Origin of the sequence: Candidatus Oscillochloris fontis, from assembly GCF_004138135.1 — a bacterium.
GTDB lineage: Bacteria > Chloroflexota > Chloroflexia > Chloroflexales > Chloroflexaceae > Oscillochloris > Oscillochloris fontis.
In genome coordinates this window covers 1-115,343 of the sequence record NZ_RYFD01000008.1, presented here as the reverse complement: position 1 = coordinate 115,343, position 115,343 = coordinate 1, and the positions used below count along the sequence as shown (strand labels likewise).

The 115,343-nt window shown below is 58.7% G+C and carries 94 protein-coding genes, 2 tRNA genes and 1 riboswitch; of the genes, 51 read left to right on the top strand and 45 right to left on the bottom strand.

Going from position 1 to position 115,343, the window contains the following annotated elements:
* Positions 1-112 precede the first annotated feature (112 nt).
* The 4 genes from EKD03_RS05545 to EKD03_RS05525 all read right to left on the bottom strand — a co-directional run bounded on the left by EKD03_RS05545 (position 113) and on the right by EKD03_RS05525 (position 6,760).
* Positions 113-1,759, bottom strand: a complete 1,647-nt coding sequence (locus tag EKD03_RS05545; RefSeq protein ID WP_129628420.1) for an RNA-binding domain-containing protein — start codon at positions 1,757-1,759, stop codon at positions 113-115.
* 52 nt (positions 1,760-1,811) lie between these two features.
* The gene (locus EKD03_RS05540) at positions 1,812-2,801 is read right to left on the bottom strand and encodes a hypothetical protein (RefSeq protein WP_129628418.1); all 990 of its coding nucleotides are present in this window, start codon (positions 2,799-2,801) and stop codon (positions 1,812-1,814) included.
* The gene (locus EKD03_RS05535; protein ID WP_129628416.1) at positions 2,798-5,533 is read right to left on the bottom strand and encodes a DUF499 domain-containing protein; all 2,736 of its coding nucleotides are present in this window, start codon (positions 5,531-5,533) and stop codon (positions 2,798-2,800) included. Before EKD03_RS05535 ends, EKD03_RS05540 begins: the two co-directional genes overlap by 4 nt.
* Before the next feature lie 150 nt (positions 5,534-5,683).
* Positions 5,684-6,760: an STAS domain-containing protein gene (locus tag EKD03_RS05525; RefSeq protein WP_129628412.1), complete on the bottom strand. Its 1,077-nt coding sequence runs from the start codon at positions 6,758-6,760 to the stop codon at positions 5,684-5,686.
* A 260-nt stretch (positions 6,761-7,020) separates the two neighbouring features.
* Here EKD03_RS05525 and EKD03_RS05520 point away from each other — a divergent pair, with 260 nt between their 5' ends.
* From EKD03_RS05520 to EKD03_RS05490, 7 genes are all read left to right on the top strand, one after another.
* A complete protein-coding gene (locus EKD03_RS05520; RefSeq protein WP_129628410.1) occupies positions 7,021-7,392 on the top strand; it encodes a hypothetical protein in 372 nt (123 codons plus the stop codon).
* Positions 7,389-8,216: a CPBP family intramembrane glutamic endopeptidase gene (locus tag EKD03_RS05515; protein ID WP_129628408.1), complete on the top strand. Its 828-nt coding sequence runs from the start codon at positions 7,389-7,391 to the stop codon at positions 8,214-8,216. Before EKD03_RS05520 ends, EKD03_RS05515 begins: the two co-directional genes overlap by 4 nt.
* Before the next feature lie 143 nt (positions 8,217-8,359).
* A complete protein-coding gene (locus tag EKD03_RS05510) occupies positions 8,360-9,595 on the top strand; it encodes an alpha/beta fold hydrolase (protein ID WP_129628406.1) in 1,236 nt (411 codons plus the stop codon).
* A 113-nt stretch (positions 9,596-9,708) separates the two neighbouring features.
* Positions 9,709-10,635, top strand: coding sequence for a GNAT family N-acetyltransferase (locus EKD03_RS05505; protein ID WP_129628404.1), 927 nt, complete (start codon positions 9,709-9,711; stop codon positions 10,633-10,635).
* 12 nt (positions 10,636-10,647) lie between these two features.
* Positions 10,648-13,875 carry a ligand-binding sensor domain-containing protein gene (locus EKD03_RS05500; RefSeq protein ID WP_129628402.1) on the top strand — a complete coding sequence of 1,076 codons (3,228 nt, stop codon included), beginning with the start codon at positions 10,648-10,650 and terminating at the stop codon, positions 13,873-13,875.
* A 158-nt stretch (positions 13,876-14,033) separates the two neighbouring features.
* Positions 14,034-14,663, top strand: coding sequence for a response regulator (locus EKD03_RS05495; protein WP_129628399.1), 630 nt, complete (start codon positions 14,034-14,036; stop codon positions 14,661-14,663).
* 674 nt (positions 14,664-15,337) lie between these two features.
* Positions 15,338-18,355: a tetratricopeptide repeat protein gene (locus tag EKD03_RS05490; protein WP_129628397.1), complete on the top strand. Its 3,018-nt coding sequence runs from the start codon at positions 15,338-15,340 to the stop codon at positions 18,353-18,355.
* 128 nt (positions 18,356-18,483) lie between these two features.
* On the opposite strand, the gene EKD03_RS18305 is transcribed toward EKD03_RS05490, so the two are convergent.
* From EKD03_RS18305 to EKD03_RS05480, 3 genes are all read right to left on the bottom strand, one after another.
* A tRNA-Sec gene (locus EKD03_RS18305) sits at positions 18,484-18,580 on the bottom strand.
* 44 nt (positions 18,581-18,624) lie between these two features.
* Positions 18,625-19,275 carry a response regulator transcription factor gene (locus EKD03_RS05485; RefSeq protein WP_129628395.1) on the bottom strand — a complete coding sequence of 217 codons (651 nt, stop codon included), beginning with the start codon at positions 19,273-19,275 and terminating at the stop codon, positions 18,625-18,627.
* Positions 19,276-19,289: 14 nt separating this feature from the next.
* Positions 19,290-22,631 (bottom strand): chemotaxis protein CheB, encoded by a 3,342-nt coding sequence (locus tag EKD03_RS05480; RefSeq protein ID WP_129628393.1) that lies wholly within the window; start codon positions 22,629-22,631, stop codon positions 19,290-19,292.
* 297 nt (positions 22,632-22,928) lie between these two features.
* Between EKD03_RS05480 and EKD03_RS05475 the strand changes: the two genes are divergently transcribed.
* Positions 22,929-24,146, top strand: a complete 1,218-nt coding sequence (locus tag EKD03_RS05475) for an ATP-binding protein (RefSeq protein WP_129628391.1) — start codon at positions 22,929-22,931, stop codon at positions 24,144-24,146.
* An 82-nt stretch (positions 24,147-24,228) separates the two neighbouring features.
* Here the strand turns inward: EKD03_RS05475 and EKD03_RS05470 are convergent, their stop codons facing one another.
* The 11 genes from EKD03_RS05470 to EKD03_RS05425 form a co-directional block, all read right to left on the bottom strand.
* Entirely contained in the window at positions 24,229-25,182 is a 954-nt protein-coding gene (locus tag EKD03_RS05470) for an ABC transporter permease (protein WP_129628389.1), read from the bottom strand.
* Positions 25,172-26,134, bottom strand: a complete 963-nt coding sequence (locus EKD03_RS05465; RefSeq protein ID WP_129628387.1) for an ABC transporter permease — start codon at positions 26,132-26,134, stop codon at positions 25,172-25,174. Before EKD03_RS05465 ends, EKD03_RS05470 begins: the two co-directional genes overlap by 11 nt.
* A 61-nt stretch (positions 26,135-26,195) precedes the next feature.
* Positions 26,196-28,004 (bottom strand): peptide ABC transporter substrate-binding protein, encoded by a 1,809-nt coding sequence (locus tag EKD03_RS05460; protein ID WP_174842814.1) that lies wholly within the window; start codon positions 28,002-28,004, stop codon positions 26,196-26,198.
* A gap of 419 nt (positions 28,005-28,423) precedes the next feature.
* Positions 28,424-29,920, bottom strand: coding sequence for a dihydroorotase (locus EKD03_RS05455; RefSeq protein ID WP_129628385.1), 1,497 nt, complete (start codon positions 29,918-29,920; stop codon positions 28,424-28,426).
* Positions 29,921-29,932: 12 nt separating this feature from the next.
* A complete protein-coding gene (locus EKD03_RS05450) occupies positions 29,933-30,853 on the bottom strand; it encodes an aspartate carbamoyltransferase catalytic subunit (protein ID WP_129628383.1) in 921 nt (306 codons plus the stop codon).
* Positions 30,854-30,909: 56 nt separating this feature from the next.
* The gene (gene pyrR / locus EKD03_RS05445) at positions 30,910-31,455 is read right to left on the bottom strand and encodes a bifunctional pyr operon transcriptional regulator/uracil phosphoribosyltransferase PyrR (protein ID WP_129628381.1); all 546 of its coding nucleotides are present in this window, start codon (positions 31,453-31,455) and stop codon (positions 30,910-30,912) included.
* Positions 31,456-31,637: 182 nt separating this feature from the next.
* Positions 31,638-32,678 (bottom strand): TerB family tellurite resistance protein, encoded by a 1,041-nt coding sequence (locus EKD03_RS05440; RefSeq protein ID WP_129628379.1) that lies wholly within the window; start codon positions 32,676-32,678, stop codon positions 31,638-31,640.
* Positions 32,679-32,869: 191 nt separating this feature from the next.
* A complete protein-coding gene (locus tag EKD03_RS05435; protein ID WP_238613401.1) occupies positions 32,870-41,386 on the bottom strand; it encodes a glycoside hydrolase family 94 protein in 8,517 nt (2,838 codons plus the stop codon).
* A gap of 41 nt (positions 41,387-41,427) precedes the next feature.
* Entirely contained in the window at positions 41,428-41,808 is a 381-nt protein-coding gene (locus EKD03_RS05430) for a hypothetical protein (RefSeq protein WP_129628377.1), read from the bottom strand.
* 270 nt (positions 41,809-42,078) lie between these two features.
* On the bottom strand, positions 42,079-42,258 hold the full coding sequence (locus EKD03_RS19030; RefSeq protein WP_420808789.1) for a hypothetical protein: 180 nt from the start codon (positions 42,256-42,258) through the stop codon (positions 42,079-42,081).
* Positions 42,223-42,299: transfer RNA gene (locus EKD03_RS05425), tRNA-Val, on the bottom strand. The genes EKD03_RS19030 and EKD03_RS05425 overlap by 36 nt, the downstream gene beginning before the upstream one ends.
* Positions 42,300-42,402: 103 nt before the next feature.
* Between EKD03_RS05425 and EKD03_RS05420 the strand changes: the two genes are divergently transcribed.
* Positions 42,403-42,621 (top strand): hypothetical protein, encoded by a 219-nt coding sequence (locus EKD03_RS05420; RefSeq protein WP_129628375.1) that lies wholly within the window; start codon positions 42,403-42,405, stop codon positions 42,619-42,621.
* A gap of 47 nt (positions 42,622-42,668) precedes the next feature.
* Here EKD03_RS05420 and EKD03_RS05415 read toward each other — a convergent pair whose 3' ends face one another.
* Positions 42,669-43,328 (bottom strand): response regulator, encoded by a 660-nt coding sequence (locus EKD03_RS05415; RefSeq protein ID WP_129628373.1) that lies wholly within the window; start codon positions 43,326-43,328, stop codon positions 42,669-42,671.
* Between the two features lie 90 nt (positions 43,329-43,418).
* Between EKD03_RS05415 and EKD03_RS05410 the strand changes: the two genes are divergently transcribed.
* From EKD03_RS05410 to EKD03_RS05400, 3 genes are all read left to right on the top strand, one after another.
* The gene (locus EKD03_RS05410) at positions 43,419-45,290 is read left to right on the top strand and encodes a PAS domain S-box protein (protein WP_161569186.1); all 1,872 of its coding nucleotides are present in this window, start codon (positions 43,419-43,421) and stop codon (positions 45,288-45,290) included.
* A gap of 23 nt (positions 45,291-45,313) precedes the next feature.
* Positions 45,314-45,751, top strand: coding sequence for a response regulator (locus EKD03_RS05405; protein ID WP_202976766.1), 438 nt, complete (start codon positions 45,314-45,316; stop codon positions 45,749-45,751).
* Positions 45,752-45,863: 112 nt separating this feature from the next.
* Positions 45,864-48,446 (top strand): response regulator, encoded by a 2,583-nt coding sequence (locus tag EKD03_RS05400; RefSeq protein WP_129628367.1) that lies wholly within the window; start codon positions 45,864-45,866, stop codon positions 48,444-48,446.
* Between the two features lie 7 nt (positions 48,447-48,453).
* Here EKD03_RS05400 and EKD03_RS05395 read toward each other — a convergent pair whose 3' ends face one another.
* Positions 48,454-49,083, bottom strand: a complete 630-nt coding sequence (locus EKD03_RS05395; RefSeq protein ID WP_129628365.1) for a hypothetical protein — start codon at positions 49,081-49,083, stop codon at positions 48,454-48,456.
* 244 nt (positions 49,084-49,327) lie between these two features.
* Here EKD03_RS05395 and nusA point away from each other — a divergent pair, with 244 nt between their 5' ends.
* From nusA to EKD03_RS18935, 15 genes are all read left to right on the top strand, one after another.
* Positions 49,328-50,662: a transcription termination factor NusA gene (gene nusA / locus EKD03_RS05390; RefSeq protein WP_129628363.1), complete on the top strand. Its 1,335-nt coding sequence runs from the start codon at positions 49,328-49,330 to the stop codon at positions 50,660-50,662.
* 38 nt (positions 50,663-50,700) lie between these two features.
* Positions 50,701-51,069, top strand: coding sequence for an RNase P modulator RnpM (gene rnpM / locus EKD03_RS05385; protein ID WP_129628361.1), 369 nt, complete (start codon positions 50,701-50,703; stop codon positions 51,067-51,069).
* A 142-nt stretch (positions 51,070-51,211) separates the two neighbouring features.
* Entirely contained in the window at positions 51,212-53,473 is a 2,262-nt protein-coding gene (infB, locus tag EKD03_RS05375) for a translation initiation factor IF-2 (RefSeq protein ID WP_238613403.1), read from the top strand.
* Between the two features lie 59 nt (positions 53,474-53,532).
* A complete protein-coding gene (gene rbfA, locus EKD03_RS05370; RefSeq protein ID WP_129628359.1) occupies positions 53,533-53,913 on the top strand; it encodes a 30S ribosome-binding factor RbfA in 381 nt (126 codons plus the stop codon).
* Positions 53,906-54,496 carry a class I SAM-dependent methyltransferase gene (locus EKD03_RS05365; RefSeq protein WP_129628357.1) on the top strand — a complete coding sequence of 197 codons (591 nt, stop codon included), beginning with the start codon at positions 53,906-53,908 and terminating at the stop codon, positions 54,494-54,496. Before rbfA ends, EKD03_RS05365 begins: the two co-directional genes overlap by 8 nt.
* Positions 54,493-55,482 carry a DHH family phosphoesterase gene (locus EKD03_RS05360; RefSeq protein WP_129628355.1) on the top strand — a complete coding sequence of 330 codons (990 nt, stop codon included), beginning with the start codon at positions 54,493-54,495 and terminating at the stop codon, positions 55,480-55,482. The genes EKD03_RS05365 and EKD03_RS05360 overlap by 4 nt, the downstream gene beginning before the upstream one ends.
* 202 nt (positions 55,483-55,684) lie before the next feature.
* The gene (gene truB / locus EKD03_RS05355; protein WP_129628353.1) at positions 55,685-56,554 is read left to right on the top strand and encodes a tRNA pseudouridine(55) synthase TruB; all 870 of its coding nucleotides are present in this window, start codon (positions 55,685-55,687) and stop codon (positions 56,552-56,554) included.
* Between the two features lie 188 nt (positions 56,555-56,742).
* A riboswitch (SAM riboswitch) is annotated at positions 56,743-56,884 on the top strand.
* Between the two features lie 76 nt (positions 56,885-56,960).
* Positions 56,961-58,016, top strand: coding sequence for an S-methyl-5-thioribose-1-phosphate isomerase (gene mtnA, locus EKD03_RS05350; RefSeq protein WP_129628422.1), 1,056 nt, complete (start codon positions 56,961-56,963; stop codon positions 58,014-58,016).
* Positions 58,017-58,021: 5 nt separating this feature from the next.
* Positions 58,022-59,068, top strand: a complete 1,047-nt coding sequence (locus EKD03_RS05345) for a uroporphyrinogen decarboxylase/cobalamine-independent methonine synthase family protein (RefSeq protein WP_129628350.1) — start codon at positions 58,022-58,024, stop codon at positions 59,066-59,068.
* A gap of 33 nt (positions 59,069-59,101) precedes the next feature.
* Complete coding sequence (locus EKD03_RS05340; protein ID WP_129628348.1) at positions 59,102-60,073, top strand: carbohydrate kinase family protein; 972 nt, start codon at positions 59,102-59,104, stop codon at positions 60,071-60,073.
* 117 nt (positions 60,074-60,190) lie between these two features.
* Entirely contained in the window at positions 60,191-61,453 is a 1,263-nt protein-coding gene (ahcY, locus tag EKD03_RS05335) for an adenosylhomocysteinase (protein WP_129628346.1), read from the top strand.
* A gap of 205 nt (positions 61,454-61,658) precedes the next feature.
* A complete protein-coding gene (gene metK, locus EKD03_RS05330; protein ID WP_129628344.1) occupies positions 61,659-62,873 on the top strand; it encodes a methionine adenosyltransferase in 1,215 nt (404 codons plus the stop codon).
* Positions 62,874-63,141: 268 nt separating this feature from the next.
* Entirely contained in the window at positions 63,142-63,525 is a 384-nt protein-coding gene (locus tag EKD03_RS05325; protein ID WP_129628342.1) for a hypothetical protein, read from the top strand.
* Positions 63,526-63,607: 82 nt separating this feature from the next.
* Entirely contained in the window at positions 63,608-65,371 is a 1,764-nt protein-coding gene (locus EKD03_RS05320) for a signal peptidase I (protein ID WP_129628340.1), read from the top strand.
* Positions 65,372-65,376: 5 nt separating this feature from the next.
* A complete protein-coding gene (locus tag EKD03_RS18935) occupies positions 65,377-65,766 on the top strand; it encodes a calcium-binding protein (RefSeq protein WP_274542394.1) in 390 nt (129 codons plus the stop codon).
* A 293-nt stretch (positions 65,767-66,059) separates the two neighbouring features.
* Here EKD03_RS18935 and EKD03_RS05310 read toward each other — a convergent pair whose 3' ends face one another.
* On the bottom strand, positions 66,060-67,079 hold the full coding sequence (locus tag EKD03_RS05310) for a TIGR03617 family F420-dependent LLM class oxidoreductase (protein ID WP_129628336.1): 1,020 nt from the start codon (positions 67,077-67,079) through the stop codon (positions 66,060-66,062).
* Positions 67,080-67,316: 237 nt separating this feature from the next.
* On the opposite strand from EKD03_RS05310, the gene EKD03_RS05305 reads away from it, so the two are divergent.
* A complete protein-coding gene (locus EKD03_RS05305; RefSeq protein ID WP_161569185.1) occupies positions 67,317-68,114 on the top strand; it encodes a cytochrome-c peroxidase in 798 nt (265 codons plus the stop codon).
* 9 nt (positions 68,115-68,123) lie between these two features.
* Here the strand turns inward: EKD03_RS05305 and EKD03_RS05300 are convergent, their stop codons facing one another.
* Positions 68,124-68,987: an SDR family NAD(P)-dependent oxidoreductase gene (locus EKD03_RS05300; RefSeq protein ID WP_129628332.1), complete on the bottom strand. Its 864-nt coding sequence runs from the start codon at positions 68,985-68,987 to the stop codon at positions 68,124-68,126.
* Between the two features lie 11 nt (positions 68,988-68,998).
* A complete protein-coding gene (locus EKD03_RS05295) occupies positions 68,999-71,068 on the bottom strand; it encodes a hypothetical protein (protein ID WP_161569184.1) in 2,070 nt (689 codons plus the stop codon).
* Positions 71,069-71,157: 89 nt separating this feature from the next.
* Between EKD03_RS05295 and galK the strand changes: the two genes are divergently transcribed.
* Together galK and EKD03_RS05285 are read left to right on the top strand one after the other, a co-directional pair.
* Positions 71,158-72,315, top strand: a complete 1,158-nt coding sequence (galK, locus tag EKD03_RS05290) for a galactokinase (RefSeq protein WP_129628328.1) — start codon at positions 71,158-71,160, stop codon at positions 72,313-72,315.
* Positions 72,316-72,454: 139 nt separating this feature from the next.
* Positions 72,455-73,399 (top strand): alpha/beta fold hydrolase, encoded by a 945-nt coding sequence (locus EKD03_RS05285; protein ID WP_129628326.1) that lies wholly within the window; start codon positions 72,455-72,457, stop codon positions 73,397-73,399.
* A gap of 135 nt (positions 73,400-73,534) precedes the next feature.
* On the opposite strand, the gene EKD03_RS05280 is transcribed toward EKD03_RS05285, so the two are convergent.
* From EKD03_RS05280 to pdxS, 12 genes are all read right to left on the bottom strand, one after another.
* Positions 73,535-73,912, bottom strand: coding sequence for a response regulator (locus EKD03_RS05280; RefSeq protein ID WP_129628324.1), 378 nt, complete (start codon positions 73,910-73,912; stop codon positions 73,535-73,537).
* Between the two features lie 129 nt (positions 73,913-74,041).
* A complete protein-coding gene (locus tag EKD03_RS05275; RefSeq protein WP_129628322.1) occupies positions 74,042-74,926 on the bottom strand; it encodes a DUF4230 domain-containing protein in 885 nt (294 codons plus the stop codon).
* The gene (ubiE, locus tag EKD03_RS05270) at positions 74,923-75,642 is read right to left on the bottom strand and encodes a bifunctional demethylmenaquinone methyltransferase/2-methoxy-6-polyprenyl-1,4-benzoquinol methylase UbiE (RefSeq protein ID WP_129628320.1); all 720 of its coding nucleotides are present in this window, start codon (positions 75,640-75,642) and stop codon (positions 74,923-74,925) included. The genes EKD03_RS05275 and ubiE overlap by 4 nt, the downstream gene beginning before the upstream one ends.
* A 10-nt stretch (positions 75,643-75,652) precedes the next feature.
* Positions 75,653-76,621 (bottom strand): asparaginase, encoded by a 969-nt coding sequence (locus tag EKD03_RS05265; RefSeq protein ID WP_129628318.1) that lies wholly within the window; start codon positions 76,619-76,621, stop codon positions 75,653-75,655.
* A gap of 21 nt (positions 76,622-76,642) precedes the next feature.
* Positions 76,643-77,398 carry a class I SAM-dependent DNA methyltransferase gene (locus EKD03_RS05260; RefSeq protein WP_129628316.1) on the bottom strand — a complete coding sequence of 252 codons (756 nt, stop codon included), beginning with the start codon at positions 77,396-77,398 and terminating at the stop codon, positions 76,643-76,645.
* Between the two features lie 34 nt (positions 77,399-77,432).
* Positions 77,433-77,939, bottom strand: a complete 507-nt coding sequence (locus tag EKD03_RS05255) for a zinc ribbon domain-containing protein (RefSeq protein WP_129628314.1) — start codon at positions 77,937-77,939, stop codon at positions 77,433-77,435.
* Positions 77,940-77,950: 11 nt separating this feature from the next.
* On the bottom strand, positions 77,951-78,277 hold the full coding sequence (locus tag EKD03_RS05250; RefSeq protein ID WP_129628312.1) for a cyclic-di-AMP receptor: 327 nt from the start codon (positions 78,275-78,277) through the stop codon (positions 77,951-77,953).
* Complete coding sequence (gene tmk / locus EKD03_RS05245; RefSeq protein ID WP_129628310.1) at positions 78,274-78,966, bottom strand: dTMP kinase; 693 nt, start codon at positions 78,964-78,966, stop codon at positions 78,274-78,276. Before tmk ends, EKD03_RS05250 begins: the two co-directional genes overlap by 4 nt.
* 9 nt (positions 78,967-78,975) lie before the next feature.
* On the bottom strand, positions 78,976-80,658 hold the full coding sequence (locus tag EKD03_RS05240; RefSeq protein ID WP_129628308.1) for a R3H domain-containing nucleic acid-binding protein: 1,683 nt from the start codon (positions 80,656-80,658) through the stop codon (positions 78,976-78,978).
* 4 nt (positions 80,659-80,662) lie between these two features.
* The gene (locus EKD03_RS05235) at positions 80,663-81,655 is read right to left on the bottom strand and encodes a hypothetical protein (protein WP_129628306.1); all 993 of its coding nucleotides are present in this window, start codon (positions 81,653-81,655) and stop codon (positions 80,663-80,665) included.
* A 75-nt stretch (positions 81,656-81,730) separates the two neighbouring features.
* Positions 81,731-82,303, bottom strand: coding sequence for a pyridoxal 5'-phosphate synthase glutaminase subunit PdxT (gene pdxT, locus EKD03_RS05230; protein ID WP_129628304.1), 573 nt, complete (start codon positions 82,301-82,303; stop codon positions 81,731-81,733).
* Positions 82,304-82,365: 62 nt separating this feature from the next.
* Positions 82,366-83,247: a pyridoxal 5'-phosphate synthase lyase subunit PdxS gene (pdxS, locus tag EKD03_RS05225; protein WP_129628302.1), complete on the bottom strand. Its 882-nt coding sequence runs from the start codon at positions 83,245-83,247 to the stop codon at positions 82,366-82,368.
* A gap of 275 nt (positions 83,248-83,522) precedes the next feature.
* Here pdxS and EKD03_RS05220 point away from each other — a divergent pair, with 275 nt between their 5' ends.
* The 13 genes from EKD03_RS05220 to EKD03_RS05160 all read left to right on the top strand — a co-directional run bounded on the left by EKD03_RS05220 (position 83,523) and on the right by EKD03_RS05160 (position 94,135).
* Positions 83,523-84,572, top strand: coding sequence for a lysylphosphatidylglycerol synthase transmembrane domain-containing protein (locus EKD03_RS05220; protein ID WP_129628300.1), 1,050 nt, complete (start codon positions 83,523-83,525; stop codon positions 84,570-84,572).
* The gene (locus EKD03_RS05215) at positions 84,569-85,849 is read left to right on the top strand and encodes an NAD(P)/FAD-dependent oxidoreductase (RefSeq protein ID WP_129628298.1); all 1,281 of its coding nucleotides are present in this window, start codon (positions 84,569-84,571) and stop codon (positions 85,847-85,849) included. Before EKD03_RS05220 ends, EKD03_RS05215 begins: the two co-directional genes overlap by 4 nt.
* A gap of 346 nt (positions 85,850-86,195) precedes the next feature.
* On the top strand, positions 86,196-86,948 hold the full coding sequence (gene infC / locus EKD03_RS18985; protein WP_129628296.1) for a translation initiation factor IF-3: 753 nt from the start codon (positions 86,196-86,198) through the stop codon (positions 86,946-86,948).
* A gap of 18 nt (positions 86,949-86,966) precedes the next feature.
* Positions 86,967-87,167 (top strand): large ribosomal subunit protein bL35, encoded by a 201-nt coding sequence (locus EKD03_RS05205; protein ID WP_129628294.1) that lies wholly within the window; start codon positions 86,967-86,969, stop codon positions 87,165-87,167.
* A gap of 132 nt (positions 87,168-87,299) precedes the next feature.
* Positions 87,300-87,653 carry a 50S ribosomal protein L20 gene (rplT, locus tag EKD03_RS05200; protein ID WP_129628292.1) on the top strand — a complete coding sequence of 118 codons (354 nt, stop codon included), beginning with the start codon at positions 87,300-87,302 and terminating at the stop codon, positions 87,651-87,653.
* A 131-nt stretch (positions 87,654-87,784) separates the two neighbouring features.
* Positions 87,785-88,564: a TrmH family RNA methyltransferase gene (locus tag EKD03_RS05195; protein WP_129628290.1), complete on the top strand. Its 780-nt coding sequence runs from the start codon at positions 87,785-87,787 to the stop codon at positions 88,562-88,564.
* Between the two features lie 253 nt (positions 88,565-88,817).
* Positions 88,818-89,864, top strand: coding sequence for a phenylalanine--tRNA ligase subunit alpha (pheS, locus tag EKD03_RS05190; protein WP_174842816.1), 1,047 nt, complete (start codon positions 88,818-88,820; stop codon positions 89,862-89,864).
* Positions 89,864-91,276, top strand: a complete 1,413-nt coding sequence (locus EKD03_RS05185) for a glycosyltransferase family 39 protein (protein ID WP_129628286.1) — start codon at positions 89,864-89,866, stop codon at positions 91,274-91,276. The genes pheS and EKD03_RS05185 overlap by 1 nt, the downstream gene beginning before the upstream one ends.
* Positions 91,277-91,512: 236 nt before the next feature.
* Positions 91,513-92,070 (top strand): PadR family transcriptional regulator, encoded by a 558-nt coding sequence (locus tag EKD03_RS05180; RefSeq protein WP_129628284.1) that lies wholly within the window; start codon positions 91,513-91,515, stop codon positions 92,068-92,070.
* Between the two features lie 13 nt (positions 92,071-92,083).
* Positions 92,084-92,881 carry a 4Fe-4S binding protein gene (locus EKD03_RS05175; RefSeq protein WP_129628282.1) on the top strand — a complete coding sequence of 266 codons (798 nt, stop codon included), beginning with the start codon at positions 92,084-92,086 and terminating at the stop codon, positions 92,879-92,881.
* Positions 92,878-93,393, top strand: coding sequence for a nitroreductase/quinone reductase family protein (locus EKD03_RS05170; RefSeq protein WP_129628280.1), 516 nt, complete (start codon positions 92,878-92,880; stop codon positions 93,391-93,393). Before EKD03_RS05175 ends, EKD03_RS05170 begins: the two co-directional genes overlap by 4 nt.
* A gap of 269 nt (positions 93,394-93,662) precedes the next feature.
* A complete protein-coding gene (locus EKD03_RS05165; RefSeq protein ID WP_129628278.1) occupies positions 93,663-93,872 on the top strand; it encodes a hypothetical protein in 210 nt (69 codons plus the stop codon).
* A complete protein-coding gene (locus EKD03_RS05160; RefSeq protein ID WP_129628276.1) occupies positions 93,869-94,135 on the top strand; it encodes a type II toxin-antitoxin system RelE family toxin in 267 nt (88 codons plus the stop codon). Before EKD03_RS05165 ends, EKD03_RS05160 begins: the two co-directional genes overlap by 4 nt.
* 85 nt (positions 94,136-94,220) lie before the next feature.
* Here the strand turns inward: EKD03_RS05160 and EKD03_RS05155 are convergent, their stop codons facing one another.
* Positions 94,221-95,675 (bottom strand): FGGY-family carbohydrate kinase, encoded by a 1,455-nt coding sequence (locus EKD03_RS05155; protein ID WP_129628274.1) that lies wholly within the window; start codon positions 95,673-95,675, stop codon positions 94,221-94,223.
* Between the two features lie 389 nt (positions 95,676-96,064).
* Positions 96,065-97,432, bottom strand: a complete 1,368-nt coding sequence (locus EKD03_RS05150; protein ID WP_129628272.1) for a dipeptidase — start codon at positions 97,430-97,432, stop codon at positions 96,065-96,067.
* 65 nt (positions 97,433-97,497) lie between these two features.
* On the opposite strand from EKD03_RS05150, the gene EKD03_RS05145 reads away from it, so the two are divergent.
* Together EKD03_RS05145 and EKD03_RS05140 are read left to right on the top strand one after the other, a co-directional pair.
* The gene (locus tag EKD03_RS05145; RefSeq protein WP_161569183.1) at positions 97,498-98,286 is read left to right on the top strand and encodes a TspO/MBR family protein; all 789 of its coding nucleotides are present in this window, start codon (positions 97,498-97,500) and stop codon (positions 98,284-98,286) included.
* Positions 98,287-98,288: 2 nt separating this feature from the next.
* Entirely contained in the window at positions 98,289-98,732 is a 444-nt protein-coding gene (locus EKD03_RS05140) for a c-type cytochrome (protein WP_129628268.1), read from the top strand.
* 42 nt (positions 98,733-98,774) lie between these two features.
* Here EKD03_RS05140 and EKD03_RS05135 read toward each other — a convergent pair whose 3' ends face one another.
* A complete protein-coding gene (locus tag EKD03_RS05135; protein WP_129628266.1) occupies positions 98,775-101,558 on the bottom strand; it encodes a sensor histidine kinase in 2,784 nt (927 codons plus the stop codon).
* Positions 101,559-101,836: 278 nt separating this feature from the next.
* Here EKD03_RS05135 and kdpF point away from each other — a divergent pair, with 278 nt between their 5' ends.
* Genes kdpF through EKD03_RS05110 form a run of 5 tightly spaced genes read left to right on the top strand, consistent with a single transcriptional unit; the run spans position 101,837 to position 107,143 of the window.
* Positions 101,837-101,926: a K(+)-transporting ATPase subunit F gene (gene kdpF, locus EKD03_RS05130; protein ID WP_129628264.1), complete on the top strand. Its 90-nt coding sequence runs from the start codon at positions 101,837-101,839 to the stop codon at positions 101,924-101,926.
* Positions 101,926-103,701 (top strand): potassium-transporting ATPase subunit KdpA, encoded by a 1,776-nt coding sequence (gene kdpA, locus EKD03_RS05125; RefSeq protein ID WP_129628262.1) that lies wholly within the window; start codon positions 101,926-101,928, stop codon positions 103,699-103,701. The genes kdpF and kdpA overlap by 1 nt, the downstream gene beginning before the upstream one ends.
* A 20-nt stretch (positions 103,702-103,721) precedes the next feature.
* Positions 103,722-105,800, top strand: coding sequence for a potassium-transporting ATPase subunit KdpB (gene kdpB / locus EKD03_RS05120; RefSeq protein WP_129628260.1), 2,079 nt, complete (start codon positions 103,722-103,724; stop codon positions 105,798-105,800).
* A gap of 28 nt (positions 105,801-105,828) precedes the next feature.
* On the top strand, positions 105,829-106,428 hold the full coding sequence (kdpC, locus tag EKD03_RS05115; RefSeq protein ID WP_129628258.1) for a potassium-transporting ATPase subunit KdpC: 600 nt from the start codon (positions 105,829-105,831) through the stop codon (positions 106,426-106,428).
* Between the two features lie 16 nt (positions 106,429-106,444).
* The gene (locus tag EKD03_RS05110) at positions 106,445-107,143 is read left to right on the top strand and encodes a response regulator (RefSeq protein ID WP_129628256.1); all 699 of its coding nucleotides are present in this window, start codon (positions 106,445-106,447) and stop codon (positions 107,141-107,143) included.
* Positions 107,144-107,163: 20 nt separating this feature from the next.
* On the opposite strand, the gene EKD03_RS05105 is transcribed toward EKD03_RS05110, so the two are convergent.
* The 4 genes from EKD03_RS05105 to EKD03_RS05090 are packed head-to-tail and all read right to left on the bottom strand — an operon-like array spanning position 107,164 to position 109,730.
* Positions 107,164-108,360: a trans-sulfuration enzyme family protein gene (locus EKD03_RS05105; protein ID WP_129628254.1), complete on the bottom strand. Its 1,197-nt coding sequence runs from the start codon at positions 108,358-108,360 to the stop codon at positions 107,164-107,166.
* A 36-nt stretch (positions 108,361-108,396) separates the two neighbouring features.
* Positions 108,397-109,023 carry an ImmA/IrrE family metallo-endopeptidase gene (locus tag EKD03_RS05100; protein ID WP_129628252.1) on the bottom strand — a complete coding sequence of 209 codons (627 nt, stop codon included), beginning with the start codon at positions 109,021-109,023 and terminating at the stop codon, positions 108,397-108,399.
* A gap of 6 nt (positions 109,024-109,029) precedes the next feature.
* Positions 109,030-109,494: a helix-turn-helix transcriptional regulator gene (locus tag EKD03_RS05095; RefSeq protein WP_129628250.1), complete on the bottom strand. Its 465-nt coding sequence runs from the start codon at positions 109,492-109,494 to the stop codon at positions 109,030-109,032.
* Positions 109,491-109,730 carry a hypothetical protein gene (locus EKD03_RS05090; protein ID WP_129628248.1) on the bottom strand — a complete coding sequence of 80 codons (240 nt, stop codon included), beginning with the start codon at positions 109,728-109,730 and terminating at the stop codon, positions 109,491-109,493. The genes EKD03_RS05095 and EKD03_RS05090 overlap by 4 nt, the downstream gene beginning before the upstream one ends.
* 291 nt (positions 109,731-110,021) lie before the next feature.
* Here EKD03_RS05090 and EKD03_RS05085 point away from each other — a divergent pair, with 291 nt between their 5' ends.
* Positions 110,022-111,575: an HD-GYP domain-containing protein gene (locus tag EKD03_RS05085; protein WP_129628246.1), complete on the top strand. Its 1,554-nt coding sequence runs from the start codon at positions 110,022-110,024 to the stop codon at positions 111,573-111,575.
* A gap of 20 nt (positions 111,576-111,595) precedes the next feature.
* On the opposite strand, the gene EKD03_RS05080 is transcribed toward EKD03_RS05085, so the two are convergent.
* From EKD03_RS05080 to EKD03_RS05070, 3 genes are all read right to left on the bottom strand, one after another.
* Positions 111,596-112,303, bottom strand: coding sequence for an ABC transporter ATP-binding protein (locus EKD03_RS05080; protein ID WP_129628244.1), 708 nt, complete (start codon positions 112,301-112,303; stop codon positions 111,596-111,598).
* A gap of 16 nt (positions 112,304-112,319) precedes the next feature.
* The gene (locus EKD03_RS05075; RefSeq protein WP_129628242.1) at positions 112,320-113,447 is read right to left on the bottom strand and encodes a hybrid sensor histidine kinase/response regulator; all 1,128 of its coding nucleotides are present in this window, start codon (positions 113,445-113,447) and stop codon (positions 112,320-112,322) included.
* A 2-nt stretch (positions 113,448-113,449) separates the two neighbouring features.
* A partial coding sequence (locus tag EKD03_RS05070; protein ID WP_129628240.1) for a sensor histidine kinase occupies positions 113,450-115,343 on the bottom strand: 1,894 nt, incomplete at its 5' end.

The window sequence follows — 115,343 nt, the reverse complement described above, 5'->3', positions numbered from 1 at the left end:
CTAACGGGTTAGAAAACGTTCCTAGGGAACAAGTGGAAGCAAAAACGCCCGAAACGCGCAAAGAAACGCGCAAACGCGATCCAGAAACACGAAATAGGAGAATTTACGCGATTCAGATAGGTTCATAATATGATCCACGGCCTTTACCAATAAGCCGGAGCCTGTCACTAGATTGGAGTTTACGCAGCAGGTAGGTTGCTTGATCTTCACTTACACGACAGAGATCGATGACATCCTTGCGTGTAATTTTGCCATGTTTTTTTACATATTGCAGCACCATCTGCTCTTGCTGGATGGGGTCGAAGCCGACTTGGCGCACATAGTTCGCCGATTGGCCCGATTCACGGTAGACTCGTGGGCTGAGGGTGTAGGTGCGACTCTTCTTGACACCGTGGGCTTCGATCATGCCGACTTCGACGAGGCGCTCTAATGCTGCTCGCGTCGTAAATTCGTTCTTCTGGATGGCTTGGGTCGCTTCAGCTAGATCTATCCGGCGCTGGGTGCGCAGGTGCGCCAAGAGGATCAGTTCATCGAGCGCAATGCGGCGTTGGGTGCGGTTCTCTTGCTCTAGGATCATGCGCAGGAAAGGCAGATCGGCCTCGGCGCTGCTCAGGGCAACGACGACCGTTGTGGTGTCGCTGCGTGTATAGTCGGGGGCTGGACGGCCAAAACGCAGCATTCCTTCGTAGATCAGGTCAACACCACGCCCGGTGCGCTCGGCGAGGCCGATGCGTTTAACGGCATCGGCCAGCAAGGGGTTACGCGGCTTGGGTTCAACCACCAGCAGGTTTTTGAGGGTAACGCCTTCGATAAAGCCGCCAGGATTGCTGATGGTGAAGCCATCTGTTTCCCAGCGTACATGGGCTGCGCCGCGTCGGGTGTAATCGCGGTGTACGAGCGCATTGACCAAGGCTTCGCGGAAGGATCGATGGTCAAGCGTTGGGATTGGCACGCGGAAGAGGCCCACTTGAACTTCATCTTCCTCCACGCGGGCATCAAACTGTTCGAGTACGCGCTCAAAGGTCTTGAGCAGCGGGGTGTGGTAGAAATCGTTCACCCGCACCTGGGTGCCGTCGAGAACTTGGAAGGCGACTTCGTGGGTCGGTAGGTGCTGACGCAACGCGGCCTCACGCCCCAGGATGAGCAGGCCCGTAACAGTAGGCATGCGCCGTCCCTGGTCGCTACGCACGAGGCCCAATGCGCCATCCAACTCGTGGTCGCTCAACCCGATGAGCGAACGGTCGCCATTGTAGCGCTCGATCAATTGGCGCAGGCGTTCGCGCTCCAAGGGATCAAAATCGGCTTCACAAGCATCCGCTACAGGGAGCGCGGAATAGTCGAGTGTACCCAAGTCCGACTGACGGCTGGCAAATTCATGCGGGTAGAATGGCACGCATTGGGGCGTCCCATCCGCCTGGAGCCGCCGCCGCTGCAAGAGGCCATCAGAGGTTGCTATCAGCCGGGTTGAGCGCGGCACCTCGATGCGGGCGATAGTCTGCCCCTCCTCTTCTATGGTGCTGACCCGCACACTGAGCGGTGGGTTGGTACGGTTGGCAATCAATGCACTGAGGCTGCTCACGTTTTGATGCTCAGCATGCAGCCCAGTCACTTGCCCGTTATCTTCAACACCTAAGTAGATCGCGCCGCCTTCGCTATTCGCCAAACAGACGACCGTCGCAACCAGATCGCCGTCCGACAGGCGTTTGCGGTCGCTCTTAAACTCGACGGTAAGGGACTCGTGTTTGGGAATCGTGCGCATGCAACCCAATTTCTACTAGACAAGGTTCGGAGCCTATTTCCTATGCTCTATCCTACTTGGTTAGCACAACGAAGGGCGCAAGCACTTCGAGCAGCGAAAGACCACCGTGGGCCAGGGTCGGGTAGCCCCCCGGACTGGGCCACTTCCAGCGCCCAAGTGCGAGGGTATATGAGCCGTGGGGCGTATCGAGTTGCAGGGCAACCGGCGGCGCAAACGGCCCAGGATCGAGCGCACCAGCGGCACTGCGACCGCTGCGGAAGGTGCGTTTAAGCAGCGCCGCCGCCTCACCCGTGGCATCGCTAAATAGGCCCGTTGCGGCGTAGCCGTGGTCCGAGGTGATCACGAGGCGGCGGCCCGTCGCCAAACGCGCCACGAAATCCCAGAAATCGGCGCTGGTGAGTTGGGCCGCGACCTCGCGGGTCAGGCTTTCGAGACCCTGACCGGCCCCGGCCACACGATGCAACTGCACATCGGGCCAATGGTGCCAGAAGACCCAGTTGGGCGTGGCGTCAACCAAGGCAGCACCATCGCGCCAGGGCAGATCGATACTTTCGGTACGGGCACCAGGGAGTTGATCGTTGTGACTGCCGCCATTGTTCTGCAACTGGCTACGGCTGGTGTAACCAAGCGCCTGGGCGAACGCATTGGTCTCGCCGGGTAACTCAGCGGCACACGCCGTGGTGGCGTGAATGGTGAACCCATGGTGTTGGGCACCCTGGATCAGCCAGGGCAACTCGCGGAGCGAAAGGCCATCGAGAATCAGCAGCGCCTTGGCTTGGTAGGGTTCATGCCACCAGCGGATCAGATGCGAAGCGGTGCGCTCCACTGCGGGATCAAACACATGCCAGAGATCCCAGCCACTACCAGCGAGCAACAGATCCAGAGCGGCGACAGTGCGATCACGCCGCGTCACCTCGCTAGGCGCATCAGCGAGCGTCAGCGGCGGCGACATGATGGCGAGCACCTGCGCGATCAACATACGCCAAGCCTCAGGCGGCGTGCTAGTCGTCAGGCTACGCAGGAGATCAAGGCGAAGCGTCATACACCTTCCTCTTTCTCAAGTGAAAGCTCAAAGGTCAGCCCGTCGGGGAGCTTCTTCAACAGATCTTTGAGCTGCGCACCAGTGGCCGACGCGAGCGTAATAGTCACCTGGGAGACCGGCGTCGCGGGGCCAACGCCCCAGCCTTCGATCTTACCAATCAGATTGAGTGGCGAAGTCGCAGGATTGGCGTGGCGTATGCGGGGGCGAATCGGGTTCGATCCGCCGAAGATCGCGCCACCCAGCGGAGTTGGATCATAGGGTTCGCGGGTCTCGGCCACTGGCGTTGCGGGAGACTCCATTTGTCCCGTTGGTAGGGTGGTGGGTTCCGAGCCTAGCGGTAGCGGCGGCACGGAGGCAACGGCTCCTCCCGTGGCAGGGACAGCCGATGGGAGGAGAAGAACCACCTCATCGAGTTGGCGGCCAGTCAGGGAGAGCTTGGGGCGCATACGCCGCCATGCCGTCTCCTCATCCTCACCCGGCTCCGCCTGCACATACTCGGTACCACGCAGATTGATCGCCACCTTCCCACGGGCGCAGAGCCGCAGGATACGCTCCTTCATCGCCGGTTCACCGAGCCAGGGAATGCACTCCTGCCCAGCGGGACGCGGCTCCTGGAGTTCACGCAGCAACTTACCAAGCGAGGCGCTTTCGCTGGCAGCAGCGTGGACGAAATCAGCAAAATCCTCGGGTACAAAGAGATCCTCGGTGATGGTACGCTCAATCGCCTCAGGAATCTGGACACCCTGCGCCCGCAAGCCCTCAATCTGGAAGCGACACTCTGCCGGATTGGTGAAGTTCCAGTGCTGCAAGAGGGCAAAGCGATCAAAGCGCTTCTTGAGTAGATCGTGCAACTCTTTCTGATACTTGGTCTTTAACTGACGATACTCTGAATTCTGGGAACTCCACTCCTGAGCCTTCAGCGCAGCCCTAGCGAGCACAAGCAGATCGCGATCCTGGTACAGATTGGGCGAGTCGGAGCGTGGCAACAAGAAACGCACCGTATTGCGGCGCTTCTGGAGCTGATCCCTGAGCCAGCGACCAAGGCGCTCGTGCAGGCGATCCACGGCTTCAGGCAGCACAAGGATCGGCATGCGCTCATCCCAACGCTCAGGGCGCTCGCTCTCTTCAAGCGACGACCACGGATCAGTGAGCCATAAACGAGGAAGCGCGATGACTCGAAAGTTGCGGGCGACATCCTCGGTGCCACCGACAACATAGCGCACCTCTTTGGCCAAGTGGCGCAGATCGCTACCATCGGTAAACAACTTATCATTCCGGGCGTGGGCCATAAGCCGGGCCTGGGGATTCTCCTCTTCGCGGAAGACCAAGCGCGGGCCATCCTGATGAATGTTAAAGCTGTTCTCAATAATGGTCGCAAGCTCGACATCAAAGGCATTATCGTCCACCGGGAACTGGCGGGTAATATCAACATGGAGCATTGCAGGTTCGGCACCGGCGAAGCGGCTCACCGCAATCGAACGCAACCACAGCGATCCGATGATCTCCTGGAGATGCGGCACAACCCGCTCAACATCACTCACCGCCTCGCGGACGGCCAACAGATTACGCTGCGCCTTCTCGCGCAGGGTGCGATGCTGCTGGTTCGCAACCGAATCGAGCAACTCCCCGATGCCACTCGAATCCTCTTCAATACGAAAATCAGCAGCGGTCAAGATCGGGCTGCAATCGCCACGCGACTTGTACAGATTAGCAAGAATCTTGATCAGGTCGCGGGTATCCTGGGCATCAGTCGCCACAAGCACCTGATCCTCAAGAAGTTGCAGCAGGTGCGGCGCAAACGGCCAGGACTCGACCATCTCGCGGCGGCGGCGCTCGTGTTCAGCGGGGGGCACATCGAGCAGGCGGAAGGACTCACGCAGGTGCGGATCAACCACCTGCTCGATCTGATCGGGCGGGATCTGCAAGCGATTCTCGAACAAGCGATGCAAGAGCATGCGGCGGCGATCCTGCTGGATCCGTTCAGGGCTGCCGCCAGCTTTGAAATCAACGACCAACGGATTGACACGATGGATCTGCTGATAGGCATCAGTCGAGCCATTGCGTACAGAAACAACCAGCACGAGTAACTCAGGATGCTCTTTGGCAAGCTCCGCAAGGATCTGAACAAAATTGAAGGCCCATTGACGCCAGGGATACTGTTTGGTATTTGTGAGGCCATCGAACCACGTCTGAAACTCATCAAGGAGCAACATGACCGGGGTATGGCGCAACATTTCGAGCATAAGCTGATCAGAAGGAACATCCGTTTTCGCATTACCCATACCTTCCCACTTGCCCTTGATATACGCACCGTGGGGATGCTGCTCGAACAAGAGATCCCAGAGAAATTTGTAGCGTTGGCGATGCAAACTCTCGCCAATAACCCGCATATCGCTACGAAGTTGCAAGGCAGCGAGGCGCGAATCATTGAGCAGACCAGACCATGAGGCAAGCCACGCGCTGGTTGAGTACGAATCGTTGACTGCGTGGTAGAGCGCGGCCAGCAGGTGCGATTTACCAGAGCCACGTTCACCGATCACCACAACGGGGCGGCCCTGCTGTGGGCCAACCGCCTCAATCGCCTTCAGGAGATCCTGGGTCGGGTAGGTAATGGCCAGAAAATCGTGCGCAGGGATCTGGGTTGCGCCACTCTGAGCATCGTTGGCAAGCTCAATAGCAGTTCCCTTGAGGCGTTTACTCTTGAACTCATCGCGCAATTTCAGGTTAAGCATGCATCAAACCTTACCTATTGTGAGTATAGGAACCGATTCCGTCCCCAAGCAGACCACGCCCAAGCATGCGGATGCTGAGTGTGCTCCAGCCATAGCCGGATTGATGTTCCCGACGCGAGGATCAGATCAGTGAACGCCGCCCGACCACGCTCAATCAAGCGCTTGCTCCAACGTCGCATAGGTCGTGAGGCGCGGCAACTCAACCCCCAAGCTCACCAACGCCTGGGCAACTTCGGGCCTGATCCCAACCAGAGTCGTATCGGTACCCAGCAAACGTGCCGCCTCAGCAATAGTGAGCATAATCTTCGCCACCTGAGTATCAACCAGCGGCAAGCCAGTAACATCCAAAATCAGCGCTCGTGCGCGGTGTTTCTCGATCTGCGTCAAGACCCGCTGGAGCAATATATTGGCCCGCGTACTATCGAGACTACCAATGAGCGGCACAACCAGCGTATCGTGGCGCACCGGGATCACCGGCAACGAAAGCTCGGTCACCAGATCATGCATCCGCTCCTGAGCCGCCAGCGCATCCTGGAGCGCTTGTGCATGCGCCTCGTGTTCAGCCAGAGTCGCACTCAAGATCGCAGTACGATCCGCGACCAGACGTTCAAGGCTCGCATTGCTCTCAGCTAGAGCCTGGTTCGCATGCAGGGTCTCAGCGCGCGCTTGCCGCAACTCACTCAGCGTGCGCATCATCGTCGTACTATCGAGGATCACAATCATCGTTGCAAAGATCAGCAGCAACCCAACATTCATGCTGGTGACAAGAAGGCTAGGTGCCTCTTGAGGGAACTGCTGTGCAAGCACCGCTGTGAGCGCCAGCGCAGCGATATTGAGCACCAGAACCCCCCAGACCATGATGGGGCGCAAGACGATTCCGGCAATAAATGTATTGATGATGAAATAGTAGGCAATAACAGAAAACTCAGCCGAGCCAAACACCGGCACCAGGATCAGGCTCATGGTATTGATCGTGAGCATGATCATGGTGACCCAACCCACCCAGCCACGGTGAGTCATCCAGAGCAGGAGCATTGCGACAGGCAGAACGCTTATCGTATTGAGGAGCGAACCTACACGCCCATGGATTATAGAAGTTGGAATGCTCAGAAGCGAGATAGCAATAAGAATCCAGAGGACAATCAGAAGGTTCTGGCCCCTACGCCGAAGATCATCGTCTGTATGACGCATGATGAAGAAGCGCGACAGGAGCGGATTGGCGAACATAGGGCACCTTTGGTATGAACCTTGACAGCACGAGCAAAAATTATACCATTAAAACGACAACGCCCCCTGAAACTTGCGGGGAGATCTGAGGCTCGACCCGTTGGTTTGATGTGCCCGTGCTCCTAGCTGAAAAACCAATCTCCTGTCCACCTGACCAGTCAGCAACTCCCCCCTCGACGGGGGAGTTTTTTGTTCCCCAAACGTATCATTGGGTTAGTCCATAGAAGCCTTTCGCTACGACAACCGCAAGAAGGAACCCCATGAACGAGCCAACCTCTTTTAATCCTACCAGCCGCTACCACACCAGTGGCCGGATTGATGGAGCCATGCTGATTGGCCTCGGTATGATCTTGTTGCTGCAAAAACTGACCGGTTTTAGCCTGCACAACTGGTGGGCACTGTTCATCTTGCTGCCCGCCACCGGCGTTTTCAGTGCCGCATGGGACAGCTACCAACAAGCTGGGCGTATAACCGCCGCTGTGCGTACATCCATGTTTGGCGGGTTTGTCTTGTGTCTCGTCTTGGCCATGTTCCTGTTTGACCTCAACTGGGCCAGCGTTGGGATGTTGCTGCTCCTAGCGTCCGGTGCGTTTTTGCTACTCAATGGTGTTTTAACTAGGAATCATCTATGAACATCAATACCTGGTTTACCCGGCATCCCATACTTACCTACATCATCCTGACGATGATCTGGTCATTTGGAATCTGGTCATGTCTCTTCCTGTACATCAAACCCGGCGGGTTGATGCAAGCCCCGCCTAGCGCCTTCATCTTCGTCATTCTGGGTGGGTTTGGGCCTTCACTCAGTGGCATCTTCACTACGTGGCTGGTTTATGGGCGTGAAGGGCTGCAAGCTCTGTGGGCTAGGGTACGCATGGGGAAGGTGGGCCGCTGGTGGTTGGCTCTGCTGGTCATTCCTGCGGTGACAGCGCTTACGCCGCTTGTACGCTGGTTGGCTGGCTACCCGCTGGATAGCGGCGCGATGCTCAATCTGCTCGGCCCCGGCATTGCCCTCGGTCTCACCGCCGGGTTGATGGAAGAGTTTGGCTGGCGCGGTTTCCTCCTGCCGCATCTGCTCAAACGCCACTCCCCCCTCGTCGCCACCCTGCTGCTGGGGTTGGTCTGGGGTGGCGTGTGGCACGGCTATGCGGATTACTTCGCGCTTGGTGGCCGGGGTTTCGATTCGCTGCTCTTGATTAGCATGCTCGGCCCGATCTTGTTGACTGCTTGGTCATTCATTATCACCTGGGTCTATGAACGAACCCAGGGCAGTCTGCTGCTCGCCTACTTTATGCATGCCAGTCTCTCTTCCAGTGCCTTGATTTTTGGGCAAACCTACACCACCGCCGCCGAAGAACTGACCTGGACGGCGATCAGCACCGGGCTGGCTATGCTGGCAGCGGCCTGCATCTGGTTGTTCATCCGGCGTTCTGGCGCACACGCATCTTACGGGTAACTCCGAAGCCTTTGGTTGACGCCAAGGCGCCAAGGCGCAAAGGTTTTGTTGAAGGCTTTGCGCCTTGGCGTCTTTGCGTCAAAACCGGAATGCGAGGAGAACTGTAAACAGTTACTCACCGCAGTAGAGTAGAAGGAACACTGATGTACAAAAAGTTTCTCATCTTTCTTGGTCGCCTGCTGGCCCTTGTGTTGGCACTCATCTTCTGCCTGCCGGTTCTCCTCTTGCCCCAGGCCACCGCCGTTCCCGCCTGGGTCTGGGTTCCGTTGGCCGCAGTTGACCTGGGATTGTTGTTCGCCTTTTTCGCCCTCCAACCCGCCGGGAAAGCGACCTTGGTGGCGCTGGTTGGGGTGTTCGCGGTTGGCGCGCTGGCCGTGGTTGCCTCGCAGTCCTTTGCCATGACCCCGCCCATCCTGGGTACAGACGGCAAGCCCCTGCCCGGCAGTATCGCCACGCTCGAAACCGTCACGCTTAACGGTAGCCAGCAGTGGATTTCGATCCGAAGCAAAGACACGACCAAACCGGTGCTGCTCTTCCTTGCGGGCGGGCCGGGCGGCAGTCAATTGGCCTCCGCACGCTTTGCGCTGGGCGGCTTGGAAGACCACTTTGTCGTCGTCAACTGGGAGCAACCCGGTTCAGGCAAATCTCTCGATGCGGTTGACCGCGCCACTCTGACCCCTGAGCGCTACATTGAAGATGCTCACGCCCTGGTGTCGATCTTGAAGGAACGCTTCAAGCAGGAGAAGGTCTATGTCTTGGGTGAATCGTGGGGCAGTGCGCTGGGGATTTGGCTCGTCCAGCGTTACCCTGAGGATTTCCATGCCTTTATTGGCACCGGGCAGATGGTGGCCTTCCTCGAAAACGACCTGATGTGCTACGAGTTCGCCCTGGATTGGGCGCGCCAGCGTGGCGACAGTGCCAAGGTGGAGGCGCTGACCAAACAAGGCCCGCCGCCCTACTATGGCTCCGGCATGGCGTGGAAGGAGGCCGCCTTCCTGGGCGACACCTTCGCCTATATGAACCAGAACCCCGCCATTCGGGATAACGGCTTTAACACTTGGCGCGACCTCGCCGCTCCCGAATATGGCCTGTATGACAAGGTGAGTTGGTTCCGGGGCGTGCTGCAAACCCTGGATGTGGTCTACCCGCAGCTCTGGGAGGTGGATTTCCGCCAGCAGGCTACAAAGCTGGAGGTTCCGGTCTACTTCCTGCTTGGCCGCCACGACATCAACGCCCCAGCGGTCTTTGTCGAAGACTATTACGCCGTGCTAGAGGCCCCGCACAAGCAGATCGTCTGGTTTGAGTATTCGGGGCACACCCCCTGGGTGAGTGAATCGGATCGTTTCGTGGAAGCAATGGTCAAGACCGTTTTGCCGTAGGTGACGACGCTGATCCTGCGGTGTAACATCAAGGTATAACCTAGCCACCTGACCAAGGTCAAACTCCCCCAGCGGCGGGGGAGTTGTTGTTGTGGCGCAGGTATGATAAACCTATGAAACTCACACAGCGCAAATACCAATCCGACCGCGACTACTGGAACATCCGCACGTTCTTGCGCGAAGTGCTCTTAGCGAACGACCGGCGTGAAATTGGTTGGCCGCTCTACCGCTGGGATTATTGGCGCTGGCATATTAACGAGAATATCCTCAAATTCAACCTTTCGGCGGCGGTTTTTATGTGGGAAGCCGCCGATGGTCGTCTGGCCGCCGTGCTGCATCCCGATGGGGCGGGGGAAGCCTTTTTGCAGGTGCATCCTGCATTCCACTGTCTCGAACTTGAAGTGGCAATGCTTTCAGCGGCCGAGACGCAGTTTGCGACCACCCAGGCCAATGGGAGTCAGCGGCTGGTGGTCTGGGCGCATGAGTACGACCACGTGCGGCAGGATGTGCTGAAACGGCGCGGTTATACCAAGGGCAAGCCTCCCGAATACCAGCGCCGCCGCGAGATGAGCCAGCCGCTTCCTGCTGTGCCCACACCCGCAGGCTATAGCCTACGCGCCCTGGGCGATGTCGGCGAGCATCCGGCTCGTAGTTGGCTCTCATGGAAGACCTTCCACCCGGATGCGCCGGATGCAAGCTATGTGGGGTGGGAGTGGTACGCCAACCTCCAGCGCGCTCCGCTCTACCGCCGCGACCTCGATTTGGTGGCGGTTGCCCCGAACGGCACGTTGGCCGCCTTCTGCACGCTCTGGTATGATGATGTCACCCACATCGCTGCCTTTGAGCCGGTCGGAACGCATCCTGAACATCAGCGCAAAGGTTTGGGCAAGGCGCTCATGGCCGAGGGGCTGCGGCGCGTCCGTGATCTGGGGGCCACGCACTGCACGGTTGGCTCCTACTCTGAAGCCGCCGGGGCGCTGTATGCCTCGCTGGGGTTCACCGCGTATGATGTATCCGAGCCATGGGTTAAGGAATGGTAGACGATTAAAGCTATGATGATGCGCCGACTCCTGCTCATTCTGCCCATCCTTTTGCTGTTCATCAACCTTCAGCCCGCCGCCGCAGGTGAGGCCGGTGTCAGCTTCGCCCCCGGCGCACACCTGCGCTTCGAGCATCTCACCATTGATGATGGCCTCTCGCAAAATGCCGGGCTGGCACTGCTGCAAGACCGCCAGGGCTACTTGTGGATCGGCACGCAAGATGGGCTGAACCGCTACAACGGCTACAGCCTCACCCACTTCAAGCATGATCCCGATAACCCCGCCAGTCTCAGCCATAACAGCATCATCGCGCTCTACGAAGACCGCGACGGTATGGTGTGGATTGGCACCTGGGGCGGCGGTCTGAACCGCTTCGACCCGGCAACTCAGCAGGTTACCCGCTATGTGCCCGACCCGGCCAACCCCAATAGCCTCGGCCACCCGATTGTCACCGACATCTTCCAGGATGGGCAGGGTATCTACTGGGTGGCCACGCTCGGTGGGCTGGATCGCTTCGACCCGGTTAGCGGGCAGTTTACCCACTTCCACCACAACCCCAACGACCCCGCCAGCCTCTCCAGCGATGCCATCTCGGTCATTCTGCCCGCTGCCGATGGCAAACTGTGGATCGGCACTGGCGCGTTCAACATTCCCGGCGCTGGGCTGAACCTGTTCGACCCGGCTACCGGCACGGCCCAACATCTCGAAAAAACCGGCGACTGCCTCGCGGCCCCGAACATCGCCGACCTCATGCCCGCCGCTGATGGCGCTGCGCTGTGGATCGCCTATGGTGGCTACGGCATTGCGGGTGGTGGCCTCGACCGCTATACCCCCCAAACCGGCGCGTGTGCCCACTTCGACAACAGCCAAACCTTTGATAGCCAGATTGCCGATAACAACTTCACCAATCTAGCCTTCGACCATGAAGGGGCGCTCTGGGCAACGAGTTGGTCGGGTGGTCTCTGGCGGATGGCTCCCGATGGAACGTTTATCGGTATCCACCACAACCCTGCCGACCCCGAAAGCCTTTCTAGCGACAACACCTTTACCGTCCTCCCCGACCGTTCCGGCGTCATCTGGGTGGGCACGCTCAGCGCGGGTATCAACAAGCTCAACCTCGATACGCTGCAATTCCGCACCTACCGCCACGATGCCGCCAACCCCAAGAGCCTGCCCAGCAACCACGTCAGCGCCTTTAGCGAAACCAGCGACGGCATCATCTGGCTGGGGAGCATCGAAAACGGGCTGGTGCGCTTCGACCCGGCCAGCGGCGAGTTTACGCCCTACCGTTCCGACCCGACCGACCCCAACAGTATCTCCGGTGATATGGTGCTTACCCTCTATGCCAATCCCGATGACACGCTCTGGGTCGGCACCCTCGGCAGCGGTCTGAACCGCTTCGATCCCCACACCGGCATCTTCACCCGCTACCAGAACGACCCTGCCAACCCCAACAGCCTGCTCGATAACCAGGTCACCAACCTCATCCGCGACCAAGCCGGGCGGCTGTGGGTGAGCAGTTTCGCTGGTCTTTCCCGCCTCGACCCTGGTGCGACGGGCTTTGTCAACTATCCCCTGTCCGCGCCGCCGGTCTCGCTTGGCCTCGTAGGAGATGAACTGTGGGCGGGAACCTGGGGCGGCGGACTCTACCGCCTCGACCTTTCTGACCCTCTCAGCCTAGACCCCGCCACAGCGAGCTTCGCCAGCCTGAAAAACGACCCCGCCAACCCCAACTCACTCAGCAACGACGGGGTCTGGACGATACTCCCAACCCCTGATGGCTTCGTCTGGCTGGGAACCCAGGCCGGACTCAACCGCTACAACCTCCAGACGGGTCAGTTCAGCATCTATACCGAGAAGAACGGCCTGCCCAACGCCTCGATTATGGGGCTTTTGTGGGATAGAGAGGGCTTCCTCTGGCTGACCACCAATCATGGCGTGGTCAGGTTCGACACCCAGACCGAAGCATTCTTGGTCTACGAAAAGAGCGACGGCCTGCAAGGCAACGAATTTAACTCGAATGCCTATTTTCAGGCCCGCAGCGGCGATTTTTATGTGGGCGGCGTCAACGGCTTCAGCGTCTTCGACCCGCTCAACCTGCGCCCGAACGAACTCCCGCCCCCGGTGGTCATCACCGACGTTGCGATCTTCAACACATCCCAGGCGTTTGACCCGGCGCAAACGGTGCGCCTGAACTACGACCAGAACTTCATCGCATTTGAATTTGCCGCGCTCGATTTCCAATCACCCGACAAAAACCAGTATGCCTACACACTGGAAGGCTTCGATAAAGAGTGGGTGCAAGCTGGCACACGCAACTACGCCAGCTACACCAACCTACCCGGCGGCAACTACACCTTCCGCGTGCGTGCCGCCAACAGCGACGGCGTCTGGAACGAGACCGGAACCGCGTTGCGGCTGACGGTGACGCCGCCCTTCTGGCAGACCTGGCCGTTCCAGGTGGGGCTGTTCCTAAGTGTGGTTGCGCTGGTTGGCATAGGACTGCATTGGCGCGTGCGGGCAGTGCGCGAACAAAACGCCCAATTGCAGAAGATACTCGAACAGCGCATTGCCGAGCGCACCGAGGAACTGAATCTTGCCAACGAACGCCTACGCGAGAAAGCCGCGCAAGACGCCGTAAGCGCCGAGCGCACCCGTCTGGCCCGCGACCTGCACGACGCCGTCACCCAAACCCTCTTCTCCACCACCCTGATCGCCGACGTGCTGCCCGATATTTGGGCGATGAATCCAGATGAGGGCAAACGCCGCCTAGAGGAGATACGCCAACTCACACGCGGCGCGCTGGCAGAAATGCGCACCCTGCTCGTAGAACTGCGCCCCAACGCCCTGGTAGAAGTACCGCTGCCCATACTCTTACGCCAACTGACCGAAGCCCTGATCGGTCGCTCGCGCATGAACATCCAACTCAGCAGCGAAGGCGAACGCAAACTCCCGCCCGATGTCCAGATCGGCCTCTACCGACTCGTCCAGGAAGCACTGAACAACGTCGTCAAGCACGCCAAAGCCAGCCAAGCCGTCGTCACCCTCCGGCTGGGCGACACCGTCCGCCTAAGCGTAACCGACAATGGGATCGGCTTCGATCCAGCGACAGTCACAGCCGATCATCTCGGCCTCAAAATCATGCGCGAACGCGCCGAAGCGATTGGCGTGAAGCTGAGTATCTACAGCGAACCGGGCGAGGGGACACAGATCTCGATGATTTGGCAAGCGCGTGATTGAGCGTAAGTATTCACACTGGGGTAAAGGAAGCTTCTGATTGACGCAAAGGTGCAAAGACGCAAAGGTTTTGTTGAAGGCTTTGCGCCTTAGCGTCTTGGCGTCAAAACCGGAATGCTAGGAGAACTGTGAACAGTTACGATTGAACATGGAAGGCGCGTATGACTGACAAAATCCGCATCATGCTCGTAGATGACCATGCCGTTGTCCGCTCTGGTCTAGGTGCATTCCTCAGCGTCAACCCCGACCTAGAGCTCGTTGGCGAAGCCGAAGATGGCGAACAGGCCATCGCCCGCGCCGCGATCCTCAAACCAGATGTGATCCTCATGGATCTGATGATGCCAGTCATGGATGGCGTCGCGGCGACTGCGGCGATCAAGCAGCAGCATCCGGGTATTCAGATCATCGCACTCACCAGCTTTCAAGAGGAAGAACTGGTACAGAACGTCCTCAAAGCCGGAGCCATCGGCTACCTGATGAAAAACATCAGCGCCCGCGAGTTAGCTGCGGCGATCAAAGCCGCCAAAGCGGGCAAACCGACCCTCGCCCCCGAAGCGACGCAGGCACTCGTGCATGCCAGCCAGCAACCCCAAGAGAGCGAAGGACTCACCGAGCGCGAGCGCGACGTGCTGAAGTTGCTGGTCGAGGGCTTAAACAACGCCGAAATCGCCGAGCGGCTGGTCGTCAGCCTCTCCACAGTCAAGTACCACATCAGCAACATCCTGATGAAGCTCGGTGTGGACAACCGCGTGGCCGCAGTGACCAAGGCGATCCAGAAGAAGATGGTGTGAAGCGGGTTGTTTATCCGCAGATTGTTTTTTATCCGCAGATGACGCAGATTACGCAGATTGTTTTGTTAGACATGGGGCGCGTTGGCGTTGGCTGAGCCTGCCGAAGCCAACGCCGCGCAGATTGTTTTTTATCCGCAGATTTCGCAGATTACGCAGATTGTTTTGTTAGACATGGGGCGCGTTGGCGTTGGCTGAGCTTGCCGAAGCCAACGCCGCGCAGGTTGTTTTTTATCCGCAGATTACGCAGATTGCGCAGATTGTTTTGTTAGACATGGGGCGCGTTGGCGTTGGCTGAGCCTGCCGAAGCCAACGCCGCGCAGATTGTTTTTTATCCGCAGATGACGCAGATTGCGCAGATTGTTTTGTTAGACATGGGGCGCGTTGGCGTTGGCTGAGCCTGCCGAAGCCAACGCCGCGCAGATTGTTTTTTATCCGCAGATGACGCAGATTACGCAGATTGTTTTGTTAGACATGGGGCGCGTTGGCGTTGGCTGAGCCTGCCGAAGCCAACGCCACACATCCCCTGGGCGCGTCGCGACGAAGCCCCTACGCCCCATCCGTAAGGGCTTCATCGTGATGCGCGCAGGCCCGTGTCCCCCGGTTGTTTACCGCAGATTTTTTAGGGTAAAATAACAAATCTACGTCATCTGCGGACACTACAAGGAGCATCCCACATGTCCGATCCACTCCTGGACGATCTGTTGCGCTCGGTTGCTCAGCCGATTATGGTGAACGGGCAGCCCTTCTTTGGCCGGGTTGAGGAACAGAATCAGTTTCGTACCACCCTGGATGCCCTGCGCAAGACTCCCCCCGGTGAGCACCTGCCTTTTGTGCTGCTCCTCTATGGCGATGGTGGTATCGGCAAGACGACGCTGGCACGCCGTTTCCGCGACATCATTGGCACGGAGTACCGCGATCAGTTCCAGATCCTGTGGGTGGATTGGGAGGACGAGCAGCGTCGCACGGCTCGGCTTCAGGTTGGCCGCGAGCATATTGGGGCTATCGAACTCTTCGACTCGCTCTATGCGATTGCTGTGCGCCAAGGCTGGAAGGCGCAGTTTGCCCAGTATCAGAGCGCACTCAAGATGCGCTCCGAGGCCGAACAGAAGGCCGCCGATGTGTTGGCCAGTGGCGGTGAAAAGGATGAGTTTGGCGAGTTGCGCGGCCTCAGTGCTACTGTTGTCGCTAAACTGCTGCGCTGGGGCGCGCCGGTGATCGGCGATGCGGGTGAGAACCTGGCTCGCAGCTTTGCCGATGCCGGGATCAAGGGTGGCGTCGAGGGGCTGAAGCGGGTGCGTGATGTGGCGACCACGCGCCTCAAGGCGAAACTCGATCCCGATACCCTCGACATCTACATTAACCCGGATGAGCGCCTCGCCGCTGCGCTGGCCGAGGGCTTCCGCACAATTGCCGCTAAACAGCCGCTGGTCGTCTTTCTGGATACCTATGAGCATGTGGATCGGGCTGATGATTATTTGCGCATGGTCATGCAGGCGGCAGGGCCACACATCCTCTGGGTGATCGCGGGCCGCGATAACCTGCTGCGTAGCCGTCAGTTTGGCGATAGGTACTACCAAGGCTATAGCGAAGAATGGCCACGCCGCCTCATCGCCTACGACATGCGCCAACTTGCGATGGATGATGTGCGCGCCTACTTTGCCACCTGTGTCCCAACGCGCCCACTCGACACAGACACCCTGGCTGCGATCAGCCGCGCTACCCGTGGCATCCCCCTGGCGGTGCGCGAGGCCGCTGAGATCTGGAAGCGCGGCCAACCGTTGGAGGAACTGATCGGCGATATTACCGACGGCACCCCCACCGGCGAGATTGTTCGCTATATGACCGAGCGCTACCAACTCCACTGCATCAACAATGAGACCGACCGCCGTCTGCTCTATGCGCTCGCGCTGGCCGAGGGTGATATTGATATTCTCCGCCCTATGGTGCAACTGATCGAGGGCAACGCTGGCAGCCTGGAGAATACCCTGCGGCGTCTCGAACGCGACTACGCCTCGGTTCACCGCGAACGATACCGCTTGCATGATGCGCCTGCCACCTTCTTCCTAGAATACCTGAAAGATCCGCTACGCCGGACGGAAACGTGGCTGTGCCAGTTGATCGAGCAAGCCTGTAGCATCCTGCGCACCGACCTAGAGCGGCAGCAGCAGAACCTCCCCCTGTTGGAAGAGCGCTGCACCGACGAGGATTGGATCAAGAATGCTCTCCGCCTGACAGACTACCTCTTCTGGCTTGAGGAAGAGCAGGCGTGGCGCTGGCTCATCCCGCGCTTTGTCGAGAGCCTCGCCTATAGTGACGAGCTACGGCTTGGCCTGCACAAACAGGCCGGACGTTGGAAGCGCTGGCTCAGTAAGGGCGGAGTGAAGCGGCTACGTCTGCTGCAAGGCTCTATGCCCTTCGTGAACACCACCGACGCCGAGCTCCTCACCGAACTCGACCGTCTAGCCGGACTGAAATGGCTCGACGGCGAGGGCGAAGCTGAGCGCAACGCCATCCTCGCGCTATGCCATGGGCAACTCGCAGCAGCGCAGAAGCACTACGCCCAGGCGATGCAGTGGTATGAGCGGGCCGAGCAGGGGCTGCCAGCAGACGGAGAACGCCTACAGCAGCAACTAGGGCAGGCATTACATGACCTAGCAACTACGCTGCTCTGGCCCAATAACGCGCAATATGCGGTCTATGCACCCGAGGCTGAGCCACTCTTGCGCAAGGTGGTGGGGTGGTTGAATGAGGATCAATACGCCCATAATCACCTGGGTGTTTCATTGAGACTAGCTGGCAAGTACGAGGATGCCATCGCCGCCTACCAGCAGGCCATCGCCCTCGCCCCCAACGATGCCTATCCGCACAATGAACTGGGCATTGTCTACTCGGATCTCAGACGCTTTGAGGACGCCATCGCCGCCTACCAGCAGGCCATCGCTCTTGACCCCAAATTTGCCTATCCCCACAATGGGCTGGGCAATGTCTACCGGGCTCTCGGACGCTTTGAAGAGGCCATCGCGGCCTACCAGCAGGCCATCGCTCTCGACCCCAAATATGCCTATCCCCACAATAACCTGGGCAATGTCTACCGGGCTCTCGGACGCTTTGAAGAGGCCATCGCGGCCTACCAACAGGCCATCGCTCTCGATCCCAACTATGCCTATCCCCACAATAACCTGGGCGAAGTCTACAACCTGCTTGGGCGTTTCGATGCGGCCCTGGCGGCATGCACGCGGGCGCTAGAACTTGACCCCAAATATAGTTGGGCACTCTACCAGCGGGCACTGGCGCAGCGGCTGATGGGGGATGACGAGGCTGCCACCCGCGATCTGGCCAGCGCCATTGCGATTGCCGAGCAAGACTATCAGCAACGCCCGCACAATTGGTGGAATCGCTTCAACCTAGCGCTCTACTCGCTGGTGGCGGGCGATGCGGCGGCGGCCCAGCAGCACTATGAGGCTGCACTCCATGACGGCACGGCTCGTGGAGTCATGCCTGAAGCCATCAATGATCTGCGCCTCTTGCTGCAACTCTTCCCCGGTCATCCCCATGCCGAGGTGTGGCGGCAACGTCTGCAAGCTCGGTTCGATGGGGGGGGGGAGTTTATTTATCCGCAGATTGTTTTTTATTTTATCCGCAGATTACGCAGATTACGCAGATTACGCAGATTACTTTTTATTTTATCTTAAAAATCTGCGTAATCTGCGTAATCTGCGGACATATCATTGGCTGCATCATCTGCGGACATATCATCGGCTGCGTAATCTGCGGACATATCATCGGGGAGGTAGGTTTACCCTGTTTCTGCAAATAGCATTGGCGAGAGCGCGTGGGAGTCGAACCCACCAACGCGGTTCGTCACCGCGCCCACTCGTTTTGAAGACGAGGACGACCACCGGGCCATATCCGCTCTCGCCCTAGATTGTAGGCGCTTAGGCGGTGGGTGTCAATCGGCCCCTCAGCGCTCCATCCAACCCCGCTCGATCGCGTAGCGCACCAGCGCAGCACGCCCACTTAAACCAAGCTTCTCTAGCGCCCGCGCTCGATAGGTCTCCACGGTCTTGATGCTGAGGTTTAATTGGAGCGCAATGTCTTTGTTGCTATAGCCCTGAACTACCCCTAGTACCACTTCGCGCTCACGTTCGCTCAGTTCGCTACCAAGAAGGTGGCTTGCTATCGGCGGTCGGTGGACGTATTGGGTGACGACATGATCCGCAAGCAGTGGATCGAGATAGAAGCCGTTCGATGCCACGGCACGGATGGCTTGAATCAACGCATCGGCGGCGGTGCGCTTCAGGATGTAGCCCGATGCACCGGCGGCAAGTGCGTGGCGCAGATTGTGGGTGTCGTCATGAACACTTAAGACGAGCACTTTGATGTTCGGGTATGCCTCTTTAATCTGTCGGGTGGTCTGGATGCCACCTCCATGCGGCATCGAGATGTCCATAATCACCACATCGGGTTGACAAAGTTCGATCTGCGTCCACGCGGTCTCGCCATCCCCGGCTTCACCAACGATGGTCATATCGGGTTGGCCCGTCATCAGGGCTTTCAGACCCTCGCGCAGCACCATGTGATCATCAACAAGGAATAGTCTGATGTTGCTCATGGTATATATCCTTGCTAGATGGTAAAGAGTGGGATATTGGCAAAGATAGAGGTGCCACTCCCGATGGTTGACTCGATCAGAAGATCGCCACCGAGGAGGGTGATGCGATCCCACATGCCCATCAGACCGAGATGATGTTTCACATCCAAATCTGCTCTCACTGTTGGCACAACAAAGCCTATTCCATCATCTTCGATGATGATACGTACCCGATTTCCATTCTGATCAATGATGACATTCACATTGGATGCCTGAGCATGCTTGGAAACATTCGCGAGTGACTCTTGGATAATTCTATATATAGTCATTTGAATAGATTCAAAGAGCAAATTTTCTTTCAATCCATTGGTCTGTAAATCAACGGGGATACGAGTACGTTCCGACCATTGTTCGATATAGTTTCGTAATGCCAATTCAATCCCCAATTCATCAAAAACCAGCGGGCGTAATTGCATAGCCAACTGACGAACATAGTAATCCATTTGGGTGATCGTTGTGCGTAGCTGGGTTATCCATTCAGCGATCTCATCATTGGTCGCAACATGTTCCTCCAGTGCTTTAAGATTCAGGATCAGGACGGCAAAATCTTGCCCAAGTTGATCATGGAGTTCGTAGGCAATTTGGCGGCGCTCTTCTTCCTGTGCGATCACGAGTTGTTGGATCAGGCGTTGGCGTGCTTGTTCGCTCTGTTCACGGGCAGCGATCTCTACCTGAAGGGCATGATTGACCTTAGCGAGTTCTTCGGTGCGTACACCCACCCGTGATTCAAGATCATCATGAGCATGTTGCAGGATCTCTTCGGTCTGTTTCAGAATCGTAATATCGGCAAAGGTGAGTACTACTCCATCAACCTTGTTGGTGAGGGTGTGGTATGGCCTGATGCGCATACTCCACCAACGATCACCGTCAGGCTGATAGACGATTGATTCAATCGGTTCGAGGGTCTCAATGACTTGGGAGATCAGGGTTTGGAGATCGCCAGCGACAAACTTGGCTTTGAGATCGGCGAGCGGACGCCCACAATCGGCGTCAATCAGGGCAAAGAGTTCGGTTGCTTGGGCGGTAAAACGGCTAATCCGTCCATCAGTACGCAGGAAAATGGCCGGAATCTGGGCACTCGCGAAGAGGTTGGCCAGATCGGTATTGACGCGATCAATTTCATCAATTTTGAGACTCAGCTCGGCATTCACCGTCTGAAGTTCCTCATTGATGGACTGAATCTCCTCCTTCGAGGTCTGTAACTCTTCGTTCGCCGCATGCAACTCCTCATTCACCGAACGTAGCTCTTCGTTGGCCGCAGTTAGATCAAGATTTGATTCTTGGAGTTCACTAATCGTGGCCTCCAGCGTCTCACGGGTGCGTTGGAGTTCCTGGGCTAATGTTGTTGCGGCAGGTTCGGCATTACGGAGGTGCTCGTCATCTTCCTGGGCGAACGTAGGTGTCGGTGGGCCACTCGACTGCAAGATAACGAGGAAGAGGCCACTATCAAGATTGGCATCAGGAAAGGGGCGAACCGTCAGATTCAAGCGGATCTGTCCATCGGGCAAGATCAGAGTGATATCCTCACGGGCAACTGCGGTGAGAGTTTGAAATGCGGTGCGTAGGGCTGCCCGCAGGGGCAGGCGCAAGTCAGAATGGGCGAGATCAAACAGATTCGACGTAGGGATACCGGCTGGAACCGTCAGATAGGGAGCGGCGCGACCGCTAATGTAGATGACCATGCCCAAGGGATCGATCACAATTGCGGTCGGGGCATAATCGCGGATTAGGACGCGCTCTATCGTGGTTGCGATCTTATCTGACGAGGATGGTAGGTGCGGAGGTACGCCTGAAATACGTGGTACGGGTTGAGTGGAGGCTGCCCAGGGCAGCACAATTTTCGATTGTACCAGCCGATCCTTGCGCTGGTAGATGCGATGGCGCGCATCAATCACGCGGAACATGTCCGAAGTATCGGTTGAACCCGTCACACTCTCCGCCGAACCCAGAAAGAGATAGCCATTCGGCGCGAGGGCGTAGTGGAAGGTCGGGATAATCTGGCGCTGGAGATCCGCATCAAAGTAGATCAGGAGATTGCGGCAGGCAATCAGATCCATACGCCCAAACGGGGGATCGCTGATCAGATTATGCAGCGAGAAGAGGCACAGTTCACGCAGGAATTTTGCAATCCGGTAGCCGGTTCCATCTACTTCAAAATAACGGGCTAAGCGCTTGGGGGAAATGTGATTGGTGCTGCTGGCATCATAATATCCGCGCCGTGCCACCACGAGCGCCGCCTCATCAATATCAGTCGCAAAAATCTGCACTGTTGGCGCGGTTTCAAGTTGTGCGAGATACTCATGCAGCATGATCGCCAGCGAATAGGCTTCTTCTCCCGTTGCACAGCCGGGCACCCAGATGCGAAGTATTGCGTGCGCATCTCTGCCGCGCAACAGATTGGTAAAGACAGTCGGGGCGAGGGCTTCAAAGGCATCTGCATCACGAAAAAACTCGGTGACACCGATCAACAAATCGCGAAAGAGGCGGTTAACTTCACTGCAATCCTGCTGCATGTGCTCAAGATAGGTTTCGATATTGGTGATGCGGAGTTGCTGCATACGGCCCGCGATGCGTCGCTGAAGGGTGGCATGTTTGTAATGAATAAAGTTATGCCCGGTACTCTGCTTGATGAGCGAGAGAATCTTGTGCAGGGTGGTCTCGGAGGATGGGTTGGGCTGGGGCTGAATCGAGGCCACCAGGAGTGACGGCATAGCCGCAATATCCAGCACGTGATCAACTACCCCCCACGCAATCGCCGATTGGGGCATCTGAGGATAGGCTGCCGACGTAGGAATCTGCGCTATCGTGGTGCCACCACATGCATGGATGGCGGCCAGACCTTCGGTTCCATCCGAGCCGGTTCCTGAAAGTACAATCCCGACCGCTCGTTCGGCTTGATCTTCGGCCAGCGAGCGAAAGAAGTGGTTGATCGGCAGCCGCAAGCCATGGCTCGCGGGTGGATCGAGGTAGAGGATTCCCTTGGCGATGGTTACGACCGTATTGGGTGGGATGAGATAGACATAGTTGGGCGCAACCGGAGTTTGATCGCAGATCGCGTTGACCGACATGCTGGTGTGGGGTGCAAGTAGTTCGGGGAGCATGCTGGTATGCTGCGGATCAAGGTGCTGAATGAAGACAAATGCCATCCCCGTATCTGACGGTGTATGGCGCAGGAATTCACTAAACGCTTCCAGTCCACCCGCAGAAGCCCCTACCCCGACAACACGCGGGATTGGTTGCGTAGCAACCGCTTGCTCTGACATGGTTTGCGGCTGTTGGGTAGCAACATCAGGATGAATGTCAGGATTATCGTTCATTGCGCCCTCCTTAGTGCAGGGCCGCTTATCAGCGGATGCGATTATATTGTAGCACAGTACGTTGTCAGGAATTCCCTTACATCAACTTGTCATACTTTACCTGCTAACCAAATAGGTTCTATTTCGACTATAGTAGGCATATGAACACCCTATGCACTCCGACATTATCTTAGGTGTATGCCTACAAAAAATGTAGGAATGATTATAGGGTTCTAGATTTCGTGAGTGGTGTGTAACAATGACGTTACCCTCCTACTCACGAAAATTTTTCTATAAATATTACGTTACGAGGAGGCAATGATGAGTAGAAGATATGTGAAGAGCCAAGCCCCACGTGAGCATGCGATTGCTTCAACTCATCAGTTTGTTGTTAAAGAAAAAAGAAGGAATCTAGATACGCACCATGAAGATATGTATTTTCTTCATTATACATCCGTACCTGAAGTATTATCCATGATACCGGTGATGCTCTTTACGACCCGACCGGATGGAATGTGGGATTATATCAACCCACTCTTCGCATCCTTCTTCAGCCTTTCAACAGAGACGCAAAAGGATCTGAATTGGATTAAGCTCGTACACCCTGACGATCAGATGGACTGTCTCATCTCCTGGAAGACCGCAATTGTAAACGTCATTCCTTTTCACGTCGAATATAGATTTCTTTTTGCAAATAGGGCATATCACTATTTGCACATCAACATGGTTCCGCAATGTAGCAAGGATGGGGTTTGTCTACGCTGGATCGGAACCGCAACACCCGTCGTCAAGGAGTACCAGATCACCCATGATCATGATCTCCGTAACCCTACCGAGCAGATTCGTGATGCGATTGAGAATATTATCTCGGTGACTGCGCACGAACTCTCAGCACCGCTCACGATTATCATGGGCCAAGCGAAGATTCTTCAACAACGAATGGAATTACATCCACATACGGATGCCAAGGATCAGCGTGCGGTTGATATGATGGTCGAGCAGAGTCTACGGCTTAGCCGCTTATTGCATATGCTCATGGACGCAACCCAGATTGACCACGGTCAGTTATATATGAGTACAAGCCGACTCGATATTGGTGCGTTTGTCTGGCGTGTCGTCCATACACTTCAATTGTCATTCCCGCAGCATAGCCTACGAGTGAATATTGAACCCGAACCGATGTGGATTGTGGGCGATGAGGTGCGGTTGGAGCAGGTACTACATAATCTCATCCAAAATGCGGTCAAGTATAGCCCGATGGGTAGTGAGGTTGCCATTCAGGTGACAGCGGATGATGAGTATACCCACATTGCCGTGCAAGATCACGGGATGGGCATCCCTAGCGATGTCCAAACCCATCTTTTTGAGCGCTTCTTCCGAGCGCATGTCCAGCATAACCGGGCGCAAACGGGGCTGGGGCTGGGGTTGTATATCTGCAAGGGGATTATCGATCTGCATCAAGGGAAGATTGAGTTGGCCAGTGCGGTCGGCGATGGTACGCTTGTCACGGTGAGCCTGCCGAGATGTGCAGTGTGAGACCCCCTCCCCCCTACCCTCTCCCGCAAGCGGAAGAGGGGTGCAGGGGGGTGAGGGTCGGAAGCCATTAGGCGCGCCGTCTCTACTGCGGAGCGAAGGCATCGCGCAGGCCGTCGCCAACAAAGTTGATGCTCAAGACCGTCACGAAGATGAGGCCACCGGGACAGAGCGCCAGCCAGGGGGCCGCTTGAAGGTACTGGCTGCCATCGGTGACGAGCCGCCCCCAGGTGGGGGTGTCGGGGGGGAAGCCGACGCCTAAGAAGGAGATGGTTGATTCGGCGATGATCGCACTGCCCACCTCTAAGGTCGCCGCCACCACAATTGGCCCGATGGCGTTGGGCAGTAGGTGCCGTATGATGATCGCCGGATGGCGCACTCCCAACGCTATCGCGGCGGTCACAAACTCCTGCTGTTTGAGGCTGAGGAGGGTGGCACGCACGATGCGGGCGGTGCTCATCCAGGCCAGCCCACCAATCACCAGCACCATGATCACAAAGACCCCCACCTCGCGTGAGCCGAGGAGCCGTACCACTGGCTCGCGGAACAGATAGACGATCAAGAGTGTGATCGGGATGCCCGGTAAGGCTAAACAGAGGTCGGTCAGGCGCATGAGGATCTGGTCAATCATGCCGCCGTAGAACCCGGCGATGGCTCCGATGGCAGTACCGAGGGCGATGGCGATCAGCATGGCGGCGAGGCCCACCGCAAGTGAGATGCGTCCGCCATACAGGCAACGCGCCAGCAGATCGCGACCGAGATCGTCGGTGCCAAAGGGGTGTACCGGGCTGGGTGGCTGGAGGATGGCGCGCAGATCGAAGTGTTCGATCAGGCTGCGCAGATCGGGGTGTGCCTCACGCGGGGGGCTGCCGTTGGCCTGGAGTTGGGCGATGAGGTAGTACTGGTAGGCCAGTGGCCCCAGGGTGATCGCGAGCAGCAGGCAGAGCAGCACCGCGCACCCGAAGAGGGCGAGGCGGTGACGGCGAAAGCGCCACCAAGCATCGGTCATAAGGCTGCGGGCGGGGCGCTCAGTCGGCATAGCGCACCCGTGGATCGAGCAACCCATACAGGATGTCGGCGATCAGGTTGAAGATCACGGTCAGGACGGCGAAGATGAAGGTGATCGCCATGACGACCGGGGTGTCGTTGGTGTTGATCGAGCTAATCAGCAGCGCACCGATGCCATTCACGCGGAAGAGGGTCTCAGTAATGATCGCCCCGGAGAAGATGCTGGGCATACTCAAGGCTACCAGTGTCACCACGGGGATGAGGCTATTGGGCAGCAGGTGGCGCAGCACCACGATCCACTCGCGTAACCCCTTGGCGCGTGCGGTACGTACATAGTCCTGGTTAAGGTTTTCGAGCATCGCGGCGCGCATAAAGCGAGCAATCGCCCCGGTCTGCTGCACCACCACCACCAGCACCGGCAGGAACATCTGGCGCAGTTGCTGCCCCAGGCTGGCCAAGTCGCGGACTTCAAGGGTGGAACTGTAGACCAGCGGGAACCAGCGCAGATGTACCGCAAAGACGAGCATGCAGATGATGCCGATGAAGAACGAGGGCAGCGAGAGGCCGATCAGGGCCAGTAGGGTGGCGATGGTGTCGAAGAGCGAGTATTGTTTGACCGCCGAGATGATCCCGATGGGGATGGCGAGGGCGATCCCGATCAGGTGGGCGCTCCCCACCACCAGCAACGTCTGGGGGAGGCGCTGCCAGATCAGATCAATCACCGGCGATTTGCTGGCAAATGAGAAGCCCCAATCACCACGCATAAGCGCACTGAGCCACTTGAGGTAACGGATCGGCCAGGGTTGATCGAGGCCAAACTGAATGCGGATCAGTTCGCGAGTCGCTTCAGGAATCGCCGGGTTGAGCGCAAATTCAGCCAGCGGATCACCCGGCGCTAATGCCAGCACCGCAAAGATGACCATGCTGATGAGTAAGAGAGTGGGGATCGCAATCAGCAAGCGACGGAGGATGTAGTGGGTCATGGTTGGTATCGTGATCCGTATGGGGCGCGTCGCGACGCGCCCCATACGTCCGCCGCATCGCTTATGGTACCCGCTTCCAGGTGGCGATGTTCCAGAACATCGAGTCGAACGAGCTATGGGTCGGGCCGACCAAGCTCTTCGCCTTGGCATTCGGCGTCAGACGGTTGATCAGCGGAATGACTACCGCGTCGTTGATCAGGAAATCGTTCAACTGCATGGCCAACTCGGCACGTTTGCTGGAGTCAAACTCGCTGATGAACTGATTGTAGAGCGCATCATAGGCCGGGTTGCAGTAGCGCAGATCGTTGGCCTTGGTCCACTGGTTGGCCACCGAGTTGACCTCAGCACAGATCCAGGCTTGGAAGTAAGAGTCGAGGCCATAGTCCATGGGCCGGTTGCTATACATCTGGAGGTCGGCGAAGAACTGGTGCATCGTATGTTCGTTGTCCACCGCGCTGCCAAAGAAGACGCTGCTATCGTAGGCTTCGAGATCGACCTGAATGCCCACATCGGCCAGATTGGACTTGATGATCGCCTGTTCACTCTGGCGCAAGGCGTTGATGTTGGTCTGGAAACTGAGCCGCAGCGGCTTACCGTCGCGCTCACGCACCTTACCACCTTCGGGCAGGAGCCAACCGGCCTCATCAAGCAGCGCTTTAGCCGCCTCAAGATCACGCGCACAGGTGAGGCTGGTTGAGGCATACGCCTGCGGAATGACCGAGATGTTGCAGGTTGGCACGCCCGAAGTCCCAAAGAGTTGATCGGCGATCATCTGGCGATCTATCGCCTTGGTGATCGCCTGACGCACACGCAGATCACTCAGAATGGGGTTGGGCTGATCCGGCTCGGAGCGCTGCGCCCCCAGCGCCGGATCGGGGTTGGAGAAGTTGAAGTTGATGCGCTCGACCCCCGCTGATCCGCCCGCGACCGTATCACACATACCCGCCGCCAAGATCGGATCGAGCACCGCCTTAGTCACCTGCAAATTGCCGGTAAAATCGGCCTCGCCGGTCTCACACACCGCCCGCGCCGCCGAGGCCGGATCGCCGCCGCCCTTGATCTCGATCTGATCAAACGCGGTGTTGGCGGCATCGCGGTAGTTGGGGTTCTGCGCGTAGAGCACGGTATCGCCGGGGCGGAACTCCTTCAGTTTATAGGCATTGGTGCCAATCGGGGCCAGATTGGCCGCCTGACAGTTGGCGTCCTGCATGGCGTTGGCCCCGATGCAGTTGGCAAACTGGGCCTGCTGCAAGATCAGCCCGCTGCGGCTGACGAAGGTGGTGAAGGGGTTGGGGGTAGGCTGCTTCCAGGTGATCTTCACGGTGGCGGCATCGAGCGCCTCGATCTGCTCCACATTGGCGAAGAGCGAGGTCCAGACACAACCCGTGGCCACATCGGTGCAGTAGCGCCACGTGAAGACCACATCTTGCGCCGTGAAGGGCGTGCCATCCGACCAGAGTACGTCGGGTTTGAGTTTCCAGGTGATGCTGCGGTAATCATCGGCGATGCCGCCATTATCCAGGCTAGGAATCTCGGCGGCCAGCGCCGGCACCAGTTGATCATCCTGGTTGTAGTGGGCCAGCGGCTCCAGGATGATCGTCGCCCCATCAAGATCCTTGCTGCCACTCGACAAGTATGGGTTAAGAACCGTGATGGCCTGGGAATAGAGAATCTTGAGCGTCCCCCCACTGCTCGGAACTGCCGGAGTAGGACTCTCTACAAGCGCCACCGTGGGTTCGGCCACCGCGCTTTCCGCTACCGTCGGTACCAATGTGGGGCTACCTACGGGTGGTGGCGCACTACACGCACTTAATAGCGTGGCTGCCAGCATCCCCACGACAATCAACGTCCAGATCCGTTTACGCAACACGCGAACCTCCTACCTAACAGATGACGGACAACAGACTATAGAATCGGGGAACGACACCACCAACAGTGATGGGTCGGCCCGTCATCCCAAGGGGTGGTTCGATCAGAAAACCCTCACCCACGGTGTCCAGTGGGTGAGGGTGATCGTTACGTAATACGGCCAGATCACTATCTCATGGGTGACAACCATGTCATATCAATTTTGGCTCGGATGCTAGGTAGGAATGGCGTAAACATACCATATCCGGGTGATCTCTGTCAACGTAGGTTGGCCGTAACTGTAGGGCATGGGCAAAGTCCTTGGGGCTGCGCCCCAAACCCTCATTTTTGTTGTTTTTTGGCGGCTACGCCGCCAAAAAACAACAAAAAAAATATCTTCGGGGGCGGCGAATCCGCCCCCAAACCCCCACCGGAGGAACCCTACTCCACATTCCCAAAGATACCCGTAATCTTTGAACTCTGTGGCCCGCCACGGCCATGCATCCCAAACTCACCACGCCGGAAGGCGACTTGTCCACTCACCATGGTCAGCATCACCTGGCCCTTGAGTTGCTGGCCTTGCAAGGGGGTACTCTTGCTCAACGAGGCCAACTGGCTCCGCTCCACCGTCCACATTCGATCAGGATCGAAGATAACAATATCGGCGCGGGAGCCGGGGCGCAGGGTGGCCGGGGAGCGCCCCATCACCTGAGCTGGGCCTTCGGTGAGGCGGGCGACCGTGTTGACCAGATCCATCTCCCCGCGATGCACCAGGGTCAAAACGAGGCCCAATGCGGTCTCCAGGCTACTAATACCAGGTGCGGCGACCCCATACTCGCACTCCTTCTCCACACGGGTGCGCGGGGCATGGCCACTCGCAATCGCGTCAATCGTACCGTCGTTTAGGCCAGCAATCAGCGCCTCCACATCCTGTTCACTGCGCAGCGGCGGGCGCACGCGGGTCGAACTATCATAGGGTGGGAGAAGATTCGGATTGAGCCAGCTAGGCAAGCCCAACTCCGGGGCCGTATTACGGCGATTCTTGCCCTTGCCGCGATGAGTGGGCGTAGCCGCTGACAACGGGAGCGGCGGTGGTGCGAGTGTACCCAACACCCATGTATCACTCAACGTCAGATGATACGGTGAGACCTGGGCAGTAACATGCACCCCCCGTTCCTTGGCGGCCCGAATGAGCGCCACGCCAGCGGCGGTACTCACCTGACAGATATGCAGATGGGCGCGGGTATCTTCGGCCAAGGCGATGTCACGCGCAATGATGATCTCTTCGGCAGCAGCGGGCAAGCCGGGGAGACCCAGACGCATACTGACTGCCCCCTCGTGCATGGCCCAGTTCAGCCCCAACCGTGAATCTTCACAGTGGCTCATGACGGGAAGATTGAGCGCCGCCGCATAGGCCAGCGCGTTGCGCATCACCCCCGCATCAAGGATCGTGCGCCCCGCATCGCTAAAGGCGATACAGCCCGCCTCGGCCAATTCGATCATCTCGGTCAGGATCTTGCCCTCGCGCCCCTGCGTAATCGCCCCGATCAACGCCACATGGCCCTGAGCCTCACGCTGGGCAATCGCGGCCACCTGATGCGCCACGGCAGCACAATCTAAAACCGGGTTGGTGTTGGGCATCGCGCAGACCATCGTGAAGCCACCCTGCACCGCTGCGCGCGTGCCGGTCGCTATCGTTTCACGCTGCTCATAGCCCGGTTCACCCAACTCGGCGTGTAAGTCGGTGAAACCCGGAGCCACCACACAGCCCCCAGCATGAATCACCTCGGTACCCTCAGGGAGGGGGCCAAGATCAACCCCCATCTCAGCCATATCAATCAGGCGCTCAACCTTGCCATCCACCACCAGCACATCACCGACGGTAGCCACACGGCGAGCCGGGTCAATAATAGACCCATTGCGTATCAAGTAGTTCATGTTCTCTCTCTCCTACCCACCCAGACGGTAGAGTAGCGCCATACGCACCGCGACCCCGTTGGTCACCTGAGCTTCGATCACCGAATTGGGGGCGGTAGCCGCCTCCGGTGAGATCTCCACACCCTCATTCATCGGGCCGGGGTGCATAATCAGCGTATGTTCGCCCAAACGCGCTAGGCGTTCGGGAGTCAGCCCATAGTGGCGGCTATACTCGCGGAGGGAAGGCAACAAGCCACCCTGCATACGCTCCTTCTGAATGCGCAACGCCATCACTACATCCGCTCCCTCCAAGGCCGCATCGAGACGGTGGCTGATGCTGATACCGGGCCATGTCGCGAGCCAATAGTGGCTAGGGCCAAGCAGAGTCGGCGGGGCACACAGAGTCACATGGGCACCCATACGGGTCAAGCCCCAAATGTCAGAGCGTGCCACCCGACTATGCAGGATATCACCGACAATCACCACCTTCAGGCCAGCAAGCTGGCCGAGGCGTTCACGGATGGTGAAGAGATCGAGCAGCGCCTGGCTGGGATGGGCATGGCGACCATCGCCAGCATTGATCACCGGGCCGTGGAAGTGCTGCGCCACCAGATAGGGCGCACCGGACTGACTATGGCGGATCACCACCATATCGGCTCCGAGCGCCTGAAGAGTGCGCACGGTATCAATCAGCGATTCACCCTTCTCGACACTACTACCACGGGCGGTAAAGTTGACAATATTGGCCGAAAGAGCGCGAGCCGCCAATTCAAACGAAATCCGCGTGCGGGTACTCTCCTCAAAGAACATATTGACCACCGTGCGACCACGCAAGGCGGGCACTTGTTTAATTTCGCGGGAGAGCACTTCCTTCATGCTATCGGTCGTCACCAAGATCTCCTCGATCTCCTCAGCAGAGATCTGATCAAGGTCAATCATATGGCGACGGGACATAGATGTCTGTTGCATAATCAAGCGGGGGGGAGCGTCATGGAATCACACCATCACGCTCACTGTTCAGCCTTCGTGCGTTCGATCACGACCTCGTCTTCACCATCAATCTCGCGCAGATGCACCATCACATGCTCAGAACGTGAGGTCGGCACATTCTTACCGACAAAATCGGCGCGGATGGGCAATTCGCGGTGGCCGCGATCTATCAGCACCGCCAACTGAATACAATCGGGGCGGCCCAGATCGGCAATCGCATCCAGCGCAGCGCGCACAGTACGCCCGGTATAGAGCACATCATCAACCAACACCACCACCTTAGCGGTCAGATCGTGCTGAATGCTGGTCTTACCAACCTCGGCCATTCCCCGGCGACGCAGGTCATCGCGGTAGAGCGTAATATCGAGTTGCCCCACTGGAAGCAGGACACCCTCAAAATCAGCAATCGTCGCCGCAATACGTTCAGCGAGGGGCACACCCCGGCGCGGAATCCCCACCAGGATGACATTCTGAAGCCCGCCGTTGCGCTCATCAATCTCGTGGGCGATGCGCACCAAGGCACGGCGCATCTCGTCGGGAGTGAGAATCTGCTTGCGATTGTTCATCGGTGCGTACTTCTGTCTGTAGGCAATAAAAACCCCGTAGCCCCACAGATCAGGGGTACGGGACGAACGAGCAGCGTGCGCAATCGTTGCGCTAGGTATGGCATCTAGGTTGCTCCTTCACAGCCTCGCGGGACTGCGTTAAAGGATGATCGTGGCGAGTGTACCACGCGCATGCGGGGGTGTCAATGCAAACTCTCGGCCATACTCTGGCGACGGGCGATGATCTGCATGAGTGCGCGGCGGCGTTCGTGGAGTTGGACACTACTGCGACCAGACTGGTTGAGCGTAGCGATCTGGGCATCGAGCAGCGCCAGCATCTCATTGAGGTAGGCCAAGACCAACTGGGCACGCTGGCGCAACTGGCCACGCACGAGATCTTGGTTGGCCGCATCAAGCAGCGCCCGCACGCCCAAAAAGACTCCGGTGCCCAGCAGCACTGCCACCCCGATCCCCGGCACCATCCCCAGTCCCAAACCCAGCGCGGCCAAGCCGGAGGTAATCCCCGCCGCACTCAGGCCAATCACCGAACCAGAGACATACACAATCGCAATCGGCACCCCAACCGCCGCCAAACCGGCAGCAGCCGTCTTGGTCGCTTGCGCCGCCGCGTTATCATTCTGGCCACGCAGCCGAATGGCGCGCATCTCGCGGATAAAGCGCCAGATCGCCCGATACTGCTCGTCGCCCACCGCAAGTACCTGCTGAGCCTGGGTAAGCAACTGATCCTGAGCCGGATCGAGCAGATCATTTGCCCAAGCCACCTCCAGCAGATTGAGCAACAGCGCATAGCGCAACGTATCATCGGCAGCGCTAAAGGCAGCGATGGCATCAGCCAGAGTGGGTGGAGCCAGCACATAGCTGACTACCACCTGACGACTGGCGGGCGTCAGGCCATCCAGATCGAGCAAATCTACAATCAGCAGCAACTCGTCCTTATCCAGCGCCCCATCGGCATAGGCCATAGCATAGAGCGCCCCGGCATACGCCACGCGCTGATGTTCGGCGAGCGCAGCGAAATTCACCGGCTCCATCGGCACGTCACCCGTCACCAACTGCTGCACCTGACCAAGCGCCTCATTCACGCCACGGCCAGCCTCACCAACCACATCCTGCGCCACCTTGCCCGCCTCACGGGCGAGGCGTTCAGCCTCTTTGCGCGCCGCATCGAGCGTAAGCTGAGTCTTCCCCAGCGCTTTCCCCAGATCGCCCCAGAAGTCGCTCATAAACACCTCGCAGTGGGAATAGCGGGTTGCGATGGCCCGGCCATGTTGAAGCAGACGGCTTCAGTATAGCATGGCTGTTGGGGCAGGGAGGGGGGAGGCAGCGGCGATTGTAGTCTTCCTTAGTATAACGAGCGCCGGTAGCCTATAAATTCCGACTCGCGTATCAGCACTATTCCCGACAGGGTGTAGGGTTACGCCCCGACGATGATAACCCGCACCGCATGCGTTCCAGAATTGTCGTGCAGCGGGATCTGGCCGTCGCACACCTCTACACCATCGAGTGTCACCCGCGCCGTTGCCCCACGTTCGACGGTGATCTGGTAGGTTGCCGCGCCGACCCGGTAGCTCGCGGTGTAGCCGGGCCACTCCGGCGGTAGGCAGGGGGTGACGTTCAGGGTGGTGCCACGGTGGCGTAGGCCGAGCAGTTGTTCGATGCCCAGCCGGTAGAACCAGCCCGCCGATCCGGTGTACCATGTCCAGCCACCGCGTCCGGCGTGGCCCTCAGCGGTGTAGACATCGGCGGCGATGCTGTAGGGTTCGACCATGTAGCGCAGGCTATGCTCGGCGGCGTGGCGCACCGGGTTGATCAGGCGCAGCAGTTCGGCCACCCGCCCGCCCTCGCCCAGCATAGCCCAGGCCCAGATCGTCCAGATGGCGGCGTGGGTGTATTGGCCGCCGTTCTCGCGCACTCCCGGCAGGTAGCCCTTGATATAGCCGGGGTTATGGTCGCCCTGATTGAAGGCCGGAGTGAAGAGCCGGATCAGCCCAACCTCACGATCAACCAGCAGGCTGTCCACGGCCTCCATGCCCGCCCGTGCGCGGATCGGGTCGCCGACACCTGCGATCAGCGCCCAGGACTGAGTCAGCGAGTCGATCTGGCACTCCGCGTTGGCCTGTGAGCCGAGCGGCGTCCCGTCGTCGTAGAAGGCGCGCCGATACCAGCCGCCGTCCCACGCACTGGCCTCGATGGCCACCCGCAGCCGCTCGGCTTCAGATCGGTAGTGCGCGGCGCGCTCGGTGTCGCCACGGGCTGCGGCCAGCGCGGCGAAGGGGTGCAGCACCGCGATCAGGAACCAACCGACCCAGACGCTCTCGCCGCTGCCACCTGCGCCCACCAGATTCATGCCGTCGTTCCAATCACCGGCACCCATCAGCGGCAGGCCGTGGGCACCCATCCGCCCCAGCCCATAGTCAATCGCCCGTGCGCAGTGTTCGTACAGGCTGGCCTGATACACCGAGACCGTGGGCAGGGCATAATATTCGGCCTCGCCCGGCTCCCTGGATCGGCCCTCCAGATAGGGGGTTGGCGCATCCAGCAGCGCCAGATCGCCCGTTACCTCGCAGTAGAAGGAGGCGACATAGGGCAGCCAGAGGTAGTCGTCGGAGAAGCCGGTGCGAACGCCACGCCCGCTCGGCGGATGCCACCAATGCTGCACGTCGCCCTCGACAAACTGGCGGGCGGCGGCGCGTAGGATCTGGGCGCGGGCCACATCAGGCGCGGCATGAATCAGCGCCAGCACATCCTGAAGCTGGTCGCGGAAGCCATAGGCTCCGCCCGACTGGTAGAAGGCCGAGCGTGCCCAGACCCGGCAGGCCAGGGTTTGGTAGAGTAGCCAGCCGTTCAGCAGCAGATCGAGGGCCGGGTCGGGCGTCTGCACCTGAGTCGCGTCAAGCAGCGTGCGCCAGCCCGCGACGGCGGCTTGCTCGGCACGCGCCGCAGCGGGCGGTGTTCGGTATCGCTCGGCCAGTCGGCGCGCATCATCGGTGTCCGCACCCTGGCCCAGCAGAAAGACCAGCTCGCGCTCCTCGCCGGGAGCCAGATCGAGGGCGCAGCGAATCGCGCCGCATGGGTCGTGCCCCGCACCGACACGGCATGAGAGGGTGCGAGCGGCCATGCCCGCAGGCCGTCCGAGATCGCCGTTGCGCCCGATAAACTCGGTGCGGTCGCCGGTGTAGCTCAGCACTGGCTCGCTCGCGGCGAGGAAGGCCACCCGCCCACCGAACTCAACGTTGTAGGCATTGCGGGCCAGCAGCGCGGCGTACTCCTCGTCGTAGGTGGTGACGATATAGGGGGCCATCTGGGCGCGGAAGACGCCCAGCACCCATTCGGCATACAGCGTCGCCGTGAGTTGCACGGGCTGGTTGCCGTGGTTACACTGCCGCAGGCGGAAGATCTTCACCGGATCATCGCTGGGCACCGAGATAGTCAGTTCGCTGGCGATGTCGCCGCACTGACGGGCGAAACTGCTGTAGCCAAAGCCGTGGCGCACCCGCACATGGCCCGCACCCACAGGGCGCGGCGTGGGCGACCAGATCGCGCCGCTGGCCTCATCGCGCAGGTAGAGCACCTCGCCCAAAGGGTCGCGCACCGGGTCGTTCGCCCAGGGAGTGAGCCGATTCTCGCGGCTATTCTCGGCCCAGGTGTAGCCGCCGCCACTCTCGGTGATGATGCAGCCGAAACCGGGGTTGGCGACCACGTTTATCCAGGGCGCGGGCGTGGGCCGCCCAGGGGTCAGATCGATCACATACTCGCGCCCGTCGGGTGTGAAGCCGCCATAGGGCGAGGGCTGGATCAGGGTGATGGGCGGGAGCGGCGCATCGGGCATGGTGGAGATGATCGGCGTGGCGGGAGCCTGACCAGCATCGGGCTTACGGCGGCGCAGGTGCTGAGCCAAGTCGCCCCGGCGGGTGGAGAGCATGGCGCAGGCCACCGTCTCCAGCAGCACTTGGTCGGCGGCGGGCACGAGATCGCCGCGCAGGAGAAAGACACCCCCGCGCTGGTTGAGCAGCGCCCCGGCGCGGCTGCTGCGCACCAGGCTGAGCAGATGCTCCTGCCGCCCCTGGGCGTAACCGCCACTCTCCTCGTTCAGTATCACCAGATCGACCATCAGCCGCTTGAGCCGCCAATACTCGTGGGCACGCAGCAACTCGGCCACCAGAGTCAACTCGTCATCTACGCCGACGCGCACCAGCACCAGCGGGAAGTCGCCGGAGATACCGTAGACCCACAGGCTAGGCTGGCCGCTGGTGTTCGCCGTGAGGGTCGCGGTCGCAGCGCGCCGCCGCACGTCGAGGAAGAGCGCGGCAGTGGCGAGACGCTGGAAGCGGTGAGCCTGATCGGCGTCAATATCCAGATCGTGCAACTCCACCTGGCTCTGCGTCCATGCCAGATCGAAGGCCCGCTCGGCGGCGGCCGGGTCGTGCAAACGAGCGGCCAGGGCGAGCGCCTCGGTGCGCCCCTCGGCCACGCCGGTGATGAAGGTGATCTGGGCGCTGGCCCCCGGCGCGATGCGCACGCGCCGCCGCAGGCTCAGCACCGGATCGAGGACAGCACCCGTATGCCCGCCGAGGGCCACATGGAGCGCCTGCGGGTCGGCCATGTCGCGCCCGCGCCCAACGAAGGCGGCCCGGTCGCTCTCGTGCTGGATGGCACCGAGGGCGTGGCCGCGCACGCTCACGCTATGAATGGCCCAGGTGCGGGTGCCCTCTGCTGTGCGTGGCCGCCGCACGGCCAGCAGCGCGTCATGATCGGGCACAAACTCAGTCTCGACAAACAGGTTGGAGAAGGCCGGGTGGGCCTCATCGGCAGCGAGTGGGGCCAAGACAACCTCGCTGTAGCTGGTCAGTTCGATTTCGCGGGGCGCACTGGTGAGGTTCGTGAGTGTCACGCGCCGCAACTCGGCATGCTCCTCAGGCGAAACCACCACCTCCATGCGCGTATCAATCCCGGCCACACGCTGCCGAAACTCGGCCCGATCCAGGCCGTAGGTTACTTGGTAGCTCTGCGGCTGGTGGCGGGTCGGCTGGTAGGTGGTAGACCAGACCGTACCGCTACGGGCATCGCGGATGTAGATGAAGCTGCCCCAATCGTCGCGGCTCACATCGGAGCGCCAGCGCGTGATGGCCAGATCGTCAAAACTGCTGTTCCCACCGCCCGCAGTGGTGAGCATCAGGCGGTAGCGACCGTTGGAGAGTAGGTGGCTGTAGGGCACACTCGTAAAGGGCGTGTTGAACTGGCGCGGCGCCGGTGGGGCAAAAAAGGCGATCTGGGGGGCGCGTGCGGCTGCCCGCGCCGTCTGCGCCGGGCGTATCTGCGGCACCCGCTCTTGGAGTAGGGTCTCAGCCGACTGCACGAGCGGTTCGGCGTGGAAGCGCCGCTGCATCACATCGGCGTGGAGCGCGTTGGCCAGCGCGAGCAGGCTCATGCCCTGGTGGTGGGCCATAAACGAGCGCACAATCGCACGCTGCTGGCCGGGCGGCAAGCGGCTGGGGGTGTAGTCGGCGGCCTCGTACAGCCCGTAGCTGCCAAACATGTCATCGGCAAGCAGCGCCCGCAGGTTGGCCAGCGCCTCGACCGGGCGCACCGCGAGCGCCAGCATCGTCGCGTAGGGCGCGATGACGAGATCGTCATCGAGACCGCTCTTCAGGCCCAGGCCAGGTACGCCGAAGGCGTGATACTGGTAGTTCATTGCCAAGTCGCGGGCGTTATAGGCCGACTCGGAGATGCCCCATGGCACGCCGCGCTCCTTGCCATAGGCGATCTGGCGGGCGACAGCGGCGGCGTAGGTGGAGTCGAGCAGCGTTTCGGGGTAGCGGCGCATCAACAACAGCGGCATCAGGTACTCAAACATCGTGCCGCTCCACGAGAGCAGCGCAGCACCCAGCCCCACCGCCGTGAGGCCGCGCCCCATGCGGAACCAGTGTTCCTGTGGCACATCGCCTCTGGCAATGGCCAGGAAGCTGCCCAAGCGTGCCTCGGAGGCCAGCAGGTCATAGAAGGAACTGTCACGCTGACCATCGGAGACACGGTAGCCAATCGAGAACAAGTGGCGCTGGTTGTCGTAGAGAAAGTCGAACGGCATTGCCACAACCTGATCGGCACAAGCACGGGCGATCCAATCGTGGCGCGCAAGCAGCGCGGCAGCAGTGGGGACACCGACATCAGCCAACTCGCCGAGGGTCGGCGGATGCTCACGGTGATCTGATGCGGGCACGAGGCTATCAATATCTTCGAGTAAACTGTGCGCCTGGCTGCCAATACGCGCCCACCACGCAGCGGCAGGCCCAACGGGATTCAGATCCTCCACCCACTCCAACACCTCACCGAGCAGATCGCGGTAGCCACCGACCGTATCGGGCGTGTCGCGGAGTAGTTCGGAGAGCGTGGCAACCGCCTTGCGCAACGGCCCATGATCACCAATCTCCTGCTCCATCAGCGCGAGGGAATCCGCGATCCCGACGAGCGACTGCTGGCCGATCAGCGGCGTATCGCGTAGCGCCAAGTAGCCTTGGCGCAGCGTGAGCAGCGCCGCCACGAAATTCCCGCTATCCACCGTCGAGACATAGGACGGCGGCAACGGCTGGAGTGTCCGGGTGTCATACCAATTCAGCAGGTGCCCCTCGTAACGATCCAGAAGCGCCAGCGTTGCGAAGACCCGCTCGGTGCGCTCGGTCAGTTCGAGCATACCGATATAGCCAAAATCGTGGGCAGCCAGATCAGCCAGCAGTTGAAGACCGATATTGGTGGGCGAGGTACGGTCAGCGATCAGGGGGCGCGGCGTCTCCTGGAAGTTATCGGGAGCCAGAAAGTTGGCCTCGGCACGCACGAACTGTTCAAAGAAAGCCCAGGTGGCGCGAGCCAGCCGCCGCAACAGCATCTGATCCTCGGCACTGATCGGGAGCGGAGCATCAATATGCGGCTGGTCGAGCCATGCCGCGAGCGCCGGTGCAGCGAGCCAATCGGTAAGCACCGGCAGCGCAGAGAGGGCGTGGGCGTGGCGGCGGCCAGGGGCGGCGGCCAGCGCCGCACCGGCGATGAGTAACGGCGCAGCGCGGCGCAACATCGGAATATGGGAATACTGAAGCCGATCCTGCGACTGCGCGGCGGTCTCCCACTCTAACAAGTTGCGCCGCGTCATCAGCGTGCGGGTCAGGGTGCGGGCAATGGCATCAAGATTGAGGAAGGTCTGGTCGGGCAGAAAGGCGACATTGAGCGTCAAGCGCAGGGCACTAAGCTGAAGTTCGCGGAGCCGCGCCCGTAGCGCCCCCATGTTGCCCGGTTCGAGCGCGGCGGCGCGGGTGGCAGCCACAAGATCGAAGGCCAGCGGCGCAGCCAACGGTGCCAGCGCCAGACATGTCCAGACCGCCGGGCGTCCAGGCAGCCAACGCCAACCCGCGATCAGCAGGGCGACCATTGCGGCGGGGGTGAGGCTACGCCGCAGGTTGTCGAAGATCTTATAGCGAGCGATCAGCGGCAGACTATTGGTGCGCCAGCCCTCAGCCGAGGGCGTGCGCGGCAGCAACCAAGCCGCGATCTGCCAGTCGCCGCGCACCCAGCGGTGCTGGCGCGCCGCCCATGCCGCGTAGGTAGTCGGGTAACTATCCACCACCTCCACATCCGAGAGCAGCCCGACGCGCGCATAGAGACCCTCGATCAAATCGTGGCTGAGCAGGGTATTTTCAGGGAAACGCCCGTGCAGCGCCGTGCGCAGAACCGCCGGATCGTAGATACCCTTACCAGCAAAGATACCCTCACCAAACAGATCCATGTAGGCATCAGAGACCGCAGTTGTATAGGGGTCAACCCCCACATTTCCGGCGAAGATGCGGGCAAAGCGACTCGCCGTCGCACTCGGCAGATCAATACCGACCCGTGGCTGAAGGATGCCGTAGCCCTCAGCCACCTGCCCAGTCTGCGGGTCAAGCCGCGCCTGATTGAGCGGGTGCGCCAGCGTCCCGATCAGGGCATGGCCGACATCACGCGGCAATTGCGTATCCGCATCCAGCGTGATCACATAGCGCACCCGCTCCAACACACGCAGATCACCCACCATCACACCATAGGATGTCTCGCCCACACCGGCCAGCAGCGTATTGAACTCTTCCAGCTTACCGCGCTTACGTTCCCAACCCATCCAGCGCGCCTGGCGCTCATTCCAGATACGGTGGCGATGCAGCAACAGGAAGCGATCCGCACCGTGGCGCTCGGCAAGTTGGCGCATGCGCTCGGCTGCGGCATCGAGCAACGAAGCATCCTCAGGCATATTCTCCTCAGGTGCGTCGGCGAAATCGGTGAGCAGCGCGAAGTGCAGATTCTGATCCCGGTTGGCCAGCGCGATCACCTCCAACGTGTCGAGCTGACGCCCCACACTATCCGGGGTCAACAGCAGCGTCGGCATCACCACCACCGTCGTCAACTCAGCGGGAATACCCGTCGAGAGATCGAGGCGCGGCAACACACGCGGCGGCAACATGGTGGTAATGGCACGATTGACCAGTTCACCCGCCAGCGCACTCGCCGGGATGATCGTCAGAGCGATGGGTAGTAGGGGCGAAGCAGCGGATGGGTGCATCCGCTGCTTCGCCCCTACGCCGCGCCGCGCCAGCCGCAACCCGGCGGCCACAATCAGCGCCGTGGTTGCACCGACAGCCCCAAGGTAGCACGCCGTCGGGTGCGCCAGTGCCGCATTGCGGACACGCTCCAGTGGCGATGGCCGGTAGCCAAGCTGAGCCGCAAACATCGGGCGGCCAGCGCCCACCAGATAGTAGCCGACGTGGCGTTGGCGGGCGTCAGTGCCGAGCGCCGCATCGGCATGGGCAACCGTGCGGCGCGCCACCTCTTCCTCACTCATGTGCGCCCCACGCGCCAGATCCTCAACCGCGTGGCGGTAACGGTCGCGAGTCGCGCTAGTGCTGCGTGCGTAGGCCCCCGCCGGATCACGACAGAGCAGAAGCTCAATCTGGCTCACCCGTGCAAACCAGTCTGGCCAGTTGATTGCGCCCAGGGCACGCATACTACTAATGGTATTACCGACCGAAACCTGATTCGCGGCCTGACGCTGATGCTCCTCGTGGATCAGCGCCTCAACCGTCTTATGCGGCGTGATCGGCTGGGTCTCCAGCCACGTCACCACCCGACCAATATCGTGTTCACCCTCGTGGGCACGCAGGCGGCGCAACAGTTGGGCAGCGAGGGTAACAGGCAGATCCGGGTGGCGGCGCGTGAGCGCACCCAGCACCTCTTCGCCTATCGCCTCGCTTGACGCACCGAGCAGTTGCTCAGCCCACGTATCGGCCTCGTGGCGCAGCGCACGCACCTGGAGTACCTGCGCCGACAGCCGACTCAGGTTCTTCACCAGCCCGATGCGCAGCATGATCGCCACCGCCCATAGCTCACCCATCTGGAGCGGCGTGATTGACTGGTAAGCGTTGAGGAAGCGCAGCAAGACTGCGGCATCCACCCGACCGTCGGTATGGCCGATCAACTCTAGCGCAATGGCGTAGACACGCGGCAGATCGGCGAAGGGGCCACGCCGCAACTTCGGCAGTTGGCGGTAGTAGCCCTGGGGCAGATCGTGGCGGATCGTGCGGATCTGCTCATTCACAAGGTAGGCATTATCAATCAGCCACTCAGCAGCCGGACTAATCGGCACACTCAGCCGAATATCCTCGCCGAGACACCGATGCGCCTCGGCGATCTGCCGCTCATCATAATCGAGGGCACGGCGCAAGATATTGCTACCGTGTTGTTGCACAGCAGCATCAGCATGGTCACTGGCGAGCGTAAGTGCAAGCGCATCCAACAACTCGGCACTCAGCAGATCGCCGAGCAACGGGGCAAACGTAGGCTCAAGCAGAGGCTCCAGTGCGGAGTGCGGGCGCAGGCGTGCGCCGAGCGAGCGAACGAATACGCGTGCATTGCGTATCAAGATGAGTCCCTTCTGAAACAAACTTCCCGCAAACTGCCCACTCAACCGCCAACAACACGACCGCGCAGCCGCATGTTCTCATCACGCTGAGATCGGCGTAGGGGCTGGCTTATGCTGGGGCCAAGATCGATGATCTGCACATACAGATCTCGCCCATGATTGGCAAGTTCAGCCGAGAACTCTAACTCGTCACGCAAAATATGGACGATGACATCAGCGGGGATGCTGCTTGCGCGGGCCTCGGCGACAAGATCGCCCAAGCGTGCCTCAAACACCTCGGCGGTGAGGTCGGAATCGGGGAGCGGCGCACCGAAGGTGTTGAAGAGTTGGCAGACCGGGCAGATAACGCCAAATACCCCCTTGACAGGCGGTTCCAGCGGCGTACCACAGTTGGTACAGCGTAGCATTTCAAGATTCTGCATGAGGATCTACCTTTCTTACGATCTGGCACAGGTACAGCGAATCACCCTGCGCCCAGAGCCTGTTGCACCACCTTTTCGGCGCGACAGGATCGGGTACCAGAGAGGAATGCGTGGGGAAAAACGGGGATGGGGTGAGCAGGCTACTATTCCATCTCTACTATCATAGCAGAGATGGAGTAGCGAAGATAGCGGGCTTTCAGCACCTCCTCGTTGCTGAAATACCTGACAGTGTCAGGGAATTCCTACCGATCTCAGCAACAAGGATGATGGTCACGCCGATGATACACAAAGGAAATCGTCACCATCGCCAGCGATCAGCGTGTCGTCGCCTTCGCCGCCATCGAGCACATCATCGCCAGCCGGGTTGGCGAAAAACAAAAATACCGCCCCAAAGGGCGGTACTTCGTACCAATGTGGTGGGCGATACTGGACTCGAACCAGTGACCTCATCCGTGTGAAGGATGCGCTCTAGCCAACTGAGCTAATCGCCCGCACAACTCACAACGCGCAGGATTATAGCATAGCCTTGCTGAACGTGCAACTCTGGGTATAATAAGACTCTCCCAACAGCAATACTACAAACAAGGTGGTGGCATGGCACAGCAGGGTTTGTTGAAGCGGGTACTTGCGGCAATCAATGGCGAATATGAGCGGCGCATTCGGGCCGCAAGTTTGGTGACCGAGTACGGGGCCGGGCATGGCCACGGCCACCATGACGATCACCACGCCGATCACCACGAAGAAGACGAGGGTGATGCGGCTGAGATCCTCAATGTGCCACTCGGCACGCGCCGCCCCAATTTCGATCATTAACGACTATCCCGCTGGCTGAGCCTGTCGAAGCCAACGGGATGCTCAATCTACAACACATCCGGCGGCGGTACGAGGCCACGCTGCACCGCCACAATCGCCGCCTGGGTGCGGTTACTCACCCCCAACTTCTGGAAGATCTCGCTCAGTCGGTTGCCGACCGTCTTCTCCGACAGGCTCAGTTTGAGTGCAATCGCCCGGTTGTCATCGCCCTGAGCCACCAGCGCCAGAATGTCGCGCTCGCGAGGAGTTAGCAGATCTCCGGTAACCACCGCCCCTTCACCGCGCCGCAGCAGATCGAGAACCCGCGCCGCTGCACTGCCCGCCAGCGTCGCATCGCCGCGATGCACCACCCGGATGGCCTCGATCAACTCGCTGGCATCGGCATCCTTGAGTAGGTAGGCGTTCGCCCCCGCCCGCAATGCCTCCAGAATCGTGCGCTCATCGCGGTGCATCGTCAGAATCACCGAGCGCGTCGTGGGGCTGGCGCTCGCAATCTGGCGCGCCGCCTCGATCCCGGTTAGCCCCGGCATCGAAACATCCAGCAACGCGATGTTGGGACGATAGGCACGCGCCTGCACCACCGCCGCTTCGCCATCGCTCACTTCGGCAACCACCCTAAAGCCGCCTTTGCGCTCTAAGATCTCGCGCAAGCCCTGGCGGAACATTGTGTGGTCGTCGGCTAATAAAATGCTGATCGGTTCGCTCATAATGTCTATTGTAGCACGGAGCGCCGCTTGCCCGACCGCGTATCGCGTATAATGAAGAAGCCGCCCTCATGCACGGCAAGGAACATCATCATGCATCCTGCGACCGCCCCCACTATTCTGCTCGTCCACGCCGAAGCACCGGCCCGCCTTGCCCTTGCAACTCCGCTCCGTGCGGCGGGCTGGGATGTCGTCGAGGCCGCAACAGCCGATGCGGCCTTGCAGATCAACCTGGAGGCGTACCCCGCCGTGGCGCTGATTGAGCATGCGGCAGGGCGCGATCTTTGCGCTGCATTGCAGTCCGCCCGTCCTCCCCATGACCTCCATTGCGCACTCATTACTGCAACGCTCCCGCAGCCATCCCCCACTGATGAAGTGATCGATCTCTGGCTGCTGCGCCCCTTCAATGACCAGCAACTTGTGGCCCAAGTGCGCTTACTCATGCGCCTCGCAATGCTCAAACAAGCCCATATGCAGAGCCTCCCCTTGCCCTATGAAGAGATCATCGAGACCACCATGGATGGCTTCTGGGCCATCCGCGTCCGGGATGAACGCTTCATTATGGTCAATGATGCCTATTGCCAATTGAGTGGCTATAGCCGTGAGGAGTTGCTCAAGCTGCATATTGCGGATGTTGAGGCCGATGACGATGAAGAGGCAGTCAAGCAGCGCATCAACACGATCATGGCAACCGGGTTGGTCCGCTTCGAAAGCCGCCACCGCCGCAAGGATGGTACGCTGTTTGATGTCGAGATCAGTGTACGCCTAATTGATAGCCATGAACCGTTGATGGTCGTCTTTGCGCGTGATATTACCGAACAACGGAAAACTGAACGGCGTCTGCAAGAACAGCACGAGCAGTTCCTCACCATCTTCGATGCCTTCCCCGCGATCCTCTATGTGGTTGATCCGGCGACCGATGAGGTTCTCTTTGTGAATAAGGTCTTTCAGGAGTTGCTCGGCCATGATCCAGTAGGGAAGAAGTGCTACTGTGAGTTTCAGGGCTTATCCGAACGCTGCTCCTTCTGTACCAACGAGATTATTCTCAAGACCCGTCAACCCCATGTTTGGGAGTACCATAATCCGATAATGAATATTGATCTGCTCATTACCGATCAGATCATTCGCTGGCCCGATGGCCGTGATGTGCGCTTCGAGTTGGCAATCAATATCACCACGCTCAAACAGGTTGAACGCGCCCATGAGAATCTGAGCCGCGAACTGGCACGCAAGAACCGTGAACTGGAGCAGATCGTCTATGTCACCTCGCACGACCTACGCTCACCACTGGTGAATGTGCAGGGCTTTAGCCGCGAACTGCAAGCCACGTTGGATGATCTCAGCCAGCAGTTGGCAACCCTCGCCATGCCCGATGCCCAACGTGATATGATCAACCTCCTGATCAAGGATGAGATTCCTGAATCGCTCCACTATATCTTGAATGGCGTAAGCCGCATGGATACCCTGCTCAAAGGGCTGTTGCGGCTCTCACGCTTGGGGCGGAAAGATCTCAGCATCGAAACCCTCGACATTCAACGCATGGTACACGAGACCCTCAACGCACTCGATTTTGAGATCAAACAGGCCGGGGTACAGGTCAATCTGCACCCACTCCCTGCCTGTCGTGGCGATGCAATGCAGGTGAGTCAGATCTTTGCCAATCTGATCAATAATGCCCTCAAATATCTCGATCCCAACCGTCCCGGCGAGATCACCATCAGTGCCACCAAATCCAAGGGAATGGTGGTCTACTGTATTGCCGACAATGGTATGGGTCTGGCTCCTGAACATCAGGAGAAGATCTTTGAACTCTACTACCGGCTTGATCCCGCGCATAGTGAGGGTGAAGGCTTAGGGCTGACAATTGTACGCACGATTGTGGATCGCCACAGCGGATGGATCAAGGTTGAATCAACACTTGGTGTTGGGAGCCAGTTCTTTGTTGCGCTACCGGAGGCGCTATGAGTCATGCACAGAAAGATATACCTGTGACAGACGAAGTCATTATTCTCATTGCTGAAGATGATGCGGGCCATGCCACGCTCATCCAAAAAAACCTACGTCGGGCGGGGCTGCGTAACCAGATCATCCACTTCCTGAATGGTCAGGAGATCCTCGATTTCCTCTTCCGTACTGGCAATGGCCCCCAGCGTGATGCGGGGCGCTCCTACCTCCTCGTCCTCGATATCCGTATGCCCAAGGTGGATGGGGTTGAGGTGCTGCGCCGCATCAAGGCCGACCCAGACCTGCGGAAGTTGCCCGTCACCATGCTGACCACCACCGAAGATCCGAACGAGATCGAGCGCTGTCACATGCTGGGGTGTAGTAATTATGTTACCAAACCGGTGGACTACAACAAATTTATTGAGGCCATCCGTCAACTTGGCCTCTTCTTCACAATTGTGCAAGTCCCATCAATCTCGTAGGGGCGAAGCATCACCATCCAACCCAGTCCGTCTTCTCTCGGCCACATGGTAGGCGGTGCTTCGCCTCCGCAAGGCCCAAAAGCGTGAATAGTTATGCGTGTGTGAGTCTGTGATGAACCCATCTCTTTGTGCAGAGCCTGAACCCTCCACCAGTGCCGCACGTGAACAACTTAACCTGTTGGTCGTGGATGATGATCAGGGGCTGAACCGCCTGATTCAGCGCCATTTACGGCGTCATGGCCTGCATGTCGAGGGGGTACTGAGTGGGGCTGAGGCCATTCAACTTGTGGCAACGCTGCCTGACACCTTGTTGCTGCTCGATTATCGCTTGCCCGATATGACCGCCAAAGAGATTGTCCTAACGTTGCAACAACAGCAGCGGATGCCACCCTTTATCGTGATGACCGGCAATGGCGATGAGCGCATCGCGGTTGAGATGATGAAGTTGGGTGCCCGCGATTATCTGACCAAGAACGAGACCTTTCTTGATCTCTTGCCGACGGTGGTGCAACAGACCATCCAGCAGATCAAGACTGAGCGTCGCTTGCAGCAGGCCGAACGCGCCCTGCGCGAGTCAGAACACCGTTTCAGTCTGCTCTTTCAGTGTGTACCCTTCGGAATTGGCCTGATCACACTTGATGGTCAGATCGTGATTGCTAACCAGACCATCCTGGATCTGTGTGGCTACACGCTCGATGAATTTCGCCACCTGCATATCAGCGCCCTCTCAACCGATGACGCAGCGCTTGATGCGCTGCGCACCCAAGCGCTGCGTGATGGCAGTGTCCACCAGATCGAACTCAGCATACTGCGTAAGGATGGTACGCGCTTCCAGGCAAGTTGCTCGTATGATCGGATTGATTTTGAGGAAGATCAGACCTTCCTCCTGATTGTTGAGGATATGACCGAGCGCATTGCAACGCAGCAACGTATCAATCACCTCAATGCGGTGTTGAACGGAATCCGGCGCGTCAACCGGCTGATTGTCGAAGTAGCAGATCGTGACCGCTTGATTCAGGGAGCATGCGATAGTCTCATCCAGACCTTTGGCTACCTGAATGCCTGGATCGTGCGTACCGATGCCCAGCGCCATATTCTCGCCGTTGCCAGTGCGGGAATGAGTAGGCCAATCAATCGTGACATGCATCAGGATCAGGTGATGTCATGGTGTAGCGACGATGTGATGGAGTCCAACTCGGTGCTAGTGATGCGTCAGCAAAAGAGTTGTATCGGCTGCCCACTGAATACGATCTGTGCCGAGCAGGATCGTTTAGTCTCCCAACTCACCTATAACGGCAAGAGCTATGGGGTCATGTCGGTGGGGGTTCCGGCTGGCTTTGTCGAGGATGTCGAGGATCAAAATCTCTTTGCCGAACTCGCCCGCGATCTGGCATTTGCGCTGCACAAAATTGATGTCGAGGATGAGCGGAGCCAAGCCGAATCCGAACTCCAACACTCTCAGCAGTTGCTCACCGAAGCGCTCGATGCGCTCGAACAGCGCGTGGCGGAACGTACCCGCGAACTGAGTATCGCCAACCTCAACCTCGCCCATGCGGCACGGGTGAAGGACGAGTTTCTGGCCAACATGAGCCACGAACTGCGCACCCCGCTCAACGCCATCCTGGGTCGTACTGAGATGTGCCTGGATGGCTTCTATGGCCCACTCTCGGATGGAGCCAAGAAAGCTCTCCATACCATCGAAGAGAGCGGACGCCATCTGTTGGAACTGATCAATGATGTCTTGGATGTGGCCAAGATCGAATCCGGCCATGCCGATCTCGACATGCAACTCGTCGTAGTCGAACAACTCTGCGCGGCCAGTATCCGCCTGATCAGCCAGCAGGCGTTGAAGAAGCAACTCCACATCAACTACGAGATCGCCCCCCAGGTTGATCTGATTCGGGCCGATGCGCGGCGGCTCAAACAGATTCTGATCAATCTGCTGAGTAATGCGGTTAAGTTCACTCCTGAGCAGGGTAGCTTGGGTTTAGTGGTCAGTGGGGATCGGGAACAAAATCTGGTGCGCTTTACGGTATGGGATACCGGGATCGGAATTGCCCCTGCGCAGATCGGACGCCTCTTTCAGCCCTTCGTACAGATTGACAGCAGCCTCACACGCACCCACGAGGGAACCGGGCTAGGCTTGAATCTCGTCGCCAGCCTCGTGCAACTGCATGGCGGGAGTGTACGCGTTGAGAGTACCCCCGGCGAGGGTAGCCGCTTCTCGTTCGTCTTACCCTGGAATCGGTCGGCACCTGATAGCCAGCCAACCAACCTCCCCGATTATGCAGAAAATCCTGTCGTACCACCAGCACCCGCAACGCCTGAAGCAGCATTGCTGCTGCTCGCTGAAGATAACGCCGATACCAGTGAAATACTTAGCCACTACCTCACCCACAAGGGGTTTCGGGTGATCACCGCTCGCCATGGACTCGAAGCAGTACGACTGGCCAACACCCAGCATCCCAACCTGATCCTGATGGATGTCCAGATGCCCCAACTAGATGGCCTCGCCGCCACACGGCTCATCCGCAACATGCCCGGCTTGCACAAGGTACCGATCATCGCCCTGACCGCGCTCGTCATGCCAGGGGATCGCGAACGGTGCCTGGAGGCTGGTGCCAATGCGTACCTCACCAAACCAGTCAGTTTGAATCAGTTACTCCAAATCATCCAAACCCAGTTGGCAGAATGATACGACCCTACTTGCGCTTCGTTTGCCACTCAGCCAACAGAATCCGCGCCTGCTCATCCGTCAGCGCACTGCTGAGCACCCCGAAACGTTGGGTTGTCTCGGCATCCAGATCAGCCGCCCGAATCTGGGCCAAGCGGGCCAATGCGGAGAGTTGTTTATCACTCGCTGGTTGATCGCCCCGTGCCCGATTCTGCTCAACACTGTAGCGCTGGCGCTCCTCGGACACCTTCTTCAGGCTGTCAATAAAGGATGATGCTTGGCCTTTGGTCATCGTTACCAGATCAACCTGCTGCTCACTTGCATAACTGCTCAGTTGCTCGTTGTTCCAACTCAGATCCTCTTGTAGTGCGGCGATATAGTTGCGCTGCTTCTCACTCGCGGGCGCGTCGGGGTCACGCACACTGATCGCGGACGGGTGGCCTTGCGCCTCGCGGATCGTCGCTACCTGTTGCGCCACCGCCTCGCGCTGTGCGGTATAGATGCGCCAACCAAGATCAACCGCCTGCTGGACGATCTCGTCGCTTGCGTCTATCGGGAGGGTGATCGTCTCCTCAAGGGTAATAAAATCTTCACCAAGCCGAATGGCCGCCCGAAAGGTGCGGCTGATAGTGTGGAGATCAGAGGTAGAGTTAGGCATACAACCTCCTTCGTTAGTACTATAGGGAAGTGCCTTCCTTCTGAGAATATGATAGCACATTTGTTTGCTGACGACAAGATAGTACGTAAGATCAGGTTTGCCAAACTTGATTCGAGGTGTTATACTAATCAGTAGGTCAGAAAGGGGATCAACCATATCTGACATGCGGCAAGCAGTTTAGCGCTGTGCGTTTGTGAAAAGTGGGTATCCCCCACTTTTCTTGTTGTTGTAGGCGAGTGAAGGTATGAAGAGCGACTTTTATACAGCGATCTCACAGATTGCGGCCGAGCGGGGTATCCCGAAAGAGGCGATCATTGATGTGATGGAGAAGGCGCTGATCACCGCCTACAAGCGTACCCTCGGTAATAACCCGCCCCCAATGGAGGTCTCGGTCAAACTTGATTCCCAGACGGGCGTGGCTAGGGTCTTCGCTGAGAAGCAGGTGGTTGATGAGGTCTACGATGAGCGTTTCGAGGTTGAACTAGCCGTTGCGCGCAAGGTGCAACCCAATGTTCAGATCGGCGAGACGGTCATCATCGAAAGCACGCCCAACGACTTCGGGCGGATCGCCGCACAAACCGCCAAACAGGTGGTCTTGCAGGGGATCAAAGAGGTCGAGCGCGAGCATATCTATGGTGAGTATATGGATCGCGAAGGTGAGTTGATCACCGCAACGGTTCAGCGGCTCGCCAAAGGGAATGTCATCCTCGAAATGGGCAAGGCCGAGGCTATTCTTCCTCCTAAGGAACAGGTTGATGCCGACCGCTACTACCACGGTCAGCGGCTCAAGGTCTACCTGATGGAGATCCGTAAGGAAGATCGCGGCCCGCGCCTGATCGCCTCGCGAACCCATAAAAATCTGATCGTGCGCCTCTTTGAAATGGAGGTGCCGGAGATCTTTAATGGGACTGTCGAGATCAAGTCTATCGCCCGCGAACCTGGCCTGCGCACCAAGGTAGCTGTCGCTGCCCGCCAAGAGGGTATTGACCCGGTGGGTTCGTGTGTCGGTATGCGCGGCATCCGCATTCAGAATATCGTCAATGAACTGAATGGCGAGAAGATTGATGTCGTGCAGTGGTCGCCCGATCCAAAGGATCTGATCGCCAATGCACTCTCACCAGCCCAGGTGGTCGAGGTTCATCTCAACGAAGATGATCACGTCGCCTTGGTGATTGTCCCTGATAAGCAACTCTCATTGGCTATCGGTAAAGAGGGCCAAAATGTACGTCTGGCCGCCAAACTCTCCGGCTGGCGCATTGATATCAAGAGTGCAACCACACTGCTTGAAGAAGAGCGCGCTGCGGCTGAGGTGCGTGGCTACGCTGAGGCTGAGGCCATGGCTACTGAGGTCGAACTGACCAATGCCAAGGTCGAATCACGTAAGGTGCAGCCAAATGGTACGATTGTCTACCAAAAGGCAAACTATGGCCCGCTAGGGAATGATCTGATCGGTGAGACAGTGCAACTGCGGGCGACCTCGCAGAAGCTCTATATCTACTATCAGGATCGCCTTATTGCCTCCTATATCCTGGTTGAGAGCGGGGATGTGGATAGGGTTGAAGAGGAGGAGGATCTGTAACCCATCCTTCAGAGGGATGTTGCGGAATTGAGGTGGTGATGGTTCAGTCAGGGAAGAAGCAGACGCCGAATCGGGTGAAGCATGTACCGCAACGGACATGTATTGCATGTCGGCGCACCGATGCCAAACGCGGTCTGATCCGCTTGGTGCGTACACCTGAAGGATCGGTCGTGGCTGATCCCAGCGGGAAGTCTCACGGACGCGGAGCCTACCTGTGCCATAGTGTTACATGCTGGGAACAGGCGCTGAAGCGGCAGATACTCCAACGCGCACTGCGTACCGAACCACTCTCCGCAGACAATCAACATAATCTGCTACTCTACATCCAGGGGCTTGCGGTATCGGCTGCGGCCCCACTTCAACCGGATGCTGCCGATGATGATGCACCGCCGCACGATGTCATTTGAGATGATGCCCGAACCGCTGCCTTCCGGCGTGGTCAATATTGCGTCTATCTCATCCTCCGACATCGCGCGATCGACGAGAAAGGATATCCCTATGCCTCAGAAGGGCGACTCACTAAAAGATATTAAACAGCCCACGGTCTCAATGCGCGGTGGTCGCGGCGGCGGCAGCGGTGGAAGTGGCGGCGGCGGCGGCGGCGGTGGCGGTGGTGGCGGTGGCAACAGCGGTGGCGGCGGTGGCGGCGGTCGCCCGACCGGCGGCGGCGGCGGTGGCCGCCCAACCGGCGGTGGCGGTGGCGGCGGGGGTCGCCCGACCGGCGGCGGCGGTGGTGGCGCACGCTCCGGCGGCGGCGGCGGCGGTGGTGGCGCACGCTCCGGTGGCGGTGGCGGTGGCGCACGTTCCGGCGGCGGTGGTGGTGGCGGTGGTGGCGGCGGACGCCCCGGTGGCGGCAGCAGCGGCGGACGCCCCGGCAGCGGCAGCAGCGGCGGACGCCCCGGCAGCGGCAGCGGCGGACGCTCCGGTGGCGGACGGCGACCCGGTGGCCCCGAAGAGCGCGATGGCAATCCCTCCGTCTTACGTGGCCGTGGCGGTCGCCCTAGCGCCCCCGCACCACGCATCCCCGTGCGCCCGCGTGGCCCGGTGGAATTACAGAGTGTGATGACCATCCGCGAGTTCTCGGAGGCAACCGGTATCGGTGCCGCTGAGATCCTCAAGGCACTGCTCAAGGGTGGCGTGCTGGCCAATATTAACCAGCAAATAGATTATGAGACCGCCGCCCTCATCGCGGCTGATTTCAATATCGAGACCCATGAGACGGTACCGGAGCAACTTGCCGGGATTGTTGATAATGTCAAGGAAGTCCTCGCGGCCCAGAACGCAGATGACATGCGCCCCCGTCCGCCCGTGGTTACGATCATGGGCCACGTGGACCACGGGAAGACCAAGCTGCTCGATGCGATCCGCTCGGCGCGCGTCGCGGAAGGTGAAGCTGGTGGCATCACCCAGCATATCGGTGCCTACCAGATCGAGGTCAATCATCGCAAGATCACCTTCCTCGATACCCCCGGTCACGAGGCGTTTACCGCAATGCGTGCCCGTGGTGCGCAAGCGACCGACATTGTCATCCTCGTGGTCGCCGCCGATGATGGGGTGATGCCCCAGACCATTGAGGCGATCTCGCACGTCAAGGCTGCCGGGGTGCCGATGATCGTGGCGGTGAATAAGATCGATCTGCCCACCGCTAACCCCGACCGCATCAAGCAGCAGTTGGCCACGCATAATGTGATCGTTGAGGACTATGGTGGCAACGTGCCCTCTGTAGAGGTCTCGGCGCGCGCCAAGATCAATATCGAGGGGCTGTTGGAGATGATCCTGCTCGTGGCAGACCTTGAGGATTTCAAGGCCAATCCCGATGCGCCAGCGGTTGGTACGATCATCGAGGCCGAGTTGGATAAGAACCGTGGTACGGTGGCAACGGTGCTCATCCAGAATGGCACACTGCGCCCTGAGGATAATGTGCTGGTTGGCGGGGTCTCTGGCAAGATCAAGACCATGTTCAACGATAGCGGTAAGCGCCTGCGCTTTGCCGATCCCTCGACCCCAGTCGAGATCCTGGGCCTTGATGGTGTGCCCCAGGCGGGTGATATTCTTCAGGTGGTAGACGACCTAACGGTGGCGCGTGAGATTGCGCTCCAACGTCAGCGCCAGACCCGCATGGAGGCGATTGCAACCACCCGTGGCACCACGCTTGAGGATCTCTTCAATAAGGTGCAACAGGGCCAGATCAAAGATCTGAATGTGATCATCAAGGCCGATGTGCAAGGCTCGATTGGTGCGATTGAACACCAATTTGGGCAACTGAACAACTCGCAAACCGAGGTGCAGATCAAGATCATCCACCGAGGTACCGGCGCGATCACCGAGAGCGATGTCAACCTCGCCACCGCGAGCCAAGCAATCATCATCGGTTTCAATGCGCGCCCCGATCCGGCTGCACGCCGCGCAGCGGAACAGCAGGGAATTGACATCCGCTTCTACAATATCATCTATCAACTCACCGATGATATTAAAAAGGCCATGGTCGGTATGCTCGCCCCCACCTTCAAGGAGGTGGTCGAGGGCTACGCCGATGTGCGCAATACCTTCCGCTTGCCTTCGCGTGAGGTAGTCGCGGGCCTCTACATCACCGATGGGAAGGTGACCCGCACCGGCCTGAGTGTGCGCGTGCTGCGCAACGGCGCGGTGCTCCACGATGGCAAGATCAGTAGCCTCAAGCGCTTTAAGGACGATGTGCGCGAGGTGATCTCTGGCTATGAGTGTGGTCTGGTGGTGGAAAGTTTCACCGATGTGCAGGTCGGCGATAATATGGAATTCTATCGCCAGGAGCGCGTCGAGGCGAGTCTCTAACTACGATAGGGGATCAAGCGCGAGACATTTCGCGCTTGATCCCCTATCTTCTTTTTCCTATGTCAAAACAACGCCTTCAACAAGTTGGCGACCGCATCCAGCAAATACTCGGCGCGGTCATTCAGTCCGAGATCAAAGATCCACGGGTGGGCTTCGCCACCGTCACCGGGGTTGAGGTGAGTGCCGATCTGCAACATGCCACGGTGCGGATCTCGATCATGGGTGATGCCGAGGAGCAAACCGCGACGATGGCGGGTCTGCAACGGGCGCGCAGTTTCTTGCGCCGCCGCGTCGCCGATGAGATGCGCCATATGCGTTTCATCCCCGAACTGCATCTGGTTCAGGATACCTCGCTCGACTATACTATCCATATCGAAGAGGTGTTGCGTCAGGTTGAAACAGAACGCCGGGCGAACCCTCCCAAGCTTGACGATGATTGAACACGATCCCTACTACAAGAAGCGTATCGCCTACACGCTGCGTGGCCAGCCGTTCCAGTTTGATGTCGGCCATACGATCTTCTCGTCCTTCGAGATTGATGATGGTACCGACCTGCTGCTGCGCAGTGTCGAACCGGCTCAAGACCCCACGCGCATCCTCGATCTTGGTTGTGGCTGCGGGGTGATCGCGATCACCATGGCGCGGCGCTTCCCGGAAGCGGCGGTGGTAGCAGCCGATAAAGATCTGCTCGCGGTGCGCTACGCCCGCGCCAATGCGCACCTCAATGCGGTTGCGCATGTCCAGATCCTGGGGAGTGTCGGGCTTGAAGCGGTGCCCCCCGGCCCCTACGATCTGATCTTCTCCAACATCCCCGCGAAGATCGGTGATCTGGCGATTGAGCAGGAGTTCATCCTCGGTCCACTCAGCCAACTCCGCCCCGGTGGCGAATATTGGTTTGTGGTCGTCAGTGGCCTCAACCACCTCATCCCGCGCATCGGCGTGCGCAACCAACTCAAGCTCAAAGAGATCAAGAAGCGTTCGGGATATACCGTCTATCGCTGCGTGCGAAGTGAAATGCCATGATCTACACTGATCCCACAGTTGCTGCACCCGCCTTTGCTGCCCAGATCGCCGCGTCCCAACGCATCCTCCTGCTCACCCACATCAATCCCGATGGTGATGCGATTGGTTCGCTCCTCGGTGCCTACCATACCCTGCTGGCGATGGGTAAAGAACCCATCCCCTTAGCATCCTCGGCGCTGCCCTACTACAGCTTCAATCTGCCCGGTGTTGAGCAGGTACACATCTACCAACCCGGTAGCCCCCTGCCCGATTGCGATCTGATCTGGATGCTCGATACCGCCGAACTGCAACGGGTCGGCCAGATCTTTGCGGATCATGAAGCGGAGATCGCCGCCCACCCGTTGTTGTTGGTGGATCACCATGTCACCAACAATGGGCGCGGGACAGTCAATCTGATCGATCCGCATGCCGCTTCGTGTGCCGATCTGCTCTTCCGCCTGCTGCGCGCCATGCAGGCTCCGATCACTCCGGCGGCGGCCACCTGTATGCTGCTCGGCGTCACCACCGATACCCAGAGCTTCCAGACCAGCGCCTCCTCGCCCCAGACACTGCGCACCACGGCGGATATTCTGGAGGCCGGGGCCGATCATGCGACGGTGATCAATGCGGTCTACTTCTCGCTCCCGCCAGAGACAGTGCAGTTGGCCGGGTTGGCACTCAGCCAGATGCAGCGCGAAGATGGCCTGCTGTGGGTCTCAGTCTCCCAGGCGATGCTCCAAGCGACCGGGGCCAATGACGAGGCCACCGATGAGACGATGATCCGTTTGCAGCGCGTGGCCGGGATGCGCGCAGCGGTGCTCTTTAAGGAGCGCGCCAACGGCCAGGTGAAGATCAGCCTGCGCTCGGTGCGTGGCATCAATGTGGCCGAAGTTGCTCGCACTTGGGGCGGTGGTGGCCATGCTCAGGCCGCCGGGGCCGATCTGGCGATGGGCTTGGCTGAGGCTGAGGCGACGGTGCTGCCGATGTTGCGTGCTGTGCTTGCGTAGGGGCGAAGCATCGCCCACCATGGAGCAGGGGAACCCGAACGCGCTTGGCGGGCGATGCTTCGCCCCTACATTAATCGCCGGGTTCCCCGATCATCCCGTAGGGGCGAAGCATCGCCCACCATGGAGCAGGAGAACCCGAACGCGCTTGGCGGGCGATGCTTCGCCCCTACGCAAGCGCGCCACATTTCCTTTCAGGAGCCATGTGAACCATTACGGCTTCCTCAATATAGATAAACCCCTCGCCATGACCTCGCACGACGTGGTGGCGCGGGTGCGCCGCCTGGTTGGGCGCAAGGTCAAGGTCGGCCACGCTGGAACGCTCGACCCCGCCGCGACCGGGGTGCTGCCGGTGGCGATTGGCCATGCCACGCGCCTGATCGAGTACCTCTCCGAGGTGCGTAAAGGCTACCAGGGGCTGGTGCAACTGGGTCAGACAACGACCACCGATGATGCCGAGGGTGAAGTGCTGACGACCGCGCCGGTGCCATCCTACACCCCGGCTCAGATCGAGGCGGTGTTGGCTCCGCTCCGTGGGACGATCATGCAGGTGCCGCCGATGTATTCGGCACTGCACCACGAGGGCCAGCGGCTCTACGATCTGGCGCGGGCAGGCAAGATGCTCGATCTCCCGGCGCGCCCGGTCGAGATAGATGCCCTCAGCTACCACCAAGTCGCCACCGACCAACTGCTGATCACGGTGACGTGCGGCAAGGGCACCTACATCCGCGCCCTCGCCCGCGACATCGGCGTGGCCCTCGGTTGCGGAGCGCACCTCGCGGGGTTGCGCCGCACCTTCGTCGGCCCCTTCAGGTTGGAACGCGCACTCCCCCTGGCCGACCTACAACCAGAGGATGTTGCGGCCCACCTCATCCCCGCCCGGATTGCCCTCGCCGCGTGGCCAGTAGCCCCATTGGATGCCGAGCAGGTGCGGCGGGTGCACAATGGGATGCCGATTGAGTGTGGAGATCTGCCTGGCGAGTATGCACGCGCCGAGGATCAGCACGGTGAGTTGGTGGCGGTGTTGCGCCGCGCAGGAGCGGTGTGGAGGCCAGAAAAGGTGTTTTTGGGGTAACTAGAAACCTCTTATATTGACGCCAAGGCGCATAGACGCAAAGATTATGTTGCAGGCTTTGCGCCTTGGCGTCTTTGCGTCAAAACCTTGATACTACGAGAAGCCGCGAACTCGTTTGCACCAGACTCATAGCCATGCTATAATCGCCGCCAATGTTCGCCCGGTTATTGAACTGGGTGACTCCATAGACCTCATCGAGATGGGCTGAGGGACTGGCCCGATGAAGCCCGGCAACCGCCTGAAGGATACTCAAAGGTTTGCTTTGATGTTCCATCCAGAACGGTGCTAATTCCTGCGCTGGGCATCTGTGTGCCCATCGGAAGATGAGAGGAATGCCTCACCTTTGGAGCCTCTCGCCGTGCGAGGGGCTTTTTTGTTCATCAGGGTGAACACAGCTATGACAGCTATGAGCGAAGAATTACGTACCGTCTGGTGGGAACAGGACGCCGTCTGTTTGATCGATCAGTTGTTGTTGCCCCACGAGCAGGTGGTGGTACGTTGTACAACCCCTGCGTTGGTGGCGCATGCGATTAAGAGCATGCAGGTGCGTGGCGCACCCGCAATTGGCTGCACCGCTGCCTACGGCATGGCCCTGATCGCGCTCCAATCCCAGGCCGAAACCGTCCCCGCACTGCTGGCCGATCTGGAGGCGGGCAAGGTGATGCTGGATAGCCAGCGCCCCACGGCGGTCAATCTGGCTTGGGCCACGGATCGTTTGCTCACCAAGGCGCGCCAACTGAGCACCGAGATCGCTACCCCCCAGGCACTGGCCGAGGCGTTGCTCGCCGAGGGTCACGCCGTACTGAACGAAGACCTTGCCATGTGCCACGCGATTGGTGATCATGGTGCCCCGCTCATCCCCGCCGGGGGCCGCGTGCTGACCCACTGTAACGCGGGTGGCTTGGCGACTGCGGGCTACGGTACCGCGCTCGCCCCGATGCGCACCGCCTTCGCCCAGGGCCGCAACATCCACGTCTGGGTGGATGAGACCCGCCCCTTCCTCCAGGGGGCGCGCCTCACCGCTTGGGAACTGCACCAGGCCGGGATCTCGCTCACCCTGATCACCGACAATATGGCCGGGTATATGATGAAGTCGGGTAAGGTGGATTGTGTGATCGTTGGGGCTGACCGCATTGTGGCCAATGGCGATACGGCCAACAAGATCGGCACCTATAGTCTGGCCATTTTGGCGCGGGCGCACAACATCCCCTTCTATATCGCCGCGCCAACCTCCACAATTGATCTGACGATGGAACATGGCGACCAGATCCCGATTGAGGAGCGTTCCGAAGAAGAAGTCACCCACCTCGCCGGGCGCATGATCGCCCCGGTGGGGGTGCGTGCGGCCCACCCGGCTTTTGATGTGACCCCCGCCGAACTGATCACCGGAATCATTACCGAGCGCGGTGTGGTGACTGCGCCCTTCGCCGAAGGGCTGCGGCGCGTCAAAGAGGGTGCGTAGTTCCTATGCCGCTCGCGTTTGCGCCGACTTGTCTGCCGCTGTTGCGGGGTGGCCTGCCCCACGCCAACGCCCAGGATGCGTTGGCGTTGGTGGCTGCCACCACGCCCGATATTCCAGCTTGGCCCGCGCTCTACGGGCGAAGCTTCCGTGAGCGTCCCTTGGCGCAGGCAGCAGCGGGCTTCCCCGGCGTGACGATAGACCCGGCGTATGAGCGGATCAGTGTAGACCATGCGGCGGCAGAGATCGGCCTCGACCGGCTCGGTCTGGCCTATCTGCGGGCGGAACCAGGTTCGGGTGCCCTTCCAACCGACTATGCGGCGGGTCTGGGTGAGTTGCTGCGTCTGCTTGGCCACGGCCACCAAGCCCGCGCCCTCAAGGGCGAAGCGATTGGCCCGGTGAGTTTGGCCTTGCAACTGACCGACGAGGATGATCGCCCGCTGGCCTATGATCAGCCACTCCGTGAGTCATTGTTGCACCATCTGGCCCTACGGGTGGCGTGGTACTATGAGCAACTCAGCACCTATGTCAACCACGTCATCATCTGCCTTGATGAACCATTTCTGGATGCGCTCGACCTGCCGCTCTGCCCGCTTGCGCGTGATGAGGGCATCGAGATGCTCGCCCGTCTGCTCGCCGATATGCCCGGTTGTCGCGGGTTAGCTGTGAATGGCGAGGTGGATTGGGCCGAACTGCTCAACCTTCCGGTTGATCTGGTGCTCTTTGATGCCTATGAGCATGGGGCAGGGCTGATCCATGCGGCAAGTACGGTGGCCAATTTTATTGAACGGGGCGGTCTGTTGGGTTGGGGGATTGTGCCAACTGATCCGACCGCACTGATCCATGAACAGGCCGATCTTCTGGCTCATCGGTTTGATCGTACCGTTGACTACCTTGCGGCCGCGAGTGGCTTGGATCGCCGACGCATTCTTGATGCTGCGCTGATCACGAGTAATCAGAGCCTCGCCACCCTCTCGGTTGATGCGGCCCAGCAAGCACTACAGCTATGTGCTACAACCGCCCATGTGTTGCGTGAACGGAATGAGTTGGGATAGCAACCCTTGGGATGCGAACAAAGGAGACCTCACGTGCGAATTGTGGTGACTGGATCGTTGGCCTTCGACTACATTATGGATTTCCCTGGCTACTTCAAAGATCATATGCTGATGGAAAAGCAGCATATGCTCTCGGTTAGCTTCCTGGTTGATTCGATGAAGCGCCTGCGTGGTGGTGTAGCCGGGAATATCGCCTACAACCTCGCCCTGCTCGGCGAGCGCCCGCTGATGGTGGGGACGGTGGGGCAAGATTTCCGCGACTACCGCGAATGGCTGGAGAGCCACGGGATTGATACCAGTGGTCTGGTAGAAATTCCGAATGAATTCACCGCCTCGTGTTTCATCAATACCGACCGCGCCAACAACCAGATTGTGGCCTTCTACCCCGGCGCGATGAGCTACGATCACCAGATCTCGTTGGTGGATCTGGGCCTGACCAGCCAGGATCTGGTGCTGATCTCGCCGACCACCCCAGAGGCGATTGCGCGTTATGCGCTTGAGTGCCAGCAACTTGGCATCCCCTATATCTTCGATCCGGGGAAGCAGTCGCCGCGCCTGGATGCCGAACATATCCACATCGGTCTCAAGGGGGCGAAGGTCTTCATTGGTAACGACTATGAGTTCGGTATGATGGCGCGCAAGTTGGAGATGAGCGAGGCCGATCTCTTCGCCAGCGTCCCGCTCACCGTCGTCACCCGTGGCGAGGCTGGCTCGCAGATCTATGTGGATGGGCGGCTGGCGGCGGAGATCCCCACCGCACCGGTGCGCGAGGTGGTTGATCCCACTGGCGCTGGCGATGCCTATCTGGCCGGGTTGGCGTTGGGTATCGCCCACGACCTACCGATTGCAACCACCGGGCGCATTGCTGCCCTCGCCGCCACCTTCGCGATTGAAGAGCGCGGCTGCCAGGAACATAGCTACACCCGCGAAGCCTTTGCCGAGCGCTACCGCAGCGCCTTCGGCGAAGAACTCCCGGCGATTGCCGCATTTGCGGCAGCGGTTTAGAGCATATCCGATACACCGCCACCTCCGCACATGAAAGGGGCGGCATAGCGGGCAGGCAGTTGGGCCTGCTCGTCCAGACGCCTATGGAAGGCGTCCCAGGAGGAGTAACACAAGGTAATGAGTAAGATCTACGACGTCAAGGATCTGAGTCTGGCTGAGCAGGGTCGCAAGCGCATGGACTGGGCAGAGAAGGAAATGCCCGTGCTGCGGCTCATCCGCGAGCGCTTCGAGGCGGAGCGCCCGTTGGAGGGTGTGCGCGTGAGCGCATGTCTGCACGTGACCAGCGAGACCGGCAACCTCATGCGCACCCTGGCTATCGGCGGTGCCGAGGTGGTGCTGGTGGCCTCCAACCCGCTGAGCACCCAGGACGATGTCGCCGCCGCGCTGGTGGCCTATGAGGAGATCCCGGTCTTCGCCATCAAGGGCGAGAGCAACGATGTCTACTACCAGCACATCAAGGCCGGTCTGGATCACAATCCCCAGATCACCATGGACGACGGGGCTGACCTCGTTCATGGTGTGCTGAAGGAGCGCCCCGACCTGATCGCCGGGATGTATGGTTCGACCGAAGAGACCACCACCGGCGTCATCCGCCTGCGCGCGATGGCCAAGGATGGTGTGCTCACCTTCCCGGTGATCGCGGTCAACGACAGCGACACCAAGCACCTCTTCGACAACCGCTACGGCACCGGACAGAGTACCCTCGATGGCATCATCCGCGCCACCAACATCCTGTTGGCTGGGAAGACCTTCGTGGTGGGTGGCTACGGCTACTGCTCACGCGGTATCGCCGAGCGCGCCCGTGGCATGGGTGCCAACGTCATCGTCACCGAGATCGATCCGATCAAGGCGCTTGAGGCGACCATGGATGGCTACCGCGTCATGACCATGGAGCAGGCCGCAGCCTACGCCGACTTCATCGTCACCGCGACCGGCAACAAGCATGTGATTGACGAGCGCGCCTACGCCACCATGAAGGATGGTTGTGTGGTGGCGAACAGTGGCCACTTCAACGTCGAGATTGACATCCCGGCACTGGAGGCCATGAGCCTTGAGAAGCGTCAGCCGCGCGCCTTCGTTGATCAGTACTGGCTCAAGGATGGTCGCAAGATCAACCTGCTGGGCGAGGGCCGCCTGATCAATCTCGCCAGCGCCGAGGGCCACCCCAGCGCCGTGATGGATATGAGCTTTGCCAACCAGGCACTGGCCTCTGAGTTCCTGGTACGCAACCATGGCAAGCTCAGCAACGGCGTCCACTCGCTGCCCAAGGATCTGGATATCGAGATCGCCGCACTCAAGCTCAAGGCCATGGGTATTGAGATTGACGTGCTGACCCCAGAGCAGTTTGAGTACCTGAATAGCTGGCAGGAAGGCACCTAAGCCTTTCTGCCAGAAGATCGCCCCTTCCACCTCCGGTGGGGGTTCGGGGGCGGCTGCGCCGCCCCCGAAGATCTTTTTTGGTAGTGTTTGGCGGCGTAGCCGCCAAACACTACCAAAAATTGGGGTTTGGGGCATAGCCCCAAGAACTTTGCACATGCCCTTCCCTTCCACCCATGTGTGTTGCATTCATTGAGGAGCAACGATAATGTCCACGACCTTCATGCAGTCGCCGAAGTTTTTCTTCACCAGCGAGTCGGTAAGCTCCGGGCACCCGGATAAGCTCTGCGATCAGGTAAGTGATGCCATCCTGGATGCCTTCCTCTCCCACGATCCCCGCGCCCGCGTCGCGTGTGAGACCGCCACCACCACCGGCTTGATCGTGGTGATGGGCGAGGTTACGTATGAGAAGGGCTATATTCCAATCGAAGAGATCGTCCGCGAGACGGTCAAGGAGATTGGCTATACCGATGCCAGCTTTGGCTTCGATGCCGATACCTGTGGTGTGCTGGTCGCCATCCACGGTCAGTCGCCCGACATCGCCATGGGCGTGGATAAGGCGCTGGAGGCCAAGCAGGGCACCATGACCGAGGATGAGGTCGAGGCGGTTGGTGCCGGCGACCAGGGCATGATGTTCGGGTTTGCCTGTAAGGAGACCCCAGAGTTGATGCCGGCCAGCATCGCGCTGGCGCACCGCTTGATCCGCCGTATCGAGAAGGTGCGCAAGGATGGCACGCTGCCCTACCTGCGCCCCGATGCCAAGAGCCAGGTGACGGTTGAGTATAGCTATGGCAAGATCGTGCGCATTGACACGGTGCTGATCAGCACCCAGCACGCCCCTGATGTGAGCCAGGAGCAGATCCGCACCGACGTGATCGAGCAGGTGATCAAGGCTGAGATGCCCGCCGAGTGGCTCGACGAGCAGACCAAGATCTTCATCAACCCGACCGGGCGCTTTGTGGTGGGTGGCCCCATGGGTGACACCGGCCTGACCGGGCGCAAGATCATTGTGGACACCTACGGTGGTGTGGCGCGCCACGGCGGTGGTGCCTTCTCCGGTAAGGATCTGAGCAAGGTAGACCGCAGCGCGGCCTATGCCGCCCGCTGGGTGGCGAAGAATGTGGTTGCCGCTGGGCTGGCCGACCGCTGCGAGCTTCAGCTCAGCTATGCCATCGGCGTGGCCAAGCCGCTCTCGCTCAGCGTCGAGACCTTCGGCACCGGCACGGTCGCCGACGAGGTGATCATCAACGCGATCAACGAGGTCTTCGACCTGCGCCCCGGCGCGATCATCCGCGACCTGGATCTGCGCCGCCCGATCTACCGCCAGACGGCGGCGGGTGGCCACTTCGGGCGCACCGACATCGATCTGCCCTGGGAGCGCACCGACCGCGTTGAGGCACTGCGCAAGGCAGCGGGCCTCTAGGCATTACTGCCCCCCCCCCCTAGCCCCCCTCTCCCGCACGCGGGAGAGGGGGGTATTTTTTCTGCTGCTCAATATGTCTGCGTGTGAACGAAGATTTTCTCGTTTTTCTCCTATTACTTCAGTCCCTAATCAACACGATTGCTATGCGAGAAAACGACATATATGCATAGGTACTCCTAGGTGATTGTACGATCACGTGCGTAGCCCTACACTGACCCTATCAAAGCCGCACTGAGCGGCACGATAACTGGCCTAAGGAGGCAATCCAATGTCCATCACATCCATCCTCCGTCCCCGGACGATCTTTGCATTTGTGCTCGCACTGATTATGGGGTCTGTAGCCTACGGCTTCGCCGCCGAGAATACCATCCCAGAGAGCCGCGCAGGTGACAAGGATACCGTGGTGAGTGGCTATGTAGTTACCAATGTAGCCTACATCCTGAACACCGACCCCACCAAGCTGGATACCGTAACCTTTACGCTTGATGCTGCGGCTGGCACGGTGAAAGTTCAACTGATTGACGGCGGTTCGTGGTACGACGCCGCCGTAGTGACTGGCAACAACTGGGAAGTGGATCTCAGCGCTGCACCACTGAATGTCATTGACATTGATACGTTGCAGATTGTGGCCACCAGCAATGTTCAGCCATAAGCGCTCCATAGGGTAGCTCTCACGGGCGTAGCGGGAAGCAATCCCCGCTACGCCCGTTATTATCTGTGAGGTAATCAACACCATGCGTTCCCCCAGCACACTTCCAGCCAACCTGAAGATCGCGCTGATGATTGGTGCAATGGGGTTCGCATGGTTCCTCTTTGCCCCGATCCAGTTCGGTGGCAGAGTGGCCGCAATCATTGTGAATGGCAACAGCATGGAGCCGGTCTACTATCGCGGCGATTTGGTACTCATTCAGACTACCAGCAGCTACCAGATCGGCGACATCGTCACCTACCAGCATCCTGAGATCGGCCCGGTCATCCACCGCATCATTGGGCGCGAGGGTGAGCGCTGGATCTTCCAGGGCGACCACAACGATTATATTGATCCATACCGCCCGGTTGATGCCGATCTGATCGGTCGCGCATGGGTTCACATCCCCAACCTCGGCAAGTGGTTGGTGCAGGTGCGCCAATCTCCACTCCTGCTCGCGTTGTTGATGACAGGAGGGGTTATCATCATGGTACGCCGTACACAGGCAGAACATCCGAATCGTACCCAGCGCGGCACCCCGCCCAACAGCGATCTACGCCAATGGGCCATGACACTCTTAGCCCTTCTGGCGGTGGCTGGTCTGGCCCTGGCAGGCTTTGCCTTTACCCGGCCCACCAGCAAAGCGGGTGTCGAGAATCTCAACTACCAGCATCAAGCTCGTTTTCGCTACTCTGCCGATGCCCCGGCGGGGCTTTATGATTCCTCAGCGGCCTATTCGGGCGATCCGATCTTCCGCCAACTCTCGCAGCGGTTGAGCGTAGATTTTGAGTACCAGTTCTCTAGCGATCAGGCGGTGATGGTGGGCGGGCGCTACGGGATGGCGGTTGTGCTGAGTAGCCAGAATGGCTGGCGGCGGACGATCATTTTGGTCGAGGATCAAGCCATCCAGAGTACGAGCCTGTCCATACATAGCGAGATTGAACTGCGCCGTCTGAATGAAATCATTGCACAATTTGAGGCCCAGACTGGCTTGAAGAATCAGCAATTCACGCTCGCCTTCATTCCTAGGATTGAACTTGAGGGCGCAGTCGGGGGGATGAGTGTCCAAGAGAGCTTTGCACCACCATTGCGGTTTCATGTGGATCAGCTCCAAATCCAGATGATCTCGAATGAAGATGGGAGTGATCCCCTCACACCGCAGCAACAAGGGGTGTTGAACCGGCCACACAGCGAAGCGGCCAGTATGAAGTTGCTCGGCATCACCATGGACGTGGCCCAAGCGCGCCAGATCGGGCTGATTATGGCGGTGGTAGCGGGTGGGTTGGTGGCACTGTTGGCGCTGCCGTTGCTGCACACGGCGCGTCAAGATGAAGTAGCACGCATCGCGCTGCGTTATGGCCCACTGCTGATCGAGGTGACGGGGTTGCCGTCTCTGCCTGCGAACCAAGTGGTGCAGATCGGCTCATTTGAAGATCTGGCCAAACTGGCTGAGCGCCATGGCGCGTTGATCATGCACGATACCTCAGCGAGTCAGCCGCGCTACTTTATGCAGCACGAGCAGGTACTCTATGTGTATGGAGCGCCGTTGGAGGCCGCGCCCATCGTGCAGCATGAGCAACCAGAGTACGAAGTGCGCCCGAAGCACGCCGAACCGCCGCCCCAGGAGCCAGCTTGGCAGGCAGACTTCCTCCATGCGCTGCGCGAAACCGGCCTCGCCGCTGATGCCTGCCGAGCAATTGGCATAGATATTATCACCGTCTACCACGAACGCGAGCGCTCAGCCGAATTTGCCCAGGCGTGGAAGGATGCGCGCTTGGTAGCATGGCAGCGGCGCACTCTGAAAGGCTGAACCCTATGAAGCCGGCACACCTCATTCAATTCGGTATCGTCTTACTGATCGGCTTCGTGATCAGCCAGATCTATTTTGCGGCGGCGGCCAATAACAGTATCCCAGCGACTCATCTCGATGCCCAGAGCCAATCGGTGGGTGTTGAGGAGCTTGCCCCAGAGGCATGTCGTGGAATGGGGCTGAGTTCGATGATCTCTGGGAGTGGTACTATCAACGGCACGAGCGGGAATGACCTGATTCTGGGTGGGGCGGGTGCCGATCTGATTGATGGCCAAGGCGGCGATGATTGCCTGGTTGGCGGCGGTGGCGACGATACCCTGATCGGTGGCGAGGGGAATGATGTTTGTATGGGGGGTTCAGGGGACAATCTGATCGATCCCAGTTGCGAAGAGTAGAGACGCCCCGGTGGGGCGTCTCTACCTCATACGTATTACGTTAAGTCTCCCGGCGGGGGTTCGGGGGCGGCTTCGCCGCCCCCGAAGAACTTTTTCTCTCTTCTTTTGGCGGCTTCGCCGCCAAAAGAAGAGAGAAAAAGCGGGTCTGAGGCGCAGCCCCAACCATGGGTTTTAGCCCCACCGGGGTGGACGCCCCACCGGGGTAGACGCCCCACCGGGGTAGACGCCCCACCGGGGTAGACGCCCCACCGGGGTAGACGCCCCACCGGGGTAGACGCCCCACCGGGGCGTCTCTACACCAAATCTGCCGCTAACTTGCGCCAGAAATCGTCCATCTGCCCCGGCACAAACGGGATGTATAGCCCAATACGATCCAGCAAACCATCATACCGCTCGCGCAATGCCGCCCCGACCGCATCCGGTTCGGCCTCAACCGCAAAGGTGGCCTCCATCTCCGGCGTGACGAGCGCTGGCATCTCGGCCCAGCGCTGCTGGGCGGCGAGTTGCGAGAGTTGTTCGCCAATCTCGCCCCAGCCGTGGCACTCTAGCACCGCCCGATAGGTGGGAGTCGAGCCGTAGAAGGAGATCTGCTGGCGCACAAAGCCGCGCACCCGTTCGCGGGTCTCGGTATCGTGGCCGGTGATCACAAAGGCGCTCCCGGCAATCGCACAAGCGCTGGAGTCACGCCCAGCTTTGGCCGCTCCAATAGCGATCTGAGGCCGAATAACCTCGGCAGTGTACTTGGCACTGTTGAGCGGATGGGCATGGAATCCATCGCACAACTCACCAGCCAACTGGGCGAGGCCACTATTCACCCCGGCAATATAGATCGGGATGTTGGGGTGCTCAATTGGCCCAGGGCTAAAGAACGGGGTCATCAGGGTGTGCTGGTAGAAGCGCCCGCGATAATTGAGCCGCTCGCCCGTCTGCCAGCTCTGCCAGATCGCACGCAGGGCGAGAATGTAGTCGTGAAGCCGCCCCACCGGCGCGTCCCACGGCGTGCTGAAGCGCCGCTCGATATGCGCTTTGACCTGCGTTCCCAGCCCCAAAATGAAGCGTCCACCCGAAAAGGCCGCCAAGTCCCAAGCAATCTGCGCGGTGACCATCGGGCTGCGTGGGAAGGCGATGGCAACCGCGGTGCCGATGCTGATCCGCGAGGTATGCTCAGCCGCGAGTGCCAAGGGCAAAAAGCCATTGTGGCCGGTTTCAGGCGTCCAGAGTGCAGCAAAGCCAACCTCTTCGGCAGCCCGCGCAACCTCGGCGGCCACCGGGAGTGGATTGGAATCTACGGCGAACGAAACATCGAGTAACATAGGACAGCTCCTTACGAGAGACAGGACATTCTGGATAGTATATCATTCACTGTGACCGTAGGGATGCGTTGCGCTGTTTATCCTCTGCGTACCTCTGTGTCCTCTGCGGTTGATCAGGTATACCGTAGAGGACACAGAGGTACGCAGAGGCATAGCGATAGGATCATTCGAGTGGGCGCGTCGCGACGCGCCCTACATCCGTCTATGCCACACCGCCCCATACATCCCTGGTATGTTATGCTGCTCCTCGTGTGTTGCCTGAGCCTCGCCGGGAGTAGCGCCACCAACCCCGCGCATGCCCAGGTGGCGCTGGGCTGGCAACTACTCGCGGATCGCCGCCTAGCGCTGCGTGGCGATCTGGCCTGCCTCGATTGTCACCAGCCTACTCGTGGCTACACCGATGGGCGCTCGGTCGCTACCGAGGATGGCCTCAACACCCCCACGCTCCACGCGCTGGCAGGCCGCAGCAGCTTCGGCTGGTTCACGCCAGATGTGCGTTCACTCGAAGCCTTCGTGCTGCGCCCACTCGATAATCCGCGTGAGATGGGGCCACTGAGCGATCTGCCACTGGAACGGCTCCGCAACGACCCGGCGATGCAACGAGCCTATGCCGCCGCGTACCCCAACACCCCAGCGATCACCTGGCAAGCGACCGCCCAGGCACTTGCGGCGGCTATCCGCAACTTGCCCACTCCACCCCGTGCGCCACTCAGCCCGGCGGCCCAACGTGGCCAAGCGCTCTTCGTGGAACTCGGCTGTGCCGGGTGCCACCAGGGAGCTACTTTGAGCAGCGAGGCCCACCTGTATACCGGGGTCAGCGCCAACCCACAACCAGCCCGCGTCCCCGCACTGGTCGCCCTCGCCAACACTGGCCCCTACTTCCACGATGGCTCCGCCGCCACCCTGACGGATGTGGTGCGCTTCTACCAGCGCGGCGGCAATGCCGGTACAGCCGGCGTGAGCCGGGGTATCACGCCGCTCTTGCTTACCGAGGCCGAAGTGGAGGATCTGGTGGCCTTCTTGATGAGTCGGTAGGTCTCAGATTCAACACTCTGGCGGCAGCGTCACATACTGAACATGCTGCGTGACGGGCTGACGCAGGAGTAGCCGCACCCCTTCGCGCACCAATCCACGAGCTAGGCGTGGCCATAGAGGTGCATGTATGGTGAGACCCGTCGTACCATCGGTTGCGGGGCCAGCCAACCAGAGCGCCAATTGGGCCGACTCCTCGGCTGGGGCTGCGGCAAGGCGAGCAATTGTATCGAAGGCGTGAGCACGCCGCTCATAGCCTGCGACTACCCGCATCTGGCGGGTCAGTTCAGTATCGAGGAGGCCAGGGTTGAGCGTGAATATCCCGATCCCATTGGCCCGTTCCTCTGCGGCAAGTGCCAAACTGAAGGTGCGTACCCAGGTTTTACTCGCTCCATACGCATTGCCATACGGATTGGGCCGCCGGTCGCCTTGGCCAACAATATTGATCAGTTTCCCGCTACGGCGCGGCGACATATGGCGCAATGCGGCGAGTGAGCCATGGTATGTACCAAAAATATTGGTTTCGATCACACGGGTAAATTCATTCGAAGCAACCGCCACCGTTGGCCCCTGAGTGGCAGTGACACCAGCATTATTCACCCAAATATCAATCTTACCGTAAGTGGCAATGGCACTATCAGCCAAGCCAAAAACCTGCTCGCGCATGCGTACATCACAGGCATACCCAACCACCTGTGCACCTTGCTGAAGGAGCCATTGCTCAGCCCGTTGAACATCTTCGGCACGATGATTCGAGATGACCAACGTCGCTCCTGCTTGGGCAAAAGATCGGGCAATAGCCAATCCAAGCCCCTGGGTGCTCCCAGTAATGACCGCCGTCTTTCCTTGGAGAAGCGTGTGTTCTTGGCGTACCATGCATGGTCCTCTCACTCATCAATATCAAGATGCGCTTCGAGCAGCGCAATACTGAAGTGGCGCAGACTCGCAGCCGCAACCTCCGGAACGGTTGGTGCCTCAAGCCGCAGCCGATGCTCGCCGGGGGCCAGCCAGAGGTGGAATTCAGCACTCGTGGGCCAAGCTGCCACCTGCCACACACCCACGGGTAGCCCATCGAGAAGCACACGCACCTCGCGTGGCCCCTGGTACCCATGAGCGCGCAGGCTGAGCCGGATGCCCATACTAGTTGAATGTGGGTTGACAAGCTTGATCTCACCCTGGGCGTCCATCCAGCGCCAATGGGTAGTGGCCCCCTGTTCAAATGGGTACCATCCATCACCCACCAAACCGGCAAAGCTGCGTGGGGTGCGTTGGGGAATAGTGTAGACACTTACGCGATCATCGTGATACGTTGGAGTAACCCCCGGTAGTGCGCTGGCCAATACAGCACGTACCGCCTCGGACTGGTTAGGGTTGAGTTGATCCCAGCGAACAACCAGATCGCCCACGCCATAGACATTCAGCGGTACCAATGCGTCGGTCATCCCGTCAATCAGCGGTGGGCCATCGGGGAGCCGCATCTGCCACAACATGTTGAGGATGGGGGCATCATCGGGCCAGGGGTAGTAGGGAATACGTGCCAAGTAGCCGCCTAAGATCGGACGCCCATGCACCGTCTGGGCCAGTTGGGGCAGGCTATACTTATAACGAGATGGTGGGATCTCCAGAATAGCACCGGGTTGCTCGGCCAGTTCGCGGTAGATCGGGTGGATACTTGCAGAGTGCAGGGGCCACGGGCGCGGTGTAAACTCAAACCCGACCCCCAAGAGGACGAGCACGATCAACCATGAGCGGCGCAAGGCAATGAGGCGTTCAAGCCCATACGCCAACGGGGGAATCAGCGCCAGACTGATCAGCGCCACAAAGAGCGCCGGGCGTCGCCCCAGGCTCAGCCCCGGTACCAGATCGAAGAGGACAAAGGGTAAGGGCAACCCGGTGCGCCACGGGCCGATCTGGAGTTCTGGACCAAGTGCGAAGAGGAGAGCTACCCCGGCAATCGCCCACCAGCGCCACAGGGTACGCCACCGCCCGTAGCTGCCGAGCAATGCCAATCCCAACACCGTGTAGCCCAACGCGGCATTCCAATCGCCACTATAGCCATGCCATGCGTGGCTCACCGCGACAAAGAGGCGTTCACCCCAGATTGGGTGGAGGTAACTGGGCAGACCAATATCGAGCAGGTTGGCCGAGCGATGCACCACCTCAGCGCGCGTGATGGTCACCACACTGCCATTCTCACCCGTGGCAGTAGCGAGTGCCGGGAGCAGCAGGGGCAGCAGTAGCAAGAGGGCACTGCCCCCCAACAGCACCAAGTTGCCCAAACTCTGGCGTGGCGACCACGTCCAGATCAGGAGCACTCCCAGACTGAAGATCGCCATAAAGACGAGATAGTAGAGACTGGTGTAGCCAGTCAGCGCCAAACAGAGACCGGCGAGCAGCGCATCGCGGCGTTGCCGCTGCTGGAGGGTACGCACCAAAAAGAGCGCATAGAAGGTCGGCCACTGCAACGTAAGCAGTTCGAGTTGACCATCATAGATGCGGGTGAAGTGGTAGGGCGAGCAGGTATAGATCAACCCAGCCAGGAAGGCCACCCAACGCCCAACCCCGACCTCAATGGCCAAGGCGTAGCCCGCCACGCCGGTAAGTACGAGCGCCAACAACACCGCTGCGTTGTAGCCTGCCGTTGGCCCCCACAGCGCCGTCACTGGCCAGACCATGATCCCGTTACTCAATCCAAGCGTCTGCAACGCCAGATTCGCCCCTTGGGGATAGAAGATGCGATCACTAAAGAAGGGATTCTGGCCGCTGCTAAGCGCTTGATGCACCCACCAGAGGTTCCACACATTCTGCCAACCATCAACACCTGCAATCGGGCCACCAGGGATGGCACTGGCAAAGACCGGTAGGATCGGTATCATGATCAAAAGCGCGATCACGCTATAACCGATGCCCGCCAACAGATAGTGACGATGAGTCAAATGAGGTAACACACTGCGCATAGGCGCTATTGTACACCAGCGGAGTGTGGTAGACTACAGCGCAACAGAGCTGCGTCAGGGCTTAGTTACAGCCGCACAGGGATAGAACCATGTCAGACCCCCACGCCATCTGTACAGATTTTAGCGCCCACTTTGCGCTGCGCCCGCGCATCCTCGTGCGCGCCCCCGGACGTGTCAACCTGATCGGCGAGCATACCGACTATAACGAGGGCTTCGTCTTACCCATGGCGATTGACCGCGCCACCTATGTGGCAGCTCGCGGTCGCCCCGATCAGACCATACGGATCTATAGTAGCCAGTTTGCCCAAGAAGATCAGTTCAGCCTGCACGGGATCGAGCGCCACCCGAATAGCACCTGGCCCAACTATGTGCGCGGGGTGATCAAGGGCTTACTCGCCCGCGACCTGCCGATGATCGGGGCTGATCTGCTGATCAGCAGCGATGTACCGATTGGAAGTGGCCTCTCTTCATCGGCGGCGCTAGAGGTAGCGGTCGGCTATGCACTACAGGTGCTCAACAACATCAATCTCCTCGGCGAAGAGTTGGCGCTACTGGCCCAGGGAGCCGAAAATAGCTTTGTCGGCGTGCAGTGTGGAATCATGGATCAGTTTGTAGCCGCGTTAGGCCGCGCCAACCACGCCCTGCTGATTGATTGCCGCGATCTCAGCTACCGCCCGATCCCCATCTCGCCCGATGTGCGCGTGATCGTCTGCGATAGCGGCGTGCATCATGATCTGGCCGACTCGGCCTATAATGAGCGCCGCGCCACCTGCAATACCGCCGTGCGCCTGCTCAAGACGCGCATCCCACGCCTCAGTGCCCTGCGCGACCTGCGTCCGGCGGATCTGGAATCCCATGCCGATCTGCTGCCACCCGACGTTTATATGCGTGTCCGCCATGTGGTGACGGAGAACCAGCGCACGCTCGATGCCGCTGCCGCACTTGAACAGGCTGATCTGGCGACCTTTGGCCAGTTGATGAACGAGTCCCATCGCAGTATGCGTGATGACTATGCGATCAGTACGCCTGAGATTGACCTGCTGTGTGACCTTGCCCACGCTGTGCCGGGCTGCTATGGCTCGCGCCTCACTGGCGGCGGCTTCGGGGGCAGTACGGTCAGCCTCGTCACACTCTCAGCAGTCGAGGCGTTTACGCAGCAGGTTGCGCAGGGCTACCAGGCCCAGACGGGCCGTGAACCCACTATTCTTGTCTGTCGTCCATCCGAAGGGGTCGGGAGACTTATGTAGGGAACTGCTCCTAGGTTTTGACGCAAAGACGCCAAGGCGCAAAGCCTTTCCTATAGACCCTCATCAAAACCTTTGCGTCTTTGCGCCTTGGCGTCAACACGAGGCTTCGGTTTACCCCAAGTTATAGGTCAACTCCATCATGAAACCACATCTCTTTGAACCGCTCTCACACGCGCTCCTGCCCACGGTTCTCGGTGTCACCCGTACCAGCCTGTTACGCCTCGGCGTCAGCGAGCATGATCGCACACTGCATGGCATCCCCGTCCACTACTACCACCATCCCGGTACGCCCGGCAGTGATCCGCACATGCCGATCCTGCTCATCCACGGCATCGCCGACAATGCGCTCACCTGGGCCTTCACCATCCACGGCTTAGCCAAGATCGGCCCAGTCTACGCGATAGATCTGCCCGGTTTTGGGCTGAGTGGCTACCCCAAGGGCCGCCGCTACGCCACGCTCCATGAGCATGTCGCGGTCGTCCAAGCGATGATCCGCGAGGTGATCGGGCATCCCACCCTACTCGTCGGCAACTCCCTGGGTGGCTGGATCAGTACGCGCTTGGCCCTCGCCACCCCCGATCTGAGCACCGGCGTCATCATGCTCGATCCGGGCGGCGCGATGCTCGATGGGCACCCCTCGTGGCAACCCTTCATTGATACCGTTGCCGTCCCCGATCTGCGCACCGTGCGCACCATCTTCCGCCAGATGTTCGGCAGCCCGCCACTGATTATGGCGCTCTATCTGGGCCAGCGCGGCTTCCAAACGCTCTTCCTCCGCGATCCGGTAACCCAGTTTGTCGCGTCGGCCAGCGAGGATGACTTCTTTCGGCCCGCAGAGTTGCAGCAACTCCAGATCCCGGTGGGGTTGGTGTGGGGTATGACGGATCAGTTTCTTCCCACTGGCTCGTTCGAGTTCTTCCGCGATCACCTACCCTCGCCCAGCCTGCTCACCCTGCGCGGCTGTGGCCACCTGCCGCAACGCGAACGCCCGCTTCAGGTGGTGCGCTTTGTGCGCCAGTTTGTGGCCGAACGGGTATGCGCATCCAAAGCAGCACGCACATGCAACTGTTCACATGTGGAGTAAACAGAAGCCTTTCATTGACGCCAAGGCGCAAAGGTTGCGATTGGAACCTCTCGTGAGGACTTTGCGCCTTGGCGTCTTTGCGTCAAAACCGGGATGCTCGGAGAAGTGTGAACAATTACACTCACATAACCCGCATCAGGAGATACGATCCCACTGCACGCGGCGGAGTTGGGCGCGGATACGCGCCATCAACTCATCGGTGCGGAAGGGCCGCTGCACGTAGTCATCGGCACCGAGTTCGAGGGTTGTAACGAGGAGCGGATCATTACGCGCTGGCCCCAGCACAATGATCGCGGTACTGGTGCGCTCGCGGAGGCTGCGGAAGTCGGGCAACTCGTTCTTGGAAGGTAGATCAACCAGCAGCAGATCAATATGCGGCCCAACCGTTGCCAGTGTGGACAGAGAGCCAACGCTCGTTTCCACAACATAACCCTGCTCAAGCAGAATCGGTATGAGGTACTCCTCTACCCGATTGCCGAGGCTGGCAACTAAGATCGTGTAGACAAGGGCCATAGCATCTGCCCCTGGGCCTCCGTGGGCCGAATAGTTGATCGCATGCGTTCCAAGATCGTAGCCCTATTGTACACGCAATGATCAAGCCTTTTGGCGTTGCGGGATAACATTTTTTTAACCAACACCATTTCAAGGGGCGGGTGTCACCCCAGGGGTGCTGCTAGGCACCACACAGGCAGCCGGCGTACTCGGTACGACCAGCACCTGATCATAGTCGAGCAGACCCAAAAACTTTTGCAACGCCACTTCCGCCGCCTCGGTAGCACGGATCAGTACGCCATCCTCACAGGCAGCTTGGAGGATGCGTTGTTCCGCCTCCTGGCGCGCCAAAGTCTCCAAGTTGTTATTTTCGGGTGCCAACCAGCCGCGATCTCGGCTATAAACACGGGTCTTGCTATTATCGAGGATGGCACTCAGGATCTGTGCCGGAGGGAGTTGGAGGGTAATCGTGCGCCCATCGGGCGAGATCGTAATGGCATTCTCACTGAGTTGGCTCAGATCAATCCCAGCGATGACCTCGCCATGCGCAATCAGCAGCAACGCATCGCTGGCAACCCAATTGCCAATCCAGGGGATACTACTCTCCTGGCGCACATCAATCACCTGCTCCACCGTATACCTGGTGGTCTCTAGGCGGCTGAGTTGCTGAATGCGCCGCACCACCGCAGTGCCACTCTGGATGACCGGGGTAGGAGTGATGATGATCGTACTGAAGTTGGGCATGCTGGGCAAGAAGCGCGCAATCCCGCCCACCTGATTGAACACCAAGGCCAGAACGAGCAGGGTGGCCAACCCACCGATGATCACATACAGCAACGGGGCCAGACAGCCTCCACCGCCGCCCGACCTGCGTCGCACCGGGGTTGCGCGGCTGAAGGTGCGGGGCACATCGTCGTCCGCGTCGGGCAGATGATCATACGCATAATCCTCGTCAATCTCCTCACCCCGCGCCTTGCGTAGCCGCTGCTGCATCATATTTTCGCGCTGGCGCTGCCCACTTGGTTCCTGGCTCATACTTTTGCTCCAGTATGAATCGCGGCGGCTCCCAAACCTACCAATTCGTAGCTAACATGCTGCCAGCCCACCGCCCGCATCATGGCGGCGAGTTGTTCAGGTGGCGGAAAGTTGCGGGCTGATTGGGGGAGGTAGGTGTAGGCGCTGCGATCACCACCGAGGAGTTGTCCTATCCAGGGTACCACACCTTCAAAATAGATGCGATGCCCAAAACGGAAGATCGGGTTGCGCGGGCGCGCCACTTCGAGGCATGCCAGCATTGCGCCCGGACGCGCCACCCGATACATCTCGGCCAATGCAACATGGATGTCGGTGACGTTGCGCAACATAAACCCGGTAGTGATCGCATCGAAGCTGTTGTCGGGGAAGGGCAGACTGAGCGCATCCGCTCCCACAAATCCGGCGCGCCCCTGCGCCGCAAGATCATCAATCTTGGGCTGGCCAGCCGCCATCATCGCGACGGTGAAATCGGCCCCCACCGCCAAACCATCACGCACCCAGGCCGCCAGTTCAGGCAGAAAATCACCAGTACCGGTACCCACATCGAGCGCGTTACCCCCAACAGGTGGCGCGATCATTGCGACCATCTGACGCCGCCAACCCTGATCCATACCGAAGGTCATCACCCGATTGACACGATCATAGCCGGGGGCGATACGCGCAAACATCCGCTCAACATAAGTTGCCTTTTCGGACAGTTCTGGTAACACGCTCACAGGTAGCTCCTTATCCCACAAACCAGCCCCGCAGTTCAGTTGTTGTGCGCGCCGCACCCAGCGCCACCATCAGTTTGATACGCGCCTTGGGGCCACTGAGGTGCTGCGCAAAGAGTACCCCCAGGCGGCGCAGATCGTGAAAAGCTCCCACATACCCAAACTCATCGCCCAAGCCGCCCGCCGCACACCGGGTGGTCACCAGCACCATGGTGCGCTGGTGCAGCGCCTCGGTGATCAGCGGGAGCCACCAGGGTGGCAGACGCCCCCCGCCGAGCGCCTCGATCACGATTCCAGCCACACCATCTTCAATACTGTGGCGCAGTTGGCGCACGTCGGCACCCTGAGTGACGCGAATCAGATCAACCATCTCTTCTATCCGCTGGCAGGCGATGTGTTGGCGCAGGAACGGGCGTTGCTGCACCACCACCCGTTCGCCCTCAATCCAACCCAGCGGGCCACTACCGGGCGACTCGAAACTCGTCAGCATCTGGCTATGGATCTGCTGCACGGTGGTTGCCGCGTGGAAGGCTTCGCCAAAGAGCGCCATCACCCCCAGATCGTAGGCTTCGGGCGCGGCGGCCAAGCGGATCGCGTTGGCCAGATTGACCACCCCATCATAGCCGGGGCTGGCCGAACTGCGCATCGCCCCCGTCAGTACAACCGGCTTACTCAGGTTGAGGGTCAGATCGAGCAGGTAGGCTGTCTCTTCTAGCGTATCCGGGCCATGAATCACAACCGCCCCATCGAAATCGGGGTTTGCGAGCAGCGTCTCGATCCGCTGGGATAATTCAAGCGCATGGATGGGAGTAACATGGCTGCTGGGCAGGTTGGCAAACTCCTCAAAGACGAGATCAATCCCCTGGCGGGGCAAGAGCGCCAGAAAGTCCTCGCCCTTCAGCGCCGGAGTCGCCCCACCAACAACTGGGCCGCGCCGGGCACCGATAGCACCGCCGGTGGTGATCACAACAATCCGTTTCATGGAATTTCTCTCCGATCACTCCTACCTGCGCCGAGCAACCCAAAAGATGCGCTGACTACGTGGCTCTGGTGGGCTGAGGGTAAAGCTATCATACCGCGCTTCAATCTGCAATCCGGCCCGAAGCATCAGATCCTCAACCAACTCTGGTGGGTAGGCCCGTTCCACATGCACCTCATCGAAACGCTCATACCCTTGGGTGTCATCACCAACAAAACCGGTCAGCACCATGGTAGAGGTAGCATTCCAACGATCAAAGTAACTCTGTTCCACCTGCACAAAGCCGTCCTGCTCGCGTACCGCACACGCGCCCCACTCAAACTCCAAAAAGTGGCGCGTGTTCATATCGCCCACAAACAGGCCACCCGGTACCAACACATCGGCTATCGCCCGAAAGCACTCCAGCAGATCGATCTCGCTGGTCAGGTAGTTCAGGCTATCATAGGTACACGTGGCAAGATCGAAGCTGGCGCTGGGCAGGCTATGCGTGGCGTAACGCATATCCTCAACCACAAAGCCGACACTCCCGTTGAGTTGCACTCCGGCTATTTTGGCTTGAGCCTGACGTATCATCGCGGGTGAGCGATCCAGCCCGATCACATGCCAGCCCTGATCGGCCATCTCTATCGCCAAGGTGCCGGTGCCACATGCCAGATCGAGCATGCGCCGCCCAGCGACCGGGTGGTGGGCCAGGATCTCGGCCAAGTAGGTGGTGACGAGAAGCGCAAACCGTACCTGACCACTAACATCATAGAGCGCCGCGTAGCGATCATAGATCATGTGCGCCTCTCTTCAGACGCAATATCTTGCGTCTCTATTCCCCACGCCGCGCTGGGTAGGCCACGCCAACTGCCGTGGTGGCTTGGCGCGCCGCTGGGGTGCCCGTGTCACCACAGTAGGGGCAGGTGGTCCACGTCAGATCAACCACCCGCGAACAGACCTCGCAGCGACGACGCAGCGCGGTGGTGCAATGCGGGCAGAGAATGAAGTCGGGTTCTATCGGGCGCTGACACTCCGGGCAGACAAACTTGTCTTCGATGTCGTTGCGCAGGTACTCCTCTTCCAACGAACGCTCATACTTCTCGGCCAGAGTTTGGGGAGGACGCAGAATCATGTGCAGGGGAATCCCGGCAAACGGTAGCAGCAAGACCATCCCCACCGCCAAGACTTGCACCGAAACATCCTCGCTGCGTTGGCGAATGTCGCGGTAAGTCCACAACACCGAGGCTGCCCAGAGCAGAATCAGATAGGCTCCGAGCAGAACCCCTAGCACCATCAGCAACGGTATAACATTAGCGAGTAGATTCTGAATAGCTTCCATAGATCTCCACGCTACAAGCGGGTTGACTCAGCCTTCAGCACAAAGACCGTCGCGCCACCCACCTGCACTTCCAAGGGTGCGGGCGGATAGAACTCACCCGATTCCGCAATCGGCGGCATCGGCGAGACATAGCGGGTGCGGGTTGAACAGTGTTCACGCACCGTCTTGATCACGATATTGACTTGCGTATCTTCGACACTGATCAGCAGCGTGACATTCCCCTCACGCAAGAAGCCACCTTGGCTACTCAGCTTCGTAACCCGAAACCCCTGTTCGGTGAGCGCATCAACCAGGCTACCCGCATCCTGGTATTGGACAACCGCAAGGATCAATTTCATTGTGATTCTCCCAGACGAACGACTCGTTTGAGTAGCGGCGCAACTTCCTGGGCAATCTGTTCGGCCAAGTTGGGGATGGGTTGTTCGGCTGGAATAGTCCGCCAGCGCTGCGGCTCTTTTCGGATCAGATCGGCGAACCCCGCCGCCACCCGTTGGTGGTAGGCCAGATCGCGCGCGTCGAGGCGGTTCCACTCCACCGGAGTTGTCAGGGTACTGCCAGGGGTGTTCTGCTCGGCGCGTTCTTTAGCCAGATGCTTACGGCGCAACCCCTCTTCCACCGGCAGATCGAGGTAGAAGGTCAGGTCGGGTTGGAGGCCACCCGTGGCCACCGTGGTGATCGCCTGGAGTTCGTCCAGATCGCGGCCCAACCCGTAGCCCTGGTAAGCGAAGGTCGAGTCGGCATAGCGGTCACACAACACAATCCCGCCCGTACCGAGGTAGGGTCGGATCAGTTCGCTCACCAACTGGGCGCGTGCCGCCGAAAAGAGCAACGTCTCGGTGGTAGGAGCCATCTCGGTATGACGCAGATCCATCACGATACGGCGGATCAGTTCACTGATCCGCGTACCACCCGGCTCGCGGGTGAGAATGACCGGGTAGCCCAAGGCTTGCAACCGCTCGTAGAGCAAACGCGCCTGGGTGCTTTTGCCACTGCCCTCGGAACCCTCAAATGTGATGAAGAGACTCATAGTACTCTCTTATCGGTAGATCTTCACCCGCCGGTTGGGATCATCGCCGCGACTCTCCGAGCGCAGATTGTAGCGGTCGGCCATCTGGTGCTGAAGACGGCGGATGTAGCTGCTGCGCGGAGCCAATTCAACCGCATTGCGCTCACCGCTCATCACCTGGTTGATCGCGCTCTCCAACTCAACCATCGCATCTTCGATCACCTCGGAACCGTTGCTGCGCGGACTCTCGCCATCACCGCGCTCATCGTCATCGGCCAGCCGCAGGTTGAAGACCTGCGCCAACTGGCGCTCCATCTGGGTGATGGTATTGTTGCGCAACACATAGACTGGCACGCCATGTTCTTCGGCCTGCTTGAGCCGCTGGCCACTCTGGCGGTAGTAGTTCTTGAGCGTCATCACCAGCGTGGCGTCCTTCATATCGCGCACAATCACCGCCGGGACGCGCAACCGCTCAATCGCGGTCTCCAGGCGATTGCGGCTGACCCCAAAAGGGAAGATGCGCTGAGTTGGCCCACTCGCGGTTCCACTCGCGGCCCCTCCGCGCTCACGGCGCGAACCAGCGAAGCGTTCGCTGCCACCACTGCCACTCCGATCACCACCGCCACTCCGATCACCACCGCCACCGCCAACACGGGTCGGGCCAATCCGACGCCCCAGCGCAGGTGCATTGATCAACTCGCGCTGCACCGTCTCGACATGCACCACCCCATCGGCATCACGCGAACGTAGCTCGGCGGGTGGGTCCTCGCCGCGCAGGATCGCGTCTACCGCTGCGGCCACGTCATCATAGACAGTGACACTATCCCAACTCTCGATCTCGATCAGAATATCGAAGGTCGGCGGCGCTTTGCGCTCCAACACCGTCTTCTGGGTACCCCGACGGCGCGCCTCTTCGTCACCCAGCGTCACCGCCTGAATACCACCCACCAGATCCGAGAGGGTCGGATTGATCATCAGATTATCGAGCGTATTCCCGTGGGCGGTACCCACCAACTGCACGCCACGTTCAGCAATCGTGCGCGCCGCCATCGCCTCAAGCTCGGTACCGATCTCATCAATCACGATCACCTCAGGCATGTGGTTCTCCACTGCCTCGATCATGACCGCGTGCTGTTCAGCGGGGCGCGGCACCTGCATCCGCCGGGCGCGCCCAATACCGGGGTGGGGAATATCACCATCGCCCGCAATCTCGTTGGAGGTATCCACAATCACCACCCGCTTGCGGAACTCCTCGGCCAAAACGCGCGCCGTCTCGCGCAACAGCGTCGTCTTGCCCGTCCCCGGCTTACCGAGCAACAAGATACTCTTGCCAGTCTCAACCAGATCGCGAATAATCGCCACCGTGCCAAAGATCGCCCGCCCAACGCGGCAGGTGAGGCCAATCACCATGCCACGCCGATTACGGATCGCCGAGATACGGTGCAGAGTACGCGGGATACCAGCGCGATTATCTTCACCAAATGCGCCGATCCGCTCGATCACATAATCAATCTCATCCTGCGTCACCTCGCGGTCACTCAGGAAGCGTTCCTCATTGCGGTAGCGCGCTTCGGGCAAACGCCCCAGATCCATCACAATCTCCAAGAGATCATCGGGATCAGCCACGCCATCCTGAAGAGCAGCCGTAACATGCGGGGGCAGAGCCGCGAGCAGAAGATCTATATTATTGGTCACATCAGCACGCTCGGACATAGATTTATCGATCCTCCCTTGCCGTGGAGATACGCGGTGCCGTCACCCGTGGTTCAAACCCCGGCTCAAACGGAGCAGCGAGGAGTGAGCGGCGCACCGCAACGACCATATTCTTCACCAACAGTGCCTGTTCGCCAATCGGCTGGAAGCCGAGCGACTGACAGGGCAGCAACAGATCTTCCTGGTATTCACGCAGCACCAGATAGATCGGGCGGGTATCGCTCAGTTGCGCCAAACCAAAGCGCACCACATCCACCACCTGTTCGCGCATATCAGGCCGAATGAGCAGACTAAAGACATGCCCAGAGACACCACTAGTGAGGCGCAGATAGGCATGCAGATCATCATCGGGGCCAAGCACCCACGCCACACGGCGTTGCGAGCCAAACTGCTGCGGAATAGGAATCGCCCAGTGGCGCACATTGCGCGCCTCGGCATACTGCACCAAGTGGGGTGTCACCGCCCCATAGAGCTTATGAATCGCCCAAGAATCCCGGCGCGACTGCATGCGCATCGGGGCCAGTGTGGTGCGCTGATCCCAATCGAGGCCAGAGAGGTGCAGCAGGGTCTTGTGGGTATAGGCTTGAAAACCGAGCTGGCGGAAGATCTCACGAACCTCGGTATATTGGCTAGGGGAAGCCGCATAGAGCCGCTGGATGTGGTTATACCCGGCGTGAATACAGAGCTGTTCGAGCAGGCTAAACCAGAGATCATAATCACTCGGCAGGCGTGCGGTGCGCGGGCCAAAAGCACCCAAATAGACAATATCCTGTTCGGGCCGCCCACTGCGCCCACACGCCTGCACAAAAGCCGTCGTCCCCCGTTCGTGCGTCACCAACGTCGTCCGGTCACGCCCATTCCCTGCCAACAGACAACGCAAGGCAAACCAGGTCGGGCGGTGTACCTGAGCCAGGAGTTCATCAGTATAGAGAACCACCTGGTTGCGCGGCTTGCGGCGTAGCCACCAGAGGTCAGCAGGGGTAACAGAGCGGATCATAGTTGTGATTTGTAGATGCGCGATATTCGATTAGAGTGAACGTAACGCCCACGATAATCCAACATCTGCCATGATCTACAACTCCAAAAAGTAGCGATGCACCCGGTCATCGCTCGTTAGTTCGGGGTGGAAGGTGGTAGCCAGCAAGCGGCCTTGCTGGGCGGCGACGATAGCCCCGCTGGGGAGGGTCGCTAATGCAGTGACCGCTGGGCCAATCGTTTCGATCTGTGGTGCGCGAATAAAGACTCCTGGAAGCGGAATCTCGCCCAACACCGGCATCGCCAAGGGCTGCTCAAAACTATCCAACTGCGAGCCATAGGCATTGCGGCGTACCGCCATATCCATGAGTTCAAGCACAGGCTGACCGCCCTGCTTCGCATCAAGGATGGTACGAGCCAGCAGAATCGCCCCTGCACACGTCCCCCAGATAGCCAGATCATGACCAGCGCGGGCGCGGATCGGCTCCACCAGATCATAGAGCGCCAAGAGGCGACCAATGGTGGTACTCTCGCCTCCCGGAATGATCAAGCGGTTCACCTCAGCCAGATGCTTGGGCAGCCGCACCTCAACCGGACGCACCCCTAAGCGCAGAAGAACCGCGCTATGTTCCTGAATATCGCCCTGAAGGGCCAAAATACCAACACTCATACGTCTTTGTTATTGTCGCTGGGTGTTGCGGAGCGATAGCCCCCAACACCCAACGGCATCCTCTACCAGCCACGCTTGGCCATCAACTGCTCCGCCGGGATCTGATCAATATTGATGCCGACCATCGGCTCACCCAAGCCTCGGCTCACCTTGGCGATGATCTCCGGATCATTGTAGTGGGTCGTGGCCTCAACAATCGCACGGGCGCGGCGCGCAGGGTCGCCACTCTTGAAGATGCCCGACCCGACAAAGACACCCTCGACACCCAACTGCATCATCAGCGCGGCATCGGCGGGGGTCGCGATACCACCCGCAGCAAAGTTGACGACGGGCAGTTTACCCAACTCAGCCACCTGCTTGACCAGTTCATAAGGCGCTTGGAGGTTCTTCGCGGCGGTGAAGAGCTCATCCTCGTCCATGCTCTGAAGGCGGCGGATGTCACCCTGCACGGTGCGGAAGTGGCGCACCGCCTCAACCACATTGCCGGTTCCAGCTTCACCCTTCGTGCGCAACATCGCGGCACCCTCGGCGATACGGCGCAGCGCCTCGCCCAGATTACGGCAACCACACACAAAGGGAATCTTAAACTTATGCTTATTGATGTGGTGCTCCTCATCGGCGGGAGTCAGCACCTCACTCTCATCAATATAGTCAATCCCCAGCGCCTCGATCACCTGTGCCTCAACAAAGTGACCAATACGCGCCTTCGCCATCACCGGAATGGTTACTGCGGCCTTAATCGCCGAGATCAGCTCCGGGTCACTCATTCGCGCCACGCCGCCCTGGGCACGAATATCCGCCGGGACCCGCTCTAGCGCCATGACCGCCACAGCGCCCGCTTCCTCGGCAATCCGCGCCTGCTCCGGGGTGACCACATCCATGATCACGCCACCCTTGAGCATCTGCGCTAGGCCTACCTTCGTTGTCCAGGTAGACGTTTCCATGCTATACACCTCGCCCTTAGGTTCTAAAACCACCAATTAGAAAGGATACACGATCATTTTACCATAGGGTAAGGGCAAAGCCCATGGGGCGTAGCCCCAAACCCCCATGTTGGTGTATGTTTGGCGGCTACGCCACCAAACATACACCAAATAAAGATCTTCGGGGGCGGCTGTGCCGCCCCCGAACCTCCACCCAAGGTGGATGTTGCCCATGCTCCATCGCTACCCTTATGGTATTATGTATTGTCTTTCGCCATGATTCAGGAGGGGGTAGGGTGCGTAGCTGGAAGTTTTGGATCGGCCTCTTCATCAGTATCTTTTTTCTCAGCATCGCGCTGCGCGGCCTCGATCTGAGTAACTTCTGGGAGACCCTGCGCCATGCCAACTATTGGTGGTTACTACCGGGGGTTGGCATCTATACCGTGGTGGTCTGGGTGCGCACATGGCGCTGGCGCTCGATGCTGGCGCATATCCAACTCATCCCCACACGACGGCTCTTCCCGGTAGTGGTGATCGGCTATATGGGGAATAACGTCTATCCGGCGCGGGCCGGTGAGGTATTGCGCAGCTACGTGCTACGCCGCAAAGAGGGCATCCCGATGAGTGCCTCGCTGGCAACCGTGGTGCTGGAGCGGCTCTTCGATGGCTTGGTGATGCTGCTCTTTGTCTTTGCAACGCTGCCCTTCGCTCCGCTTCCACCCGCCTACCGCTGGATGGTGATTGGCTTTAGCATTCTCTTTGCGGTGGCATTGGCCGCCTTTATGCTCTTAGCGGCCCAACCGGAACGCATGAGTCGCCTCTATACGTGGGCAGTTGATACCTTCCTGCCTGCCAAGCTCCGTCCGCGTGTGCATGGCATCTTCGACCGCTTCATCATCGGGTTGCAGTCACTGCGTAGCCCCCGCGAACTGCTGATCATCTTTCTCACCTCAACCCTGATCTGGCTGGGCGAGACACTCAAATACTGGTTTGTGATGCATGCCTTCCCCTTCGAGGTCTCCTTCCCAGTCCTCATGCTGATGACGGCGGTGGTCAACCTCTTTACCACCATCCCCTCCTCACCGGGCTATGTCGGCACCTTCGATGCCCCCGGTATTGCGGTTCTGACACAGTTTGGAGTACCCCAGGCTATCGCCACGGGCTACACCCTGGTGCTGCATGTCGCGCTCTGGCTGCCGATCACCCTGCTTGGTGCCGCGTATATGCTCCACGAAAGCGTGGGCTGGCGCGATATGGCGCGTGCCGCCGCGATGAAGGAACATCCCACTGAACTTGCCGAGCCTGAAGCCGAACGCGACGATGTTGCCGCAGGAGTCTCCTCGTGAAGATAGCAATTGTTGGCGCTGGAATTACGGGTCTCACCGCCGCCTACGATCTGGCCCAGTGCGGCCACCAAGTGCGGGTGATTGAATCGGATGCGGTGGCGGGAGGTTTGGCGGCGGGGTTCCGCGATCCACGCTGGGAGTGGCCGCTGGAGCGCTTCTACCACCACATCTTTCAGACCGATGCGGCAATCATCAAGCTGACCGAGGAGATTGGCTTTAGCCACCAGCTCTTCTTCCGTAGCGCGGTAACAGCGCAGTGGTGGGAAGGGCGGCCCCACGCCCTGGATGGAGTGTTGCCGGTGTTGCGCTTCCCCGGCATCCCCTTTCCCGACCGGGTACGCTTTGGGGCAGCCATCGCCTACCTCAAGTATGTCACCAATAACTGGCGCAGCCTGGAACGTACCACCGCCGCGCAGTGGACGCAGCGTTGGATGGGCAACCCGGCCTACACGACCCTCATCCGACCCTTGTTGGAGGGCAAATTCGGCCCGCATGCCGATCAGGTCAATATGGCCTGGCTCTGGTCGCGCTTCAAGGCGCGCAGCTTCAAGTTGGGCTACTACGAAGGTGGCTTCCAGGGATTTGTGGATGCACTCCAGCGAGCGGTGGAGGCACGCGGCGTTCAGGTAGACCTCAAGACCCCGGCGAGTGCCGCACGCCAGCGCGAGGATGGACGCTGGGAACTGATCACGCCGGGAAAGCCTGCCGAGGTGTATGATCGCCTGTTGATGACCGGATCACCGCAACTGCTCAGCCAACTCGTACCGCAACTACCCGCCAGCTACCTGGGCCAACTCAAGCAACTCCGCTCGATGGGCGCGGTGGTACTCACCCTCGCGCTGCGCAAAAAACTGCTCGACAAGGTCTATTGGCTGATGCCCCCCAAGAGCGACTTCCCCTTCCTGGCGCTCGTGGAGCACACCAACTTCATTGATGCCAGCCACTATGGCGGCGACCACCTCGTCTACTGTGGCGACTACCTCGATCCCGATCACGAGTTCTTCCGGCTCAGCGAGGATGAACTGCTCCAGCGCTTCCTACCCTACCTCAAGCGCATCAACCCAGCCTTTGAGCCGAGTTGGGTACGTACCCACTGGCTGCACCGCGAAGCCTACGCCCAACCGATTGCGCCGATCAACCAGAGCCACAACATCCCGCCCTTCGCCACACCCCTGAACGGACTCTACTGGGCCAGCATGAGCCAAGTCTACCCCTGGGATCGCGGCACCAACTTCGCGGTGGATTTAGGGCGGCGCGTCGCGGCGGAGATGGGGTAAAGTAACTGTTCACACTTCTCCTAGCTTCCAGTTTTTGACGCAAAGACGCAGAGGCGCAAAGCCTGCAACAAAACCTTTGCGTCCTTGCGCCTTTGCGTCAATACGAGATTTCTTTTACCCCAAGTGTGAATAGTTACGGGGTAAATCCCGTTTGACCACCGCGTATCCGGCTGGTATAATGATGTTTCGGTACCAATTGGTTGTTCCGACAGCCACCTGTCGCCTTGCCAGGAAGATCAGGGCAGCAGCACCTCAGCCGACGCAACGGTAAATCCACATCATTCGTTCACACCTCTACCCATGCGAGGCATCAGTGCTGTATTTATGATGACAAAGGAGTCGTGCTATTAGAGATCGGTTTCGCATCAACAACCGCATTCGCGCGCGTGAGGTTCGCCTGATCGACGAGAATGGGACACAGGTCGGTATCGTCTCGGTACGCGAAGCTGTTGGCCTCGCAGAAGAGCGTGGCCTGGATCTTGTTGAAGTGGCGCCCAACGCTGTGCCACCTGTCTGCCGTCTGCTCGACTATGGCAAGTTCCGCTACGAGCAGAGCAAGAAGGAACGCGAGGCTCGCAAGAATCAGAAGCAGGCCGAGCTGAAGCAGATCCGTCTGATGCCCAAGACCGACGATCACGATCTTGAGGTCAAGGCCAATCAGGCACGTCGCTTCCTCCTTACCGGAGACAAGGTGAAGTTCAATGTGCGCTTCCGTGGGCGTGAAATGGCGCACCCGGATATCGGTCGCAAGATGCTTGAGCAGATTGCTGAGCAGTTGCGCGATATTTCGGTGATCGAACAGAAGCCGCTCATGGAGGGCCGCGTGCTCTCGCTGCTGCTTGCGCCAACCGCGAAGGTGCTCAAGGCCGCCCAGTTGGCACAAAAGGCCCATTCGCAGCCAGCGAAGCCAGCGAAGTCCGCTGCGGCGAGTGTGGCAACCCCAAGCGACACGCCGCTTGATGAGGACGAGGAGCTTGACGACGACGAGCTTGATGACGAGGAATTCGACGACGACGAGCTTGATGATGAAGAGCTTGACGATGAGGAATTCGACGACGATGAGCTTGATGACGACGAGCTTGATGACGAGAAGAAGTAGTACCCTACAGGAACTTCCATGCCTAAGATGAAGACCCACAAGGGGGCCAAGCGCCGCTTTAAGATCACGGCGACTGGTAAGGTGATGCAGCAGCAGGGTATTCGCGGCAACAAGCGCCGCCGCCCCAAGCGTGCCCAGCGCAAGTATGGTAAAGATCAGCCGATGTCGCTGACCAGCAGTAGCCACCTTGAGAAGGCATTGCCCTACGGTTTGAAGTAGGTTGTATCGCGTCGGATAAACAGAGAGTGGACGACCCGGCGCTTGCCGTGGTCTACCTTATGCGCTCAGGCGTAGCTCAGGGTTCGGTTTGCCACCCCCTGGCCTGCCTATTCTTTTGGAGGATCGTCTACTATGGCTCGTGTTAAGCGTGGCATGATGGCGCGCAAGCGTCACAGCAAGCTACTTGATCAGGCGAAGGGCTTCCGTGGAAGCCGCTCACGCCACTATCGCGTCGCCCACGAGGCGGTGTTGCACGCCCTCGCCTATGCCTACCGTGACCGACGCAACCGCAAGCGCGATTTTCGTCGGCTCTGGATTCAGCGTATCAATGCGGCGGCACGCCTCAATGGTACCACCTACAGCCGCTTGATCAGTGGGCTGAAGAATGCCGGAATCAACCTGGATCGCAAGATCCTGGCTGATATTGCGGTGCGCGATGCGAAGGCGTTTAGCGAGATTGTTGCGGCGGCGACGCCTAAGGCGTAAGTGTTGCAGCGCATTGGGGCAACGCCCCAAACCCCATTTTGGTTGCTCTGTGGCGGCTTCGCCGCCACAGAGCAACCAAAAAAGATCTTCGGGGGCGACTTGTCGCCCCCAAACCCCCACCATGGTGATGCGTGATCACGAGTACCCACAATGCCCACGTCAAATACCTGCGCTCGCTCTGCGCCGATCCGCGTGATCGCCGCCGTGAGCGCAGTTTTGTGATCGAAGGCGTGCGCCTCGTGGCCCACGCCCTCGCGACGAGTGCGGATCTGCGGGTGGTGCTCTACAACCCCGATTCTTTACGCGCTACCCCGGCAGGTTCGGCACTCCTCGACCAACTCCTCAGCCGCCCCGGCTGCTTCGCGGCCAATGCGGTGGCGATCAATGCCGCCACTGATACCCGCAATCCGCAGGGGGTGGTCGCGGCAGTGACGTGGCCTAACCTAGTTCCCCAACCCGGCCTGCGCCTCGTGCTGGATGGCCTCCAAGACCCCGGCAACCTGGGGACGCTGCTCCGTTCCGCTGAGGCATCGGGGGTTGGGTTGGTGCTGTGTGCGCCCGGCTGCGCCGATCCGTTTGCCCCCAAGGTGATGCGGGCGGCTATGGGTGCCCACTTCAGTTTGCCCATGCGCCACGACCTGAGTTGGGATGAGATCGGGGCTGAGGTGGCCGATCTGCCGGTAGTCTATGCGGCGGCGGCGGATGCAGCCATGCCCTACGACCAAGCCGATTGGAACCAGCCAGCGGCACTGATCATCGGCTCCGAGGCGCACGGGTTGAGCGCAGCCGGGATGACGCTGGCCACCCAGTATTTGGCGATCCCCATGCAGGGGCGAGCCGAGTCGCTCAATGCGGCGGTGGCGGGGAGTATTATGCTCTTCGAGGCGTTGCGCCAACGGGGTGGGAGGTAGTCACCTCCGGTGGGAGTCCGGGGGCGGTTACGCGTCTTCTTGCGCCCTGGTTGTTGACCGCAGAGGACGCAGAGGAACGCAGAGGAAGAACCAGAGGTCATAACCACAGGTAGCGCGAAACCCATCCCTCTGCGTACCTCTGTGTCCTCTGCGGTTGATAGCGTAGCCCCAAAGATTTTACCCATACCCTGGGGTGATCGCGTATAATGGCGGCGGCCCGCGAAACATCGCTTGCATGGAACCATATCTTATGATGACACCAACTGATGAGTTGAGTACCCTTGAAGCCCAGGCCGGGGTTGATCTGGCGAGTGTGGCCGATCTGGCTGGTCTGGCCGAGTGGAAGAGCCGCTATACCGGCAAGTCGGGGGCGCTGACGCGGGCGCTGCGCAGTATGGGGAGTGTTCCCGCCGAGCAGCGCCCGGAGCATGGCCGCCGCCTCAATGCGCTGCGCGAACGCCTAGAGGCTGCCTTTGACGAGGCAGAAGCGCGGCTCAAAGCGGCAGCGCAGGCCGCCGAACTAGCCGCCGATCAGATTGATGTGACCATGCCCGGCCACGCGCCGGCGCTCGGTCATCTGCATCTGACCACCCAAGTCTTACGTCAAGTTGAGCAAATCTTCGCCGAGATGGGCTTCCAGGTGTGGGAGAGTCCAGAGGTGGAGTTTGATGACCTCAACTTCAGCCAACTGAACTTCCCTAGCGACCACCCAGCGCGGGATATGCAGGACACCTTCTATGTCGAGATGCCGCCAGAGGCTCCCGATGTGTTGCTGCGCACCCACACCTCGCCCGGCCAGATGCACGCCATGCGTCGCTACGCGCCCGAACCGTTGCGCGTGCTGCTGCCCGGCAAGGTCTACCGCAACGAGCAGATTACGGCGCGCAGCGAGATGATGTTCCACCAGTTCGAGTTCCTTGCGGTGGGGCACCACATCACCATGGCCGATCTGCGTGGCACGCTGAGCTTCTTCGCCGAGCGGATGTATGGCCCCGGCACCAAGGTGCGCCTGCGCCCCAGCTACTTTCCCTTCACCGAGCCGAGTGCCGAGATGGATGTGAGTTGCTTCCTCTGCGCAGGCAAGGGCTGCCGCATCTGCAAGCACACCGGCTGGCTAGAGATTGGGGGCTGTGGGATGGTGCATCCCAATGTGCTAACCAATGGCGGCTACAACCCGGACATCTTCAGCGGCTTTGCGGGTGGCTTCGGCCCGGAGCGGATTGCGATGCTCAAGTATGGGATTGACGACATCCGCAACTTCTACTCCGGCGATGTGCGTTTTGTGCAGCAGTTTGGTTGATGCGCGAGGAGCATGTGCGCTTCGCCACGTCTGGCCCGATTGCGGGCCTGTTGCTCATCTTCATTGCCCTCGCGTGGATCTATAACCTGAGCATCCCGCTGGGCGAGGGGCCGGACGAACCCGGCCACCTCGCCTATGGACTCTTCCTCGTCCGCGAACACCGACTCCCCGTGCAGCGCGCCACCCAGGCCGAGAGCGATGTCCCCGGCGAGGGCCACCAACCACCCCTGGCGTACCTACTCACCACCCCGGCGTTGATGTGGCTACCAGCAGAGCAGCAGCACCTCGCGCTACGCGCCAACCCCGATTTCATCTGGGCAGGCGGGAATCAGGCGGCGGCGTTCGTGCATGTTCCCCAGACCACATGGCCGGAACAGGCATGGGCGTGGCGGCTGGCGCGGCTGGCCTCAACCCTCGCAGGCGCGTGTACCGTCCTCTGCACCTACCTCGCGACACGCCAGATCTGGCCGGGGGAGCGCAGCACGCCGCTGCTGGCAGCGGCATGTGTGGCCTTCAACCCGCAGTTTCTCTTCATCGCGGCGCTGGTGAGTAACGATGCGCTCCTGGCCGCGCTGAGTGCGGCGGTGTTGTGGATCTGTCTGCGGGTAGTGCGGGCTGCCGAACCTAGCCGCGTAACCGCGTTTCTTCTGCTGGGTCTGCTCTTTGGCCTCGCGCTGCTCACCAAACAGAGCGCCCTGCTACTCGGCCCGCTGCTGCTCTGGGCTACGTGGCGCAATGCTAGCTTCCAGATGTTGACGCCAAGACGCCAAGGCGCAAAGCCTGCAACAAAACCTTTGCGTCTTGGCGCCTTGGCGTCAATGAGAAGCGTTCTTTACGCCAAGTGTGAACAGTTACACTGGTGGCGCATGGTGCGCAATAGCATCGCGTGGGCTGGAACGGCGCTGCTGGTGGCGGGCGGATGGTACTGGCGTAACCAGCAACTCTACGGCGACCCCTTTGCGGCGGCGCTCTTCCGCAGCCATTTTGCGAGTCAACCCTTCGCCTGGGGCGACCCGGCCGCGTGGTCGGGGGGCTTGAGCCAACTGGTTGGCTCCTTCTGGGCACGTTTTGGCTGGATGAATATCCACCCGCCCGACTGGGCGCTCTGGTTTTACTGGGGCGTCATGGGCCTGGGGCTACTCGGCTGGCTGCTCCCCAGCCGCAAACCGGCCTCGCGGCTGTGGGCTGGCCCGCGCATCCTCTTGGGGATGAGCGCGGTCTGGGTGCTCAGTTTCGTGGCCACCACGGGCTTGGTGGCGTGGCAAGGGCGGCTGCTCTTCCCCGCGCTGGCGGCGGTGGGCATCGGGCTGGCCGGGGGCATGGCGCGAACCCGTGTGGCCTGGGGGGTGGTGGCGATCATGCTGGGCATAGCGATCTCTATGCCCTATATGGTGATTGGGGTGGGGTATTAGGTGTACTCATCCTGTACCGCTAAAAAACGCTGCACGGCTCAGTATACCGCTCCGCATCGGGGCGCGGCGCAACCTCATGGCGGAGGTGGCACATCGCCGAGTGCCCCGATCATCCCGTAGGGGCGATGCGTCGCCCCTACGCTTCCCATAAGAATCTGCTTGACTTTGTAACCACCCCGTGCCATTATAGGACTTGTAGCATATAGTACAAGTCCTATAATGGCACGGGGTGGTTTATGTCGCTTGAGCACGCTATTCTTGGTTTTTTAAATGCTCACCCTTATTCGGGGTATAACTTGAAGAAGATCTTTGACGCCTCGGTGCGCCATTTTTGGCCCGCCGACCAAAGCCAGATCTATCGCACACTTACTCGGATGAATGAAAAAGGGTGGGTCGAAATCGAAGTTGTCCGACAAGAATCGCGCCCGGATCGTAAGGAATACTCTATTACACCCATGGGGCGTGATGAATTGCGCAGATGGTTGCTTTCACCGTTGCCGCCTGAAGATAATCGTAGCGCCGATATGATTCAGGTTTTCTTCGCTGGGCAGTTTTCAAATAATGAAGTGTTGGCTATGTTTGAGCGCGTGGCCGCCCAGATGCGGACCGGTCTTGAGCGTTACGCTCAAATTCCACGCGAGATCGAAGCCTATGACGAATATACCACCTCTCCGCGTGAGTTTTTCTTTGGGATGTTGACCCTCGATATTGGTATCCATAGCCTCAAATCAAACCTCGCGTTTGTTGAGAATCTCATTGAACGTATTCGTCATGGGGAAATCCCTGAGAACTAACACGGAGTTCAACATGTTGCGTCAATTACCCACACGCCAACGTATCCGCAAGGGAATAGTCATTATCGCATTCCTCTCCTTCCCACTTACGATGAACTTTCTCTCACCCTACGTTATTATTGACGGAGCGATGAATGGCATTGTCAACGGCAGCCTGATACTCTTTGGCTTGATGTTCCTGGCATCGCTCTTTTTGGGGCGTGCATGGTGCGGCTGGGTCTGCCCCGGTGCGGGGATGGAGGAGATCGTTGAGCCAATCAATAGGAGTGCTGTTAACCGCCGTAAACTCGATTGGATCAAATGGCTGATCTGGATTCCGTGGATCAGTCTGATCGTCTTCCTTGTCTTTCAATCAGGGGGCTACCACGCCGTCAACATGCTTCACTTGACAGTAGATGGTATCTCCGTTTCAGGTTCACCGGATCGTCCGATCATTTTTGCTTATCTTATCTACTATATCGTGATCGGTCTTTTTATTGGTCTGGCCATCATCGTTGGGCGGCGTGCTGCTTGTCATACTATCTGCTGGATGGCTCCCTTCATGATGATTGGGCGTTGGATCCGTAACCGTTTTGGTTGGCCATCGCTACGGCTTGTTGCTAACGCTTCGGCGTGTACCGATTGTAAGATCTGTACGCGACTCTGCCCGATGAGCCTTGATGTTCATACGATGGTGCTGGCGGAACAGATGGAACATAGCGAATGTATCCTGTGCGGCACCTGCGTCGATCACTGCGGAAAGGATGCAATTCGCTTTTCATTCAGTTCTCAGAACGTAGGTAAGCACGCTCTTCATACAGGAGATCAATGATGCCAGAGAAGAAATACGCTCCCTTTCAAGTCCTGATGCACAAAATCGGCTCTTCAACGCCAGGAGCATGGCTCTATGCGCGCACCTTGCATATTTCTGACGGTATCGTCTTACGCTTGTCGGGCGGTCGGATGACCATGACGAGTTTGCTATCGGGGTTGCCCGTTGTTATCGTGACCACCACGGGGGCGAAGAGTGGATTAGCGCGCACCGTTCCGCTCCTCTGTATCCGTGACGAAGATAATCCGGCCAATTTCGCGATCATTGCGACCAATTGGGGGCAGAAACGCTACCCGGCATGGTATTTCAACTTGAAGGCTAACCCACAGGCGACATGTTCGATAGCCGGAAAGGTGGCGACGTATCTAGCCCATGAAGCTGCCGATGAGGAGTATACGCGGTTTTGGGACTATGCCGTACATACGTATAGAGGCTATCCGCTCTATAAGCAACGGATTCATGGGCGAAAAATCCCCATTATGGTTATGACGATGGTTGATCAAAGAAGCTAGATGTTCAGACCGTATCCGTCGTCGCTCTGGGTACCGTACCACCCTTTGCGCCCCAGCACGGCAGGACGCAACGCGCACTCGGCGACGGCGTTTGGTTGGCTCGATGCCATCCACCTCCACGAACGTCGAGAGCGCATCCCACAGGCAAATCAGTTCGCCACACATGCTGCTGAAAGGACGCGATTCGCTTTTCATTCCGTTAACGAACGTGCTAGAATAGACCATAGATACAAAAGGTTGCTACACCAGTACATTTGCTAGGGGTGACAATGACTGTAACACTTTCCGATGAAACCCGACTCAAGGCACTTCTTAAAGAAGCCTTGGTTGAAGTACTTGAACAACGGCGGGAGTGGTTCTCAATGCTATTGGCCGAAGCGCTCGAAGATAGCGCATTCGTGCAGGCAATTAAAGAAGGGGAAGCGACCGAAATCGTCGGTCGGGATGAAATCTTTGCACTCTTAGGAGCTAAGCGGTGAAGCTCATCTTCCGTCGAAGTTTTGCGAAAGATCTGAAGAAGATCCGCAAGAACACGCTGCGCCAAGAGGTTCAAACGGTGCTAGAACAGATCGAACAAAGTACCTCCTTGCACGACATCCCAAATCTCAAACATTTGACGAATGAAGGTCCATATTATCGTATTCGCATCGGTGATTATCGGCTCGGTCTGTTGGTCGAAGATGAGACCATAACCATCGTGCGATTCCTCCATCGTCGTGATATCTATCGTTACTTTCCATAAACAAGGTAACTCTTCACACTTGGGGTAAAAGACGATGCTGGGTACGCGGACGAGACGCCCGTGTACCTAGGAGAAGTGTGAATAGTTACGAAACAAAACCCCGCTCCTCAAGTGCCGCCAGAAAACGCTGGTATGGTGCGCTATAACGCTCCGCATCGGGGCGCGGCGCAACCTCATGGCGGAGGTGGCACATCGCCTGGGTGGCCGCGCTCAACCCTGGGTAGGCCAGCGCCGCCGCCGCGATGATCGCGGCCCCAAAGGCGGCCTCGACCTCCGCCGGGACAAGGAGCGTGCGCCCCAGGATGTCGGCGCGGATCTGCAACCAGACCGGGCTGCGCGCCCCGCCTCCGGCAGTTCGGATTGGCCCGACCACCGCGTAACCGAGCTGTCTGAAGGTGGCATACGCCAGCCGCTCCAGATAGGCTACGCCCTCTAGGATGGCGGTGTACTCGGCAATAGGATCGTCGGCGTTGGCCCCGCTCAGAAAGCCGCGTGCCTGGGGATTCACAAAGGGGAAGCGTTCGCCCTGGCCCTGGAGTGGGTAGCAGATGGCGCTGCCGGGGCTACGCACGAGTGCCTGGGCATCCAGCGCGGCCAGATCGGCCTTGGGGAAACGCGCCACCAAGGCGGCTCCGCCAGTGCTGCTGGCCGCCCCCGGCAACCAATGGCCCTCTGGGTGGCGGTGGGCATACACCCGCCCCTGCGGGTCGTGCGGCAGATCGGCGCTCACGCCCTTAAAGACGAGTGTGGTGCCGAGGACACTCAACCACTGGCCGGGTTGCACCGCGCCACCCGCGATCTGGGCCGCGCAACCATCGCTCATGCCCGCCACCACCAGCGCACTGCGCGGCAGCCCGGTGCTGAGGGCAGCCACCGGGGTGATCGGGCCAATCGGGGTGCCGGGGGCAACCACATGCGGCAACTTGGCCAGCGGCAGATCGAGGTCGGCCAGTAGATCACGCGGCCAATCCAGGTTGAGCAGGTCATAGCCGCTCTTGAGCGCGTGGCTCCAATCACTGGTGCCATAGTCGCCACACAGCCCGCCCACGATCACGTCGGCGGCGTGGGCCACATAGCGCGCTGCCGATAACTCGGCGCGGGCATGGCGCTGGAGCCAGAGCAGTTTGGGTAGGCCAAAGGAAGCATCGAAGCGGTAGCCAAGGCGCTCGCGCAACTCCACCGCGCACTGGTTCAGTTCGTTGGCCTCGGCTACTGCGCGCTGGTCGCGGTACATGATCGCCGGGCCAAGTGGCTGGCCCTGGGCATCGAGCAGACAGAGCGTGCCGGAGGTCGCCGTGACTGCCAGGGCCGCAATATGTTCCGCCTGCGCCCCCAATGTTTGCGTCACCTGACGCAGACAGCTACACGCCGCCGTCCACCACTCGGTCGGATTCTGTTCGACCCGCCCATCCGGGTGGGTGTGGGTACTCAGCGGGGCGCTGGCGCGCGCCACAACCGCCCCGGCCACATCGGCGACCATGACCCGTACTCCCTGGGTGCCGACATCTATCCCGGCGAAGAGCATGGCTACCTCCTGCATGTTCTGTAACTGTTCACACTTCTCCTAGCCTCGTAACTGTTCACACTTCTCCTAGCTTCCAGTTTTTGACGCAAAGACGCAGAGGCGCAAAGCCTGCAACAAAACCTTTGCGTCCTTGCGCCTTTGCGTCAATACGAGATTTCTTTTACCCCAAGTGTGAATAGTTACCTAGCCTCCAGGTTTTGACGCCAAGACGCAAAGGCGAAAAGCCTGCAACAACCCTTTGCGTCAAAACGAGGTTTCTTTTACCCCAAGTGTGAATAGTTACCATGTTCTATGTTTTTGACGCCAAGGCACAAAGGTTTTGTAAGCCATGGTTCGTCGTCACGTGGCGACGAACCATGGCTTACCCTAAAAAATCTGCGTAATCTGCGTAATCTGCGGACACTCTACCGCCCCAAGCGCTCCAACAACGTACAATAGGCCGCCTGCCCCTTGCGGAAGCTACTCAGACGCAAGAACTCATCCGGTGAGTGGATGTTCTCATCATCCAAACCGAAGGCAAAGCTGGCGGTATAGGCTCCCAGGTGGCGCTGGAAGAGGCTGCACACCGGGATGGAGCCACCAGTACGCACATAGAAGGGTTCCACTCCGTAGATCTCGCGCAGCACCTCACACACTACCGCATTGCCCGGCTCATCTTCGGGAACCAGGTAGGGGTAGGCGCGGAAGGCCAGCGGCTTCACACTAACCGTCACGCCCGGTATGACCTGGCGGCTGATATGATCCATAAGCAGATCAACGATCTGGGTCGGATTCTGATCGGCCACCAGGCGGCAGGTGATCTTAGCGTGGGCCTCGCTGGGCAGCACCGTCTTGACCCCCTCGCCCTGAAAACCGCCCCAGATACCATTCACCTCCAGCGTTGGGCGTGCCCAGATCCACTCACGCGGGGTATACCCGGCCTCACCAAAGAAGCCCGGTACCTCTAGGCTGGTCTTCTCGGCTGCTGCATCGAAGGGCACCTGGGCAATGCGCTCTCGATCCTGGGCACTGAGCGGACGCACCTGATCATAGAACCCCGGCACGGTGACACGGCCATCGGCAGCGTGCAACCCGGCAATGATCGTCGCCAGGGCGTGGATGGGGTTCTGCACCATACCGCCATACATCCCCGAATGCAGATCGGCCTTGGCCGCCTTGACATCAATCTGTACCCCGCAGCCGCCGCGCAAGCCGACCAACACCAAGGGCTGATCCTCAGCCCACTGGCCGCCATCGGAACTCAGCACCATATCGCAGGCCAGCAGATCGGTATGTTTGGGGACGAAATCCCCCAACTGCGGACTGCCAATCTCCTCCTGGCCTTCAAAGAAGAACTTCAGATTGACCGGCAATGCCCCCTGGCTCTTCAGCAGCGCCTCGACCGCCAAGATCGGCACGAGCATATTACCCTTATCGTCACTGGCCCCGCGTGCATAGACGCGCTCCGCACGCACCTCCGGCGCAAAGGGCGGGCTCGTCCAGAGATCATACGGGTCTGCCGGTTGCACATCAAAGTGGCCATAGATCATCACCGTAGGCTTACCGGGGGCGTGGAGCCAATCGGCGTAGACCACCGGGTGGCCGCCGGTGGCGAGGATCTGCACATGCTCCATACCCGCCGCCGTCACCCGTGCCGCCACCCACTCGGCGGCACGCTGCACATCGGCGGCATGCTCGGAGAGCGCCGAGATACTGGGGATACGCAAGAAGTCGAGCAATTCTTCTAGAAAACGGGGCTGATTCTGCTCAAGATAGGTATTCCAAGTTCCCATAACTGATGTGACTCCTGTACAATAGAAAGATCACGGATGTGACCACAGTATACAGGAGCATGGCTATGTCTGACCTTCAAGAGCTGAGCGGAAACCCCGATCAGCCGCAAACTGCCGATCTGGTACGGCAGACAGCGGTGATTGCGGCGCTCGCCACGACCATCACGATTAACACACTGGCCAACACACTGCCGCTGAACAACCAGAGCACTGCCGAGATCTCGGCACGCTACCCGCTCAAGATCACCCCTCCGGGCTATGTCTTTAGCATCTGGGCGCTGATCTATAGTGGGCTGGTCGGCTATGGTGTCTACCAAGCCCTCCCTGGCCAGCGCACCAACCCACGTCTGCGCAAGATCGGATGGCTCTTTGTACTGAGCTGTATGGCCAATGTCACCTGGATCTACCTCTGGCACTACAACCGCCAGCGCCTGAGCGTGGGCGCGATCATCGGCATGTTGCTGGCCCTGATCGGCATCAATCGGCATCTGGGCAAGCCGCTCCAGGGTACATGGGGCGAGAAGCTGATGGTACGCATGCCCTTCAGCATCTACCTGGGCTGGATCAGCATCGCCACTCTGGTCAACATCTCGGTGGTGTTGTACGACATTGGCTGGGACAGCCTGGGCCTCGATCCTGATGTCTGGACGACCGGGCTGATCGGGACGGGCACGGCCCTCGGCGCGGGCATGGGTGCGCTGCGTGGCGACGCCACCTACCCGCTGGTGATGGCGTGGGCCTTCAACGGCATCGCCCAGAAACAGGCCGATAGTGCGCTCATTTCGGGTGCGGCACGTGCCGGTACGCTGACCTCGATCCTCAGCGCAATTGTCGGGATCTGGCGAGGTCGCTAGGTATGCAGCAGCAGATCAAGCTGGGGGCTATCATTCTCATTGGGCTAAGCCTGATCATTGGGATGGTGTTACTCGTGGTCATAAGGGGTAACACCATTCCGGCCAGCCCACCGGTGGCGCAACCGAGCATTCATGCAGATAGCCCCGTAGAGAGCGAACTACGCATACGGGGCGAACAACTCTTCAACAACCTGGGCTGTGCGGCCTGCCACCAAGAGCATGGCGCGGGCCTCGGCCCGCGCCTGCACGGCCTCTACGACCGTCAAGTATCCCTCGCGGATGGCAGTGATATACTCGCCGATGACGCCTACCTCTACGAGTCGATCCTCAACCCAGCCGCCAAAGTAGTGAAGAGCTACAACCCGATCATGCCCGCCTACGAAGGCCAACTCAAGGAAGATGAGGTACGCCAGTTGATCGCGTACCTCAAGTCGTTGGCGGAGTGACCCGCATCACATAGGGGTCACTCCGTCGGCGATGAGCCGCAGCTACATTGGATCATGGCGATCAAGGATCACCTTGGGCGGAATCCCCTCAATAGGCAGTGTAAAGCGAAAGATCGCGCCACCATCGGGCCGATTCTCGGCCCAAATCTGGCCACCGTGGGCATCAACCATCCCCTTACAAATCGCAAGACCAAGCCCTACGTTCCCCCGTCCGCTATCAGCACCACCTCGATAGAACTTATCAAAGACGCGCTGCTCATCACCAGGAGTAAGTCCGCGCCCTTGATCAGCCACCGAAACCTCCACCAAGGTGGTTCCTGTGGCTATACGCGGGCAAATACAGCGTGCTTGCAAATGAATCGGAGTACCGGGTGGCGTATGCTGCACCGCATTTTCTAACAGATTGACCAACACCTGTTCAATCAGCAGGGTATCAAGGGGTATCAGTGGCAGATCAGCGGGAAGATCGATCATCAGCGCATGGTTTCCTGGCAATACCGCTTGGGCCGGAAGACCGCCGGCAACCCGTTCGACAGCAACCCCCACCACCTCTTCAAGCGATTGCCACTCTTTACGAATCCGCACAGCACCAGCCTCCAAGCGGGTCATCTCCAACAGATTATTGAGCAGGCGATTGAGGCGGTGAGCTTCATCATGGGCCGTCTGGATCATCTCCATGCGGGCGTGCATATCAAATGTAGCATTCTCTTGGGTCAGACTAGTGAGTACACCGGTAATGATTGCCAGGGGTGTTCGCAAATCATGAGAGACCGAAGAGAGCAATGCAACCCGCAGCCGTTCCGTTTCAGCGGTAAGCGTGGCATGCTCTGCTTCAACTGCGAGACGAACCCGTTCAAGCGCAAGTGCGGTCTGACTAACAAATGCTTCGAGAAGATGAATCTGTTCGGGGTTGAGCAACCAATTGCGTTGGCGTGGCCGCACGCCTAGCACGCCCACAATCTGTTGGGAGCCGCTGAGTGGAAAATAGAGACCTTCGGCGCTTGGCAGGGTATTGGTACCCAAACCCGCACACTCTTTATGATCAGCCACCCACTGAGCTACTGCCTGTTCAGAAGCACTTAACCCGAAGATCTGGTTTGTATTGATATGTTGTGCCCATCCACTGCAATCACCCCATGGACGTAACACACCATCACTACCAGGAAGCATCACCACCACTTGGCTTTCAAAGACACTATAAATATGGCGCACGGCAACGCCCAACAAGTTTTCGAGACCCCGGATGCTGGCAAACTCACGACTCAGGGCGTACAGAGCAGCAGTACGGCGCTCACGCTGGCGGGCGGCATCAGCCTGTTGGCGAAAGCGCACCGTCAGATTGCTGACCACAAGGCCAACCACCAACATCACTGTGAACGTGATCAGATAGCGTACATCGGTAAATGTGAAGGTTAGGCGGGGATGGACAAAGAAAAAGTTGAAACTCAAAACACTCAGGATTGCTGCTAACGCCGAAGGGCCACGTCCACCTGCAAGAGCGACACCGAGGACACCAAGAAGATAGACCATAATCACATTTGCTTCACCAATACCGACGTTATCAATCACCAACGCAAAGGCCGTACAGAACGCCACCAGCAACGGCGCAGCAGCGTAGGTTTGCCAAGGGCTCGTAACTTCCAATGCTGCACGGAGTGGTGGTTCCGTATCATGAGAATCGCCCGACACCGCATAGACATCAATAACACCACTTCGGCGCAACAGATCATCTGCGACCGAGCCAGAGATCATATCTTGCCAACGCGGGCGTTCAGGTTTACCGATCACAATTTTAGAAATATTACGCACCCGCGCATACGCAAGTAGTTCATCGGCTACATTCGTTGCACTCAAAGAGACCGTCTCGGCACCCAATTGTTCAGCCAAACGCAATGTTTCCACTACTCGTTCACGATCCACCTCACTACGACGCAATTCAGCGGGTGTCTCAACAAACGCAACGATCCATTCAGCACGCAAACCAGCCGCCATCCGCCGCGCTGCCCGTACCAGACGCGGTGCCGAAGGGCTAGAACTGATACCAACCAACAATCTAAGCGTTGTCGGCCAGGGTGTACTAATCGCATTATCCCGCCGATACACCTCCATTTGTGCATCCACACGATCAGCGGTGCGACGTAGCGCCAATTCGCGCAGAGCAATCAGATTGCCTTTACGAAAGAAGTTGCTCATCGCTCGCTCTGCATGCTGCGGAAGGTAGACCTTTCCTTCACGCAGGCGTTGAAGCAGGTCGTCAACGGGAACATCAATAAGTTTCACCTCATCAGCCTGTTCAACTATACTATCGGGCACCGTCTCACGCACGATCACTCCCGTGATCTGGGTGACAACATCATTGAGGCTCTCAAGATGCTGAACATTGACGGTGGTATAGACATCAATACCGGCAGCAAGAAGCTCCTGGACATCCTGCCAACGCTTGGGATGGCGCGTACCTGAAGCGTTGGTATGAGCAAGTTCATCTACGAGGATGAGACGCGGATGCCGTGCAAGGGCGCGATCAAGATCGAACTCGCGCAGGGTCACCCCTCGATAGGGTATCTCTTGTTGGGCAAGCACTTCGAGACCATCAAGCAAGGACAGAGTCTCTTTACGTCCGTGTGTCTCAATAACTCCAGCGACAACATCAACGCCCTCAGCCTTACGGATGTGGCCTGCCTCTAACATCGCAAAGGTCTTGCCAACTCCGGGTGCAGATCCAAAAAACACCGTCAGGCGACCACGCGCCTTGGCCGCCTCTTCGGCACGCACGCGGGCCAACAATGCTTCAGGATCAGGCCGCATCTGCTCGCTTATGGTACGCATATTTTTTTGTTCCATAACCCCTACTATGCTGTATTTCTGAAGTCATTGTACACGAATATATACTGAAATATCATAATATATATATAATTTTTACACTGTAGTCATATTTTATACGCCATTTTTATACTCAATACCTCTACAATATTGCTACCATCGTGAGCCACTATTGGGGAGGAGGTAGACAATGGATATGATCTATCTGGGGTTAACGCTGCTCTTTTTTAGCTTGACATGGGGACTGATCGAATACAGCAACCACTTAATGGGGAGAAAATAAGATGTCTCTGCTCTACCTCGTCAGTGCGCTGGTAACCCTAGCCCTGATGATCTACCTCTTTATTGCGCTGCTCAACCCGGAGAACTTCTGATGAACACACAAGGGTGGCTCCAAGTCAGCCTCTATCTGGGTGTCTTACTCGTGTTAGCCAAACCACTTGGATGGTATATGGCACGCGTGTACGCAGGAGAATCTGTTGGCCTGAATACCTTGCTGGCCCCCGTAGAGCGATCATGCTATCGCCTACTCGGTATTGATGAGCAGACCGAGCAGAGTTGGAAGGAATACGCGCTGGGCTTGGTGCTCTTCAACACGGTAGGGATGCTCATGGTATATGGGTTGCAGCGCCTACAAAGCAGCCTCCCACTCAACCCAGACAGATTGGCCGCCCCACTGCCGGATCTATCGTTCAATACCGCCGCATCGTTTATTTCCAATACCAACTGGCAGAGTTATGGTGGTGAGGTCACCATGAGCTACCTGACCCAGATGCTCGGCTTAAATGTTCAAAACTTCCTCTCGGCTGCAACCGGCATGGCGGTACTCATCGCCCTCATCCGTGGATTGCGTGCCCGTTCATCTGCGACCATCGGTATTTTTTGGGTTGACCTCATCCGTTCAATCCTCTACATCCTGCTGCCGCTGGCACTGATTCTGGCCTGTCTGCTCGTCTCACAAGGGGTTGTGCAGAGCTTCAGCCCCTCGATTGAGGTCGTACTACTTCAGAACACCATTGATACCGACGGTCATCTGGTCAGCACCCAAAACCTACCGCTAGGGCCTGCGGCCTCGCAGATTGCGATTAAACAGTTGGGAACGAACGGTGGGGGCTTCTTTAATGTCAATTCAGCCCACCCTTTTGAGAACCCAACCCCACTGAGCAACATGCTGGAGATGCTGGCTATTTTACTCATTCCGGTCGCACTCTGTTTCACCTTCGGAATCATGGTGAACGATCCCCGTCAGGGGCAGGCACTCCTGACGGTCATGATGGTCATTTTTATCCCATTACTCCTCTTTGGTGTGATCCAAGAGCAAGCGGGAACCCCACAACTTGCCGCATTGGGCATCGATCTCGGCGCGAGCGACATGCAGGCTGGGGGCAACATGGAAGGCAAGGAGACGCGCTTTGGGGTCGTGAATTCGGCATTGTGGGCCGCAGCCACAACGGCAGCCTCCAACGGTTCGGTCAATTCGATGCATGACAGCTATACCCCACTAGGTGGGTTGGTTCCCCTCTTCCTGATCCAACTTGGTGAGATCATCTTCGGGGGGGTTGGTTCGGGCCTGTATGGAATGCTTATCTTCGCCCTCATCACGGTCTTTATTGCCGGTTTGATGGTAGGGCGTACCCCTGAGTACCTGGGCAAGAAGATTGAGGCATTTGAGATCAAGATGGCAGCGTTAGTTCTGCTCATCCCCTGCATTGTCGTTCTCTGCTTCACGGCCCTGGCGGTGACAACACCCTGGGGTAAAGGCGCACTCTACGCGACAAACATTGAATATACCAGCATCGCGAATCCAGGTCCACATGGGTTTAGTGAAGTATTGTATGCCTACAGTTCGATGGGCAACAATAATGGTTCAGCTTTTGCAGGGTTAGGGGCCAACAATCCCTTCTATAACACCACTGGTGGCCTCGCTATGCTGATCGCACGTTTCTGGATCATTGTGCCAGTACTCGCGATTGCCGGATCGCTGGCAGCCAAAAAGACCGTTCCCAGTGGCCCCGGTACACTCCCCACCCACACTCCGCTCTTTATGACCATGCTGGTAGGCGTCGTGATCATTGTCGGAGTGCTGACCTTCATTCCCGCACTGGCCCTTGGTCCAATCATCGAGCACCTCATGATGCTCGGCATATAAAGAGGAGGGGTGATCAGATCATGGCACTGCACACACCAGTACAACACGTGTTTGATCCCAGCATTGTGCGCCAAGCTATCCGCGATTCGTTCCTAAAACTCGATCCGCGTGTCCAGATCCGCAATCCAGTTATGTTTGTCGTACTCATCGGTGCGACTCTGACCAGCATACTCTGGATTCAAACCTTCTTTGGCGCGGATACGGCATCGGCCAGTTTCATTTTCACAATCAGTATATGGCTCTGGTTTACGACACTCTTTGCCAATTTCTCCGAAGCTATGGCTGAAGGGCGCGGAAAGGCTCAGGCGGATACCCTGCGTAAAGCGCGCCGCGATGTACAGGCGAAGAAACTCAAAGAGCCACGCTACGGTACACCCACGACTGCGGTATCATCGGGTAGCCTACGTGCGGGAGATGTCGTCCTCGTTGAAGTGGGTGACATTATTCCCTCGGATGGCGAGGTGATAGAAGGGGTCGCCTCGGTCAATGAGAGTGCGATCACCGGCGAATCGGCTCCGGTCATCCGCGAAAGCGGCGGAGATCGTTCGGCTGTTACCGGAGGCACTACGGTTCTTAGTGACTGGTTGGTGATCCGGATTACGGCAAATCCGGGCGAAACCTTTCTTGATCATATGATCAGTATGGTTGAGGGAGCCAAACGCCAAAAGACTCCCAACGAGATCGCCCTAAACATCTTACTCGCCGCACTCACCATCATCTTTCTGCTCGTCACCGCAACCCTGCTACCCTTCTCGCTCTTTGCAATCACCGCGAACGGCAGCGGCACACCCATCACCATCACCATCACCATCTTGGTCGCCCTGTTGGTGTGCCTGATCCCTACCACCATTGGCGGGCTACTCTCGGCGATTGGTATTGCGGGGATGGATCGCATGATCCAGTCCAATGTGATCGCGCTGTCGGGGCAAGCAGTGGAGGCCGCTGGTGATGTGGATGTATTGCTCCTCGATAAGACGGGCACCATTACCCTGGGCAACCGTCAGGCGGTGGCGTTCTTACCAGCAACTGGAGTGAGCGAAGCCGATCTTGCCGATGCCGCCCAAATCGCGTCATTAGCCGACGAAACCCCCGAAGGTCGCAGTATTGTCGTCCTTGCCAAAGAGAAGTACGGTATCCGTGAACGCAGTATAGGCGAACTTCATGCCGAGTTTATTCCCTTTACGGCGCAAACCCGTATGAGTGGCGTAAACCTCAACGGAAGTTGTTTTCGCAAAGGTGCCTCCGATGCTATTCAGCGTTATGTTGAATCGCAAAACGGCCTCTTCCCGCATGATGTCCGCACCAGTGTAGAGACTATCGCTCGCCAGGGGAGTACGCCGCTTATTGTCACCGACCACACCAAGGTGTTGGGGGTGGTGGAACTCAAAGATATCGTTAAAGGTGGTATCAAGGAACGCTTCGCTGAGCTACGGCGTATGGGAATCAAGACCATCATGATCACTGGAGACAATCCGCTTACTGCGGCTGCGATTGCCGCCGAAGCCGGTGTTGATGACTTTCTTGCCGAAGCAACCCCCGAAGCCAAGCTCCATCTTATCCGCGAGTATCAGCGTACAGGCCGACTGGTTGCGATGACCGGGGATGGAACCAATGATGCGCCCGCTCTGGCGCAAGCAGATGTGGCAGTGGCCATGAACTCGGGGACACAGGCAGCCAAAGAGGCGGGAAACATGGTAGATCTGGATAGTAACCCTACCAAGTTGATCGAAATTGTCGAAATTGGCAAACAGATCTTGATCACCCGTGGCGCATTGACAACCTTCAGTATTGCGAATGATGTTGCCAAATATTTCGCCATCATCCCCGCCGCTTTTGCCACCACCTACCCACAACTCAATGTGCTCAATGTCATGGGCCTCAGTTCCCCTACCAATGCTATCGTCGCTGCGGTCATCTTCAATGCGATCATCATCCCACTTCTCATTCCTGTTGCACTGCGCGGCGTACAATACCGCGCTGGCGAGGCAACCACGTTACTTCAGCGCAACCTGCTCATCTATGGTTTGGGCGGTCTGATCGCACCATTCATTGGGATCAAGATCATCGATTTTATCCTCCCAATACTGGGCCTCAAATAGAGAATATGAGGCAAGATTAGGAACAGCCATGAACTCCATCGTCAGCCAAATTCGCCCTGCCGTGATCAGCCTGTTACTCCTAAGCCTGCTCACTGGTGGGCTGTACCCCTTGGTCGTTACGGGAATCGCTCAGGTGGCCTTTCCGTTTCAAGCCAACGGCTCCCTGATCGTTCACGACAACCAGATCCGTGGATCAGTATTGATTGGCCAAGACTTCAGTGATCCAGGTTATTTCTGGTCACGTCCATCGGCTACGGGGCAGCATCCCTACAATGCCTTCCATGCCGCAAGCCAAACCGGATCGGCGGGTTCAAACCTTGGGCCACTCAATCCAGTGCTGTACACCACCATCCAGGTGCGCATTGATGCGTTGCGGGTTGCTGATCCACAAGCAACCCCACCCTATCCTGCGGATCTTGTCACGACATCGGCAAGTGGGTTAGACCCCCACATCAGCCCAGCGGCGGCTGCATATCAGATCCGACGAGTTGCGCAGAATCGCGGTTTGAGTGAAGAACAGGTACAACAATTGGTGCTACAGTATACTGAAGGGCGTGATTTTAATCTCTTGGGAGAGCCAAGAGTGAATGTTGTACGCCTAAACTTGGCCCTTGATAGCATCGAGTAGTGGATAGAGAACCGACGTGAGTGATCGGCAACCAACCATTCTGGTCATCGAAGACGAACTCCAGATCCGGCGCTTCTTGCGTTCGCCACTCTATGAGCATGGCTACCACATGATCGAGGCAAGTACCGGTGATCAAGGGGTTCAACAGGCAGCTCAGCTTCAACCTGATGGTATCATCCTGGATTTGGGATTGCCAGATATGGACGGCCTCGAAGTGCTACGCCGCATCCGAAGCTGGTCATCCGTGCCGATTGTCATTCTTACCGCCCGTGGACACGAGCAGGAGAAGATCGCGCTCCTCGATGCAGGTGCGGATGATTACCTCACAAAGCCGTTTGGTATTGGTGAATTACTGGCACGCATTCGTGCTGCACTACGTCGTACATCAAGTATGCTGGCAGAACAAGCACCGATCATCGAATTTGGTGATATTAAGTTGGACATGGTGCATCGGCAGGTATGGCGCACCAATACACAGATCCATCTCACTCCGATTGAGTACAATCTGCTGGTTGTATTGGTGCGCAATCTGGGCCGGGTCGTGACTCAGCGCCAGTTACTCCAAGAGGTGTGGGGGCCAGAGTATATCGACTCGCCCCACTACCTCCGCATCTATATGCAGCACCTCCGCCATAAACTCGAAGCCGATCCAACCCGCCCGCGTTTCCTGCTTACCGAGTTGGGTGTTGGCTACCGCCTACGGGACGAAGATTAGCCCACACGATACCCAGCCTCTCACACGGTATACCCATCCAACGCCTGGGCCAGATCGGCGATCAGATCCACAGCATCCTCAACGCCACACGCGAAGCGCACGAGGTTGTCGTAGATCCCGACGGCGTTGCATTGCTCGGTAGTCATCTCGTAGTAACTAATGATCGCCGGTTGTTCGATCAGGCTCTCCACCCCACCCAGGCTAGGGGCGATGTAGGGAATCTTGACCAGATCGATCATGTGGGCGGTGGCCGCCAGATCACCCTCGATCTCGAACGAAACCACCCCACCAAAGCCGCGCATCTGGGCCGTGGCAACCGCATGATCGGGGTGGCTGGGGAGACCCGGATAGTGGACGTGGGTCACACGTGGGTGGCGCTCCAAGAACTGGGCCACCGCGAGGCCATTCTGGTTGTGGCGCTCCATGCGCAGGCCAAAGGTCTTGAGGCCACGCAGCAGCAGAAAGGCGCTCTGGGGATCACTGATCGCCCCCATGATCCCTTGCTCATGGCGCAGCGGCTGGATCAATTCCGGGGCACCAATCACCACCCCGGCCAGCAGATCGTTATGGCCACCCAAGTACTTGGTGCAGCTATGGACAACCAGATCAATGCCATATTCAAGTGGGCGCATGTTGTAGGGCGTGGCAAAAGTGGCATCAATCAGGGTCAAGATCTGGTGCTGGCGCGCCACCGCGACCACATCGGCCAGATTGGTCACGCGCAGATAGGGGTTCGTCGGTGCCTCACTGAGAATCAGGCTGGTCTGGCCGGGACGGATCGCGGCGGCGAGAGCCTCCGTATTACAGACCGGGATGACCGTATGTTCAATACCGAGGCGCACCAAGATCGTCTGTACAAACTGGCGGGTACGGCGGTAGCAATCATCGGTGAGGATGAGGTGGCCACCCGTCGGCACCAGCGCGAGGATGGTCGAGGTAATCGCATTCATGCCGGAGGGGCAGAGCAGGGCGGCGGCACCACCCTGAGGGGCTTCGAGAGCGGCCAGTTTGGCCTCGGCGGCGCGGATGGTGGGGTTGCCATAGCGACCATACTCATCGCGCACCACCCGACCAGCCTGGAGATCGATCACATCGGCACTCTTGGCGAAGGTGTAGGTCGAGGCATGCACGACCGCTGTGGTAATCGCGTCATGGGCGCGCTGACGTGGCTCACCCGCGTGGACAGCAGCCGTACTGGGGCCAAACTCAACAGACATAGGGGAACCTCGTAAACTTAGTGTGGATTATCAGGATTACAGGTCGGTGAAAAAGTTCATCTGCGCATTTGGGGTGGGAAGAAAGAGTAGCTTTTCAAGGCGATAACGCATCGCCTGACGCGAAACATCAAAAAGATTGGCCAGGTGATTGATGTTGACGCCGTCACGATAGACGGCTGCCTCAATCAAATGAGCAGGCATCAGAAGTTCAGCGGCAAATGTATTCGCCTCAATCTCACGGCGGCGCAGATCAAGATTTGCGGGTTTGCTGTTGTTTAGTCCTTTTGGTAATGTACATTCTGGTAGAGATAGATTCTGCGATACAATACCATCAAGCACACTCATACTCTCGGTACTACAATCATACTTCTGCTGGATTCCCTCAGCGATCACATGTAGCCGGTAATGACCTATTTCATGGGCAATGGTGAAACGCTGGCGTTGTGAATGATCGCTACGTCGTACCTCAATAATACGCTGTTCAGCATACAAACGCCCAGCTAAGGTTGATGGCAAATCACTTGTGGTATCAATGGCTAAGAGATAGAGCAGATCAGCAAGATCTTCGACTGCAATTGGCGGTTGGAGCGCACCAATCCGCGCTTCCCATGCGGCTAAGGTCTGGCGCGCCTCTTTAGCTGCAAATTCTGTCCAACGCATCATCCGCCCCTAGGGTTGTTCTTTTGAATTGGTATCAATCAGAATGGTACGCGCAAAAACGGTACCATGGCGTGGATTGCCGGCTTGCGTTGTAAAGCGTGCCAGCATCTTGAGGTATTCAGCCGACGCATTCAACGCTAGTGCAAGGTGCTCAATGAGACCGGTTGAGAACTTCCTTGGATCAAGCTTATTCAGTTCAAGATCACGCAGTTCTTGAACAGTCATACCTACTTTTTGTGCAAGGATACGCTGCGGAATATCGGATTCACGGCGCTGGGTCTGTACATAGTTCCCTAGAGTGGGAAATTGTTGTTCAGCAAGCCCTAGAATGATCGCGCAGCGGTGTGCCTTTTGCGAATCACGCTCGCCACACTGAAGGCGCTGAGTAAAAAGTGCGGCAAGATCGGGAGTCTCAGCAAATTCACGCAAGGCTTGCGCACGGCAGATGTCAGTATATGGGCAACGAAATGTCATGATTCTGCCTCCATTCCTAGCCAACGAGCAATCTGAAATGCCTGCCGCATCGCATGTTCACGATCCGTGAAGGATATTCCCAATCGTTGCATCTCTTCCATCACCTGCTCATGCAAGACGGTACGCTGGCCATTAAGTTCACGAATTTCATCAGTCTCTAGCATGCCCGATTGAATATCGTCAACAAGTTGCTGATATTCCCGGCACAAACTGATGAGGTAGTCGTAGGAAGGCATACAGAACAAACATCCTATAATATTAGGATAACATAGTCTGGAACGAATTTCAAGGGCATTGATAGCCCTATGAAGCGACTAGTGTACCATACACCGATATACCGTACAATATGCCCTAACAGAGTAACTGTTCACACTTGGGGTAAAAGAAATCTCGTATTGACGCAAAGGCGCAAGGACGCAAAGGTTGTATTGCAGGCTTTGCGCCTCTGCGTCTTTGCGTCAAAACCTGGAAGCTAGGAGGAGTGTGAACTCTTACCTAACAGAGCTACCATAGCAGCAGGGGGAGACGTGGCCGATCCGCATGAACTGAGCAATGCTGAGGCATTCACCCTGCTGACTCGGCTAATCAAAGAACTGAATAACGATCACTTATTAGATTCAGTATTAGATCTGATTTGTTATGAAGTAGCAGTAGCCTTTCAAACCATGGCCATCATCGGAGCCTATGATGAAGAGTGCCGGGTGATCCGCATGGTACGCAGTCGCGGCGCAGATCTGGCCCAGGTGGCGCAATTCATCCCCCCGCCCAGCCACCCCGCCCCTGCCCAACCCCAATACTCCCCACACATGCTCGGTCAGGTACATAGCATCGGTCTGTGGCATGACGGCATTCCCGTTGGGGCGCTCGTGCTGCTCAATCCGGCCCGCCAGCATCAGCACCTCCTCACCAGCATTGCCGATCTGACCAGCCAAGCGGTAGTGCATGCCATACGCCTCAGTCATGCCCGTTCGCGTAGTGAGGATCTGGAGGTGATTAATACGCTGGGGCGGGCCTTGGCCGAGACGCTCGATCTTGAGCGGATGTATCGGCTACTCTATGAGGTGGCCATGAAGTTGTTGCCCGATGTGGCCGGGGCAATCTTCTCGCTCTTTGATGCGACAACCCAGCAGATCCGCTGCGTCTTTGCGATTCTGGATGGTGAACAGATCGATCCGCGTGAGTTTCCCATCTTCACGCTGGCTCCGCCTGGAAAAGGTATTCAGAGCGACACCATCCACAAGCGCCAACCAATGATTGTGGGCAGCTTTGAGGAATTGAACCAGCGTTCCATCCAAGTCGTGGAGGTGGGAAGTGATGAGGGCGGGGTTGCCGAATCGATCCTCTATGTGCCCATGATCGCCCGTGAACAGGTGATTGGGGTACTTCAAGTGCAGAGCTTTAGCCCCGGCAGTTTTAGTATGGGCCACGCGGCGATGCTAGGTATGGCCGCGAACATTGCCGCCGTGGCCATCGAGAATGCCCGCTTGGTCAATGATCTGCAACACTCCAACCACGAGATCTTCGCCGCCTACAACAGCACCCTAGAGGGCTGGTCACGAGCACTCGACCTCCGCGATCAGGAGACGCAGGGGCATTCGCAGCGGGTGACGGAGATGACGGTGCGCATGGCGCGGGCTGCGGGAATGGGCGAGGAGGAGATCAACTATGCGCGATGGGGGGCACTGCTGCACGACATCGGCAAGATGGGGGTGCCTGACGCGATTCTACTCAAACCCGGCCCGCTCAGCGAGGAGGAGTGGGCCATCATGCGCATGCATCCCGTCTATGCCTACCAACTCCTGATGCCGATCAGTTTCTTGCATCCCGCGCTCGCCATCCCCTACTGCCACCACGAGCGTTGGGATGGTACGGGCTACCCACGTGGGTTGCGTGGAACCGAGATCCCACTTGCCGCACGGCTCTTCGCGGTGATTGACATCTGGGATGCGCTACGCTCGGATCGCCCCTACCGTCCTGCCTGGCCAGTCGAACGGGTACGCGACCACATCAACACCTTGGCCGGGAGCCACCTTGATCCAGAGGCGGTACGGATCTTCTTTCAGGTGATGGATGGTGGGTAGAGACGCAATATTTTGCGTCTCTACGATTGCGCATTGTGCCCCACCGCCTCAATCCGCTCGATCATCCCATCGCGTAGATGCACGATGCGGTCGGCAAAACTGGCCACACCCATATCATGGGTGACGAGCAGCATGGTCAGCCCCTCGTCACGCACAAGGCGCTGGAGAAGGCCCATAATCTCGCTCCCAGTGCGCGAGTCGAGGTTGCCAGTGGGTTCGTCGGCGAGGAGTAGGCGCGGACGGTTGGCCAGAGAGCGGGCGATGGCGACGCGCTGTTGTTCACCGCCGCTGAGTTCCGAGGGGCGATGATCGGCGCGGGCGGCCAAGCCGAGTTGATCGAGCAATGTGAGGGCACGCGCCTTGCGAGTGGCTAGCGGCGCACCGGCGAGCATGAGTGGTACGGCCACATTCTCCCATGCCGACTTGATCGGTAAGAGGTTGAAGCTCTGGAAGATAAAACCAAGCGTATCGCGGCGGTAGGCCACCAACTCGGCATCGCTACTGCGCCCCAACTCCAAACCATGCACCCACACCTCACCGGCACTAGGGCGCACCAAACCACCGATCAGGTGCAGCAGCGTACTCTTCCCGCTGCCACTCGGCCCCACCAGCGCCACGAACTCACCCGGCTGCACCGTCAGATCCACCCCACGCAGCGCGGCCACACTTGTCTTACCCATGGCGTAACTGCGGGCCAGAGCGCTGGTTGTGATCAAGGCAGTGGTCATAGAGACATCAATCCATTCATGTAGAAATTGGCACCAAGGGTAGCACTACCTTGAACATCGTACCACCATTGACCTGCGTTTCAACCGCAATCTGTCCGTTATGGGCCAGCACACACTCCCTGACGATACTCAGCCCTAAGCCGACACCCTTGATCTGTTTGGCATTCTTGGCGCGGTGGAAGGGTTCATAGAGATACGGGAGGCTTTCAGTAGGAATGCCGATGCCCTGATCATGGACTTCGAGCCAGATCTGATCATGGTGGAGAGAGAGATTGAGCCTAATTTCACTCCCGACTGGTGAGTACTTGATCGCATTGGCGATCAGGTTGGCCAAGATATGCCGCAAGAGCCGTGGATCAAGTTCGATTTGTTCAGGCAGGCTGTAGGTAAGACTGAAGATATGGGCATTCCGATCAATAAGCCGAAACTCCTCGATGATCTTCTCGACAAAGCTGAGCAAATCCATCATCTGAGGAGTACATGTGATGTGCCCTCCCTCCATTTCGGCAACGACCATCACCTCGTCCAACATCTGGAGCAGGATATAGACCGAACCAAAGATGCGATTCACATACTTCTGTTTGTGCGTCACATAGTGCTGTGGATCACTCATCTCATCTAACAACTCAGCCGAAGCCATGATCGCGGTAAGCGGATTGCGAAAATCGTGCGAGAACATCGCCACCAGACGCGACTTGAGCAGCCGCTGCTCGCGCTCCTCGGCTAGAGCCGCATCGAGCATCTGGATGCGACCGAGCATCACCTCTTCTTGGAGTTCCTTCTTGCGCAACCTCGAGCGTACCATATTCAACAACTCAGCATGGCTGAAGGGCTTGGTCAGATAGTCATCAGCCCCCATATCCATCCCCCGACGAATCGCCTCTCGATCCGCCGAGGCAGTGAGAAAGACAAAGGGAGTGGAACTGAAACGCATACTCGCCCGCACCTCAAGCAACACCTCATGGCCATCCATTTCGGGCATGGCAATATCACACAAGATAAGATCGGGATGATCGCGCTGGATAACCTCTAACCCAAGCCGCCCATTGGGAGCACCAAGCGCCTCATAGCCCTCAAACTGAAGCCAATCCAAGACCTCTTCACGAATGGTCGGTTCGTCTTCGATGAGCAAAATCTTCGCCATCGCTAGCTATCCTTTGCTACAACGATCTTCAGCGGGATCGCTACTCGTATCGTGGTACCCTTATCCATCTCGCTCACAACCTGAATCGTCCCGTGGTGCATCTCAACCGCTTGGTGCGTAATACTCAACCCCAGGCCAGTTCCAGCAATCGTACCCACATTGGTTGCACGGTGGAAGGGATCAAACATTCGCTTAAGATCATCAGGAGGAATACCAATACCCTGATCGGTCACCATCAGAACGACTTGGTGGGCCTCGCGCTGTAGCGTAACCTGCACCTGCGACTGTGGCGCTGAGTACTTGAGCGCATTCGAGATCAGGTTGCTGATGATCTGGCGCATGAGACGCGGATCAATCTCGGCGAGGACAGGACGCTGTGGGCAGAGGTAGGCGATGCGTCCGGGTTGCCGCACCTGAGTCTCATACTCCTCAACAATCTCGCGGCAAAGCGCATCAAAATCCTCGATCAAGGGCTTAAACTCCATCCGCCCGGCCTGGATGCGTGCCAATTGCAGCACATCCTCCATAATCTCCTTCATGTGCATCACCTGTTGGCGGATCTTATCTAAGCGCGCATCAATCTGGGCCTCGTTCATACGATCCCGATAGATCGTCAAGGTTTCGGTCGTGGCCAAAATGGCGGCCAAGGGGGTACGAAACTCATGCGAGGCCATCGAGACGAAGCGCGATTTGAGTTCGCTCAGTTCATGCTCCTTCTGCCATGCTATGCGGAGAGCATCATCAGCCTGCTTGCGTTCGGTCATGTCGTAGACCGTGGAGCGACTATGTACAAATTGCCCCTGATCATCAATAATCGCCGTCGCATCAATCAGGACGGGGAAGGTAGTGCCATCCTTGCGCACCAGTTCAAACTCTAAGCCCTTGATCCAGCCCTGCTGTTTGAAGATGGGGAAGTTATGATCAAAGACTGGGCGCGTGGCGGGAGAGATCAGATCAACGAAGGTCTTTTTACCTAACATCTCCTCACGGGTATAGCCCAACCAGCGCAGTTCAGTATCATTAACCTGCACAAACCTGCCATTGGCATCCAACGAGTGGTAGCCTGCGGGGGCATTGTTATACAGATCCTGGACTTGGGCGGCATAACGCTGTAGCTCGATAGTACGCGCAATCACACGCTGTTCCATCAGATCGTAGGCTTCCTGCAACGCCTTGCGTGTGCGTTGGCGCTCGGTAACGTCGGTGATCAGGGCGTAGAGTTCGTTACGATCCTCAAATTCGATCAACCCAACAAATATCTCTACATTGTGCGGTTGACCATCCGCCCCACGATGGAGACACTCTATCGAATATATGCTTGAGTGTATCGCCTGGATGAGCTTATGCCGCACCTCTTCCGGCGGCAAGAGTGTGAGATCAGCCATATTGAGCGTCTTGAGTTGTTCGACCGTATAGCCATAGAAACGGCCCGCCGCTGGGTTCGCATTGATGATCTGACCAGTATCTGGAGCAAGGATCAGTTTGGGTAAGCCATGCATCTCGAACATCTGGCGGTAGCGCTGCTCACTCGCCTTGAAGGCTTGGAGCGCCTCAACCCGTTCGGTAATTACCTCCGAGAAGAGTACCAAGCCATCAATCTCACCTTGCTTATTGCGCCAAGGATGGATCTCCCAACGCACCCAATCCACCCGCCCATCACTGCGGGTGAAGGGTTCCCCCTCGTTCTTCTCCACCGCGCCCTGCAAACAGCGCTGATGAATCGCCCGCCAATAGTCGGGAATCTCAGGGAAAACATCGTAATGCGAATGGCCAATAATCTCGCAATCCTTGAGTTGATAGTCCTCTAGGTAGCGCCGACGTATCCGTTCACGCCCCCCCAGCAGGCAGTAATTGTGGGGCAGGCTGATTCGCCCAATACGCCGTAACCGCAGCGAT

Excerpts from the sequence above, each read along its gene's own strand:
- EKD03_RS05545 (WP_129628420.1), bottom strand. The coding sequence starts at position 1,759 with ATGCGCACGATTCCCAAACACGAGTCCCTTACCGTCGAGTTTAAGAGC.
- EKD03_RS05540 (WP_129628418.1), bottom strand. The coding sequence starts at position 2,801 with ATGACGCTTCGCCTTGATCTCCTGCGTAGCCTGACGACTAGCACGCCG.
- EKD03_RS05535 (WP_129628416.1), bottom strand. The coding sequence starts at position 5,533 with ATGCTTAACCTGAAATTGCGCGATGAGTTCAAGAGTAAACGCCTCAAG.
- EKD03_RS05525 (WP_129628412.1), bottom strand. The coding sequence starts at position 6,760 with ATGTTCGCCAATCCGCTCCTGTCGCGCTTCTTCATCATGCGTCATACA.
- EKD03_RS05520 (WP_129628410.1), top strand. The coding sequence starts at position 7,021 with ATGAACGAGCCAACCTCTTTTAATCCTACCAGCCGCTACCACACCAGT.
- EKD03_RS05515 (WP_129628408.1), top strand. The coding sequence starts at position 7,389 with ATGAACATCAATACCTGGTTTACCCGGCATCCCATACTTACCTACATC.
- EKD03_RS05510 (WP_129628406.1), top strand. The coding sequence starts at position 8,360 with ATGTACAAAAAGTTTCTCATCTTTCTTGGTCGCCTGCTGGCCCTTGTG.
- EKD03_RS05505 (WP_129628404.1), top strand. The coding sequence starts at position 9,709 with ATGAAACTCACACAGCGCAAATACCAATCCGACCGCGACTACTGGAAC.
- EKD03_RS05500 (WP_129628402.1), top strand. The coding sequence starts at position 10,648 with ATGATGATGCGCCGACTCCTGCTCATTCTGCCCATCCTTTTGCTGTTC.
- EKD03_RS05495 (WP_129628399.1), top strand. The coding sequence starts at position 14,034 with ATGACTGACAAAATCCGCATCATGCTCGTAGATGACCATGCCGTTGTC.
- EKD03_RS05490 (WP_129628397.1), top strand. The coding sequence starts at position 15,338 with ATGTCCGATCCACTCCTGGACGATCTGTTGCGCTCGGTTGCTCAGCCG.
- EKD03_RS05485 (WP_129628395.1), bottom strand. The coding sequence starts at position 19,275 with ATGAGCAACATCAGACTATTCCTTGTTGATGATCACATGGTGCTGCGC.
- EKD03_RS05480 (WP_129628393.1), bottom strand. The coding sequence starts at position 22,631 with ATGAACGATAATCCTGACATTCATCCTGATGTTGCTACCCAACAGCCG.
- EKD03_RS05475 (WP_129628391.1), top strand. The coding sequence starts at position 22,929 with ATGATGAGTAGAAGATATGTGAAGAGCCAAGCCCCACGTGAGCATGCG.
- EKD03_RS05470 (WP_129628389.1), bottom strand. The coding sequence starts at position 25,182 with ATGCCGACTGAGCGCCCCGCCCGCAGCCTTATGACCGATGCTTGGTGG.
- EKD03_RS05465 (WP_129628387.1), bottom strand. The coding sequence starts at position 26,134 with ATGACCCACTACATCCTCCGTCGCTTGCTGATTGCGATCCCCACTCTC.
- EKD03_RS05455 (WP_129628385.1), bottom strand. The coding sequence starts at position 29,920 with ATGAACTACTTGATACGCAATGGGTCTATTATTGACCCGGCTCGCCGT.
- EKD03_RS05450 (WP_129628383.1), bottom strand. The coding sequence starts at position 30,853 with ATGTCCCGTCGCCATATGATTGACCTTGATCAGATCTCTGCTGAGGAG.
- pyrR (WP_129628381.1), bottom strand. The coding sequence starts at position 31,455 with ATGAACAATCGCAAGCAGATTCTCACTCCCGACGAGATGCGCCGTGCC.
- EKD03_RS05440 (WP_129628379.1), bottom strand. The coding sequence starts at position 32,678 with ATGAGCGACTTCTGGGGCGATCTGGGGAAAGCGCTGGGGAAGACTCAG.
- EKD03_RS05430 (WP_129628377.1), bottom strand. The coding sequence starts at position 41,808 with ATGCAGAATCTTGAAATGCTACGCTGTACCAACTGTGGTACGCCGCTG.
- EKD03_RS19030 (WP_420808789.1), bottom strand. The coding sequence starts at position 42,258 with ATGAGGTCACTGGTTCGAGTCCAGTATCGCCCACCACATTGGTACGAA.
- EKD03_RS05420 (WP_129628375.1), top strand. The coding sequence starts at position 42,403 with ATGGCACAGCAGGGTTTGTTGAAGCGGGTACTTGCGGCAATCAATGGC.
- EKD03_RS05415 (WP_129628373.1), bottom strand. The coding sequence starts at position 43,328 with ATGAGCGAACCGATCAGCATTTTATTAGCCGACGACCACACAATGTTC.
- EKD03_RS05410 (WP_161569186.1), top strand. The coding sequence starts at position 43,419 with ATGCATCCTGCGACCGCCCCCACTATTCTGCTCGTCCACGCCGAAGCA.
- EKD03_RS05400 (WP_129628367.1), top strand. The coding sequence starts at position 45,864 with ATGAACCCATCTCTTTGTGCAGAGCCTGAACCCTCCACCAGTGCCGCA.
- EKD03_RS05395 (WP_129628365.1), bottom strand. The coding sequence starts at position 49,083 with ATGCCTAACTCTACCTCTGATCTCCACACTATCAGCCGCACCTTTCGG.
- nusA (WP_129628363.1), top strand. The coding sequence starts at position 49,328 with ATGAAGAGCGACTTTTATACAGCGATCTCACAGATTGCGGCCGAGCGG.
- rnpM (WP_129628361.1), top strand. The coding sequence starts at position 50,701 with ATGGTTCAGTCAGGGAAGAAGCAGACGCCGAATCGGGTGAAGCATGTA.
- infB (WP_238613403.1), top strand. The coding sequence starts at position 51,212 with ATGCGCGGTGGTCGCGGCGGCGGCAGCGGTGGAAGTGGCGGCGGCGGC.
- rbfA (WP_129628359.1), top strand. The coding sequence starts at position 53,533 with ATGTCAAAACAACGCCTTCAACAAGTTGGCGACCGCATCCAGCAAATA.
- EKD03_RS05365 (WP_129628357.1), top strand. The coding sequence starts at position 53,906 with ATGATTGAACACGATCCCTACTACAAGAAGCGTATCGCCTACACGCTG.
- EKD03_RS05360 (WP_129628355.1), top strand. The coding sequence starts at position 54,493 with ATGATCTACACTGATCCCACAGTTGCTGCACCCGCCTTTGCTGCCCAG.
- mtnA (WP_129628422.1), top strand. The coding sequence starts at position 56,961 with ATGAGCGAAGAATTACGTACCGTCTGGTGGGAACAGGACGCCGTCTGT.
- EKD03_RS05345 (WP_129628350.1), top strand. The coding sequence starts at position 58,022 with ATGCCGCTCGCGTTTGCGCCGACTTGTCTGCCGCTGTTGCGGGGTGGC.
- ahcY (WP_129628346.1), top strand. The coding sequence starts at position 60,191 with ATGAGTAAGATCTACGACGTCAAGGATCTGAGTCTGGCTGAGCAGGGT.
- metK (WP_129628344.1), top strand. The coding sequence starts at position 61,659 with ATGTCCACGACCTTCATGCAGTCGCCGAAGTTTTTCTTCACCAGCGAG.
- EKD03_RS05325 (WP_129628342.1), top strand. The coding sequence starts at position 63,142 with ATGTCCATCACATCCATCCTCCGTCCCCGGACGATCTTTGCATTTGTG.
- EKD03_RS05320 (WP_129628340.1), top strand. The coding sequence starts at position 63,608 with ATGCGTTCCCCCAGCACACTTCCAGCCAACCTGAAGATCGCGCTGATG.
- EKD03_RS18935 (WP_274542394.1), top strand. The coding sequence starts at position 65,377 with ATGAAGCCGGCACACCTCATTCAATTCGGTATCGTCTTACTGATCGGC.
- EKD03_RS05310 (WP_129628336.1), bottom strand. The coding sequence starts at position 67,079 with ATGTTACTCGATGTTTCGTTCGCCGTAGATTCCAATCCACTCCCGGTG.
- EKD03_RS05305 (WP_161569185.1), top strand. The coding sequence starts at position 67,317 with ATGCTGCTCCTCGTGTGTTGCCTGAGCCTCGCCGGGAGTAGCGCCACC.
- EKD03_RS05300 (WP_129628332.1), bottom strand. The coding sequence starts at position 68,987 with ATGGTACGCCAAGAACACACGCTTCTCCAAGGAAAGACGGCGGTCATT.
- EKD03_RS05295 (WP_161569184.1), bottom strand. The coding sequence starts at position 71,068 with ATGCGCAGTGTGTTACCTCATTTGACTCATCGTCACTATCTGTTGGCG.
- galK (WP_129628328.1), top strand. The coding sequence starts at position 71,158 with ATGTCAGACCCCCACGCCATCTGTACAGATTTTAGCGCCCACTTTGCG.
- EKD03_RS05285 (WP_129628326.1), top strand. The coding sequence starts at position 72,455 with ATGAAACCACATCTCTTTGAACCGCTCTCACACGCGCTCCTGCCCACG.
- EKD03_RS05280 (WP_129628324.1), bottom strand. The coding sequence starts at position 73,912 with ATGGCCCTTGTCTACACGATCTTAGTTGCCAGCCTCGGCAATCGGGTA.
- EKD03_RS05275 (WP_129628322.1), bottom strand. The coding sequence starts at position 74,926 with ATGAGCCAGGAACCAAGTGGGCAGCGCCAGCGCGAAAATATGATGCAG.
- EKD03_RS05265 (WP_129628318.1), bottom strand. The coding sequence starts at position 76,621 with ATGAAACGGATTGTTGTGATCACCACCGGCGGTGCTATCGGTGCCCGG.
- EKD03_RS05260 (WP_129628316.1), bottom strand. The coding sequence starts at position 77,398 with ATGATCTATGATCGCTACGCGGCGCTCTATGATGTTAGTGGTCAGGTA.
- EKD03_RS05255 (WP_129628314.1), bottom strand. The coding sequence starts at position 77,939 with ATGGAAGCTATTCAGAATCTACTCGCTAATGTTATACCGTTGCTGATG.
- EKD03_RS05250 (WP_129628312.1), bottom strand. The coding sequence starts at position 78,277 with ATGAAATTGATCCTTGCGGTTGTCCAATACCAGGATGCGGGTAGCCTG.
- tmk (WP_129628310.1), bottom strand. The coding sequence starts at position 78,966 with ATGAGTCTCTTCATCACATTTGAGGGTTCCGAGGGCAGTGGCAAAAGC.
- EKD03_RS05240 (WP_129628308.1), bottom strand. The coding sequence starts at position 80,658 with ATGTCCGAGCGTGCTGATGTGACCAATAATATAGATCTTCTGCTCGCG.
- EKD03_RS05235 (WP_129628306.1), bottom strand. The coding sequence starts at position 81,655 with ATGATCCGCTCTGTTACCCCTGCTGACCTCTGGTGGCTACGCCGCAAG.
- pdxT (WP_129628304.1), bottom strand. The coding sequence starts at position 82,303 with ATGAGTGTTGGTATTTTGGCCCTTCAGGGCGATATTCAGGAACATAGC.
- pdxS (WP_129628302.1), bottom strand. The coding sequence starts at position 83,247 with ATGGAAACGTCTACCTGGACAACGAAGGTAGGCCTAGCGCAGATGCTC.
- EKD03_RS05205 (WP_129628294.1), top strand. The coding sequence starts at position 86,967 with ATGCCTAAGATGAAGACCCACAAGGGGGCCAAGCGCCGCTTTAAGATC.
- rplT (WP_129628292.1), top strand. The coding sequence starts at position 87,300 with ATGGCTCGTGTTAAGCGTGGCATGATGGCGCGCAAGCGTCACAGCAAG.
- pheS (WP_174842816.1), top strand. The coding sequence starts at position 88,818 with ATGACACCAACTGATGAGTTGAGTACCCTTGAAGCCCAGGCCGGGGTT.
- EKD03_RS05185 (WP_129628286.1), top strand. The coding sequence starts at position 89,864 with ATGCGCGAGGAGCATGTGCGCTTCGCCACGTCTGGCCCGATTGCGGGC.
- EKD03_RS05180 (WP_129628284.1), top strand. The coding sequence starts at position 91,513 with ATGTCGCTTGAGCACGCTATTCTTGGTTTTTTAAATGCTCACCCTTAT.
- EKD03_RS05175 (WP_129628282.1), top strand. The coding sequence starts at position 92,084 with ATGTTGCGTCAATTACCCACACGCCAACGTATCCGCAAGGGAATAGTC.
- EKD03_RS05170 (WP_129628280.1), top strand. The coding sequence starts at position 92,878 with ATGATGCCAGAGAAGAAATACGCTCCCTTTCAAGTCCTGATGCACAAA.
- EKD03_RS05165 (WP_129628278.1), top strand. The coding sequence starts at position 93,663 with ATGACTGTAACACTTTCCGATGAAACCCGACTCAAGGCACTTCTTAAA.
- EKD03_RS05155 (WP_129628274.1), bottom strand. The coding sequence starts at position 95,675 with ATGCAGGAGGTAGCCATGCTCTTCGCCGGGATAGATGTCGGCACCCAG.
- EKD03_RS05150 (WP_129628272.1), bottom strand. The coding sequence starts at position 97,432 with ATGGGAACTTGGAATACCTATCTTGAGCAGAATCAGCCCCGTTTTCTA.
- EKD03_RS05145 (WP_161569183.1), top strand. The coding sequence starts at position 97,498 with ATGTCTGACCTTCAAGAGCTGAGCGGAAACCCCGATCAGCCGCAAACT.
- EKD03_RS05140 (WP_129628268.1), top strand. The coding sequence starts at position 98,289 with ATGCAGCAGCAGATCAAGCTGGGGGCTATCATTCTCATTGGGCTAAGC.
- EKD03_RS05135 (WP_129628266.1), bottom strand. The coding sequence starts at position 101,558 with ATGCGTACCATAAGCGAGCAGATGCGGCCTGATCCTGAAGCATTGTTG.
- kdpF (WP_129628264.1), top strand. The coding sequence starts at position 101,837 with ATGTCTCTGCTCTACCTCGTCAGTGCGCTGGTAACCCTAGCCCTGATG.
- kdpA (WP_129628262.1), top strand. The coding sequence starts at position 101,926 with ATGAACACACAAGGGTGGCTCCAAGTCAGCCTCTATCTGGGTGTCTTA.
- kdpB (WP_129628260.1), top strand. The coding sequence starts at position 103,722 with ATGGCACTGCACACACCAGTACAACACGTGTTTGATCCCAGCATTGTG.
- kdpC (WP_129628258.1), top strand. The coding sequence starts at position 105,829 with ATGAACTCCATCGTCAGCCAAATTCGCCCTGCCGTGATCAGCCTGTTA.
- EKD03_RS05105 (WP_129628254.1), bottom strand. The coding sequence starts at position 108,360 with ATGTCTGTTGAGTTTGGCCCCAGTACGGCTGCTGTCCACGCGGGTGAG.
- EKD03_RS05100 (WP_129628252.1), bottom strand. The coding sequence starts at position 109,023 with ATGATGCGTTGGACAGAATTTGCAGCTAAAGAGGCGCGCCAGACCTTA.
- EKD03_RS05095 (WP_129628250.1), bottom strand. The coding sequence starts at position 109,494 with ATGACATTTCGTTGCCCATATACTGACATCTGCCGTGCGCAAGCCTTG.
- EKD03_RS05090 (WP_129628248.1), bottom strand. The coding sequence starts at position 109,730 with ATGCCTTCCTACGACTACCTCATCAGTTTGTGCCGGGAATATCAGCAA.
- EKD03_RS05080 (WP_129628244.1), bottom strand. The coding sequence starts at position 112,303 with ATGACCACTGCCTTGATCACAACCAGCGCTCTGGCCCGCAGTTACGCC.
- EKD03_RS05075 (WP_129628242.1), bottom strand. The coding sequence starts at position 113,447 with ATGGCGAAGATTTTGCTCATCGAAGACGAACCGACCATTCGTGAAGAG.